Below are 109,735 nucleotides of genomic sequence, written 5' to 3'. Positions count from 1 at the left end.
CGGCAAGCAACTCGCCTTCGCGGCGAAGGCGCTCGCGTGGTCGCCACGCACGATCCGCCGCTACAGCCGGGAAACGCTGCGGCTGCTCACCGAAGTCTGCTTCGGCACCGGCGGCCTCGCCGTCATCGGCGGCACGCTCGGCGTGATGATCGGGATGACGCTGTTCACCGGTCTCATCGTCGGTCTCCAGGGCTATTCCGCGCTGAACCAGCTCGGCACTGCCGCGCTCACCGGGTTCATCTCCGCCTACTTCAACACGCGCGAGGTCGCGCCGCTCTCGGCCGGGCTCGCGCTGTCCGCGACCGTCGGCTGCGGTTTCACCGCGCAGCTCGGCGCGATGCGGATCTCCGAGGAGATCGACGCGCTGGAAGTGATGGGCGTGCCGAGCATGCCCTACCTGGTGACGACCCGGGTGCTCGCCGGCGTCGCCGCGGTGATCCCGCTGTACGCGGTCGGCCTGCTCTCGAGCTACCTCGCGTCGCGGCAGATCACCATCTGGCTCTACGGCCAGTCCGCGGGCACCTACGACCACTACTTCACGCTCTTCTTGCCACCCGGCGACGTCCTGTGGTCGTTCGGGAAGGTGATCGTCTTCAGCGTGCTCGTGATCCTTTCCCATTGTTATTACGGCTTTAACGCCAGCGGCGGCCCGGCCGGGGTCGGCGTGGCGGTCGGCCGCGCGGTGCGGACGTCGATCGTGCTGATCTCGGTGCTGGACTTCTTCCTCAGCCTGGCGATCTGGGGCGCCAACACGACGGTGAGGATCTCCGGATGACGCGCGAGCTCCGGCAGCGGCTCCGGTACCAGGTGCTGGGGCTCGCCTTCCTGCTCGTGGCCGCGCTGTTCATCGCGCTCACGCTCGCCGTCTACAACAAGGCCTTCACGCCGGTGACGCTGGTGAAGGTCGAAACCGACCACGTCGGCAGCCAGCTGCGCACCGGCGGCGACGTCAAGGTCCGCGGCATGCTCGTCGGCGAGGTCCGGTCCGTGCTGGCGAAGGGCGACCACGCCGAGCTGGAGCTGGCGCTCGACCCGGACAAGACGCACGTCATCCCGGCGAACGTGTCGGCGCGGCTGCTGCCGAAGACGCTCTTCGGCGAGCGGTACGTCTCGCTGCAGCTCCCCGCAACGTCGCAAGGCCCGATCAAGGCTGGCGACGTCATCCCGCAGGACCGCAGCAGCACCGCGATCGAGCTGCAGAAGGTGCTCGACGACGTGATGCCGCTGCTGCAGGCCGTCCAGCCGGAGAAGCTGTCGAGCACGCTGACGGCGGTGTCGACCGCACTCGAGGGCCGCGGCAAGCAGCTCGGCCAGACCCTCGTGCAGCTGAGCGACTACCTCGGCAAGCTGAACCCGTCGCTGCCGGACGTCAAGGCCGACATCACCGGGCTCGCGAACGTCGCGGACACCTACGACAAGGCGGCGCCGGACCTGCTGCAGGCGCTGTCCGACCTCACGACGACGACCCGCACGATCGTCGACCAGCGCGACCGGCTGAGCGACCTCTACGCCACGGTCACCGCGGCTTCGGTCGACCTGACGAGCTTCCTGCAGGTCAACAAGGACAACCTGATCCGGCTCACCACGGCGGTCCAGCCGACGCTGGACGTGCTCGCCAAGTACGCGCCCGAGTACCCGTGCCTGCTCGAACAGCTCGCGGGGGAGGTCGGGCCGGCCGAGCTGGCGTTCGGCAAGGGCACCGCGCACCCCGAGGTCAGCCGGGTCACCATCGAGTTCGCCGCCAGCCGCGGCAAGTACCTGCCCGGCGTCGACGAGCCGAAGTACGAGGACAAGCGCGGGCCGCGCTGCTACCCGCAGGTGCCGAAGCCCGGCGTGTGGCCGCAGTACCCGCCCGACGGCGCGATCAAGGACGGTTCCAGCAAGCCCGCGCCGCCGAAGTCGCCGTCCGGTGAGCTGCCCGCCGGTGGCGGTGCCGTCGGCGGCGACGGCTCGATCGTCGGCTCGTCCTACGAAAAGGACCTGATCGACCTGCTCGCGTCGCCCGCGCTCGGGACCTCGCCCGGTGACGTGCCCGGCTGGGCCGGCCTGCTCGTGGGGCCGCTCTACCGCGGGGCGGAGGTGGAGCTGAAATGAGGAGCTTCATCCCGTCGCTCGTCAAGCTCACGGTGTTCGCCGTCGTCACCGTGCTGCTCACCGGTGTCCTCGCGGCGACCATCGCGAACACCAACTTCGGTGAGACGTCCGGCTACTTCGCGAAGTTCACCGACGCGTCCGGCCTCAAGGAAGGCGACGACGTCCGCATCGCCGGCGTCAAGGTCGGCCAGGTCGACGCGATCGAAGTCGTCGAAGGCGAGCAGAACCTCGCCCAGGTGCGGTTCGACGTCGAGCACGCCTACCGGCTGCCCGAGACGGTGACGGCGACGATCAAGTACCGCAACCTCGTCGGCCAGCGCTACCTCGCGCTCGGCACCGACGTCCCGGGCGAGCGCGCGCTGGCCGACGGCGGCACGATCCCGCCCGAGCGCACGAAACCCGCGTTGAACCTCACCGTGCTGTTCAACGGGTTCAAGCCGCTGTTCAAGGCGTTGAGCCCGAAGGACGTCAACCAGCTCTCAGCCGAGATCATCAGCGTCTTCCAGGGCGAGGGCGGCACGATCACCAGCCTGCTGCAGCACACGGCGTCGCTCACCACGGCGATCGCGAGCAAGGACCAGGTGATCGGGCAGGTCATCGCGAACCTCAACACCGTGCTCGGCGTGGTCAACGCCCACGGTCCGCAGCTGGGCGACCTCATCGAGCAGACCCAGAAGCTCGTCAGCGGGCTGGCCGAGCAGCGCAAGCCGATCGGCGACGCGGTCAGCGCGCTCGGCGACCTCGCGGTGTCCACGACGGGACTGCTCGCCGACGCGCGTCCCGCGTTGAAGGACGACGTCGCGCAGCTCGGCGTGCTGTCGCAGAACCTCGGCGACTCCGGCGAACTGCTCAACCATCTGCTCGAAGTGCTGCCGGGCAACCTGGAGAAGTTCACCCGGACCCTGAGCTACGGCAGCTGGTTCAACTACTACCTGTGCGGGATCACCGGCACCATCGGCATTTCCTCGCTCGACATCACCCTGCCGATCATCCCCATTCCCGGCACGCAACGCGCGGAGAGGTGTGGTCCGTGAAGCGGCTGAAGGATCGCAACCAGGCGGGAGTCGGCGCGGTCACGCTCGTGCTGATCGTGCTCGTCACGGCCACGACGTACTTCTCCGACCAGCTCCCGTTCTTCGGCAACGGGACGACGTACTCGGCCTACTTCGGCGAGTCCGCCGGGCTGGCGCCGGACAACGAGGTCGAGGTCGCCGGCGTCAAGGTCGGCACGGTGTCGTCGGTGAAGCTCGCGGGCAAGCAGGTGCTGGTGCGCTTTCGCGTCAAGGACGTCCGGGTCGGCGACGCGACGACGGCGTCCATCGAGATCAAGACGCTGCTGGGGGAGAAGTACCTCGCGCTCGACCCGAAGGGCGGCGGCGCGCAGGAGCCGGACGCGACGATCCCGCAGGCCCGCACGCGCACGCCCTTCCAGCTGCAGGACGCCTTCGATCAGCTGTCGACGACGGTCGGCGACATCGACACGAAGCAGCTCGCGGACAGCTTCAACGCGCTTTCCGACAGCCTCAAGGACAGCCCGCAGTACCTGAAGGACACGCTGACGGGCCTGTCGTCGCTGGCCAAGACCGTCTCCTCGCGCGACAACGACCTGCACACGCTGCTGGCCAACACGAGCCAGGTCTCGAAGACGCTGTCCGACCGCAACGCGCAGCTGCAACGCGTGATCAGCGACGGCAACCTGCTGCTCACCGAGCTGCAGAACCGCAAGACCGCGATCCACGCGCTGCTCACCGGCACCCAGCAGCTCTCGCAGCAGCTGTCCGGGCTCGTCGCGGACAACCGCGCGCAGCTCAAGCCGACGCTGGACAAACTGAGCAAGGTGACCGACATCCTGCAGCGCAACCAGGGCAACCTCGACAAGAGCCTCCAGCTGATGGCGCCGTTCGCCCGCGTCGGCGCGAACGCCACCGGCAACGGCCGCTGGTTCGAGGGCTACCTCTGCGGGCTGCTGCCGCCGACGATCACCGCGGCCGGCCTGCACATCAACCCCGAAGGCTGCACCCCGCCGATCGCGGCGCCGAACCAGGGGGTGGGCGGCCGATGACCATCCGGACCTACCGCGGCCGCGGCCTGGTGACGTGGCTGGCGTTCGCCTGCGTCCTCGCGCTGCTCCTCACCGCAGGGCTGTTCCTGGTGTTCCGCGCGTCCACCGGCACGACGCTGTCGGCGTACTTCGGCAAGACCGTCGGGCTCTACGCGGGTTCGTCGGTGCGGGTGCTCGGCGTGCCGGTCGGGCGGGTCACCGACGTGACGCCGCAGGGTGACGCGGTGCGGGTGGACATGCAGGTCGACGACGTCCAGCTGCCGGCCGACGTCGGCGCGGTCGTCGTCGCGCCCAGCCTGGTCAGCGACCGGTACGTCCAGCTGACCCCGGCCTACGACAGCGGCCCGACCCTCGCCACTGGCACAGTCCTCGCGAAGGACCGCACGGCGACGCCGGTGGAGCTGGACGACCTCTATTCCAGCCTCGACAAGCTGTCGACGGCGCTGGGTCCCAACGGCGCCAACAAGGACGGCGCGCTTTCGGGCGTCCTGGACACCGCCGCCGACGCGTTGAAGGGCAACGGCGCTTCGCTGAACTCGACGGTCGGGCAGCTCGCCGACCTCGCGAAGACCCTCGACGGCTCGAAGGACGACCTGTTCTCGACCGTGCAGAACCTGAACTCCTTCACCGGTGCGCTGGCCCAGAGCGACCAGCAGCTCAACGAGTTCTACGGCCGCGTCGCCGACGTCAGCCAGTTCCTCGCCGCCGACTCGTCCGACGTCGGGGCCGCGCTGCAGTCCCTGGGCGGGGCGCTCGGTGACGTCCAGCAGTTCGTCAACGACAACAAGGGCGCCCTGGAGTCCAATGTGGACAAACTGGCGTCGCTGTCGAAGGTGCTGGTCGACCAGCGCGCGTCGCTGGCCGAGGTCCTCGACATCGCGCCGACCGGCGCCACCAACTTCATCAACTCCTACGACGCCGCGTCGGGCACGATCGCCGTCCGCGACAACCTCAACGAGCTCACCAACCCGCCGATCCTCACCGTGTGCCGGCTGATCAGCGCGGGCACGCCCAAGGAAATCCCGGACACGCTGGGGAACATCTGCAAGCAGCTGGCACCGGTCCTCGACGGCGTGCTGAAGCTGCCGACGATCCCGCAGGTGCTCAACTCCCTGCAGAACGGGACGCTTCCGCCGTTGCCGCTCCCGCTCGTCGACGTCATGGAGCAACTCGCGGGCGGTGCGAAGTGAAGCGGCTCGCGGGAGTGCTCGCCGGCGTGCTCGTGCTGGCGGCCTGCAGCGACGGCGGGTTCAACGGCCTCTACGGCACGCCGCTGCCGGGCGGCGCCGACGTCGGCGACCACCCGTACCACGTCACCGCGCTGTTCACCGACGTGCTCGACCTGGTGCCGCAGTCGAGCGTCAAGGTCAACGACGTCGCGGTCGGGCGGGTCGACAAGATCAGCCTGACGCCGGACACGCGGTCCGCGCTGGTCGCGATGACCGTCAACGGCGACATCGCGCTGCCCGCCAACGCCCACGCCGAGCTGAAGCAGTCTTCGCTGCTGGGCGAGAAGTTCGTCGAGCTGAGCGTGCCGACCGCCGAGCCGGCGTCCGGTCACCTCGGCGACGGCGCGCAGATCCCGCTCGGGCGCACCAACCGCAACCCCGAGGTCGAGGAGGTGCTCGGCGCGCTTTCGCTGCTGCTCAACGGCGGCGGCGTCGAGCAGATCCAGAAGATCAGCCACGAGCTGAACGACGCGCTGTCGGGCAACGAGCCGGAGATCCGCGCGCTGCTGTCGCGAGTGGACGAACTGGCGACCCAGCTCGACGGGCACCGGACCGAGATCCTGCGGGCGATCGACGGGCTCGGGAAGCTGTCCCACACCCTGACCGGCCAGACGCAGAACCTGTCCACCGCGCTCGACGACCTCGCGCCGGGCCTGAAGATCGTCACCGACCAGCGCGACCAGCTCGTCGGCATGCTGAACGCGCTGAACACGCTCTCCGGCGTCGCCACCGACACGGTCACGAAGAGCCGCGACCAGCTGGTCGCGAACCTCAAGGCGTTGCAGCCGACACTGACGAAGCTCGGCGAGGCCGGGTCGAACCTGCCCAACGCGCTGCAGATCCTGCTCACGTACCCGTTCCCGGACTACGCGGGCAACGTGATCAAGGGCGACTACGCGAACGTCGAGGCGAACGTGAACCTCGACCTGGACACGCTGATCTCGAACTTCACGAACTCGTCGCAGCCGCCGATCGCGCTGCCGTCCGGGCAAACGCCCGCGGTCGCGCCGCCGCTGCCGCTGCCCGACCTCGGTTCGGTCCCGCAGGCCGCGGGCCCGAACCTGCTCGGCGGCCTGCTCGGGCTGATCGGGGGCGGGAAATGACCACGCGCAAGGTCCGCGTCCAGCTGATCGCGTTCGTCGTCATCGCGGTGGTGTCGGTCGTCTACGCCGGCGGCCGGTACGCCGGGCTGGACCGGCTCTTCGGCAACCGCGGCTACGTCGTCACCGCGCAGCTGACCGACTCCGGCGGCATCTTCGTCAACTCCGAGGTCGCCTACCGCGGGGTCACGGTCGGGCGCGTGACCGGGATGACGCTGACCGAGCACGGCGTCGACGTCGCGCTCGACATCGACGCCGGCGCCCCGGACATCCCGGCCGACGCGCACGCGCAGGTGGCGAACCGGTCGGCGGTGGGGGAGCAGTTCGTCGACCTCCTTCCGTTGCACGACGGCGGCCCGTTCCTGAAGGACGGCTCGGTGATCACGCCGGACAAGACGTCGCTGCCGCCGTCGCCGGACACCGTGCTGACCCACCTCGACGACCTGGTCGCGAGCGTGCACCCGGATTCGCTGCGGACGGTCGTCGACGAGACGTACAACGCGTTCGCCGGCGCGGGCCCGGAACTGCAGCAGTTGCTGGACAGCACGAAGTCGCTGACGTCGGTGGCCACGCAGTACATCCCGGAAACGCAAGGCCTGCTGGCGAACTCGCGGGTCGTGCTGGACACACAGGAACGTCAGGCGGCGAACATCACCGACTTCGCGTCCGGGTTGAAGACGATCGCGGGGCAGCTCAAGACGTCGGATCCGGACCTGCGGCGGGTGATCGCGCAGGCACCGCAGCTGAGCCGGCAGATCAGCGACGTGCTCGCCGCGTCCGGGACGGATCTGGGCGTGCTGTTCGCGAACCTGCTGACCACCGCGCAGATCACGACGTCGCGCAAGGACGCCATCGAGGAACTGCTGGTGGCGTACCCGATCATCTCGGCGTTCTCGCCGTCGACGTCCCCGGACGGCACCGGGCACCTGGGCGTGGTGCTGAACTTCTTCGACCCGGCTTCGTGCACGAAGGGCTACGAAGGGACGAAGCAGCGTCCGGCGAACGACGAGTCCGAAGCGCCGGTGAACATGAACGCGTACTGCGCCGAGCCGCCGGGCAGCCCGACGGGGGTGCGCGGGTCGCAGAACGCGCCCTACGCGGGCAAGCCGCCGGCGATCCCGGCGGCGCCTCAGCAGCAGGCTGCATCGGCTCCGCAACAGCTTCCCGGAATGTTGAGCCTGCTGACCGGGCCGTCGGCGGGTGGGCTGGGCAAGCTGCTGGGCGCGCCGTGAAGGTGCTGGTGGTGGCGGCGGTGCTGTCGGTGCTGGCGGCCGGTTTCACGGGCTGGTCGTGGTGGCGGGCCGCGTCCGACGACTCTCTTGCCCGAGGCCGCGACCGCGACGCGGTGCTGGCGGCGGCGGGCCCGGAACTGGTCACGCTGAACACGATCGACTACCGCTCGGCGGGAGCGTCGGTGGACCGCTGGATAGCGGCGACGACGGGCCAGTACGGCAAGGACCTCGCGGGCGACCGTCAGGTCCAGATCGACCGGGCGACCACGGCGCGCACGGTTTCTTCCGCGTCCCTGGTGCAGGCGGCGGTGACGGAGATTGCCGACGATTCGGCCCGGCTGCTGGCGGTCCTGGACGTACGGGTGTCGACGGCCGGCGGTGCTGTCACCCCACGCCTGAACCGGCTGACGGTGGACGTCACGCGTTCTCCGGCCGGGTGGAAGATCGCGGGCGTCCAGGCGGCGGGCTCATGAGGAGAGTGCTGGCGGCGGTCGTGGTGGTGGCGTTGGGCTGCGCGGTGTGGTTCGGCATCGAGACGGCTTCTTTGTCTCCTGGGGACAATGCTGCTTTGGTCGATACTTCTGCTACGGCTTCGGTTTCCGCCGAGGTGAGTGATGCGGTGAAGGCGGTTTTTTCGTACGACTACGGGAACTTGGCTCGCACCGAGCGGGCGGCTTCGGAAGTGCTGACCGGGGAGGCGGTCGGGCAGTACCGGACTCAGTTCGCTTCGGCTCGGACTCGGGCTGCGGCGGAGAAGCTGGTGCGGACTACTACCGTGCGGGCAGTGGGGGTGCGGACTTTGGTGGGGGACGATGCTTCGCTGCTGTTGTTCTTGGACCAGCAGACGGTGACCCAGGGCGGGGGTGCGCCGTCGTCGTCCGTGGCCCAGCTGGCGGTGACGGCGAAGCGGATCGACGGTCGCTGGAAACTGGCGACCCTGACGGCTCTCTGACCGTCACGGATTCGCTCGTGCTTCTCCACTCTTGCGGCTGTGGAGTTGCGAGATGACGACGGCAAGAAGCTCGATGCGAAGTACGACGTCGAGGTCGATGCGGGGGTGCTCAGCCTCGTGCTCGAGAGCGCCGGCGGCCGGACCTCGGGCGACCGCGGTCCGAGGAACCGCGATTACGTCCCGGTACTGAGATTGCTCCTGTCGCGACTACGTGATCGGCACGCGGTGCTGCTGTCGGCGATCCTGGCGCCGCAGCGGCCGTCCGGGCTGTCCGAGGACCAGCGGACGCTGCTCCGCGGACCGCTGGAGCTGGCTCGGATCGCCGACATCGAACGGCTGCGGCTCGACATCACCGGCCCCCAGGGCAGGATCGGCAGGCCCGAGGGGGTGTCGCACGACAGCAACAACCGTAAGCGGATCCGGCTCCGGCTCGAAGTTCCCGGGTACGGCGTCGGCGACGCCGCCAGGCTGGCGGCCGACCTCGCGGGCGCGCCCGTCATCACCCGGGTTCTGCCGTCTGCGGGGGAACTCCTCCGCGACCTGCTCGGAACCGAGATCCGGACGGTCGCGACCCGGCGGCCGAACACGGTGCTCGACGTCCGGGGCGGCGTGGCGACAGTGCGGACGGAACGGTCTCCCGACGGCCGTCCGGTCGACGTCAGCGCTGTGCAGGACGGGCTGGACCTGCTCGCTGCCACCGGGTCGGTGGCGGTGTCGGTCGCCGAGCTCGGTCATCGCAGCTCCTTCGTCGGAGCGGTGCTGGCTCAGCTCCCCAACGTTCGCACCACGGCGAATCCGCCTACCGTCACCTTGTCCGAGCCGACGGCCGAAGAGATCGCCACAGATCGGCACTTCGGCGAGCTCGACGTGATGACACAGGTCAAAGTGCGCGCGGAGCAGACGAAGCTGCGCAGGCTGCTCGCGGGCTCCCGAGAGTCCGCCGAGTGCGCTCTCTGCGGAGACCGCTATCCGATCGAGTTCTTGGTCGCCGCGCACATCAAGAAGCGGGCGGTCTGCACCGACGACGAGCGGCGCACCCTCGAGCACATCGCGATGCTCGCGTGCAGTTTCGGGTGCGACATCCTTTACGAGTCCGGCTGGATCACCGTCAGTGCCGACGGCACGGTGGACGTCCGGTTGCCCGACGCGCTGCCGGAGGGAGGCATGCGGAGCCTGCTCGTCAAGGTGCAGAGGCGTCGATGCGGGGCGCACACGCCGGACACGGAGCCGTATTTCGCCTGGCATCGGGAAAACGTGTTCAAGGGCACGGCTCTCTAGCCGTCCCAGACCGCGGCGCCCTGCTTCAGCACCTCGACCCCCGCCCCCGACGACACCGGCCACATCTCCACCTCGTACCGGTAATGCTCCCCGTACTCGTGGTCGTTCCAGTCCACCGACGGCGGCCCGGCCGGCACATACGACACCCGCGCCCGATACAACCCAGGCAACACCGAAAAGAACTTTTCCTGCGACGGATAGTCCGCGGGCCCGGAAATCACGACTTTCCCGCTCGGAACCGGAAGATCCGCTTCCACGACGTGCTCCGCGTCGGCCGTCAACGCCGGTGGTGCCGGAAGCAGCGTGATCGACGACTCCACCAGGTCCGACCGCGCTGTGGCGACCGCGAGGCCGCCCGGTTCCGACGCTATCCGGTGGGACTCCACGGCGAGAGACGTCCAGCCGCTGCCGTCCAGCCGGGATGCGGAGTCGCGCAACGAGAACTGACGCTGGTCGGCGTGGACTACCAAGTGCACACCAACCACCCTAGCCAGGACCCGCCCCGAAATGGTATCGACGCCGGGTTTAGCGTTGACGCCATGACCACTGCTTCCGTCGACGTCGACACCGCCCGCCGCGACTACGCCGCTCTGGTCGAGCGCGGCCTCTCCCTCGACATCACCCGCGGCAAGCCCTCGCCCCAGCAGCTCGACCTCGCGAACGGCCTGCTGGACCTCCCCGGCGACGGCACCTTCAAGGCCGAGGACGGCACCGACGTCCGCAACTACGGCGGCCTCAAGGGCCTGCCGGAACTGCGCCGCATCTTCGCGGGCGCCCTGCAGGTCCCGGCCGGGCAGCTGCTCGCCGCCGGCAACTCCAGCCTCGAGCTGATGCACGACGCCGTCGTCCAGGCGCTGCTGTCGAAGCTCCCCGGCGCCGAGCGCCGCTGGGCCGATGAGCCCACCCTCAAGTTCCTCGCGCCCGTCCCGGGCTACGACCGCCACTTCGCGCTCACCGAGCGCTTCGGCATCGAGCTCGTCCCCGTCCCGATGACCGACCAGGGCCCCGACATGGACGTCGTCGAGCGCCTCGTCGCCGAGGACTCCGCCGTCAAGGGCATCTGGTGCGTGCCGAAGTACAGCAACCCGACCGGTGTCACGTTCAGTGACGACGTCGTCAAGCGGCTCGCCACCATGACCACCGCGGCGCCCGACTTCCGGATCTTCTGGGACAACGCCTACGCCGTGCACCACCTGACCGACGACGAGCCGGCCCTGGCCGACGTCCTCGCGCTGGCCACCGAGGCCGGCAACGCCGACCGCGTGTTCGTCTTCGGCTCGACCTCCAAGATCACCTACGCGGGCGCCGGCGTCGGCTTCTTCGGCGCGTCCGAGGCCAACCTCGCCTGGTGGGTCGGCAACATCGGCAAGCGCACCATCGGCCCGGACAAGGTCAACCAGCTGCGCCACGCCCACTTCCTCAAGGACGAGGACGGCGTCCGCGCGCACATGCGCAAGCACGCCGAGATCATCGGCCCGAAGTTCGCGGCCGTCGACCGCATCCTCACCGAGGAGCTGGGCGACTCGGGCCTCGCGTCCTGGACCAAGCCGACCGGCGGGTACTTCGTGTCGCTGACCGTGCCCGAGGGCACCGCGAAGGAGGTCGTGCGGCTGGCGAAGGAGGCCGGCGTCGCGCTGACCCCCGCCGGGGCGACCCACCCGCACGGCGACGACCCGGCCGACGCCGTCATCCGCATCGCGCCGACCTTCCCGGTGCTCGCCGACGTCGAGGAGGCCGTCCGCGCGCTCGCCGTGTGCGTCCGGCTCGCCGCGGCCGAACGCGCCTGACCTGCGGAAACGAAATCGGCAAGAACTTTTTTCCGATTTGACCGAGCCGGGGGCCGTCCGGGTACGTATGACCGGTGGGTGAGGTGGACGAACTCGTCACGAGAGGACGTCCCCCGGTGTTCGGAAAACGCTACACACAGCAGCTCGTCGAGCGCAGCGCGGAGAACGCGACCGACCGCCGCCGCTTCCTCAAGGCTGCGGGAGCGGCGGGACTCGGTGTCGCGGGTGCCGGCGCGCTCGGAACCGCGCTCTCGCTGGGCCTCGGCTCGGCAGGCGCGACTTCGCAGTACCCGGAGCAGAACGCGCAGGACGCCGCCGCCAGCGACGCCGCGGTGCTGAACTTCGCGCTCAACCTGGAGTACCTCGAGGCGAACCTGTACTCGTTCGCCGTCTACGGCTACGGGCTGAACGAGAAGTACGTCAACGGCGTCGGCAACCTCGGCAAGGTCTCCGGTGGGCACGCGGTGAAGTTCAAGAGCGAGCACACCAAGCAGATCGTCCAGGAGATCGCCGGCGACGAGGTCGCGCACGTGACGTTCCTGCGCAAGGCGCTCGACAAGGCCGCCGTCGCGCAGCCCGAGATCGACTTCCAGAACAGCTTCACCGCGGCCATGCAGGCCGCCGGGGTGATCAAGGAAGGCCAGACCTTCGACCCGTTCGCGAGCGAGAACAACTTCCTGCTCGCCGCGTTCCTGTTCGAAGACGTCGGCGTGTCCGCCTACAAGGGCGCGGCGCCGCTGGTGAACAACAAGACGTTCCTCGACGCCGCTGCGGGCATCCTGGCGGTCGAGGCCTACCACGCGGGCATCGTCCGCGGGCAGCTGTTCGAACGCGGCCTCGGCGACATCACGAACAAGATCTCCGACGCCCGCGACAGCCTCGACGGCAAGGCGGACGACGACGAAGGCGTGCTCAAGGACGGCAAGGCGAACCTCGTCCCGGCGGACGCCAACGGCATCGCGTTCGGGCGCTCGGCCGACCGCGTCCTCAACATCGCCTACCTCAACCCGGACAAGGTCTCCTCGGGCGGTTTCTACCCCCGCGGCCTCAACGGCGACATCGCCACCAGTGGCGCCAAGGAGTGAGCACCGCGTGCCGCCGTCACGGTAACGTCGTGAGCGGCGGCACGCGGGTTCACGAGGGGGAGCGAAGGTGCGAGTTCTGGTCGCGGGTGGCGGGATCTCCGGCACGGTCACGGCGATGGCGGCGAAGCTGGCGGGCCACGACCCGGTGGTCTTCGAGGCTTATCCGGCCGGCCGGGACGACACCGGCGCGTTCCTCACGATCATGCACAACGGCATGGACGCCCTGCGCGCGATCGGCGCCGATCAGCCGGTGATCGACGCGTCCTTCGTAGCGGTCGGCGTCGAGCTGGTCGCCCCGAACGGGGAGACCGTCGGGCGCCGGGAGTTCGGCACCGAAGGCCTCGACGCGCCGCGCACGCTCACCCGCGCGACGCTCTACCGCGTCCTGCAGGAGGAGGCCGCGCGCCGCGGTGTCCCGCTCGAACGCGGCAAGCGCCTGGTGAGCGCGAAGTCCGGCCCGGGCGGCGTCACGGCCGAGTTCGCCGACGGCACCGCCGAAACGGGTGACGTGCTGGTCGGCGCGGACGGGTTGCGCTCGACGGTCCGGAAGCTGATCGACCCGGCCGCCGACGAACCGCGCTACACGGGCCAGACCATCGTCTACGGCTACACGCGCGCGCCCGGGCTGCCGCCGGCGCCCGGGATCTACCGGATGGTCCGCGGCAGCAAGGCGGCCTTCGGGTTCACGACCGGCCCGGACGGCGCGACGTTCTGGTTCGCCCGCATTCCCGATCCCGAGCGGTCCCGCGCAGAGATCGCGGCGGTCACCAGCGCGGGCTGGCGCGAGTTCGCGCACGCCGCGTTCGCCGGGGAACCGTTGCCCTGCGCGGACATCATCGCCGCGACGGGCGACGACGTGTTCGGTGGCCACTCCTACGACGTGCCCGAGACACGCGTGTGGTCGACGCCGGAGATGGTGCTCGTCGGCGACGCCGCGCACGCCGCGGCCCCGGCGGACGCGCAGGGTGCGTCGATGGCGATCGAGGACAGCGTGGTGCTCGCGCAGTGCCTGCGTGACCTGCCGGATCCGGCGTCGGCGTTCGCGGCGTACGAAGAACTTCGCCGCGAGCGCGTCGAGAAGCTGGTCGCGTCGAGCTCGGGGCAGGACGTCGGCGAAAAGCCGGGCTGGGTCTACGAGCACCACATCGACTGGGACGCGAAGGTCACCGGGTAGCGCCGCAGGAGTCGCGGACCACCAGTTTCGTCGGCAGGTGCACGGGTTCCGGCGCGCCCTGGTTGTCGATCATCGCCAGCAGGGCGCCGGCCGCCGCCGTCCCGAACCCCGGTTTGTCCTGGGCCACCGTCGTCAGCGCCGGGTCGACCAGGGATGCCACCTCGATGTCGTCGAAGCCGACGACCGCCAGGTCCGCCGGTACCCGCAGTCCGGCCGCGCGGGCGGCCAGCAGGGCGCCGACCGCCATCTCGTCGCTGGCAGCGAACACCGCCGTCGGCGGGTCCTTGCGGGCCAGCAACCGGCGCATCCCGACGAACCCGCTCTCGCGGTAGAAGTCCCCGGTGACCACGAAGTCCTCGCGCGCCGGCAAGCCGGCCTCGGCCAGCCCGCGCCGGTAGCCGTCGGTGCGGGCGGCGGCGGGCGCGTTGCCGCGGGGGCCGGTGATCGTCGCGATCCGGTCGTGCCCGAGGGCGGCCAGGTGCCGGACGGCCTCCGCCGCGCCCGCGGCGTTGTCCGAGGTCACGTAGGTCGCGCGCGGCCCCGACAACGCCACGTCGAACGCCACGCACGGCAGCCCGGACTGGGCGAACGCGGTGAACGCGTCGGCGTCGGTGCCGCTGTCGATCAGCACCAGCCCGGCCAGGTGGTGGCGCCGGGTCATGCTCACGTACCCGATCGGGTCGGCCAGCGACACGCCCGGGTTGCGGTCGCGGGCGTCGTCGCTCGTCGCGAGCATCAGCAGGTGGTAGCCGTGCGAGCTGAGCGCGGACTTGAGGCCCAGCAACAGGTCCTGCAGGAACGGGTGCCGCCAGCCGGGCCGCCGGTGGTCGGTGTCCCAGACCAGCCCGACCATCGCCGAGCGCTGCCGCGACAGCGCCCGCGCCGACTCGTTCGGCGAGAAGTCCAGCTCCCGGGCGACGCGCTCGACGTTCTCGCGTGTCGCCGGGCTGACCGTGGCGGGGCGGTTGAAGACCCGTGAGACGGTCGCGACCGAAACCCCGCAGAGCTGGGCGATCTCGCGCGCGGTGACCATGGCGACCTCCTACTTGTAACCGGTTACATTCCTAGCACATGATCTCTGACTGGGTAAACGCCGAGTCGCGTTACTATTTCGTTACTTGACGAATGAGTACTGGGAGCGCTCTCATAGGTCCCGCGTTTTCCGATCGGCCCGCAGAACAACGGAGATCTCATGCGCCCGAAAACGACAACCCGCCGGTTCCGCCTGATCGTCGGCGCGGTGTGCGCCGGCCTCGCCGCGGTCACCGCGTTGAGCGCCTGCGGCAGCAGCGACGCCGGCAGCGGCGGGAAGGTCAAGCTCAGCCTCGGCCTCTTCGGCAACTTCGGCTACACCGACCTGATCAAGGAATACCAGGCCGCACACCCGGACATCGAGATCACCGAGCGGACCGCGTCCTACTCCGACCACCACAAGAACCTCGCCGCGCACCTGGCCACCGGCGGCGGCGCCGCGGACATCGAAGCGATCGACACCGGGTACGTCGCCCAGTTCAAGGCGACGCCGGACAAGTTCGTCGACCTGAACACCGTCGGTGGCGACAAGCTCAAGGACCGCTGGCTGGGCTGGAAGTGGTCGGCTTCGCTGGCCAAGGGCGGCCAGCAGATCGGCTACGGCACCGACGTCGGCGGCCTGGCCATCTGCTACCGGCGTGACCTGTTCGAGCAGGCCCAGCTGCCCGCCGACCGCGACGCCGTCTCCGCGCTCTGGCCGACCTGGCAGGCGTTCTTCGACGCGGGCAAGCGCTTCCAGGCCAAGGCGCCCAACGGCGTCAAGTGGATGGACGGCGGCCCGACCGTGCTCAACGCGATCTTCGGCCAGGCCCCGGTCGGCTACTACGACCAGAGCGACCAGATCGTCGTCGCGAGCAACCCGGCGCTGCGGACCGGCTGGGACCAGGTCGTCGACGCCGTCAAGGCGAACCTCTCCGCCGGCCTGCTCTACAGCACGCCGACCTGGAACACCGGCTTCACCCAGGGCCAGTTCGCCACCGTCACCTGCCCCGCCTGGATGATGACCAAGATCAAGGACCAGGCGCCGGACACCTCGGGCAAGTGGGACGTCGCCGCCGTGCCGGGCGGGGGCGGTAACTGGGGCGGCTCGTACCTGACCGTCCCGAAACAGGGCAAGCACACCAAGGAAGCCACCGACCTCGCCGCGTGGCTGACCGCGCCCGAGCAGCAGGCGAAGGTCTTCACCAGCCAGGGCCTGCTCCCGTCGACGCCGTCGCTCTACACCGACCCGAAGATCACCGCCTACACCAACCCGTTCTTCAACAACGCGCCCGTCGGCAAGCTCTTCACCGACGCGGCGAAGAAGCTGAACCCGCAGTACCAGGGCCCGAAGGCCGGCGACGTCCAGACGGAGTTCGGCAACGCGATGCAGCGCGTCGAGCAGGGCAAGCAGGACGGCGCGGCGGCCTGGCAGCAGCTGGTCGGTGACGTCGCGAAGATCAAGTAATGGCCCTCACCTTCGCCGACCGGCGGCACAAGTGGGACGTCAAGCTGTCGCCGTTCGGCTTCATCAGCCCGTACTTCCTGATCTTCGGCGTCTTCGGGCTGTTCCCGCTGCTCTACACGGCTTTCGTGTCGCTGCAGAAACGCAACCTGCTCGACGCCGACGGCGCGACGTTCATCGGGTTCGGCAACTACGAGCAGCTGCTGTTCCACGACCCGTACTTCTGGAACTCGATGGGGAACACGGTCAGCCTGTGGCTGCTGACCACGATCCCGCAGATCCTGTTCGCGCTCGGCATCGCGCACCTGCTCAACCGCAGGTTGCGCGGGCGGACGCTGTTCCGGATGGGGATGATCCTGCCGAACATCACCTCGGTGGCGGCGGTGACGATCATCTTCGCGCAGCTCTTCGGCCGCGACTTCGGGCTGGTGAACTGGGTGCTGAGCTGGTTCGGCGGCGGGCACGTCGACTGGCAGGCCGGCACGGCCAGCTCGCACACCGCCATCGCGGCGATGGTGGTGTGGCGCTGGACCGGCTACCACGCGCTGATCTTCCTGGCGTCGATGCAGGCGATCCCCTCGACCATGTACGAGGCGGCCACCCTTGACGGCGCCAAGGGGTGGCAGCAGTTCTGGCGGATCACCGTGCCGCTGCTGCGGCCGCAGATCATCTTCTCGACGGTGATCGCGACGACCGGGAACATGCGGCTGCTCGCCGAGCCGCTGCTGTTCAACCCGGGCACCGCGGCCGCCACCGGCGGCTCGGACCGGCAGTTCCAGACGGCCGCGCTCTACCTCTACGAGCAGGGCTTCACCAAGTACGACTTCGGCTACAGCTCGGCGATCGCGCTGATCCTGGCCGTCGTCACGATGCTCGTCGCGGGCCTGTCGTACCTGGTGACCCGGCGCATCCAAACGGACTGAGGAGCGGACATGACCACCGTGCTGACCCCGGCCGCGCCCGCGCCGCCGGCGGCACCCGGGCGAGCCCGGCGCCTCGTGCGCCGGGTCGCGAGCCCGTGGACCTACGCCGCGCTGATCGCGATCCTGGCCGGCTCGGCGTTCCCCGTGTACTGGTCGTTCGTCGTGGCTTCGCAGACGACGGAAGCCGTCGGCAGCGTCCCGCCCGTGCTCGTGCCGGGCGGGCACCTGTTCGAGAACATCGCCCGCGTCTTCGACGAGTCGGAGTTCGCGCTGGCGCTGGCGAACTCGGTGATCGTCGCGGGCACGATCACCGTGTCCGTGGTGCTGTTCTCGACGCTCGCCGGGTTCGCCTTCGCCAAGATGAAGTTCCGCGGCCGGACGTTCCTGCTGCTGCTCGTGGTCGCCACCCAGGCGATCCCGACCGAGCTGGGCGTCGTGCCGCTCTACATGATGATGGCCGACTTCGGCTGGGCCGGGCAGCTGCAGGCGGTCATCGTGCCCGGCCTGGTCACGGCGTTCGGTGTGTTCTTCATGCGCCAGTACTTCGAACGGGCGCTGCCGCTGGAGCTGCTCGAAGCCGGGCGGATGGACGGCTGCGGCTCGCTGCGGCTGTTCTGGCACGTCGCGCTGCCGGCCGCCCGCCCGGCCGCGGCGGTGCTCGGGCTGTTCACGTTCATGCAGGCGTGGAACGACTTCTTCTGGCCGCTGGTCGTGCTGACGCCGGAGAACCCGACCGTCCAGACCGCACTGTCCACCTTGGCCAGTGGCTACACGACCGACTACACCCTCGTGCTCACCGCCGCCACCATCGGCACCGTCCCCGTCCTCCTCGTGTTCCTGCTGTTCGGCCGCCAGATCGTCGGCGGCATCATGCAGGGCGCGCTCAAGGGCTGACCTCCCGGAGATGACCGTGACCACCAGTTTCCCGCCCGGCTTCCGCTGGGGCGTCGCCACCTCGGCGTTCCAGATCGAGGGCGCCACCACCGCGGACGGCCGCGGACCGTCCATCTGGGACACCTTCGCGACGGTCCCCGGCGCGGTGGCCGGGGGCGACACCGGCGAGCCGGCGGCGGACCACTACCACCGCTGGCGCGCCGACCTCGACCTGCTGGCCGACCTCGGCGTCGACTCGTACCGCTTCTCGGTGTCGTGGCCGCGGATCCAGCCGGACGGCCGGCGCGCCGAACAGCGGGGCCTCGACTTCTACCGGCGGCTGGTGGAAGCACTGCGGGAGCGGGACATCGAGCCGTTCCTCACGCTGTACCACTGGGACCTGCCACAGGCACTCGAGGACGACGGCGGCTGGCGATCGCGCGACACGGCGTCGCGCTTCGCCGACTACGCGGCGCTGGTGCACGCGGAGCTCGGCGACGTCGTCGACCACTGGACGACGCTGAACGAGCCGTACCCGTGCGCGGTAGCGGGGTACGGCGAAGGACGGCACGCGCCGGGTGCGCGGGAGGGACACGGCGCGCTCGCCGCCGCGCACCACCTGCTGCTCGGCCACGGCTTGGCGGTGCGGGCGATGCGCGCGCAGGCGGCGCCGCAGCACCAGTTCGGGATCGTGCTCAACCAGTCGCCGACGGTGCCGGTGACGGACTCGGCCGCCGACGCCGCGGCGTCGGCCCGCCAGGACACGCTGCTGCGCCGCCAGTTCACCGACCCGCTGTTCGGCGGCCGGTACGCACCGGGGCTCGCGGTGATGTTCGACGGCGTCTCGGACTTTTCGTTCCGCCACGACGGCGACCTGGAGACGATCGGCGCGCCCCTGGACTACCTGGGCGTCAACTACTACTACCGGCTGCACGTCGCGGACGCGCCCCACCGCGAGCCGGACCCGGCGCGCCGCACGGTGACCGACATCGGCGTCGACACGACGCGCCAGCCGGCGGTCCCGCGCACGGGCATGGGCTGGCCGGTGGAGCCGGAGGGCCTGACGGAAGCCCTGGTCGGCCTGCACAACCGCTATCCCGGGTTACCGCCGATGTACGTGACCGAGAACGGATGTGTGTACGCGGACCGAAGCGATTTCGCCGACTACGAGCGCATTTCGTTCCTGAACGAGCACATCGAGGCGGCGCGCACGGCGGCGTCGGCGGGGGTGGACCTGCGGGGGTATTTCTGCTGGTCGTTGCTGGACAACTTCGAGTGGGCCCACGGGTACAAGCACCGGTTCGGACTGGTGCACGTGGACTACACGACCCAGGAGCGCACGCCGAGGGCGAGTTTCCGCTGGTACCGCGACTACATCGCGGCCCAGCGGCTCGGCTGACCTACTTCTTGTACAGGCTCTCGATGTCGGTGGCGTAGTTCTTCGTGACCACGTTGCGCTTCAGCTTCAGGCTCGGCGTGATCTCGCCACCGGCTTCGGTGAAGTCGTTGGCCAGCACCGTGAACTTCTTGATCGCCTCGGCCTTGGACACCTGCTTGTTGGCCTCGTCGACGGCGGCCTGGATCTCCGCCACCAGGTCGGCGTCGGTGGCGAGATCCGCGACCGTCGCCGACTCAGGCTTGCCGTGCTGGGACTTCCAGGACGGGAAGTACTCCTCGTCCACCGTCACCAGCGCCGCGATGAACGGGCGCTGGTCGCCGACCACCATCGCCTGGCTGACCAGCGGGGCCGCCTTGATCGTGTCCTCGAGGCCGGACGGGGCGACGTTCTTGCCGCCCGCCGTCACGATGATCTCCTTCTTGCGGCCGGTGATCTTGAGGAAGCCTTCGGAGTCGAGCTCGCCCAGGTCGCCGGTGTGGAACCAGCCGTCGGTGAGGGACTCCGCCGTCGCCTGCGGGTTGTTGAAGTACGCGCCGAACACGACGTCGCCCTTGAGCATGACCTCGCCGTCGTCGGCGATGCGGACCGACGTGCCGTTGACCGGCTTGCCGACCGTGCCGACGCGGAACGCCGTCTGCGTGTTGACGTTCGCCGCCGCGGACGTCTCGGTCAGGCCGTAGCCCTCGAACACCGGGACGCCGATGCCGCGGAAGAAGTGCGCCAGCCGCGCACCCAGCGGCGCGCCGCCCGACACCGCCGCGACACAACGGCCGCCGAGGGCCGCGCGCAGCTTGCCGTAGACGAGCTTGTCGAACGCCAGGTGCTTGAGCTTGAGCCCGACCCCGGCGCCGCCCTTGTCCTGCGCCTCGCTGTAGGCGACCGCGACCGCCTCGGCGGCGTCGAAGATCTTGCCCTTGCCGTCGCCGTGGGCCTTCTGCTTCGCCGAGTTGTAGACCTTCTCGAACACGCGCGGCACCGCGACGACGAACGTCGGCCGGAACGTGCCGAGGTCGGCGACCAGGTTCTTGACGTCCGGGGTGTGCCCCAGCGTCACCCGGGCGGACAGCGCGGTCACCGCGATCGCGCGGGCCAGCACGTGCGCCAGCGGCAGGAACACCAGCAGCGAGTTGCCCTGCTCCATCAGCTGCGGGAACGCCTCGATGTCGGCGCGGATCTCGGCCAGCAGGTTGCGGTGGGTCAGCTCGACGCCCTTGGGGCGGCCGGTGGTGCCCGAGGTGTAGACGATCGTGGCGAGCTCGCTCGCGCGCACCTCGCGGCGGCGCTCGTGCAGCTCGTCGTCGGAGAGCTGGGCGCCGATCGCGGCCAGCTCCTCGACGGCGGGGGAGTCGCCCTCGATCTGCCAGGTGTGGTCCAGCTCGGTGAGCCGGTCCCGGATCTCGTCGACGGCCCCGGCGTGGGCGTTCGTCTCGACGAACACGCCCTTCGCGGCCGAGTCGGAGAGGATCCAGTACACCTGCTCGGGTGACGACGTGTCGTAGATCGGCACCGTCACCGCGCCCGCGGCCCAGATCGCGAAGTCGATCAGCGTCCACTCGTAGCGGGTCTTCGACATGATGGCGACGCGGTCGCCGCGGCCGATCCCGGCCTGGGCCATGCCCTTGGCCACCGCCAGCACCTGGCCGGCGAACTCCTTGGCCGTGACGTCCAGCCAGGTTCCGTCGACCTGGCGGCGGAAGCTCACCACATCCGAGAACCGCTCGGCGTTCGCCCAGACGACATCGGACATGTTCTCGTCGTCGGCCACCGGCTTGCCGGCGGGAGCGCTGTATTCGCGCACGTGGACCTCCGTGTTCAACGCGTGCGGTGGGCGACACCGCTGTTACCCGCCAGTCAACTTAGCGTGGTGAGCACCTTAAGACCATGCTGATCGCCGTCGCACGGCGAGGGCGTGACATTCTTCGCACGTGAACGCGCCACCCTCACTCGACGTCGTCGACGAGACGTTCCTCGCCGTTCCGCCGGCCACCGTGGCCGCGGTCTTCGCCGAACCGGCGTCCTGGCGGCGCTACTGGCCCGACCTGGTGCTCGAGGTCTACACCGACCGGGGCGACAAGGGCCTGCGCTGGACCGTGCGGGGCGCGCTCGTCGGTACGATGGAGGTCTGGCTCGAGCCGGTGCTCGACGGCACCCTGCTGCACTACTTCCTGCGGGCGACCCCCGCCGACGCGGCCGGGACGCCCCGGGTGCTGGCGCCACGCGACCTGCGCCGGGAGTTCGACCGGCGGGCCCGCGCGGCGAAGGTGATCGCACTCGGGCTCAAGGAGATCCTGGAGGACGGGCGCGAGCCCGGCGTTCCTCCGCGCGAAAGCTAGAGGGGGCCAGGGGTGCGGGTACACGTCGTCTCGGACGTGCACGGCAACGTCGACGGGTTGAAGCGCGCGGGGGACGGGGCCGACGCCCTGGTCGTGCTCGGCGACCTGGTCGACTTCGTCGACTATCGCGACCACGAGAAGGGCATCATGGGCGCCCTGTTCGGCCCGGAGAAGGTGGCCGAGTTCGCCCGCCTGCGCCGCGAGGGCACCCGTGACGAAACCGTTGCCTTCTCGCGGACGCTCTGGGCGAGCCTCGACGACCCGGCCGGCGCCGTCGACGAGGCCATCCGCACCCAGTACGCGGCGCTCTTCTCGGCGATGACCGCGCCCACCTACGCCACTCCCGGCAACGTCGACACCCCGGCGCTCTGGCCCGAGTTCGCCGGCGAGGGCATCCAGGTGCTCGACGGCGAGGTGGCCGAGATCGGCGGCCTGCGGTTCGGGTTCGTCGGCGGCGCGCTGCTGCCCGACGGCGTCGTCCCGCGTCCGCGCCCGGGTGCCGCCTGGCGTCCCTACCTGCGGGTTCGCGAGGACTACGACGCGAGCGTGGCCCAGCTCACCGAGGTCGACGTCCTCTGCACGCACGGCCCGCCGGCGCTGCCCGAGCTGACCTACGACGTCGTGGCGCGCCGCAGCGAGATCGGCTCGACGGCGCTGCTGGAGCTGATCCACGCCCAGCGGCCGCGCTGGTCGGTGTTCGGGCACGTGCACCAGCCCCTGGCGCCGCGCGCCCGGGTCGGCCTGACCGAGTGCCGTAACGTCGGTCACTTCAAGGAGACCGGGCAGCCGTACGTGCTGCGCTGGTGACCGACCGCGGCGGCTACGCTTCGTCCCATGGCCGAGCAGTCCACACAGTCCATCGAGGTCGACGCCGAGCCCAGCCGGGTGATGGCCGTGATCGCCGACTTCCCCGCGTACCCGGAATGGGCCAAGGCCGTCCGGCAGACCGAGGTCCTCGACACCGACGGTGACGGGCGGGCCAAGCAGGTCAAGCTCACCCTCGACGCGGGCCCGATCAAGGACGTCTACACCCTGGAGTACGACTGGGACGCGGACGGCCTCGGCGTCAGCTGGCACCTGGTCAAGGGGCAGATGCAGAAGGCGCAGAACGGCCGCTACGCGCTGGAGGACCTCGGTGGCCGCACCCGGGTCACCTACACGCTGTCGGTCGAGCTGGCGCTGCCGATGATCGGCCTGCTGCGCCGCAAGGCCGAGAAGATGGTCATGGACACCGCGCTGAAGGAGCTCAAGAAGCGGGCCGAGGGGTAGCCGCGTGCGGATCCTGCTGTTCACCGGCAAAGGGGGTGTCGGGAAGACCACGCTGGCCGCGGCCACCGGCGCCGCCCTGGCCGCCCGCGGCAGGAAGACACTCGTCGTGTCCACGGACCCGGCGCACTCGCTCGGCGACGCGTTCGGGCGCGGCCTCGGCGCCGAACCGTCCGAAGTGGACGCTCTGCTCTCCGCCGTCCAGATCGACTCGCGGACGCTGGTGGACACCACCTGGCACCGGCTGCGGGCCGAGCTGCAGGCGGCCCTGTCCGGCGCGGGGCTCGACACCCTGGACGCCGAAGAGCTGACCGTGCTGCCCGGCGTCGACGAGCTGCTCGCGCTCACCGAAGTCCGGCGGCTCGCCGAAGACGGGCCGTGGGAGACCATCGTCGTCGACTGCGGGCCGACGGCCGAGACGCTGCGGCTGCTCGCCCTGCCCGAAGCCGTCTCCGGCTACCTGACCCGCGTCTTCGGCCGCCGCGGCCGGGTCACCGAGTCGGTGCGCCGCCTCGGCACCCACCTCGACGGCCTGCGCGCGCTGCTCACCGAGCCGTCGGTGACCACCGTCCGGCTCGTCCTGACCCCCGAGCGGGTGGTCGTCGCCGAAGCGCGGCGCACGCTCAGCTCCCTGGCCCTGCGCGGGATCGCCGTCGACGGCCTGATCGCCAACCGGCTGATGCCCGCGCCCGGCTTCTGGCGCGGCGGCGCCGGGACGTGGCTGCGCACCCGCCGGACGCAGCAGGACGCCGTGCTGGCCGAGCTCTCCGGCGCCGGGTTCAAAGCGGTGTCGCGTGTCGAGCACCGGGCCGTCGAACCGGTCGGGCTGCCCGCGCTGCTGGAGATCGCCGCCGAGCTTTACCGCGACGGCGACCCCCTGGCGGGTGACGGCACCCCGGTCACCCCGCTGCTGCGCGTCCGCCCGGCGCCGGACGGGTACACGCTGCGCATCGCGATCCCGCTCGCGCGGGACACCGAGGTCGACCTCGCCCGCGTCGACGACGACCTGGCGATCACCGTGGACGGCTTCCGCAGGCTCATCGCCCTGCCGGAGTCGCTGCGGCCGTGCCGGATCACCGGCGCGGAATCCGACGCCGACGGCCTGGTCGTGAACCTGGCCGGGAACCGGGGACGCGGGTGAGCGAAGAGGACGAGGCGGCCGGACCGCGGCTCGCGGAGGAGATCCGCCTGCTCGCCGAGATGGTCGTAGAGAAGGCGGCGCCGTGGCTCGAAGGGGTCGTCGCCGCCGGCCACGGGGACCCTGACCAGGCGAAACCGGACGGCTCGGCGTGCGGCTGGTGCCCGCTGTGTGCGATCGTCGCCGTGGTGCAGGGTGAACGCCCGGAGTTCGTCGCCCGCTTGCTGGAACAGCTGGCGCAGCTCGTGGCGTTGCTCCGAGCGGTGCTCGCGGACCGCTGGGAACCGGATGAGGGCGTCCACATGCCCGGGTTCCGGCCCGCGCCGCGGCCACCGGTGGACGCCACCGCGTCGGTGCGGGTGCAGCACATCGCCGTCCGCCGGCGCGACGAGTGGGAGAGCTGACTTGCGGACGATAGGGGTGGACGTCGGCGGGACGAGTGTCCGGGCCGGCGTGGTGGACGAGCGCGGTTCGCTGCTCGACACGGCACGCGTCGCGACGCCGAGCGAGGAGGGCGCCCTCGAGGACGCCATCGCGGGCGTCGTCGAGGGGCTGCGCAACCGGCACGAGGTGGTGGGCGTCGGGCTGGCCGTGGCCGGGTTCGTGGCGCGCGACCGCCGGTCGGTGATGTTCGCGCCGCACCTGGCGTGGCGCGGCGCGCCGGTCGCCGACCGGATCGAGAAGCGCGTCGGCCTCCCGGTGCTGCTGGAGCACGACGTCAACGCGGCTATGGTGGGCGAGCACCGCTTCGGCGCGGCCCGCGGCGCCCACGTGGCGGCGCTGGTGGCGCTGGGCACGGGCATCGGCGCGGGCCTGCTGCTGGACGGCAAGCTGTTCCGCGGCGCGTACGGCGTGGCCCCGGAGCTGGGGCACCTGACGGTGGTCCGCGGCGGGCGGCCGTGCCCGTGCGGCAAGTACGGCTGCTGGGAGCGCTACTGCAGCGGAACGGCGTTGGCGGCGACGGCGGTGGAGCTGCTGGCCCGCCACCCGGGCCGTTCGACGGTGCTGGCCCCGCAGGTGGCGGGCGACCCGGGTTCGGTGACCGGCCGCCGGGTGGCCGGCGCGGCGCGTGATGGCGACCCGATCGCCCAGCTGGCGATGGCCGAGCTGGCCAAGTGGCTGGGTGAGGGCCTGGCCCTGGTGGCGGATGTGTTCGACCCGGAGATCATCGTGATCGGCGGGGGAGTGTCAGAGTCGGCTCCGCTTTTCCTGGATGAGGCCCGTGAGCACTACGCGGGCGCGATCACGGGGGCTCGGCACCGACCGTTGGCTCGGATCCGGACGGCCCACCTGGGTGACGACACGGCGATCGTCGGTGCGGCTGCGCTGGCTTTGGAAGCGGCCAAGACACCGGTTTGACGTCGTTCGTCGCCGACCTCCTTCGGTGGTCTTCCGCGCCACCCCGAAGCCTGATTGTGACTACGGCCGGCCGTACCGCGTCAAGGCGGGAAAGATGCCTTGACCCGGCACTGCCGGCCGTGTTCTGGCTTCGGATCGGGGTTGCGGGGGGTGCGGGCCCCGTTCGTGTTGCGGTCTGTCTGCTGCCGTGGCCTTTCCCTCGGCTCTTCGCTCGCGGGCGCTGGGGGCGAGCCTCGGCTTCCTCTGAGAGGTGATCCGCGGTCTACCTGTGACAGGCTGGACTGGTGAGTGCCCTCTCCGCCAGCGTCTTCGTCAAGTGCTCCTGCGGGCACCTGCACTGGGGCCGGTACGGTGCGGCCGGCCTCCTGCTCGTCGATCCCGCTCGCGGCGTCCTCCTGCAGCGTCGGGCCTGGTGGGTGCACCACGGCCGGACCTGGGCCTTGCCCGGCGGTGCCATCGAAGCCGGTGAGACCGCGGTGACCGCCGCCGCTCGCGAAGCGTTCGAAGAAGCCTCCGTTCCGGCCGATGCCTTCCGCGCGGTGTCGGCGTCCTTGGTGGACCATGGGGAGTGGAGCTACACCACCGTTCTCGCCCTGGCCGATGGGGCAGAGGCGCGGGTTGCCAACACCGAAAGTGCGGAGGTGCGCTGGGTGGACCCCGATGACGTGCCCGCCTACCGGCTGCACCGCGACTTCGCCGCCGCCTGGCCGGACCTGCGCGACCGCGTCGGGCAGGAGCTGGTGCTCGTCGTCGATGCCGCCAACGTCGTCGGCTCGCGGCCGGACGGCTGGTGGCGCGATCGGCACGGTGCCGCCGAACGTCTCCGTGACCAGCTCGCGAAACTCGCCGAGGCCGGCGTGCCGGACCCGGACGACGCCGCCGTCACCTGGTGGCCGCGGATCGTTCTGGTCGTCGAGGGCAAGGCCAAGCACGTCACCGGTGTCCCGGGCGTGGAGGTCGTCGCCGCCGACACCGACGGCGACTCGAAGATCGTCGAGGTCGTCGCGCAGCAGAAAGCCAAAGTCCTGGTCGCGACGGCCGACCGCGAACTGCGCGGGCGCGTGACCGCCCTCGGCGCGTCGATCCTCGGCCCCGGCACGCTCCGCACCCAGCTTGACCGGCTCTAGCCCTTCAGGATGCCGTCGCGCATCTCGGCGACCAGCGACGCCGTCACGGCCTTCAGGCTGCCCTTGTGCGCCTCCGCGACCGCTCGCTGCCGCCGGTAGCTCGGCCCGTACCGCAGGATCGTCTCGACGTCGCGCAGCTCGGTCACGCAGTCGAGCCGGCGGGCCACCGGCTCCAGCCGGTCGAGCAGGTCGGCGATGTCCTCGGTGACCAGCCGCTCGCGGCCGGCCGCGTCCAGGATGACGATCGCGTCGGTGCCGTAGCGGGCCGCGCGCCACTTGTTCTCCTGGACGTGCCACGGCGGCAGTGACGGCAGGATCTCGCCGTCGTCCAGGCGCTCGCTGAAGTCGTCGACCAGGCACTGCGTCAGCGCCGAGATCGCGCCGACCTCCTCCAGCGTCGGCAGCCCGTCGCAAACCCGCATCTCGATCGTGCCCAGGTGCGGCGCCGGCCGGATGTCCCAGCGGATCTCCGAGAACGAGTCGATCACGCCGGTGGTGAACATGTCCTCGGTGTAGGCCTCCAGCTCGGCCCACTTCCGGAACTGGAACGGCAGCCCGGCCGTCGGCAGCTGCTGGAACATCAGCGCCCGGTTCGACGCGTACCCGGTGTCCTCGGCGCCCCAGTACGGCGACGACGCCGACAGCGCCTGCAGGTGCGGCGCGTAGTTCAGCAACGCGTCCAGGATCGGCAGCACCTTGTCGCGGTGGTCGACCCCGACGTGGACGTGCACGCCGTAGATCAGCATCTGCCGGCCCCACCACTGGGTCCGGTCGATCAGCTTGGCGTACCGCTCCTTATCGGTGACCTTCTGCTGGTACCAGTTCGAGAAGGGGTGCGTCCCGGCCGAGAACATCTCGACGCCGAGCGGGTCGGCGACGCCGTGCACAACGTCCAAGGACTCCGCCAGATCGGCCTTGACCTCGGCGATCGTCGTGCAGACGCCGGTGATGATCTCGATGGTGTTGAGCAGCAGCTCCTGCTTGATCTTCGGGTGCTCGGCCGCGCCGTCCGGGCGGACCGCCTCGAGGATCCGCCCGGCGACCGACGACAGCTCACCGCTGCGCCGGTCGACCAGGCCGAGCTCCCATTCCGCGCCGACGGTCGATCGCCGCGAAGGGCTGAACTCGATGTTCATCGCCGTCGGATCAGACCTGGGCGCCGTTGCTGGGGTCGGCGCCGGGCGGCGGGCCCTGCCGGACGCGCAGCAGCAGCAACGCGATCGACGTCGCGAGCGCGAGGATGCCCAGCGGCGTCGCCACCGTCGGGCCCACGCCGATCGCGTTCGGCAGGATCAGCAGGAACAGCCCGGCCAGGAACAGCAGCAGGATGAGGAACGCGCCCATCTTCGGCCGCGGCAGCGGCGGCGGCTCCGGCGGGACGTAGTGCTCGTCGTCGCCGGCCGGGTCGTCGGAGAACATCGTCGCGTCCCACGACGTGCCCCCGGACCGCCAGCCGGGCTCCGGCGGGGTGTCCACGGCCGGCGGCTCGGCCGGCCGGTCCGGCTTCCGCCGCGACTCGGTCTCCGCGCCGGCTCCGGACGACCCCACGCCACCGCCGGCGCTCCCCGTCGTGTCGGCGGTGTCCGCGGTGTCGCTTTCGGGGAGCCCGAACCCGTCGGCCCGAAGGTCGGCGACGATCTCGGCGAACGTCGCGTCGACGTCCTCCGGCCCGTCCTTCCCCCGGCTCATGCGGTCTCCTCAGGCTGGGTGGCGTGCGCCTTCGCGAACTCGACGCTACGCGTGAAGATGACCTCGGCGTCGTTGTCCTGCGTCGCGACGTGGTAGCTGTTCTCCAGCACCACCTCGGTGACGTCCGTGCTCGAAACCCCCGCCAGCACCAGCCGCGAGTTCTCCGGCTCCACGACGTGGTCCACCGACGAGTGCAGCAGCAGCACCGGCTGCGTGACCTTGCCCAGGTCCGCGCGCACGAGAGCCCACAGCTTCGCCAGGCTCGCCGCGGCCCGCACCGGGGTGCGCGGGTAGGCCAGCTCCTTCTCTCCGGGCTTCTTGATGTCGTTCGCGATCGCCGGCACCGACGGCACGATCCGGCCCAGCACCGGCAGTAGCTTCGTGTCCCACTTGAGCCGCGTCACCGACGGGTTGACCAGGACGATCCCGGCGATCCGGTCGCCGAACTCCTCGGCGAGGCGCAGGGTGAGCGTCCCGCCCATCGAGAGGCCGCCGACGAACACGGTCTTGCACGTGGACAGCAGCTCGAGCAGCGCCTCGCGGACGGCGCCGTACCAGTCTTCCCACGTCGTGCGGTTGAGGTCCGGCCAGCGGGTGCCGTGGCCCGGCAGCAGCGGGCAGCGCACCGTGAACCCGGCCCCGGCCAGGTGGTCACCCCAGGCCCGCATGCTCCCCGGGGTACCGGTGAACCCGTGGCAGAGCAGGAACCCGGTCTCGGCCGAACCGGTGTGGCCGAACGGTTCCGCGCCGGCGAGCACGCCCATGCGATCGCCTTCCGTGTGAGCGGTGGATTCGTCCATGCTCTCACGGCTCGCGGACGTTGTGGGGCTCCGCCCGGACCCGGACTTCGCTGTGAGATCGATCGCTGCCGGGTGGTAACCGGGTGGTCTCCGTTGTGCGGCGGCCACCTGGGTTCGTAGGCTGTTCGGCGCGGGTTACAGGGGTTGAGCTGCGATGGAGGGCTGAGGCGCCGGTGCTGTACTGGGTCATGAAGTGGATTTTCATCGGTCCGCTGCTCAAGACGCTGTGGCCGACGAAAGTCGTGGGGGCGGAGAACATCCCCGAGGACGGTGGCGCGATCCTGGCCGGCAACCACCTGGCGGTCGCGGACTCGTTCTTCATGCCGCTGCGGGTCAAGCGCAAGGTGACCTTCCCGGCCAAGTCCGAATACTTCACCGAGCCCGGCTTCAAGGGCCTGCTCAAGAAGTGGTTCTTCACCGGCGTCGGCCAGTTCCCGATCGACCGTTCCGGCGGCAACGCCGCCCAGGCCGCGCTCGACACGGCGACCCGCCTGGTCAAGGCCGGCCACCTGCTCGGCATCTACCCCGAGGGCACGCGCTCCCCGGACGGCAGGCTGTACAAGGGCAAGACCGGCGTCGCCCGGATCGCGCTGGAGTCCGGCGGCGTCGTCGTCCCGGTGGCGATGATCGGCACGGACAAGGTCAACCCGATCGGCTCCAAGATGTGGTGGCCGCGCCGGCTCGAGGTCCGCTTCGGCAAGCCGCTGGACTTTTCGCGGTACGAGGGCCTCGCGGGCGACCGGTTCATCGAGCGGTCGATCACCGACGAGATCATGTACGCGCTCATGGAGCTGTCCGGCCAGGAGTACGTCGACATCTACGCGGCGAAGGCCAAGGAACTGCTGGCCGCGGAGGCCGCCGGGGTCAAGCCGAAGGTGCCGGTGCAGCCGTCCGCATCGGACGCGGCCCGGGTGCCCGAAACGAAGGTCGGCTGACCCACTACTGTTCACCAGTGCGTTTTTTCTACGACACCGAATTCATCGAAGACGGCGTGACCATCGATCTGGTGTCCATCGGTGTCGTTGACGAACGGGGCCGCGAGTTCTACGCGGTCTCGACCGAGTTCGACCCGGCGAAGGCCGGCCAATGGGTCCGGGACAACGTCCTGAACAAGCTGCCGTCGCCGGCCGACCGCGCGTGGCGCAGCCGCGAGAAGATCCGCGCCGACCTGCTGGAGTTCTTCGGCAAGCCGCCGGGCGGGATCGAGCTGTGGGCGTGGTTCGCCGCGTACGACCACGTCGCGCTCGCCCAGCTGTGGGGTCCGATGCCGGCGCTGCCGAGACAGCTGCCGCGCTTCACCCGCGACCTGCGCCAGCGGTGGGAGGACGCGGGCAAGCCGAAGCTGCCGTCGGCCCCCACCGACCAGCACGACGCCCTCGCGGACGCGAAGCACAACCTCGCGCGCTGGGAGATCATCGAGGAGTACTTCCGGCGCCGCTGAGTTTTATTCGACCGGGGTGACGACCGTGCGGCGGAAGTGGTTGAAGATCACCGACGTCCGCACGTCGACGATCTCCTTGCGCTGGGTCAGCCGGTCGAGGACGAAGCCGCTCAGGTGATCGTTGTCGGCGACGGCGATGTGCAGCAGGAAGTCGTCGCTGCCGGACATCACGAACACCGACAGCACCTCGGGCAGCCCCGCCACGAAGGCGCGGAACGACTCGATGACCGCGCGGTCGGGCGGCCGCAGCCGCACCGCGACCATCGCCTGCACCGGCCGGCCGATCTTCTTCAGGTCGACGTCGACGTGGTGCCCGCGCACGATTCCGCGCCGGGTCAGCTCCCGCACGCGTTCGAGGCACGTCGACTGCGCGATGTGCAGCTTGGCGGCGAGCTCCTTGTTGGTCTGCTTGGCGTCTTCCTGCAGCAGGGTCAGCAGCGCCGAATCCAGTTCGTCCATCGGGCTTTTCGGTCCTTCCGCGGCGGTGGGTTCTTCGGCTTTTATGGGAGGCTACCGAATCCGCCACGGCACTCATCGGGATCTCTCCGTTCGCTGTTTAGGCTCGCGCCATGATCACGGAAACCCGTCGGTCGACGGAAACGAAGGAAGCGTGATGGCGGACAAGTGTGCGGTCGTGGTCGGCGCGGAGCTGCCCGCGGGCCTGGCGGCCAACGCCGCGGGGGTCCTTTCGGTGACCCTCGGGCACCGGATCGGCGGCCTGGTCGGCGCCGACGTGGCGGACGCCGACGGCGTCGCGCACCCGGGAATCATCAACGTGCCCCTGCCGATCCTGAAGGCCCCGCGCGCGGACGTGGCGGCCATCGTCCGGGCGGCCGCCGAAGACGGCGAACTCTTCTTCGTCGCTTTCAGTGCGTTGGCCCAGAGTTGCCGGACGTACGAGGAGTACACGACCCGGATGGCGGCCACGGCCACGGCGGACCTCGACAGCGTCGGCGTCGCCCTGCACGGACCACGCAAGCGCGTCGACCGGCTGGTCGGGTCGCTTCCGCTGCTGCGCTGACCTGCCGGTGGCTTGCCGGCGGGCCTGTTCCTGGCTCGGTGCGGCCCTCGCACCCGGCGTGGGATCGGTAGGCGGAGCCGTTGTCGGACAGGACGCGTTCGACATTCACGCCGCGGGCGGCGAACCAGGAGACGGCTCGTCTCAGGACCGCGCGGTGCCGGTGCGGGGGTTGCGGTCGGTGCCGCGAGGCGGGCCGGGTGTGGCTCGCTTGTCACGGGCTCCCTGCCGTCGGCCGAGGTATCGGTGCCCGCCGCCGTGGGGGATGTTGCCGAACTTGGTGGCGTCGACGTGGATCATCGAGCCGGGGTGGTCGTGTACGTGGCGACGCAGCGGTTCGCCGGTGGCCCGGTCGAGGCGAGTGAACCGGTTGATCCGGCAGCGCACCAGGACCGCCGTGCACCGTGGATGTGGGCAGGCCGAGCCGGCCGCCGATCTGGACCGGCCCGGGCCGTTTGTGCCATCGCAGCCGCACGATTGCCCGCATCTTTCCCGGCGCCGGCGGCGCGAACGGACCGTTCGCGCCGCCGGCCTCCGCGAGGCCCGGAACTGTCGGACCTCCCCGGTAACGTGAAATCCGGGGGACCCCCTGGCCGGGGACCTCTCAGCGGCGCGCGCGGACCGCGGCGGCCAGCTCGTCCAGCAGCGGGGCCGTGTCGTCCCAGGCCAGGCACGCGTCCGTGATCGACTGGCCGTACGTCAGCTTCTCCGGGTGCCCCAGGTCGAGTTCCTGCCGCCCCGCCGCCAGGAAGCTCTCCATCATCAGCCCGGCGATCCCGCGCTCGCCGCCGCCGATCCGCGCGGCCAGCTCGCGCACCACTTCACCCTGCCGCACGTGGTCCTTGCCGCTGTTTCCGTGTGATGCATCGATGATCACGCGCTCCGGCAGGCCCGACTTCGCCAGGCGGGCGAGGGTGTCGGTGACCGTCCCGGCGTCGTAGTTCGGGCCGCCGTTGTGGCCGCGCAGGATCACGTGGCAGTCCGGGTTGCCCGACGTCGTCAGCAGCGCCGCCAAGCCGTCGGTGTTGATGCCCGGGAACACGTGGCTCGCCGCCGCCGCTCGGGTCGCGTCGACCGCCACCTGGACGTCGCCCTCGGTCGAGTTCTTGATGCCCACCGGCATCGACAGCGCGCTGCACAGCTGGCGGTGCACCTGGCTCGCCGCGGTCCGCGCGCCGATCGATCCCCATGTCACGATGTCGGCGATGAACTGCGGCGTGATCGGGTCGAGGAACTCGCACCCGACCGGCAGGCCGAGCGCGGAGACGTCGAGCAGCAGCTTCCGCGCCATCCGCAGGCCCTTGTTGACGGCGAACGTGCCGTCGAGGTCCGGGTCGTTGATCAGGCCCTTCCAGCCCAGCGTGGTGCGCGGCTTCTCGAAGTACACGCGCATCACGATGTGCAGCTCGCCGCGCAGTTCCTCGGCCTTCGCGGCCAGCCGGCGGGCGTAGTCGAGGGCGGCTTCGGGGTCGTGCACCGAGCACGGGCCGACGACCACGAGCAGCCGGTCGTCCCGGCCGTCGAGGATGTCGACCGTCTCGGCGCGGCCCTGCCGCACGACCTTGGCGACGGCGGCGTCGGCGGGATGGTCTTCGCGCAGCATCGCGGGCGAAATGAGCGGACTGATCGACGTGGTGCGCGCGGCGTCGAGGTCACCGATGGTGGCGGGTCCGGCGGAGAGCGTCATCGCGGGGGTGTTCCTTCCTGGTGGACACCGACCCGCGCGGGGGACCCTCGCCGAGCCGGTTGGAATCCGGCTCGGGGGTGGAGGTCAGCGCAGGTTCACGCCGCCGTGCCCACCCGGGGCCGGCTTCGTAAACCAGTAATAGCGCTGCACGTGGCCAAGTTAGCACACACCGGAGCCGGACCGATTCGGCAGGTGGTACGGGCTGCACCGATCAAGACGAGAGCCGCTACTCTGGCGGACGACGAAATGTGACTGTCATCTCCAGAGAACAGACGGAGGCTTCTCATGCGTGTCGGTGTGCTGACCGGCGGCGGCGACTGCCCGGGGCTCAACGCGGTCATCCGCGCGGTGGTGCGTAAGGGCATCGAGGTCCACGGCTGGGACCTCGTCGGCTTCCGCAACGGCTGGAACGGCCCGCTGACCGGGGACAGCCGTCCGCTCGGCCTCAACGACGTCGAAGACATCCTCACCCGCGGCGGCACCATCCTGCGGTCCTCGCGCACCAACCCGTACAAGGTCGAGGGTGGCGTCGAGAAGATCAAGCAGGTCCTGGCCGACCAGGGCGTCGACGCGCTGGTCGCGATCGGCGGCGAGGACACCCTCGGCGTCGCGAAGCGGCTCACCGACGACGGCATCGGCGTCGTGGGCGTGCCCAAGACGATCGACAACGACCTGGGCGCCACCGACTACACCTTCGGCTTCGACACCGCGGTCTCCATCGCGACCGAAGCGATCGACCGGCTGCACACCACCGCCGAGTCGCACCACCGCGCGCTGGTCGTCGAGGTCATGGGCCGCCACGCCGGCTGGATCGCGCTGCACTCCGGCCTCGCCGGCGGCGCGAGCGTGATCCTGGTGCCGGAGCGGCACTTCAACGTCGACCAGGTCGTCTCGTACGTCGAGAGCCGGTTCGAGAAGGAGTTCGCGCCGATCATCGTCGTCGCCGAGGGCGCGCTGCCCGAGGGCGGCGAGGAGCGGCTGCTCACCGGCGAGAAGGACGCCTTCGGGCACGTCCGCCTCGGCGGCATCGGCACCTGGCTGGCCGACGAGATCGCCCACCGCACCGGCAAGGAGTCCCGCGCGGTGGTCCTGGGCCACGTCCAGCGCGGCGGCACTCCGACGGCGTACGACCGCGTCCTCGCGACCCGCTTCGGCCTGCACGCGGTCGACGCGGTGGCCGACGGCGACTTCGGCGTGATGGTGGCGCTGAAGGGCACGGACATCGTCCGCGTGAAGCTGTCCGAGGCGACGGCCGAGCTGAAGACGGTCCCGGCCGAGCGCTACCAGGAAGCCGAAGTCTTCTTCGGCTGAGTCTCTGCCACGAAGGGCCGCTCCGGAACTCCGGAGCGGCCCTTCGTGCGTTCAGGGCCGCTGCCGCACGGCGTCGACGACGCCCTGGCTCACCACCGCGCCGGTCGTCCCGGACCCGAGGTAGGCGAAGGTCACCGGGTCGAACAGGAACTCGTCCTGGTTGCCGATCGCGTGGGCGGTCGTGCTGTCCCAGGTGATCCCGAGGACGGCCCGGCCCGCGGCGTCCTTCGCGTCCGCGCGGGCGACCAGCCCGGGCACCTTCGCGACGGCTTCGTAGAGCGCGGCCCGCGCCGCGGGACGCAGGTGGTCTCCGGCCAGCCCGACGACCTCGGTGCCGAGGTCGTGCAGGGTGTCGCCTTCGCCGTACGTGCTCTTGTGCAGGTACGCGAGCATGGCGTCGGCGTCCGTGGGCAGGTCCGGGTGGACGGCCGGACGCGGCTCGCACCGGCTGGTCACCGTCCGCCCGTGACCCTCCTTCTGCACCCGCTTCCCGTCGCGGCAGCCCGCCACCTCGGTCTCGTGACCGAAGAGGATCCGGAGCCCGTCGTGGGTCCCGTCCACCGACGCCCAACTCTCGTTCTCCCGGCCGTCCGCGAGCCGCGTCCTGCTGTAGAGGAACTGGTCCGGCCGCGGCTCGACGTCCGGCAGGGCGCGCGCCGCCGCGGCGGCCCGGTACAGGATTTCCGCGGGGCCGGCGACCGCCGGCGGAGCCTCCGGGACGGTCGGGGTGAGCGTGAAGACGGCGGTGGCGGCCGCGGCGAGCCCGGCGGCGGCGACCGAGCCCCACACCCGGCGCCGACGCGGTCGTCGCGCGGTCGTGGCGGCGAGCAGATCGGCTCGCCGCCGGGCCAGGTCGTCACGCGCCGGGAGCTCCGCCGGCCCGGCGAAGTCGCGCAGCAGCTGCATCTCATCCACGGTTCGAAACCTCCTCGGCGGGCGCGAGCTCCGCGCGGACCTTCTTGCGAGCCCGGTTCAGGCGCGACCGGACGGTGCCGACGGGGATGCCCAGCGCGGCCGCGACTTCGTCGTAGGCCAGGCTTTCCCAGGCGATCAGCAGCAGGACGTCGCGATCGCCGGGGGAGAGCCCGGCCAGCGCGGCGGCGAGCCGGTCGTTCATCGCCTGCGCGCTCACCCGCGCGGCCACCCGGTCCGCGTGACCCTCCTGGGCGGCGGGCGGCCCGAGCGCGGCGCGCAGCCGGTACTCGCGCGCCTCCTCGCGACGGCGCTTGCCGACCAGGTTGGTGGCGATTCCGTAGAGCCACGGCCGCGCGTCCGGGAAGGCCGGGTCGTAGCGGCCGCGGCCGGTGAAGGCGATCAGGAACGTCTCGCCCAGGACGTCGTCGGCGAGCTGGCCGCCGAGCCGGCGGGCCAGATACCGGTGGATGTGCGCGGCGTGGCGGTCGAAGACCGCCGAGAACCGCTCGGGGTGCCGCAGTGACGCCGCGATGATCTCCGCGTCGGCCGCGCCTGGTGAGCTCATGAACCGCCTGCCTGTCGTCCGCCACCTGCTCCCGTTATTGGCGGATCGGGCGGTTCGGGTTCACGCTAGATCCGGGCGAGGGTGTCCAGGACGCCGACCGCGGCGGCGATGTCGTCGGTGAGCGGCCGGTCGTCGACGCTGTGGTCCAGCACCGCCGACGCCGCTTCGAAGGCGTCGCGGACCGGGAGGTCCACCAGGTCCGCGTCCCGCATCCGCAGCGCGCGGACCGCCGCGACCAGCTCACAGCCCAGCACCTGCTGGTAGGCCGAGCACGCCGCCGTCGCCGCGCGGGCCGCCTGCGTCGAGAAGCTCGCGTGGTCCTCGATGCCGCGGGAGACGACCGCCGTGCCGAGCGTCGCCGGGAGGGCCGCCTGGCGCAGTTCGGTGAGCGCGTCGTGGGCGACGTACTCCAGGATCATCACGCCGGAGCTGCCCGCCGGGCCCGCCGCGAGGAACGGCCGCAGCCCGGTGAACTCCGGCTCGACCAGGTCGCCGAGCCGCGCCACCGACAGCTCCGCCACCTGGTGCACGGTCGCCCGCGCCTGGTCCAGCGCCGTCGAGACGTACGCCGTGTGGAAGTGCGCGTGGTGGTAGGCGTCGCCGTGGACCGTCGAGATCATCGGGTTCTCGGTGCTGGCGTTGATCTCCACGGCGAGGACGTCGCGCAGGTAGTGGATCGCGTCCAGCGCGGGGCCCTGCACCTGCGGGAACGCCCGCAGCCCGAACGGGTCCTGGATCCGCCGGCCCGGTTTCGGCGTCTGGTGCATGCCGAGCAGGCGCCGCATCTCCGCCGCGCACGCGACCTGGCCCGCGTGCGGACGCGCTTCGTGCACCGGCGTCGCGTACGCCTCGGGGTTGCCGTCGAGCGCGACGTACGTCAGCGCCGCGACCGCGTGGCTCGCCCGGGTCAGCGCGTCGAGCCGCATCGTCGCGAGGGTCGCTTCGGCGAGCGTCGCGGCGTTGCTGCTCATGAACGCCAGCGCGTCGCCGGCGTGCACCGCCACCGGCGGCACGTGCCCCTCGACCCACGCGCGTTCCCCGGTGAGCGCGAGCGCCGTCTCGGCCAGCGGCGCGAGGTCGCCGGTGCCGATCGCGCCGAGCCGGTGCACCAGCGGCAGCGCGCCGACCCGGACCGCTTCGGCCAGCGCGCCGATCAGCTCGGGGCTGATCCCGGACCGCCCGGCCAGCAGCTGGTTCAGGCGGATCAGCATCATCGCGCGCACCTGGCCGGGCGGCATCGGGTCGCCGCTGCCGCCCGCGTGGCTGCGCAGCAGGCGCCGGCCGTGCTCCCGCGAGCTCTCGACGGTGTCGTCCTTGTTGGCCCCGACGCCGGTCGTGCGGCCGTAGACCAGCCGCCGGGTGCTCAGCTCCTCGGCGAGCTTCCACGCGTTCTCGGCACCGCGCAGCGCGGCGATCGAGACGTCGATGCGCAGCGGGCCCCCGGTGTGCGCCGCGGTCACCACGTCCGCGCACCGCAGGGTCCGGCCGTCGACCCGGATCACGGGCAGCCTCCTTTCCGGCTGCCCTCACTATGCGGCTAGGGCGCGGGGGGCTGCCAGGGCGGCATCGGCCAGTCCCAATGCGGTACCGGTTCGTGGAGGTTCGGCTCGGCTCCGGGCGCCGAGAACACGACGGCCAGGCGGCTGCCCCACTCGAGGTAACCGGCGAAAGCGGCGCGGAACTCGGGGTCGCCGGGCAGGCCGGCCTCGTCGGCGGCGTCGAGCAGCAGGGTCACCCACCGGCGGCGCTGCTGCTCGGTGATGGCGCGGCCGAGGTGGCGGCCGACCATGTGGGCGTGGCCGCCGTGGCTCGCGGAGTAGTCGGCCGGCCCGCCGAAGACCTCACCGAGCCAGACCGCGACGTGCTTCGGGTGGTCCGGGTCCATGCCGCGGAACACCGGTTCGAGCAGCGGGTCTTCGAGGACGTGGCCGTAGAAGATCGTCAGCAGCTTCACGAGGGCTTCGCGGCCGCCGGCCCAGTCGTAGAGGGTCGGGGTCGCGGGTGGGTTTTCTGGCACGATCACCCGGTCAGGCAACCAGTGGTGCTCCGGCCGGGCAACCACGTACTTTCCGGTGCGTAGGGGGAATGGGATGAAGCGGTACCACTGCGCGGTGGAGCTGGCGGTCGACCTGATCGGCGGCAAGTGGAAGCCGGTGATCCTGGCGCACCTGAAGGAGGGCGCGCACCGCTACGGCGAGCTGCGGCGCCGGATGCCGGGGGTGAGCGAGAAGATGCTGACGCAGCAGCTGCGCGAGCTGGCCGCGGACGGGATCGTCCGGCGCCTCGAGCTCGACGGCCGGGTGCCGCACGTCGAGTACCACCTGACGGAGGTGGGGGAGGAGCTGCGCCCGGCGTTGACGGCGCTGTACGAGTGGGGCGAGCGCCGCGCGGCGGACGCGGGGATCACGTTCGAGCCGGAGGTCTAGCGCGGGTCCGTCTCGTCCAAACGGCGCTCCAGCGCGTCCAGCCGGCCCTCCCAGAACGCGCGGTAGGGCGCCAGCCAGGCATCGACCTCGGCCAGCGGCTCCGGCCGCAGCGCGTAGCACCTCCGCTGGGCCGCCACCCGCACCGTCACGAGCCCGGCCTCCCGCAGCACCCGCAGGTGCTTGGACACCGCGGGCTGGCTGAGGGACAGCTCGTCGACCAGCTCGCCCACCGACCGTTCGCCGGCGCGCAGCAGGTCGAGGATCGTGCGGCGGCGGGGCTCGGCCAGCACCTCGAAGGTCTGCATCACCCTTGAAATGTGCTCCGGGCGGCATATTCCTGTCAAGGCACGCGCGACTGGGCCGCTCGGCCTAGGGCTTCTTGGTCTGAACCATTGACCTAATGGTCTAGTCCACTTACGGTGGTGTGGTCCCCACCACTCCGGCACCGTGGCCGTGAGTAATTCTCCGGAGGGAGCAGGCGTGTCCCGTTTTCGCAGGAAGAGCTTCTCGGCGCTGCTGACCGTGGCGGCCGCCGCGGGCCTGGTCGCGGGAGCCGCGACCGTCCCGGCGGCCACCGCCGCCACCGAGACCGCGCAGGCCTCCGTCGGCAAGGTCGTCGGCTACTTCACCGAATGGGGGGTCTACGACCGCAACTACCACGTCAAGAACATCGAGACGTCGGGCTCGGCGAGCAAGCTGACCCACATCAACTACGCGTTCGGCAACGTGACGAACGGCGGCTGCTCGATCGGCGACGCCTACGCCGACTACCAGAAGACCTACGACGCCGCGGGCAGTGTCGACGGCGTCGCCGACACCTGGGACCAGCCCGTCGCCGGCAGCTTCAACCAGCTCAAGAAGCTCAAGGCCAAGCATCCCGGCCTCAAGGTGATCTGGTCGTTCGGCGGCTGGACCTGGTCGGGCGGCTTCGGGCAGGCCGCGCAGAACCCCGCGGCGTTCGCGGACTCCTGCTACAACCTGGTCAACGACCCGCGCTGGGCCGGCGTCTTCGACGGCATCGACATCGACTGGGAGTACCCCAACGCCTGCGGCCTGAGCTGCGACACCAGCGGCGCGGCGGCGTACAAGAACCTGATGGGCGCCCTGCGCGCCAAGTTCGGCTCGCAGCTCGTCACCTCCGCGATCACCGCGGACGGCACCGACGGCGGCAAGATCGACGCGGCCGACTACGCGGGTGCCGCGCAGTACGTCGACTGGTACAACGTGATGACCTACGACTACTTCGGCGCGTTCGCCGCGCAGGGCCCGACCGCCCCGCACTCGCCGCTGACGAGCTACGACGGCATCCCGACGGCCGGCTTCTACTCCGACGCTGCCATCCAGAAACTCAAGAGCAAGGGCGTCCCGGCGAGCAAGCTGCTGCTGGGCATCGGTTTCTACGGCCGCGGCTGGACCGGCGTCACCCAGGACGCCCCGGGCGGCACCGCGACCGGTGCGGCGCCGGCCAAGTACGAGCCGGGCATCGAGGACTACAAGGTGCTCAAGACGTCGTGCCCGTCGACCGGGACCGTCGCCGGCACCGCGTACGCCAAGTGCGGCAACGACTGGTGGAGCTACGACACCCCGTCGACCATTGGCGGCAAGGTGGACTACGCCAAGCAGCAGGGGCTCGGGGGCGCGATGTTCTGGGAGCTCTCCGGTGACACCACCGACGGCGAGCTGATCGGCGCCGTCGCGAAGTAAGGGCTCCCGGTGCGACCGGCCGCGCGCGGCGTGCCGGTCGCACCGGGTTTCACACCGCCCCGGCGGGTGGCGTCTCCGCCGCGGCCCGCAGCAGCTCCCCGAGCACGCCGATGTCCACATCGGACAGGTGCTTGAACCGGACGCAGCTCTTCCCGACCGACGCCCCGGTGAGCCGGTCGGCGAACAGCTCCGGCAGGTACCGGTCGCCGGCCACGCACGAGACGTACAGCGAGATGTGGTTCTTGCGGCCGGCCAGCGACACGGTCGCCGCATCGCCTTCCCGGCCCGAGGCGTACCGGTAGTGGTAGCGGCCGTAGCCGGGCAGGCCGAACTCCATCGTCGGCGCCAGATCCGGCGCCGACTCGCGGATCAACGCGTGCAACGCCCGCAGCTCGCCCCGCCGAGGTTCGGCGAGCGCCGCGAAGTACTCCTCGTGCGTCATGCGGCGGGACGCTACGCCGGGGGACCGACAATTCCTGTCGGTGCGCGGGATTAGGGTCCACCCCGTGACGTTCAGCGGATTCGGCGAGTACGCCGTCGACTTCTACGACGGCCTCGTGGAAGACAACTCGAAGCCCTACTGGGACGACCACGTCGAGACCTACAAGACCGACGTCCGGGCCCCGATGGAGGCGCTGCTCGCCGAGCTCGCCCCGGAGTTCTCCGACGGCTTCGGCGAGCCCAAGGTGTTCCGCCCCTACCGCGACGTCCGCTTCGCCAAGGACAAGACGCCGTACAAGACCCACTGCGGCGCCGTGATCGAGCAGGGCCGCGGCGGCGGCGCGTACTACGTCGAGGTCGGCCCGGAGGGGCTGCGCGCCGGCGGCGGCTGCTTCCACCTCGCGTCCGACCAGATCGCCCGCTTCCGCACGGCCGTCGACACCGAGTTGCACGGCGACGCGCTCGCGAAGATCATCAAGAAGCTCGAGAAGACCGGCTGGGAGGTCCGGGGCGACCGGCTGAAGTCGAAGCCGCGGGGCTTCGACGCCGACCACCCCCGCCTCGACCTGCTGCGCTACCGCTCGGTGTACGCGGTCCGCGTCTGGGAGCCGGACGACGTCCTGCACGAGCGGGGCACCCTCGAACGGGTCCGGAAGGCCTGGCGGCAGCTGCGCGAGTTCAACGAATGGGCCCGTGACCGGGTCGGACCCAGTGAGCAGCCGCGCCGCTAGCGGGATCCGACCCCGCAGGTTTCTGAACAGTTTTCTTGAACTTTTCGGGATCGGTACAGACGAACGCGCGGGGAGGGACTACGCTGTGCGAACGTGAGCCGACGCGCGAAGATCGTTTGTACCCTGGGCCCTGCCACCGCAACGCCGGAGAAGATGCGGGCCCTCGTCGACGCTGGCATGGACGTGGCCAGGATGAACTTCAGCCACGGCAGCCACGGCGACCACAAGGAGGTCTACGACCTCATCCGGGCCGCGGCCGCCGAGAGCGGCCGGGCGGTCGGCATCCTCGCCGACCTGCAGGGCCCGAAGATCCGTCTCGGCACGTTCGCCGGTGGCCCGGTCGAGTGGCACAACGGCGACATCGTCCGGATCACCATCGAGGACGTCGCCGGCACCCACGACCGCGTCTCGACCACCTACAAGGGCCTGGCGAAGGACGCCAAGCCCGGTGACCGCCTGCTCGTCGACGACGGCAAGGTCGGACTGGTGGTCAAGGGCGTCGAGGGCCCGGACGTGGTCTGCGAGGTGACCGAGGGCGGTCCCGTCAGCAACAACAAGGGCGTCTCGCTGCCCGGCATGGACGTGTCCGTGCCCGCGATGTCCGAGAAGGACATCGAGGACCTCGAGTTCGCGCTCGAGCTGGGTGTCGACTTCATCGCCCTGTCCTTCGTCCGCTCGCCCGCCGACATCGACCTGGTCCACCAGGTGATGGACCGCGTCGGCAAGGGACGCCTGCCGGTCGTCGCCAAGATCGAGAAGCCCGAGGCCGTCTACAACCTCGAGGCCATCGTGCTGGCCTTCGACGCGGTGATGGTCGCCCGCGGCGACCTGGGCGTCGAGCTGCCGCTGGAGCAGGTCCCGCTGGTCCAGAAGCGCGCCATCCAGATCTGCCGCGAGAACGCGAAGCCGGTCATCGTCGCGACGCAGATGCTCGAGTCGATGATCAACAACTCCCGGCCGACCCGCGCCGAGGCCTCCGACGTCGCGAACGCGGTCCTCGACGGTGCCGACGCGCTGATGCTGTCCGGCGAGACCAGCGTCGGCCGGTACGCGATCGAGGTCGTCCAGACGATGGGCCGGATCATCGAGGCGGTCGAGACCGACTCGCCGATCGTGCCGCCGCTGACGCACGTCCCGCGCACCAAGCGCGGCGTGATCTCCTACGCCGCCCGCGACATCGGCGAGCGGCTCAACGCGAAGGCGCTGGTCGCGTTCACCCAGTCCGGTGACACCGTGCGCCGCCTGGCCCGGCTGCACACGCGGCTGCCGCTGCTGGCGTTCACGCCGGAGGACTGCGTCCGCAGCCAGCTGTCGATGACGTGGGGCACCAACACCCACATCGTGCCGCGGGTGGACTCGACCGACCAGATGATCCAGCAGGTCGACCACGCGATGCTCGAGATGGGCAAGTACCAGAAGGGCGACCTGGTCGTCATCGTGGCCGGCTCCCCGCCGGGCACCGTGGGCTCGACGAACCTGATCCACGTGCACCGCCTCGGTGAAGACGACCACGCATAAGGGACCTCCTGCCCCCGCAGCACATAGGGTCTGGCCATGACTGAAATGGCCAGGACGGCCGCCACCGAACTGGAGATCCCGGGTGGCGGCCAGCCGGTGCTGGACCGCCTGATCGCGCTGCTGGACCTGGAGAAGATCGAAGAGAACATCTTCCGCGGCGTATCGCCCGCCCACTCGCCGGTGCGGGTGTTCGGCGGGCAGGTCGCCGGCCAGGCGCTGGTCGCGGCCGGGCGCACGGTCCCCGAGGAACGCCGGGTCCACTCGCTGCACGCGTACTTCATCCGCGGCGGCGACCCGAGCGTCCCGATCATCTACGAGGTCGACCGCATCCGGGACGGCCGGTCGTTCACCACGCGCCGCGTCATCGCGATCCAGCACGGCAAGGCGATCTTCTCGCTGTCGGCGTCGTTCCAGAAGGACGAACCGGGCATCGAGCACGCCGAGGAGATGCCCGAGGGCGTCCCGGCGCCCGAAACGCTGCCGACGCTGATGGAACGCGCCGAGGGCTACGCGATCGGCGCGCACAGCCGGCCGCGGCCGATCGACGTGCGGTACGTCAACGAGCCGCCGTGGGTCACCCGCGAGACGGGGGAGCGGCCCGCGCGCAACCAGGTGTGGATGCGCGCCGACGGGAAGCTGCCCGACCAGCAGCTGCTGCACGTCTGCGTGCTGACCTACGCCTCGGACATGACCCTGCTGGACTCGGTGCTCGCGCGCCACGGCGTCTACTGGGACACCGACAAGGTGCTCGGCGCGAGCCTCGACCACGCGCTCTGGTTCCACCGGCCCTTCCGCGCCGACGAGTGGTTCCTCTACGACAGCGCGTCGCCGACCGCCTCCGGCGCGCGCGGCCTCGCCACGGGCCGGTTCTTCGGCGCGGACGGCACCCTCATCGCGACGGTCGTCCAAGAAGGACTTCTGCGGGTCCTCTGAAAAGTCCGTCCGGAAATCACCCTTGCGGGCGACGAATGGCGGAATAATCAATCTGCCAATAGGGCGGCTGACTTGCGGAAGAGGGCCGGGGCCGATCGGGGGACGGCCCCGGACCTCTTCTCCCGACGACCACGCGGCGGACCGCGAAGTCATCGATTACCCTGCTCACAGGCTTCCGGCAGCGGGGGAGGCCGAGGCCCGGCCCGCACTTGCCGCGTCCTGTCGCAGTGCAGGATGCGAGCATACAGAAGCATTCTGCAAATTGCAGATACGACGCGGGTCGCGTGGCGGTAATCGGTACCGTGCGATTACTCGAACGTCCCTGTTAGATACTGGGAGCAAGCGAACGGCTACGGCGCCGTCGACATCCGGAGGTGCGCGATGGCAAGGGGACAGAGCCCCACGGTTCGCCGCCGGCGGCTCGCGGGAGAGCTGCGCAGGCTGCGCGAAGCCGCGGACCTCACCATCGACGAGGTGGGCGAGAAACTCGAGTGCTCGGCGTCGAAGGTCAGCCGCATCGAGACCGGCCACGTCGGGGTCACCCCGCGGGACGCGCGGGACATGCTGGCCCTCTACGGCATCACCGGCGACGAGCAGGAGGCGCTCGTCCAGCTGGCCAGGGAGGCCCGCAAACGCGGCTGGTGGCACGCCTACAACGAAGTCTTCACCGGGACGTTCGTCGGGCTCGAGGCCGACGCCAGCTCGCTGCGCGCGTTCCAGGCGCTGCTGGTCCCCGGCCTGCTGCAGACCGAGCGCTACGCCCGCGCGGTGATCCGGGCGCTGCGGCCGGACGCCGACGACGCCGAGATCCGCCGTCGCATCGCCGCCCGCATGGCGCGCCAGGAGCTGCTGTCCGACACCCCGCCGCCGGAGTACTGGGCGGTGATGGACGAAGCCGTGCTGCGCCGGGTCGTCGACGGTCCCGAGGTGATGGCCGAGCAGCTCTACCGCATGCTCGCGGTCGCCGAGAAGCCGAACGTGACCATCCAGGTCGTGCCGTTCGGAGCCGGCGCGCACCCCGGCATGGAGGGTCCCTTCCTGATCATGGGCTTCCCCGAGCAGGCCGACCCGGACGTCGTCTACGTCGACGACAGCACGTCCAGCGGCCTCTACCTGGAGGAACCCACAGACGTGCGGCGCTACGGGCTGATGTTCGACCATCTGCGCGCGGCCGCACTGAAACCGGACGACTCGGTGGAGCTGATCGCCGAGGCGGCCGGGCGGTTCGCCGAACAGGCGGCCGTACCGGCTCCGGTGCACCACCTGGAACCGAGAACACAGTAAGGGAGTTGGGGACCATGGAAAACGATTTCTCGGAGTCGCTGTCCGGCTTGCAATGGCGCAAGAGCAGCCACAGCGGCGGCGGGAACGACTGCGTCGAGGTCGCGTTCGTCGCCGGGGGCGCCGCGCTGCGCGACTCGAAGGACCCCGAGGGTGGTGCGTTCCGCCTGCCCGCATCCGGTTGGCGGGGGCTGCTGGCCGCGGTGCGGCCCGGCGGCCCGGCGCACGACTGAGGCGGTTTCGAAGACCCCTTACCCCCGCCGAGCTGGGCTCGGCCGGGAGTAAGGGGTCTTTTCACGGTCAGGGCTGCGTGATCACCCGATGCCTGAGGTGTCCCCTCAGGACGAACCTGAGTGCTACCAACCGGAGAACTCGGGAACCAGGGGAACACGATGCACAGCGATTTGATGCTCGACGCGGTCCGGGCCGAAGCGGCTTACCGGGCCGAGGAACTGCGGAAGGCCGGACGCAGCGTCTGGGCCGCCCGCGCCCGTCGCGCCGTCCGCCACCTGCGGGCCGCGCGCACCGACGTCGACGTGCCGGCGCAGGAGCGCCGCGAAGCCGCGCGGGAAACCGCCGGTGTCGGCGAGACCGCCCGGTAGGGGCGGGTGATGGTGTCCAAGGCGATAAGCGCTCGGAACTTGTCGGTGGGGTAGGCAACAATGCTCCTCGTGCCCCGACTCGGCTCCGGAATCCCGCTCGTCGCCCGTACCCACGAGATGCGGCGGCTCCGCGCCGCCTTCGCCAGGGCTGAACGTGGCGAGGCCGGCGCGGTGCTGCTCTCAGGGGACGCCGGGGTCGGCAAGACCCGGCTGCTGACCGCGCTCGGCGAGCACGTCGAGGCGGGCGGTGGGCTGCTGCTCACCGGCCGCTGCATCGACGTCCGCGAGGGCGGTCTTCCTTATCTTCCGTTCGCCGAAGCGCTCGCCCCGCTGGGCAGCTCGGCGGACCAGGCGGTGGCCGCCGCGGTGCGGCTCCGGCCCGCGCTCGGGCGGTTGCTGCCGCAGGGCGCGGGTGTCGAGGAGCCCCGCGAGGTGGAACACCCGCCGATGACCTCGAACGACCGGGAGACCATGGTGCGTCCCCGGCCCGAGCAGGATCTCGGTCAGCTGCAGTTGTTCGACGCGGTACTGGGGGTGCTGACCGAGATCGCCCAGGCGCGCCCGGTGGTGATCCTCCTGGAGGATCTCCACTGGGCCGACGCCTCGACCCGCAACCTGCTGTCCTTCCTGCTCAGCAGGCTGCGGGCGCAGCGGCTGCTGGTCGTGGGCAGCTACCGCGAGGAGGACGTCCACCGGCGCCACCCGCTGCGCGGCGTGCTGTCGGAGCTGGTCCGGCTCGCCACCGTCGAGCGCGTCGACCTGCACCCCTTCGGTGCCGCCGACGCCCGGAAGTTCGTCGAGGCGCTGGCCGACGAGCCGATGCCGGCGGACGTCGTGGCCGACATCGTCGCCCGGTCCGAGGGCAACCCGTTCTTCGCCGAGGAGCTCCTCGCCACCCAGACCGAGTGCAACGACCTGCCCGCCGGGCTCGCCGAGGTGCTGCTGTCCCGGCTCGAGCGGCTCTCGCCGGACACCCGCCGCGTGGCCAGGGTCATCTCGGTGGCGAACGAGCCGGTGATGCACGCCGCGCTCGCCGAGGTCTCCGGCGTAGGGGAGCTGGAGCTCGACGAGGCGTTGCGCGAAGCCGTCCAGCACCACGTCCTGGTGGTGCTGCCGGACGGCTCCTACACGTTCCGGCACGCGTTGCTGCAGGAAGCGGTGTACGGCGACCTGCTGCCGGGGGAGCGGTCGCGCACGCACGCGGCGTACGCGGCCCGGATCCAGGCGCGGCCGCAGGGCCGCGGCCACGACGCGAAGCTGGCGTACCACTCCATGCAGAGCAGTGACCTGGTCACCGCGCTGCCGGCGTTGCTGCGCGCGATGGACGAGGCCGAGAAGCTCGGCGCGCCCGGGTCGGCGCTGCAGCACGTCGAACAGGCACTGTCCATCTGGGACGCCGTCGCCGCGGCGGACCGGCCCGAGGGGTTCGACGAGCTGCGGCTGCTGCACGAAGCGTCCTACTTCGCGGGCACGTCCGGGGAACCCGAGCGCGCCGCCGCTTTCGCGCGGTCGGCCACGCAGGCGTTGAAGCCGGACACGGCGGCCGATCGCGCGGCGAAGACGTGGCGGCGGCTGGCCGAGGCCCTGCTGGCGCTGGAAGGCACCCTCGACGAGGCGACCGCGGCGATCGACCGGGCCTGGGACCTGGTGAAGGACAGCGAGCCGAGCGGGACGCGCGCCTGGGTGCTCGCGGGCCGCGCCGGGTTCCTCCGGATCCTCGAACAGCCGGAGGCGGCGCTGGAGAGCGCGCGCACCGCGGTCTCCGACGCACAGGCGGTGGGGGCGGCGGCCGCGGAAGCCGCGGCCCTGATCACCCTGGGCACGCTCGCCGACTCCGCGGGCGATCCGGCCGAGGCGCGCGAATGGCTGCGCAAGGCGCAGCGGAAGGCGCGGGACGCGAACGCGCCGAACACCGAGATCCGCGCGACCTACTTCCTCGCGCTGAGCTACGACGACCACGCTGACTTCGCCGAAGCGCTGGAGCACGTCGCGAGCGGCGTCGCCCGGGCCGAAGCGGCCGGGCTCAGCTGGAGCGTCTACGGGCTGGAGCTGCGCGCGCGGCAGCTGACCCTGCGGTACCTGATGGGCGACTGGCCGGACGAGAGCGCGAGCCGGGCCGGGCGCGGGGTGTCCAGCGCGGTCGCCGCGCGGATCCTGGCGATCTGGTCGCTGTTCGTCGTCGCGCGCGGCCGGTTCGACGAAGCAGCAAAGCTCGTCACCGGGCTGCGTCAGCACTGGACGGCGGACATGCAGATCCCGCTGTCGGTCGGGGACGCCGGCATCCAGCTGGCGTACTGGCGGGGCGACCACGCCGAGGCGGTGCGCCGCACCGAGGACCTCATCGGCTGGCTGGAGCGGATCGAACCCGGCCTGCTGGCCGGAATCCGGGTGGCCGCGGTCGGCGTGACCGCCGCGGCCGCGCAGGCCGCCGACGCCCGGGTCCGCGGCGACCAGGCCGCGGCCGCCGCCGCCGTGGCCGCGGGCGAGCGGATGCTGGCGCACGGCCGGATGAGCTCGGTCGTCGGGCAGCCGCGGTCGGGGACGCTCGGGCCGGAGGGCCGGGCGTGGCTGGCCCGGCTGGAGGCGGCGGCGACCTGCCTGACCGGCCGGGGTGACGCGAAGCTGTGGGCCGCCGCGGCGGAGGCGTTCGGCTACGGCGCCGTGTACGAGCAGGCGATCTGCCACTGGCACGAGGCCGAAGCCCTGCTGGCCGCGGACGAAGACGCGCGCGCGGCTCTCGAAGCGGCCCACGCGGTGGCGATGCGCCTGGGCGCGGTCCCGCTGCGCGACGCCGTCCGCGACCTGGCGCACCGCGCCCGGGTCGAGCTGCCGGGCGTCGAACCGCAGGCGCCGGTCCGCGCGGTCACCGACCCGCTGACCGACCGCGAGCGCGACGTCCTCGAGCGCGTGGCACTGGGCCGCACGAACCGCCAGGTCGGCGAAGAGCTCTACATCAGCGAGAAGACGGTCAGCGTCCACCTGTCCCGCGTGATGGCGAAACTCGGCGCGAGCCGCCGCGCGGAAGCGGTCGCGATCGCCTACGACCGCGGCCTCCTGACCGCCCCCACCGCCGAACACGCGTGACGCAAGGGGCATCTCACGTGATCAGCGGGGCATCACGCGTGATGGGCCGGGCATCGGGAGTGATGCCCCTGCAATCACGCGTGATGCCCGCCTGATCACACGTGATGCCCGTCAGCGGGGGAGGCGGCGGAGGGCTTTGAGGCCGAGGGTCATGCCGCGGGACCACAGCGAGCCCGAAACCCCGCGAGGCGGACGCAAAGCCAGCCCGCGCTGCAGGGCGATCGACTGGGACTCCGTGTACTTGAGCAGGCCCTCGGCGCCGTTGCGGCGTCCGACGCCCGAGTCCTTCATGCCGCCCATCGGGACGCCGACGCTGCCGAACGTCGCCGCGTAGCCCTCGTTGACGTTGACCGTCCCGGCCTTGAGCCGCGCCGCGACCTCCCAGCCCGCGCGGCCGTTGCGCGACCAGACGCTGGCGTTGAGCCCGAACGGCGTGTCGTTGGCCCGGTCGATGGCCTCGGTGACGTCGGTGTAGCCGTAGATCGACACCACGGGCCCGAACGTCTCCTCCGCGAACGGCACCATGTCCGGCGTGACGCCGGAAAGCACCGTCGGCTCGTAGAACAGCGGGCCGAGGTCGGGGCGGGCGCGGCCGCCGGTGAGCACCGACGCGCCCTTCGCGCGGGCGTCCTCGACGTGTGCCGACACCGTCGCGAGCTGGTCCTCCGACGTCAGCGACCCCATCCCCGCGTGGTAGTCCAGCGCGCCGCCGAGCTTCACCGCCGCGGTCCGCGCGACGAACGCGCGGGTGAACTCGTCGCGGATGTCCTCGTGGACGTAGATCCGCTCGACCGACACGCACAGCTGACCGGCCGAGGAGAAGCACGCGGTCACCGCGCCCGTCGCGGCCTTCGCGACGTCGGCGTCGGGCAGCACGATCATCGGGTTCTTGCCGCCGAGCTCCAGCGAGTACGACGTCAGCCGCTTCGCCACCTGCCCGGCCAGCTCTTTGCCGGTCGGCGTGGACCCGGTGAAGCACAGGTAGTCCGACTCCTCGACCAGCGCGGTGCCGATCTTCGAGCCGCGGCCGAGCACGATCTGCCAGGTCCCGGCCGGCAGTCCGGCCTCCTCGGCGAGCTCGTGCAGCCACAGCGCCGAAAGCGCGGTCTGGTTGTCCGGCTTCTGCACCACGGCGTTGCCGGCCGCCAGCGCCGGGAAGACGTCCATCGCGGTGAGCGCCAGGGGGTAGTTCCACGGCGAGATGACGCCGACGACGCCCTTGGGGTGCCGGATCTCGCCGGCGCGGGTCAGCCCCGGGATGATGCCGGCGACGCGGCGCGGAGCGAGGATCTTGGCGGCGTGCTTGCCGTAGTAGGCCGCGACCAGCGCGGTCGCGCTGACCTCGTCGAAGGCGTCGAGCCGCGCCTTGCCGGCCTCGGTCTGGACCAGGTCGAGCACCTCGTCCTGGCGGGCGAGCACCAGGTCGTGCAGCCGGGTGAGGACGCGGGCGCGCTCGGCGGGGGAGCGTTCCGCCCAGGCCCGCTGGGCCGTCCGCGCGCCGGCGAACACCGCGCGGACGTCGGCGTCGGTGGCCTGGGGCAGCGTCGCGATCGGCAGCCCGGTGAAGGGGGCGTTCATGCGGATGGGTGCCGAGTCCGCACCACCGGCCGCGCGGGCGACGAGCTCGGCCGCCCGCGCCGAGCCGGGCGCCCCGGCGATGCCGCCGACCGTCGGCGGCAAAGGCGTGTCCTCGACGGCGTTCGCGGGGGTGGTGCTGGTCATGACGTCTCCGTTCCGCGGCGTCCGGAGTCCGCGCGATGCCGCGCAGAGGTTACCGACGAGTACACCATACCGTCGGTACGTCAGTTGTCCAGTCTGATGTGAATAAGTTTCACGTATTGGGTGGGTTCAGCGGCGGGAGCTGGTAGGTCGGTTCGGTCGGCGACGGCTCCTGCCGGCTGGGCGGCGGATGGGCCTGCGTCGCGCCGCCGTAGGGATCGTCGAGCCGCGGCGACAGCCCCGACTCGGCGGGCGTCGGCACCTCGCCGGACTGCGCGGGGAACGGCTGAGAAGCGGGCCCGCTCTGCGCCGGGAAGGGCTGGGAGGCCGGCGCGCCCTGCGCCGGGAAGGGCTGCGAAACCGGGCCGCCCTGCGCCGGGAACGGCTGCGACTGCGGCGCGCCCGGGTACGGCTGGGGCCCGCCCGGGTAAGGCGGTGCACCCGGATACCCCGCGAACTGCTGCGGCGGAACGGGATACGGCCTCGACTGCTGCTGCTGGTAAGGCTGGCCGTACGGCCCCGGCGGCGGTCCCGGCGGTCCGGTGGCCGGCCGCCGTCCGGCGAGCGTCGCGAGGACCAGCGTCACGGCGGCGAGCGCGCCGCCGCCGAGCAGGATCCAGAACCCGATGCCGGTCGAGTAGAGCGAGGTGAGCGAGTCGTCGTCGGACTCGTAGCTCAAGGTCGCCGAGACGTCCATGCCGAGCATCCACACGGCCGCGGCCACCCCCGCGCCGCCGGCCACCAGTGCCGTCCGGGCGCCCGAGCGCACCCCGGTGCCCGCCGAACGCCGCGCCCCCGCGAACGCCAGGCCGGCCCCGGCCAGCAGCACCAGCGCGCCGGCCGACAGCGGGATCCCGTAGCGCGCGACGTGGGTGTTCTCGTAGAACTTCTTCGCCTCCTCGCTGGGTTCGACGCCGAACGAGCGCGTCCAGGCGCTGATCGTCTGGCTGCTCTCGGTCTTGCCGCCGACGGCCTGCTCGAACTTCGTCTGCGGGAGGAACGACCCGGCCAGCACGACCACCGCGGCGACGGCGCCGACGATCCCGGCGATCAGCCGGAGGCGCGCGCCGGCGTCGGCCGGCTGCCCTGGCGGTCGCTGCTGCTGTACCGGGGGAGGGCCGTACGGGTTCTGGTACGGGCTCGCGGTCATGGAAGCTCCCCTCTTTCCGGGGATTGGACCACGAATCCGCCTGCGGGATAAGGGGCATTACCGCCCTTGCGGTGCCCGGCTGGTCAGCTTGGCGCAGTGGCTGCGTCCTGGTAGAGCAGGACCGCGATCCGCTTCCACTCCTCCAGCAGCTGCCGCCGCCGGTTCGGGTCGCCGCCGAGCTCGGCGTCCAGCGCCAGTCCGCGGGTCAGGTTCACGGTGAGCCAGAACAACATCTCCGCACGCTCGGGCGGCAGTTCGCCGGCGACCTGGGTGACGTGTTCGAGCGTCGCGCGGCCGAGCGCGCGGTCGACCGGCCGGATCGCCGCGCGCAGCTCGGGGTCGGTGCGGGCGGCGACCCACAGCTCGGTGACGGCGGTCGACAGCGTGCCGGAGTAGCCGGTCCAGAGCAGGTCGATCGCCGCGGCGACGCCCGTGCCGCCGCTGGGCAGGTCGTCGAGCGACGCGGCGAGCTGGCGGCGCAGCTTCGTCGTGAGGTGCTCGACGGCGGCCGCCATCAGCTCGGCCTTCGCGGTGAAGTGGTGCTGCACCGCGCCCTTCGAGACGCCGGCGCGAGCGCAGATCTCCTGCACCGACGTGCGCGCGTACCCGACGTCCACGAGGCAGTCGATGGTGGCGTCGAGCAGCGCCGTGCGGGTCTGTTCGCGCCGCTGCGCCTGGGTACGGTGCGCCGTCGAGGTCACTTCGGCCTCCCTGCTTTACCTACAGGCCGGTACGGATGTACATTCCGCAGAGAACTTACATGCTGTTCGTCATGTTTTCCAGCAGGAGGGTCCCGTGCCGCTTCAACTCCCGAAGAGCTCCTGGAGCACGACCGAGCTCGAAGACCTCCGCGAGCTGTCGCGGTCGTTCCTGCAGAAGGAGGCCGTGCCGCACCAGGAACGCTGGGCGGCCGAGAAGAAGGTCGACCGCGAGCTGTGGACCAAGGCCGGCGACGTCGGCCTGCTCTGTCTCTCCATCCCCGAGGAGTACGGCGGGGGCGGCGGCACCTTCGCCCACGAAGCCGTGCTCTACGAAGAGCAGGCCCGCTCGGGCGACAGCGCGTGGGGCGTGACCGTCCACAACGGAATCGTGGCGCACTACCTGAGCGCGTACGCCTCCGAAGAGAAGAAGCGTGAGTGGCTGCCGAAGATGGCCAGCGGCGAGCTCGTCGGCGCCATCGCGATGACCGAGCCGGGCACCGGCTCCGACCTGCAGGGCATCAAGACCCGCGCCGTCCGCGACGGTGACCACTACGTCATCAACGGCGCGAAGACCTTCATCACCAACGGGTTGCACGCCGGCCTGGTCGTCGTCGCGTGCAAGACCGACCCGGACGCGGGCGCGCAGGGCGTCTCGCTGATCGTCGTCGAGACCGACACGCCGGGCTTCCGCCGCGGCCGCGTGCTCGACAAGGTCGGCCTCAAGGGCCAGGACACCGCCGAGCTGTTCTTCGACGACGTCCGCGTGCCCGCCGCCAACCTCCTCGGCGACGCCGAAGGCCAGGGCTTCTTCCAGCTGATGCTGCAGCTGCCGCAGGAACGGCTGATCATCGCCGTCACCGCGGTGGCCGGGCTGGAGGCGGCGGTCGACCTCACGCTGGAGTACACGAAGGAGCGCACGGCGTTCGGCCGGCCGATCTTTTCCTTCCAGAACACCAAGTTCAAGCTCGCCGAGGCGGCGACCGAGGCCGCCGTCGCGCGGGCGTTCCTCGACCAGTGCATCGAACGCCACCTCAAGGGCGAGCTCGACGTCCAGGGCGCGGCGATGGCGAAGCTGTGGACCACCGAGCGCGTCAACAAGGTGATCGACGACTGCGTGCAGCTCTTCGGCGGCTACGGCTACATGACGGAGTACCCGATCGCGCGGGCCTGGGCCGACGTCCGGATCTCGCGGATCTTCGGCGGTACCAGCGAGATCATGAAGGAAATCATCTCCCGCTCGCTCTGAAAGGACCCGACATGAAGGCAGGTCCGCTCAGCGGCCTGAAGGTGGTGGAGCTGGCCGGGCTCGCGCCCGGGCCGTTCGCCACGATGATCCTCGCCGACCTCGGCGCCGACGTGATCCGCGTGGACCGCGCGACGCCGGGGGAGGACGTGCTCGGCATCCCGGCCGACCCGCTCGGCCGCGGCCGCCGGTCGGTGGGCATCAACACCAAGACCCCCGAGGGCGTCGAACTGGTGCTGAAGCTGTGCGAGACCGCCGACGTCCTCATCGAGCCGTTCCGCCCGGGCGTCGCCGAGCGGATCGGGCTCGGCCCCGACGTCGTGCACGCCCGCAACCCGCGGCTGGTCTACGGCCGGATGACCGGGTGGGGCCAGGACGGTCCGCTGGCGACCGCGGCGGGGCACGACATCAACTACATCGGCATCGCCGGCGCGCTCGAGCCGATCGGGCGCGCGGGCGAGCGGCCGGTGCCGCCGCTCAACCTCGTCGGCGACTTCGGCGGTGGCGGGCTGCTGCTGGCGATGGGCGTCCTCGCGGCGCTGTTCGAGCGGAACGCGTCCGGGAAGGGCCAGGTCGTCGACGCGTCGATGGTCGACGGCGCCGCGCTGCTCACCACGAGCCTGCACGGCATGGCCGCGGCCGGGCTCTGGGGCGGCGGGCGCGGCGACAACATGCTCGACGGCGGCGCCCCGTTCTACGACACCTACGAGACCGCGGACGGCAAGTACGTCGCCGTCGGCGCGATCGAGATGCGGTTCTGGGGCGACCTGGTGAAGGTCCTCGAGCTGGACCCGGATTCGCTGCCGCTGCACGTGGACAAGACGCAGTGGCCGCGTCTGCGCGAGATCCTGGCGGGGGCGATCGGCAAGTTCACGCGCGACGACCTCGTCGCGCGAGCCGAAGGCACCGACGCGTGCCTGACCCCGGTGCTCGCGCCCGGCGAAGCCGCGTCGCACCCGCACAACGCGGCGCGCGGCACGTTCGTCGAGATCGGCGGCCTGGTCCAGCCCGCACCCGCGCCGCGGTTCGGCCGCACCCCGCCGGAGACGCCGGAAGCCCCGCACACCAAGGGATCCGACACCGAAGCCGTGCTCGCCGAGCTCGGCGTCACGGACCTCGCCGCGCTGCGTTCGGCGGGCGCGATCGTCTAGGTCTCCGCTAGGTCTCCGCGAGGTCGGAGCGCACGACCGAGTAGACGACGCTGTCGCGCCACTCGCCGTCACGGAAGCCGTAGCCGCGAAGGACGCCTTCGCGCGTGAAGCCGGCCTTCTCGAGCGAGCGCTGTTCGGCGCGGTTGCCGACCTCGGTCGTCGCTTCGACCCGGTTGAGCTGGGTGTGGGCGAAGAGGTACTCGGCGAGCAGGCGCTGGGCTTCGGTGCCATAGCCGTGGCCGCGCGCTTCCGGAGCCAGGACGAGGCCCACGTTCCAGCAGTAGGACGTCGGCCCGGTGCGGCTGCGGTGCCAGGAGACGAGCCCGAGGACGCGCCCGCCGAGCGTCGGCACGAGCATGCCGGTCTCGGTGGTGAGCATGCCGGTTTCCTGCCAGCGGCGGCGCAGGTAGCCGGGATCGTGCCAGCCGAACCACTGGTGCGCCCCGGCCGCGACGGGATCGTTGGTCAGCCGTTCCAGCAGGTCGAGATCGCCTTCGGCCACGGGCCGGAGCACGACTCCGGGACCATCGTCGTCCATCGGGCGACCTTATCGGCCGCTTGACCGGAACAGCCCCGCCGCCACGCGATCCACCCGGTCGAGGCACGCCCGGTAACCCACCGAAACCCCGTGCGCGAGCAGGCATCACCCGTGATCAAGCGGGCATCACGCGTGACTGCAGGGGCATCACCCGTGACTGGACGGGCATCACGCGTGACTGGGCGGGCATCGGCGTGATGCCCCTTCAATCACGCGTGATGCCTCTCGGATCACGGATGATGCCCCGCTGATCACGGGTGATGCCCCTTCAAGCACGCGTGATGCCTTGCTGGTCACGTGAAGGTGCCGTGGCGGCCTTCGCCGCCTGCGAAGCGGGCCGCGCCGTCGACCGCCTCCGCCGCCAGCACTCCCGCGCCCATCGCCGCCCGGAACTCCGCTGCGAGCGCGTCCTCTTCGGACTGGCCCCACTGCTCGAGCGCCGAGAGGCGGTCGGCGCGCATACACGCCTGCGGGAACGCCGCGAGCTGCCGCGCCAGCTCCTGCGCGGCGGAAACCGCTTCGCCGGCCGGCACGACGCGGTTGGCCAAGCCCATCGAGAACGCTTCGTCCGCCTCGACCGGCCGTCCGGTCAGGATCAGGTCCATCGCCCGCGACTGGCCGATCAGCCGCGGCAGCCGGACGGTGCCGCCGTCGATCAGCGGCACGCCCCAGCGGCGGCAGAACACGCCGAACACCGCCGTCGCGTCGGCGACCCGCAGGTCGCACCACAGCGCCAGCTCCAGCCCGCCCGCGACGGCCGGCCCGTGCACGGCCGCGATCACCGGCTTGCCGAGCCGCAGCCGGGTCGGGCCCATCGGGCCGTCCCCGTCCGGGTGAGTGCGGTTCATCCGGTCGGTGCCGATCGCCTTGAGATTGGCGCCGGCGCAGAAGGCGCCACCCGATCCGGTGAGGACCGCGACGGCGGCGCCGGGGTCCGCGTCGAACTCCCGGAACGCCTCGGCGAGCTCGGCCGCGGTCGGTCCGTCGACGGCGTTGCGGGCGGCCGGGCGGTCGATGGTGACCGTCGTCACCTCGCCGTCCCGTTCGACCAGCACGTTCCGGGTCATCGCCGCTCCTCGAGGTCGGTCAGGGGCCGGTGGGGGTGATCGGGGGTTGATCGGGGTGTCTTCGGGGCACGCCTTCCCTACAGTATTGGCGTGGCCACTCCCAGGACGGGGACGGCGAGCCGGGGAGGAAGCGCATGTCGAGCGGCATGAAGAAAGTTCTCATCGTCGGGGTGGTGGCGCTCGTGCTCTTCTTCCTGATCACCCAGCCGACCCAGTCCGCCGACTTCGTGCACCGCGTGCTCGGCTGGCTCAAGGACGGCGCCGAAGCGATCGTGACCTTCTTCCGGTCGCTCTTCTCCTGACCACCGGAAACCGCTCTGACCGGCACCGCGACAGGCGGCGCCGGCCGTCACCCTGCGTGTTATCGGACGGTAAATCACTGAGTGTCACGAATCCCGGAATTCGGACCGAACGCTCGACCATCCGGGTGGATTGCAGCCGAAAACGCGCAGGTCGGCGAATTCGTGCCTGCCGGGGTCTGGCGAAGAAGACCACCCCGGCCCTACGGTGCTCACATTGCGTGATCGGGTGGTTCGCCATCCCCCCGGAGAACCCCGGTACGCAGGCAGTTTCCACTCAGCAAGGTGCAGGTTGGTGCGTGCGGCACCACCGCGTGGGACAGGTGTCAGGGCCTGTCCGTCGGGGACCTACAAGGAGGCAGGGATGACCGGAGATCCCGGAGTGGACGCGCTGATCCGGCAATGGGCCGCCGAGCGCGAGCAGACCCCCGAAGAGCAGGAGGTCGACCGCATCGCGTCCGCGTGGCTGGCCGACGCGCCAGCGCAGGCTCCGGGTATCCCCGGCCAGCGTGCCCGGTCCGGGCAGCAGCGGTTCGTCCCCGTCGAGTCGGCCGATCCCGGCTACCTCGACGCGATGCGCCGTCGCCTGCCGGAAGTGCCCGAAGAGCTCCTCACCGCCGCCGCGGGCTGGTGGCAGATGGTCGGCGGCGTCGCCGAGGCCGAGGAGTGGTGGGACGCCGGGCTCAGCCCGCTCGACCAGCGGGCCCTCGACTACCGGGCGGCCGGCCTCGCGCCGTCCGACCTGAGCCGACGGCTCGGGCCGATGACCGTCCTGCAGCACCTCCGCCGCGGCAGTGCCCCGGCCTGGTGCGTCGCGCGCCTCGCGCGGCAGCAGAAGTCCGCCTGACCCTTCCACACGGCCGGGTGAACCGGTGTGGTGAGACGATCGAGACGACCCGCGTAACGCTAACCTGCGCGGGCTCGTTGACACTTCGTCGACACCACACTGGAGAACCGGAGTTACGTGCGCACCAGGACCGGAAAGAACGAGGACGACCCCGTCGACGCGAGCGTCGAGGAAGCCGCCCCCGCCGCACCGGCACCGGCGCCGCGCTCCGCGAGCGTCGCGGTGCTCACCCGGCTGATCGTGGTCCTCGCCGTGCTGGCCGTGGCCGGCGGCGGGATCTGGCTCGTCACCCGCGCGTCGACGCCCGAGGCGAGCCCCCTCACCACCGAAATCCCCGCCCTGCAGGTCAAGGCGGCCGACGTCCGCCCGGGGTCGGTCGCGCCGGCCGGCGGTGCGGTCGCGGGCGGGGCCGAGCAGCAGACGTCTCCCCAGCAGGCCCGCAGCACGGGCCCGGCGACGTTGTCCCAGTGGGCGAGCCAGGTCGCCGGAGCGACCAGTGTCCCGGCGCGAGCGCTGCAGGCGTACGGCAACGCCGAGCTGGCGATGCGCGCGGACCAGCCGAAGTGCCAGATTTCGTGGGCAACGCTCGCCGGCATCGGCCGGATCGAGTCCAACCACGGCCAGTACGCGGGCGCGGTGCTCGGCGCGGACGGCCGCCCGTCCAAGCCGATCATCGGCGTCCCGCTCGACGGTTCGTCGGGCGTCCAGGCGATCGGTGACACCGACGGCGGCCGCTACGACGGCGACGCCGGGGTGGATCGCGCGGTCGGGCCGATGCAGTTTATCCCGAGCACGTGGCGCAAGTGGGCCTCGGACGGCAACGGCGACGGCCTCGGCGACCCCCAGCAGATCGACGACGCGGCCCTGGCGGCGGCCCGCTACCTGTGCGCGGGCGGACGCGACATGGCGAGCCCGTCGGGCTGGTGGGCGGGGATCCTGTCGTACAACAACTCGACGGAGTACGCGCAGAAGGTCTTCGGCCTGGCCGACGGGTACGCCAAGGGCGCCCAATCGGTGCGTAAACAGGGCTGAGAGCGGCGCCACCCGGGACGCGGTCGGCCACGGCCCCTCAGCGGCCCAGTGCTAGCGTCGATCCCGTGCCAGCTTCCCCTTCGCCGGCGGCTTCCCCCTGGGGACGCCGGATCGCGATCGCCGCGACGTGCCTGGTGAGCCTGCTCGTCTGCTGCGGGCTCGCCTGGTGGCAGTGGGACCGCTTCACCTCGGCGAACGGCACCTTCCAGAACCTCGGCTACGTCCTGCAGTGGCCGCTCTTCGGCCTGTTCCCGGCCTTCATGTTCTGGCGGATCCGCAAGCTCCGCCAGAAGGCCGAGGCCGACGGCACCGCCGGCGACCGCCCGAAGCCGGCCCCCGTCGCCGAGGTGCCCGCTCCCCGTCCCCGGCCCGACGTGCGGCCGACGGACGAGGACGAGGAGCTGGCCGCGTACAACCGTTACCTGCGCGAGCTGAACGCCCGCGACCAGCAGGCCGCCGAGTGAGGCCGCAGAGTGAGGACGTCCCGATGACCACCAGCACCGAAGGTGCCGCCCAGACCGCGGTGCCGCTCACCGGCCCCCTGGTCCGGTTCCGCACCGCCGCCTACGTCACCGGCGTCGGCCTGCTCGGCCTCTGCTTCGTGATGGTGCTGCGCTACGGCTTCGACAACCCCACGCCGTCGGCGGTCTACTCGCCGATCCACGGTGTGCTGTACATGATCTACCTGGTGCTGACCATCGACCTGGCGATCAAGGCCCGCTGGTCGATCAAGGGCACCGTGCTGGTGCTGCTGGCCGGTTGCGTCCCGTTCGTCTCGTTCCTCGTCGAGCGCCGGGTGACGCACCGGGTCAAGGCCGGGCAGAAGCTGTAACCCGCCGGAACGTCAGCGCCACCAGGAACGTGCAGGCCGCGAACACCGCGGCCGTGGCGAACGCCGAAGTCATGCCGTCGACGACGAGCTGAGGTCCCGTCGCGCTCGACGAGCGGGTCGCCGACCCGAACACCGTGATCAGGACGCCCAGGCCGAGCGTGCTGCCGACCTGCTGCATCGTCTGCAGCACCCCGCCCGCCGCGCCCGCGTCCTCGGTGGGCACGGTCGCCATCACGATCACGTTGAGCGGCGCGAACGCGAGCCCGCCGCCGAGGCCCATCAGCAGCAGCGGACCCAGCAACGCGGGGAAGTACGTGCTGTCCGTCGTGAGCAGCGCGAGCCACGCGACGCCGGAAACCATCAGCAGCGACCCCGTGATGGCCAGCGGCTTCGGGCCGTAGCGCGGGAGCAGCCGCGGCACGAGCCGGCTCATCGTGAAGATCAGCGCCGCCATCGGCAGGAACGCGAAGCCCGTGGCCAGCGCGGCGAAGTGCCGGATGTCCTGCATGAACTGGGTGAGGAAGAAGAACATCGACATCATGGCCATCGGGCCGAGGAAGAAGTTGACGTAGGCCGCGCTGCGGTTGCGGTCGGCGAACAGCCGGAGCGGGACCAGCGGCATCGCGGTGCGCGCCTCGATCGCGACGAACGCGGTCAGCAGCGCCAGGCCGCCGGCGAGCGAGCCGAGCGTGACGGGGTTGCCCCAGCCGTCGGACGCCGCGTGGGTGAAGGCGAACACGAGCGAGCCGACGCCGAGGGTGCCGGTGATCGCGCCGGGCAGGTCGAGACGCGCGGGCCGGCGCGCCGGTTCGGGCACGAACCGCGGCGCGAGCAGCACGATCGCGAGGCCGAACGGGACGTTGATGAACAGCGCCGCGCGCCACGAGATCCACTCGGTGAGCAGGCCGCCGACGATCAGGCCGATCGCGAACCCGCCGCTGGACATGGCGGAGAACAGCGCCAGCGCCCGGACGCGGGCCTTGGCCTCGGAGAACGTCGTCGTGACCAGGGCCAGGGTGCTCGGCCCGGCCATGGCGGCGCCGACGCCCTGCAGGACGCGGGCGGCGATGAGCAGCGTGGCCGAGCCGGCGAGGCCGCCGGCCAGCGACGCGAGGGTGAACAGGGCGGTGCCCGCGACGAACATCCGGCGTCGTCCGAACAGGTCGCCGGCCCGGCCGCCGAGCAGCAGCAGGCCGCCGAAGACCAGGCTGTAGGCCGTCATCACCCAGGACAGGCCGGTGGCCGAAAACCCCAGGTCGGCCTGGATGCGCGGGAGCGCGACGTTCATGACCGTCGCGTCGAGGATGAGCATGAGCTGGCAGGTCAGGATGATCGCGAGGACCAGCCCGCCGCGGCGGGCCGGGGCAGGCTCGACCGCACGATGGATCGTTTGCTGGGACAAGAGATACTCCCCCGAGGAGTAAGAGAAGAAGCGGAGATGTTCTCCACTTGGGTGCGATCCGATAATATGGAGAGCGTCTCCGGATGCGCAAGCGAATTCGGAGAATCTCTCCGGTTAAGTGGCGAGGAGGCCGGGATGCCGGAAGCGGGCTCGGAGCGTCCGATGCGGGCGGACGCGCGGCGCAACTACGAGCGCATCGTCGCGACGGCGAACGAGCTCTTCACCGCGTACGGCGCCGACGTGCCGCTCGACGACGTCGCCAAGAAGGCGGGCGTCGGAGCGGGCACGCTCTACCGGCACTTCCCGACCCGCGAGAAGCTGTTCGAAGCGGTCTACCGCGATGAGATCGCGGTGCTCGCCGACCGCGCGTACGTGCTGCACGACGAGCTGCCGCCGTGGGAGGCGCTCGAGGCGTGGCTGATCGAGCAGGTCACCTGGGTCGTCGAGCGGCACAAGCTCGCGACGATCCTCAAGGAGTCGATCGACTCCGGCTCGGAGACCTTCCAGTACTGCCAGAAGCGGCTGCGCGACGCGACGGGAGTGCTCGTCGCGGCGGCGCAGGAGGCCGGGCTGGTCCGGGCGGACGTCGTCGGCGCGGACGTCCTGCGGCTGGGGCACGGCGCCGGCATGGCGGTGCGCAACTGCAGCCCCGAGGACGGGAAACGGGTGTTGAGCGTGATCTTGGACGGCCTGCGCGCGTGACGCAGGCCGTCCAGGTCGGTCGGCGGGTCAGCTGCCGATCCCGGTGAGGGACCGGACCTCCATCTCCGCCTGCTTCTCGAGGTCCGCCTTCGGCTTGCCCACGAGGGTGCCGACGAACCCGCACAGGAACGAGAACGGGATCGAGATCAGGCCCGGGTTCTTCAGCGGGAACCAGGCGAAGTCGATGCCCTTGAAGATCGCGTCCGGGGCGCCCGAGACGACCGGGGAGAAGAGCACCAGGAGCAGGCTCGCGGCCAGGCCGCCGTAGATGCCCCACAGCGTGCCCGTCGTGTTGAACCGCTTCCAGAACAGCGAGAACAGCAGCGTCGAGAGGTTCGCCGACGCCGCGACCGCGAACGCCAGCGCGACGAGGAACGCGATGTTCTGCCCGTTCGCCAGCACGCCGCCGACGATGGCCAGCGCCCCGACCGCGATCGCGGTCAGCCGCGCCACCCGGACCTCGTCCGCCGGCTCCGCCTTGCCGCGCTTGAAGATGTTCGCGTAGACGTCGTGGGCGAAGGACGCCGACGCGGTGATCGTCAGCCCGGCCACCACCGCGAGGATCGTCGCGAACGCCACCGCGGCGATGATGCCCAGCAGCAGCGTCCCGCCGACGTGCAGGGCCAGCAGCGGGGCCGCCGAGTTCTCCCCGCCGGGCGCGGCCTTGATCTCGTCGGCGCCGACCAGCGCGGCCGCGCCGAAGCCGATGATCAGCGTGCACAGGTAGAACAGGAACATGCACGCCGTCGCCCAGACGACGCTTCGCCGCGCCTCGCGGGAGTTCGGCACCGTGTAGAAGCGCATCAGGACGTGCGGCAGGGCCGCCGCGCCGAGCACCAGTGCCAGGGCCAGGGACACGAAGTCGAGCTTCGTGGTGGCGTTCTTGCCGTACGAGCCGCCCGGTTCGAGGAGCTTGTCGCCGAGCGGGCTGTGCTCCGCGGCCGAAGAGAGAAGGTTCGAGAACGAGAAGCCGAACTTGCCGAACAGGAACACCGTGAGCAGCGCGCCGCACAGCAGCAGGATGGTCGCCTTGATGATCTGCACCCACGTGGTGCCCTTCATCCCGCCGACCAGCACGTACAGCACCATGACCAGGCCGACGACGCCGATCACCAGCGCCTGGCCGAGCTTGGAGTGGACGTTCAGCAGCAGCGCCACCAGGCCGCCGGCGCCTGCCATCTGCGCCAGCATGTAGAAGAAGGAGATCACCAGCGTCGACGTCGCCGCCGCCGCGCGGACCGGGCGCTGCTTCATCCGGAAGCTCAGGACGTCGCCCATCGTGAAGCGGCCGGTGTTGCGCAGCAGCTCGGCGATCAGCAGGAGGTCGACCAGCCAGGCGACGAGGAAGCCGATCGAGTAGAGGAAGCCGTCGTAGCCGTGCATCGCGATGGCGCCGGCGATGCCGAGGAACGACGCCGCCGACAGGAAGTCGCCCGACAGCGCGATGCCGTTCTGGCGGCCGGTGAACGCGCTGCCCGCGGCGTAGTAGTCGGCCGTCGAGGAGTTCCGGCTGCTGGCCCGGTAGACGACGTAGAGCGTGATCGCCACGAACAGGGCGAACACGGCGGTGTTGACCAGCGGGTTGCTGGCGGGCGTGCCGCCGTCGGCGAGCGCGGTCATCGGCTGGTCCCTTCCGGCAGGCCCGCGCGGGCCCGCAGCTCGGCCACGCGGGGGTCGAGGTGGCGGCGCGCGTACCGCAGGTAGAGCCAGGTGACCAGCGCGGTGCTCGCGAACTGGCCGATGCCGAGCAGGATGCCGACGTTGACCTGGCCGAACACCTTGGTGCTCATGAAGTCGTGCGCGTAGGCGGCCAGCAGCACGTAGGTCATGTACCAGGCGAAGAAGGCGAAGCTCATCGGGAAGACGAAGGCCCGGAACCGCCGCCGCAGCGAGACGAACTCGCGGCTGTCCTGGATCGCGGGGTAGTCGGGACCCGGGCGGGGAGCGGGCCGGCGGTGCTGGGCGGCGGCGGGCGGGCGGTCCCCGGTGAACAGGGCCGGCATCTGGCCGGTCTCTTCGAGGGGGTTGCCCGCCGCGGGGCGCGCGACGTCGTACATGTGGGTTGCCTCCGGCAGTGTGCCTCCGTGGCGGCGGGGCCCCGGGCTCCTGCGGACAGGTCGCCGGGCCGCCCTTGCGGACTGCGAGAGGAACATCGTAACTACGCCGTCCGGCGGACATCGCGGGCGGCCGGTCGGTCCAGGGTTCGCGGAAGGCGAGGTATTCGATTTCTCGTCGAAAGCGTCGAATGGAGTAGTGCTGCATGATCACGGGCAGATCACCCGTCATGATGAAAAGAATTGTGACGCCACGTTGTCGCATCCGGCGGACACTGCGGCGAACGAGCTAATCCGGTCGGGGGTCGATCCGCGCTGGTCACGCAGGGTGTCCGTGAACGCTCACATCGCCCCGGAGGGTGTCGCCCGGCTACGGGCGTGGTGGCGAAGATCCACTGGTCAGCAGGCAGTCTCGAAAGAAATCACCAGGTCGGGTCATGGTGCGGTCCAACGCCACAACATCGGGCACATCTTGAGACTTGACCCACCCGTTGGGGGTACTGAGTGTAGATCGTCCGAGCTAGTATGCTGCCCTGCATGGGCTAATCGGGTGACGGCCGGATGCTTGAGTGAGACGCATCCGGTAACCGGAATTCCCCCTTCGGCTGCCGTGAGGGCGAATGTCGGGGGCAGTTCTCGGCCCGCAAAGAACTTTTCGCAGGTCAGCGCCCGAGTGGGGAACAAAATTGACCGTCCGGGTGCCGGGGGTACGATTCTTTGGCCCAGCTGACCGCAGCGATCGATTGGCACCGATTAAGTTGATCTCGACGACCGTGCAGACCGCAACTTGCGCCGTGCACGTGCACAGTCCCTTGCACGGGACGGCGGGAGAGCACTTGCGCGGGTGCGCGGTCGGCCGGGCGGCCGGGGACGAGCGAGGGCACCGGCGACGCGGCAGGGCACCGGCGGCACGACCGTCCGGCGGCCCGCCGCGAGCCGGAACGCCGCGCCGCCGACGCGGATCCATGACGCCGGACAGGGAGTCACTCACGTGACCGTTGCAGGAGAAGGTCAGGTGCCCGTGGGGGAGCTGCTCGGCCGAGCGCCCCGGCGGTCCAAGGGGAAGGACGTGTGGCGCGCCCTCGTGCGCTGGCGCGACTGGAGCCTGCCCGTCAAGCTTTCGGCCGTCACCGTCGTCCCCATCGTGCTCGCGCTGGTCCTCGGTGTCACGACGATCGCCGGCCAGGTCGGCCGCTCGGACGAGTACCAGCGGCTCGACCGGCTCGTCGCGCTCGGCGGCCAGACCCGCGCGCTCACCGGCGCGCTGCAGCAGGAGCGCACGGTCACCGCGGCGATGCTGACCGACGGCACCGTCGGCGGCACGCCCGCGCTGGCCGCGGCCCGCAAGGCCACCGACGCCGTGGTCGGCCCGTTCACCGCGGCGCAGTCCCGCGCGTCCGACGTCGAGCCCGGCGTGGCCGGGGCCGCCGGCGCGGCCACCGCGCAGGTCAACAACCTCGGCTTCCTCCGCCGCCAGGTCGACGGCGGCCAGCTCGACCCGGCCCAGGCCGTCAACGCCTACTCCGGCATCACCGGTTCGCTGATCGGCCTCGACACCGCGGGCACCGCGGGAGCGGGCGACGGCACCCTCGGCGGCACGCCCGCCGGACTGCACGAGCTGCTCGTCGCGGGCGAACAGGTGTCGGTCAGCCAGGCGCTCGTCTCCTACGGCATCGCCCGCGCCGCGCTGTCGCCGAGCGAGCTGGCCACGCTGCGCGCCGCCGAGCTGCGGCTGGCCGACCGGCTCGTCGACTTCCGCTCCGCGGCGGGCGACACGCTGCAGCGCGACTTCGCGGCGATCGCCGAGGGCACCCAGGCGCAGAGCCGCGCCCGGATGGTCGAGTCCGTGCTGAACGCGCAGGGCAACACGCTCGACGACGCGTTCCGCGCCCTGTCGGCGGCCGACTGGGCCACCGCGTCCGCGGCGATGCGGACGCAGATCAGCCAGGTCGCCGACCGGCTCGGCGCGTCGGCGGCGGCCACCTCGGCCCAGCTGGTCGACGACGCCAGCAGCGGCGCCGGTCTGCTCGCGGTGCTGCTGTTCGCCGCGATGGTGCTCGCCGTCGCGGTCGTCTTCCTCATCACCCGGCAGCTGCTGCGCTCACTGAAAGCGTTGCGGCGCAGCGCCCTCGACGTCGCCGAGACCGCGCTGCCCGAAGCGGTCCGCAACATCCAGGAAGGCCGCGCGCAGGGCACGGACGTCGTGCCGGTGCCGGTGCAGACCGAGGACGAGGTCGGCGAGGTCGCCCGCGCCTTCGACAAGGTGCACCACCAGGCGCTGCGGCTGGCGACCGAGCAGGCCGCGATGCGCACCGGCTTCGGCAGCGTCTTCGTCAACCTCTCGCGGCGCAGCCAGAGCCTGGTGCAGCGGCAGCTGCAGCTGATCGAGCAGCTCGAGCGGGACGAGGAGGACGCCGACCAGCTCGCCACGCTGTTCCAGCTCGACCACCTCGCCACCCGGATGCGGCGCAACAACGAGAACCTGATGGTGCTCTCCGGCGCCGAGCCGGGCCGCCGCTCCGGCAAGCCGGTCGGCACCAACGACATGCTCCGCGCCGCGGTGTCGGAGATCGAGCAGTACCAGCGGGTCCAGGTCCAGCCGCCGCCCCCGGCCCGGATCGTCGGGTACGCCGCGAGCGACCTCATGCGCCTGGTCGCCGAGCTGCTGGACAACGCGACGGCGTTCTCCGCGCCGGAGACCAGCGTGACCGTCGCGTCGCGGCTGGGCGAGGACGGCTCGCTCAACGTCGACATCCTCGACAAGGGCATCGGCATGAACGAGGCCGAGGTCGCCGAGGCGAACACCCGGCTGACCGAGGCCGGGTCGATCGACCTGGCGACGTCGCGCCGGATGGGCCTGTTCGTCGTCGGCCGGCTGGCCAGCCGGCACCGGATCGGGGTGTCGCTGCACGGCGGCAAGGACATCGTCGGCGTCCGCGCCACGGTCGTCGTCCCGGCGGAGCTGGTGATGGCGGTGACCGACGGACCGCTGACGGGCCCGATCGGCGGGCCGCGGCAGCCGCTGGCGAGCCCCCCGGCGGGCAACCCGCTGCCGCGACGCCAGGTCAACGGCAACTCCCGGCCGCGGCCGCTGGTCCCGGAGCAGCCGGCGATGGGGGAGGAGCGCTGGCCGTCGGCGAGCGACCTCGCCGGGCTGACGAACGGCCACGGGCCGTCCGGTGTCCGTCCGCCGTCGGACCTGGAGATCTCCGGGACGGACCTGTTCGCGCCGCTGCCGAAGGACGACCCGGCCCCGCCGCCGCGCCCGACGCTGCCACCGGTGCCCACGGTGCTGCCGGTGCCGGTCCCGCCGCGCGCCGACGACCTGCCGGCGGGCAAGGACCTGTTCTCCGCCAACGAAACCACGCTGAGCGACTGGTGGCAGCAGGCGACCGCGGAACCGGCCCCGGCGCCCACCCCGGCCCCGGACCGCTCGGAGACGACACCGATCTTCGACGAGATGCTGTCGGCGTGGTTCCGCGAGGACAAGCCCGCCGAGAAGCCGGCCCCGGTCGCGGAGACCGCGGACGCGGAGCCGGTCGCCGAGGCTCCGGAGAAGCCGGCCGCCGAGCCGCAGGAAGCCCGCAGCTGGGACTTCGCGAGCGACGAGAACTTCCGCACGGTCCAGGCGGTCACGAAGTCGGAACCGACGGCGTTCACCGAGGCGGGGCTGCCCCGCCGCCGCCGCGGCGAGCAGCTCATGCCGGGCAGCGCGACCCCGACGCCGTCGATCCCCGCGACCCCGGCCCCGGCGCGGTCGGACCTGCCGGTCCGCGACCCGGCGGACGTGCGCGGGCGGCTGAGCAGCTTCCAGCAGGGAGTGACGAGGGGGCGCCAGCAGACGCGCCGGACAGCGGCGAACCCGCCGGCGCCGGGTGCGGCGCAGCCGGGAGCCGCGTTCCAGCCTGGGGTTCCCGCTGCCGACACCTCGTCGCAGGCACCGGGGGCCGCTGCGCAGCAGCAGTCGTTCGCCGAGAGGCTCGAGCCGGGCACGCAGCCCGGGGCGCAGCCGGCCGCGCTCACGCCCGGGGCGCAGCAGAACGGCTTGCCGCGGCCTGGCCGGCCGGGATCCGCACCGCAGCCCGGCGCGGTCCAGCCGAACGGTCTCCCGCAGCCGAACCGCCGAACCCCGGCACCCCGCCCGGGCGCGCAGGCACCGCAGCAACCGGCCGCCTTCCAGCCGGACGGCCTGCAACCGGGCCAGGCACCGGCAGCTCAGCCGGGTGCCTTCCAGCAGCCTGGTCAGCCTGGCGATCTCGTGCAGCCTGGGCAGCAGGGTGGCCCGGTGCAGCCCGGTGCCGTCCAGCAGCCCGGTCAGCAGGGCGCTCCGGCTCAGCCCGGTGCCTTTCAGCCTGGGCAGCAGGGTGTCGCGGCTCAGCCTGGCGATCTCGTGCAGCCGGGTCAGCAAGGTGCCCCGGCTCAGCCCGGTGCCTCCCAGCAGCCCGGTCAACAAGGCGTCCCAGCTCAGCCCGCCGCCCTTCACGAGCCCGGTCAGCAGGGTGCCCCGGCCGAGTCCGAGCCGACCGCTCCGCAGGAGCCCGGCCCGCTGCCGAGCCGCCAACCGCGGCCGTCGCCTCGGCCGTCCGCCTTCGGAGGCCCCGAGCAGTCCTTCCCGGCCTTCCTGGACCCGGCCACCGCCGGCCGTCCCGGGGAGCCGCCGTCGGAACTGCCCTCCCGGCGGGGCCCCGCCGCGCCGGAGACGCCCGCGCCGCGGCAGGAAGAGTCCGCGGTGGAGGCCACCGCCGAATGGAACTTCGGGACCGATGAAGGCTGGAAAGCCGTGCAAGCGGTGTCCCAGTCGGCACCCGCCACGTTCACTTCGGCAGGATTGCCCCGGCGCCGTCGCGGGGAACAGCTGCTCCCGGGCAGCGCCGGACCGCCCACCGGGGCCACGGCCCCCCGACCACAACGGGACGCACACGACGTGCGCGGCCGCCTGCGAAGCTTCCAGCAGGGCATCGAACGCGGGCGTCACCGCACCGCGCGGGCCGAGACCAACCACGAGACACTGGAGGGCGAATGACCTCGCCGAGTAGCGCACAGCCGCCGCAGAATCAGTTCGGCTGGCTGATCAACGACTTCGCGGAGCGCGTGCCCGGCGTGGCCCACGCCGTGGTCGTCTCGGCGGACGGCCTGCTGCTGAGCGCTTCCAACCGGCTGCCGCTCGACCGGGCGGACCAGCTCGCCGCGGTCGCCTCGGGCCTGGTCAGCCTCACCCAGGGCGCCGCCCGGTGCTTCGAGGCGGGGGCGGTCAACGAGACCGTCGTCGAGATGGAGCTGGGGATCATGGTGCTGATGTCGATCAGCGACGGGTCGTGCCTGGCCGTGCTCGCCGCCCCGAACTGCGACATCGGCCAGGTCGCCTACGAGATGACGATGCTCGTCGATCGGGTCGGCCAGATCCTGACCCCGGAGCTGCGCGCCCAGCTCCAGGGATCGGGTGGGTCGCTGATCGGCGAACCGGTGGGATGATGGCGCGATGAGCACGGGGTCCGGATCTTTCGGGGAGCCTCCGGAGGCGGGGAACACCGCTTCCGGCGCAGGGGACGACGGCACGTTCGCCGACGTCCTCAACGGGTTCACCCTGGATTCCGGCCGTGCCCGCCGGAAGCGCAAGAAGAGCAAGGAGTCCCCGCCACCCCCGTCCGCCGGTGCGCACGCGGCCGCGGAACCGCCGGCGCCCGCGCCGTCGGCCGACCAAGGAGATCGAGTGACCTCTTTAGTCTCTCCACCCGGCAGTACCGATGGGGACGCCCCCAGACCAGGTGGGCTGTTCGACCCGGGGCCGCCCAGCGGCGAGTTCGTCATGCCCGCGGTCTTCGAACAGCCACTCGCGCCCGAAGATCAGACGGCGATCGTCCGGCCGTACGCTTTGACCGGCGGCCGCACCCGGGCGAACTACGCCCTGGAGCTGGAGACACTGATCTCCGCGAAGGATTATGCTGCCACCGGTGGCTTCCCCGAGGTGGCCGCGGAGCAGATCGAGTGCATCTCGATCATGGAAGAGTGCCGGACCCCCCGTTCGGTCGCCGAGCTCGTGTCGGCCCTGCGGGTGCCTTTGGGCGTGGCAAGGGTGCTGATCAGCGACGCGGCCGACGCAGGGCTGGTCACGGTGCACAAGACGATATCGGGCAATGACGGCGCCGAGGCACATCTGGTGTTGATGGAAAGGGTTTTGAGTGGACTCCGTCGGCTTTAAGGCACCGCGGGACACCGCGCCCCCGACCATGACATCAGCCAAGATCGTGGTGGCTGGCGGTTTCGGAGCGGGGAAGACGACCTTCGTCGGGTCGGTTTCGGAGATCGTGCCGCTCACCACCGAGGCGATGATGACCGACGCGAGCGTCGGCGTCGACAACCTCGACCACACGCCGGGCAAGTCGACGACCACCGTGGCGATGGACTTCGGCCGGGTGTCGCTGGACGCGGACTTGATCCTCTACCTGTTCGGCACGCCCGGGCAGCAGCGGTTCTGGTTCATGTGGGACGACCTGGTCCGCGGCGCGATCGGCGCGGTCGTGCTGGCGGACACCCGCCGGCTGGCCGACTCGTTCGCCCCGATCGACTTCTTCGAAGACCGCGGCCTGCCGTACATCGTGGGCGTCAACACGTTCGACGGCGTGCTCGAGCACGACATCAACGACGTGCGCGAGGCGCTGTCGATCGACCCGAACATCCCGATCGTCCGCTGCGACGCCCGGGACCGCGAGTCGACGAAGCAAACGCTGATCACGCTGGTCGAGTACGCGATGCGCCAGTGGATCGCACTGCGGGCGGCCAAGAGCCGCTGACGCCGCGGGAGCGGACGGTGCCGGAAAGGCACCAGCCGCCCCCAAGGCGGGCACCACACCGGTCGATCGCGCGCGGGGAAGCGCGGGATCGACCGGCCCCGGTCATGCGCGCGCCCGAACCTTCAGTACTCGTCGTGGCGGCGCCACCACGAGCTCGGCGCGTCGTCGCCGTGGCTGTCCTCTTCCCAGGCCTCCTGGCGCCCCAGCGGCGTGACGTCGAGGTAGCGGTGGGAGGCCAGGAACATCTCGCCGCCCCGGCCCGTGGTGAAGTACGTCCGGTACACCTCGTCGCCGTCGCGCAGGAACACGCTCACGCCGAACCCCATGCCGACGCCGCAGTCCTCGGTGAACCCGGTTCCGTGCGCCGACACCCACGGCACGTCCCAGCCCATCCGCGCCTTGTACCGCTCGATCTCCGCCAGGGTCGCCGGCGCGACGACCTTGAGCGTGACGTCGCGGGCGTGCAGGTGCGCCAGGTGCGGCATGTTGTCGACGAGCAGGGAGCAGCCGGGGCAGCCCGCCTCCTCGCCCGGGTGCAGCATGAAGTGGTAGACGATCAGCTGACGGCGGTCTTCGAACAGGTCGAGCAGGCTGACGGGCCCGGCCGCGCTTTCGAACGGGTACTTCGCGTCGAAGCGGACCATCGGCAGCCGCCGGCGCTCGGCGGCGAGGCGGTCGGCCGCCTTCATGTGCTCTTTCTCCTTGACCAGCAGCGCGTCGCGCGCGGCCTGCCATTCTTCCGGCGAGACGATCTGGGGCGTGGTGGCGGTCATCGGTCGTCCTTTCCTCGGATGAAGCCGGTCAGGTCGTCGAAACTGGAGGTCCAGCCCTCGTGGTGGCCGTCGCGCTCGGCGGCCGTCGGGAAGCCGGTCTGGGTGAAGGTCATCTCGGTCTTGCCGTCGAGGTCGGCGAAGCCGATCGTCACGAGCGTCTCCTGCCCCTGGGCTTCCCAGGCGAAGGTGAAGACGAGTCGGTCGGGGACGCTGACCTCGCGGTAGACGCCGTGCATCCAGTGGTCCTCGCCTTCGGGGGAGCGGATGCAGGACCGCCAGCGGCCGCCGGAGCGCGGGTCGAGGGTGACGGCGGAGCAGGTGAAGCCGTGCGGACCGAACCAGCTCGCCAGGTGGTCCGGGTGCGTCCAGGCGGCGAACACGAGTTCGCGCGGGGCCGCGAAGACGCGGGTGATCTCCAGGTCAGGCATCGCCGGTCAGGCTCCTCAGGTGCTCCTCGAGGCGGTCGAACCCGCCGTCCCAGAACTGCCGGTAGGTCGCGACCCAGTCGGCGACGTCCTCCAGGGGTTTCGCCTCCAGCCGGCAGGGCCGCCACTGGCGGGTGCGGCCGCGGGTGATCAACCCGGCCTGTTCCAGCACCTTCAGGTGCCGCGAGACCGCGGGGAGGCTCATCGTGAACGGCTCGGCGAGCTCGTTCACGGTCGCTTCGCCGGCCGACAGGCGGGCGAGGATGGCGCGGCGGGTCGGGTCGGCGAGCGCCGAGAAGGTCCGGCTCAACTGGTCAGTCGTCATTTCAGCACCTTGTTAATTAACGGACACGTTAAACATAGCGCCGAGCTGGCCGGTGTCAACCTTCTCCTAGGGGGCGCTGAGAGCCGGGTCACGAGACCTCGGGTTTCCAATAGTAGGAAGTCCAAGTATTTTGTAGGGATGAGCAGTGAGCTGTACCGCCCCGCGCACCCCGTCCGGTTCGTCACGGCGTCGAGCCTCTTCGACGGCCACGACGCGTCGATCAACATCATGCGGCGGATCCTGCAGTCGCAGGGCGCGGAGGTCGTCCACCTCGGCCACAACCGGTCGGTCGACGAGGTCGCCACCGCGGCCATCGCCGAGGACGTCCAGGGTGTCGCCATCTCTGCTTACCAGGGCGGGCACGTCGAGTACTTCTCCTACCTGGTCGAGCTGCTGCGCGAGCGCGGCGCCGGCCACATCAAGGTCTTCGGCGGCGGGGGCGGGGTGATCGTGCGCGAGGAGATCGACCTGCTGCACTCGCGCGGCGTCGCCCGCATCTTCTCGCCCGAGGACGGCTACGAGATGGGCCTGCCGGGCATGATCAACCTGATGATCAAGGCCTGCGACGTCGACCTCGCGGCCGAGGCCCCGGCGCTGGACAAGGTGCTTTCCGGCGACGTCGCCGCGCTCTCACGCATCATCACGCAGCTTCAGGCAGAGCAGCTGCCCGCCGATCTGCTGACCGGCATCACCGAGGCCGCGGGCAAGCGCGAGGTACCGGTGCTCGGCATCACCGGCACCGGCGGCTCGGGCAAGTCGTCGCTCACCGACGAGCTGATCCGCCGCTTCCGCCTCGACCAGGAGGACAAGCTGCGGATCGCGGTGCTCGCCGTTGACCCGTCGCGGCGCAAGGGCGGCGGCGCGCTGCTCGGCGACCGCATCCGGATGAACTGCCTCGACGGCTCCCCGGTGTACTTCCGCTCGCTCGCGACGCGCACGACGTCGGGCGAGATCCCGGCCGGGCTGAGCGAGGCCATCCAGGCGTGCAAGGCCGCCGGGTACGACCTGGTGATCGTCGAGACGCCCGGCATCGGCCAGGGCGACGCCGGCATCGTCGACTTCGTGGACGAGTCGCTGTACGTGATGACGCCGGAGTTCGGCGCCGCGTCGCAGCTGGAGAAGATCGACATGCTCGACTTCGCCGACGTCGTCGCGATCAACAAGTTCGAGCGCCGCGGCGCCGAGGACGCCCGCCGCGACGTCGCGCGCCAGCTGGTGCGCAACCGCGAGGCGTTTTCGCAAGGCCCGGAAGACATGCCGGTGTACGGCACGAGCGCGGCGAAGTTCAACGACGACGGCGTCACCGCGCTCTACCAGCACCTGCGCGGCCTGCTCGCCGAGCGCGGCCTGACCGTCTCGGCCGGCACGCTGCCGCAGGTCGAGGGCAAGGTCTCGACCGACGCTTCGACGGTCATCCCGGGCAACCGGGCCCGCTACCTGGCCGAGATCTCCGAGACCGTGCGCGGCTACCACGCGAAGACCGAGGCCCAGGTCGCCGCGATCCGCAAGCACGAGGCACTGGCGCTGGCCAAGGCGGAACTGTCCAAGGTGGACGCGGCGACCGACGCGCTGGACGGGCTGCTCGCCACCGCCGAGTCCGATGTGGACGGCGAGTCGACAAAGCTCCTCGCGCGGTTCCGCGAGCTGGCCGAGGAGTACCGCCAGGACGAGCTGGTGGTCAAGATCCGCGACAAGGAGCTGCGCACGCAGCTGTGGCGCGACACGCTGTCCGGCAACCGGATCCCACGCGTCGCCCTGCCGCGCTACGCCGAGTCCGGTGAGCTGCTGTCGTTCCTGCGCCGCGAACACCTGCCCGGATACTTCCCTTACACCGCGGGCGTTTTCCCGTTCAAGCGGGACGGTGAGGACCCGGCCCGGATGTTCGCCGGCGAGGGCGACGCGTTCCGCACCAACCGCCGGTTCAAGATGCTGTCGGCCGACTCCGAGGCCAAGCGCCTCTCGACCGCGTTCGACTCGGTGACGCTGTACGGCCACGACCCGCACACCCGCCCGGACATCTACGGCAAGGTCGGCACGTCCGGCGTGTCCATCGCGACGCTCGAGGACATGAAGGTCCTCTACGGCGGCTTCGACCTGACCGCGCCGAACACGTCGGTGTCGATGACGATCAACGGCCCGGCGCCGACGATCCTGGCCTACTTCCTCAACACCGCGATCGACCAGCGCGTCGAGGCGTTCAAGGCCGAGCACGGCCGCGACCCGTCCGAGGACGAGGCCGCCGAGCTGCGCGAGTGGGCGCTGAAGAACGTGCGCGGCACTGTGCAGGCCGACATCCTCAAGGAGGACCAGGGCCAGAACACCTGCATCTTCTCCACCGAGTTCAGCCTCCGGATGATGGCCGACATCCAGGAGTGGTTCATCGAGCACGGCGTCCGCAACTTCTACTCGGTGTCGATCTCCGGCTACCACATCGCCGAGGCCGGGGCGAACCCCATCTCGCAGCTGGCCTTCACGCTGTCGAACGGCTTCACCTACGTCGAGTCGTACCTGGCGCGCGGCATGGACATCGACGACTTCGCGCCGAACCTGTCGTTCTTCTTCTCCAACGGCATGGACGCCGAGTACTCGGTGCTCGGCCGGGTGGCGCGGCGGATCTGGGCCGTGGCGATGCGCGAGCGCTACGGCGCGAACGAGCGGTCGCAGAAGCTCAAGTACCACGTGCAGACGTCCGGGCGCTCCCTGCACGCGCAGGAGATGAGCTTCAACGACATCCGCACGACGCTGCAGGCGCTCTGCGCGCTGTACGACAACGCGAACTCCTTGCACACCAACGCGTTCGACGAGGCGGTCACGACGCCGTCGGAGTCGTCGGTGCGGCGCGCGATGGCCATCCAGATGATCATCAACAAGGAGTGGGGCCTGTCGAAGAACGAGAACCCGCTGCAGGGCTCGTTCGTCATCGACGAGCTGACCGAGCTGGTCGAAGAGGCCGTGCTGCTCGAGTTCGACCGGATCTCCGAGCGCGGCGGCGTGCTCGGCGCGATGGAGACGGGGTACCAGCGCGGCAAGATCCAGGACGAGTCGATCCTGTACGAGCGCAAGAAGCACGACGGCTCGCTGCCGATCATCGGCGTCAACACCTTCCGCAACCCGCGCGAGGGCGAGGACGACATCGAGGTCGAGCTGGCGCGCGCGACGGAGGACGAGAAGAAGTCGCAGCTGGACCGGCTCGCGGACTTCCAGCACCGCCACCACGAGGAGGCCCAGCAGGCGCTGAAGGCGCTGCGCGAGGCGGCCACCCGCGGCGGCAACCTGTTCGGGGTGCTGATGGACGCCGCGCGGGTGTGCTCGCTGGGTCAGATCACGGAGGCGTTCTTCGAGGTCGGCGGGCAGTACCGCCGCAACGTCTAGAGCCGCACCCGCAGGTAGGCCCGGTCGTCGAAGGAGTTCGCGGCCGGGCGCAGGCCCTTCGTCTCCGGCGGGTCCTCGATCATCAGCGGGTCACGTGCCAGCCGCCCGGCCAGTAGCCGTTCGGCCTCGGCCAGCGTCGTCGCGGGTGACGGGTAGCCGTCGGTGGTGATGACGACCTCCCGCACGCCGTCGGGCACCGGTATCACCTCGACGAACAGGTCCGGGACGACCTGGCCGTCGATGGCCGCGCAGCCGTAGCGCGGGTCCGGTCGGTTGCGGAGCCCGACCAGCGCGCGCAGCAGTTCCCGCACCGCCGCGCGACCCGGGTCGCCGGCCAGCAGCTCCGCTTCCGGGACGCCGTCCGCGAGGTACCGGCGCAGCACGAGGGCGCGGGCTTCGGCCACGACCCGCTCGCCGGACGGGCGCGGCGGCACCGGCGTCCCGTCGAGGAGGACGCGGCCTTCGCCCACCCGCCAGATTTCGCGGCGCGGCCGGTGCAGGACGCAGAACGACACCGCCGAGCCCGCGCCCGGCGCGGTGTCGCCCAGCAGCTCGCGGACCAACGCCGTCGCGCTGTCGGTGGCTTCGCGCGCCGAGCACCCGGCCGCGGTGGCGGCCAGGTGCCCGGCGACGGCTTCGGCGAGTTCGGCCCCGTCCGGGCCGGTGTCCCACGGCTTCTTCGTCGCGCCGTCGGCGACGCCGAACACGTGCGCACCCAGGACCAGCCGGTCGGCGCACGGCTCGGCGGCGGTGCGCGGGACCAGCGACGTCTCGACGATCACCCGGCCGAACGTACGGCCTTCAGCTGCCAGACGGGGACCAGGACCCGGCCGTCCGCGTCGGTGTCCAGCGCGTCCAGGCCGGTGGCGTCGGCGTCCAGCACCTCCCGGAGGCTCTGCCGCAGCTCCTCCGGGGTCATCGACGTCGTGTAGACGGCCGGCTCGAGCCGCTCGATCGTCCAGTCCTTCCCGACCGTCTCGCGCAGGTTGGCCTCGCTGATCAGGTACGGCGCCGGGAACGCGTCCGGCACCTGCGGCGAGAAGGCGAACAGGTGCAGCCGCGCGCCCGGCCGGGTCGCGCGGGTCAGGGCGGCGAGGTACGCGTGCCGCTCGTCCTCGCTCAGGCAGTGGTAGAGCGCGCTGTCGAGGACCGTGTCGAAGCGTTCTTCGTAGCCTTCGAGCTTCGTCGCGTCGGCCACCGCGAAGGTGACGTCCGGCGTGCGGGTGCGAGCCCGCTCGACGGCCGACGGCGCGCCGTCCAGCCCGGTGACCGACAGGCCGCGTGAGGCGAGGAACGCCGAGTTGTCGCCGAGGCCGCAGCCGATGTCGAGCACCTCGCCGGTGAACGCGCCGGCGTCGGCCAGCGCGACGACCGCGGGCTGCGGCGCGCCGATGTCCCACGGCATCTTCCGACCCATCGGCGTGCTGCCCCGGTAAAGCTCTTCGAAGTCGATGTCCTGCACGTCCATGACTACCCCCTTATTCAACGTATGATGAGATCACTCCATCATGCACGCACCGCCGGTGTGGTGGTAGTGGTTGGGTATGAAATTCGGGATCTCGACGTTCGTGACCGACGAGGGCATCCGGCCGGACGTGCTGGGTGCGGCCCTGGAGGAACGCGGCTTCGACTCGTTGTTCCTGGCCGAGCACTCGCACATCCCCGTCAGCCGCGAGACCCCGTACCCGGGCGGGGGCGACCTGCCGGAGAAGTACAAGCGCACGCTCGACCCGTTCGTGGCGCTCACCGCCGCGGCCACCGCGACGTCGGAGCTGCTGCTCGGCACCGGCATCGCGCTGCTGATCCAGCGCGACCTGATCCACACCGCCAAGGAGGTCGCGTCGCTCGACCTGGTCTCCGACGGGCGCGCGCTGTTCGGCGTCGGCGTCGGCTGGAACCGCGAGGAGATGCGCAACCACGGCACGGACCCGAAGACCCGCGGCGCTCTGATCGACGAGCAGCTGGCCGCGCTCAAAGAGATCTGGACGAAGGACGAGGCCGAGTTCCACGGCGAGCACGTCGACTTCGGCCCGATCTACGCCTGGCCGAAGCCGGTGCGCAAGCCGCACCCGCCGATCTACATCGGCGGCGAGAGCGAAGCGGCGCTGAAGCGTCTCGTCCGCTACGGCGACGGCTGGCTGCTACGCGGTCACACGCACTTCGACGAGGCGAAGCGCGTCCGTGGCTGGCTCGCCGACCAGGGACGTGCGGACATCGAGTTCGCCGTGTTCGGCGGTGACACGAAGGGCAAGGTGATCGACGGCTTCCGCGAGGCGGGCGTCGAGCGCTACACGTTCCTGCTGGAGACGCTGCCCGAGGCCGAGACGCTCAAGGCCCTGGACGAGCTGGCGGAGGTCGTCGCCGCCCACCGCTGACGGGCCACGGGCCCAGTCCGGGCCGGTCGCCGCTCAGTTCGGTGCCGGCGGCCCGCCCGGACAGCCAGGCCGCGAGGTCGCGCACGGACCCGGCGACCTCGGTCTCGCCCGAGCCCCAGCGGTGCTCGCCGGCGCGGACCGTCACGCCGGCCGGCAGCCGGTCCTGGAGGAAGCCCACGGCGTGGCCGCAGAAGTCGCCGGGCCAGTCGGTGATGGCGATGCCGACGTCGAGGTCGACGGCGTGGATCCAGACCTCGCGCCAGCGGGCGAAGACCGTGCTGGACAGCTTGCCGTCGCGGTAGTCGACGTGCTGGTCCCAGTCCGTCACGCGGGCCCACGCGTCTTCGAGCCGGACGGAGTGCCGCAGCAGGTCCCGCCGGTGCTCCTCGGCGCTCCGGCCCGCGGTCGCCTCGATGATGGCGTCGCGGTCGTGCGTCTTCGGGTCGTAGAGCGGGATCAGCACGCCGCGCAGGGCGTTCTCGACCAGGTCGGCGAGCGCGCGCCCGGCGTCGGTGACGTGGGCCAGCACGTGCCCGCGCGTCCAGCCGGGCAGTGGCGACGGTTCGCGCACCTGCTCGTCGGTCAGCGGTTCGAGCGCGCGGTGCAGCCTGCTGTGTGCCTCGGCGACCGCCGCCGCCGGGATCACTTGTCCAGCAGCAGGTGCACCGACAGCTCGAGGCGGTTGGCGACGTCGGCCGCCGACGCGCGGCGGGTCACCCAGGCCACCAGGTTCGCCATCCAGACGTCCGCGACGACGTGGAAGATGTCGCGGTCGGCCTCGGTCGGGTCGGAGATGCCCATCGCCTGGGCGAACATGTTCTCCATCAGCCGCCCGACCTGCTCGACCTCGGCCGCGGCGGAGGTGTCGGCGAACATGAACGCGCGGACCATCGCCTCGGTCAGGTGGGGGTCGCGCTGCATCAGGCGGGTGTTGCGGCCGAGCACGAACATCAGCCGCTCGGCGGGCGTGTCGCCGGGGATGGCCTGGCGTTCCAGCTTCTCCTGCGCGCGCTCGAACTCGCGCGCGAGACCGGAGACGAGCAGGTGGATCTTGGACGGGAAGTACCGGTACAGCGTGCCGAGCGCGACGTCGGCCTTCTCGGCGACGGCGCGCATCTGCACGGCGTCGTAGCCGCCTTTCGAGGCCAGCGCGAGGGTGGCGTCGATGATCCGGCGGCGGCGGTCGCGCTGGGCGGCCGAGCCGAGCTCGTCGGCGCCGATCGCGCTCAGGCCGTTTCCGCGTGCCTTCGCCGGCGCTTTGGCTTTGCCGGGCATCGGCATTCCCCCGTCCTTCGGAACTTGTTCCAGTTCACGACGTAGAGTACCTGTCCTGGCGAAACGTTCAACAATTGACCCACTGGCCGAAAAACTGTAACACGTTCTACACTTGCGAGTAGTGTTGCCGATCCGGCCGAAAGCAGGCGGAGACGGTTCCGGAGCCATCCCGCTCACGGGCACCCGTTCCGCCGTGACTGCCGGCCGGGTCGGCAATAGCCGACACAGTCCCATGCCGCGAGGAGGGCCCATGCCGGTCGCGCTCACCGAGGAACAGGCCGCGCTGGCCGAGGCGATCCACGCCTGGTCCGCCGCGCACCACCCGCGCGAGGCGGTGCGCGCGGCGGAAACCGGTGCGAGCGCCGGGGTGCCGGCGGGGTTCGCCGACCTGGGCCTGTTCGGCGTCGCCCTGCCCGCGGCGGCCGGCGGGGCCGACGGCAGCCTCGCCGACCTCGCCGCCGGGCTGGCCGCGGCGGCCGAAGAACTCGTTCCCGGGCCCGTCCTGAGCACCACGCTCGGCGGGCTACTCCTGGCGGAGGTGCCGGAGGCGAAAGAGCTGCTCCAAGCCGTCGCCGAAGGGGAAGCCACGGTCGCGGTGCTGCTGGACGAGCTGGTCGACGGCGTCTCCGGGCCGGTGCCCGGCGTGGACTCCGGGACCTGGCTGGTGGTCCCGGTCGAGGGTGGTCACGTGCTGCTCGCGCCCGGGACACCCGGGCTGACCGTGGAGCCGCTGACGCCGTTCGACTTCTCGCTCCCGCTGGCGCGCGTCCGGTTCTCCGGCAGCGCCGACGTCCTGACCCTGCCACCGGTCGCCCCGCTGGCGGCGACCCTGGCTTCGGCCGAGGCGGCGGGGGTGGCGCGGCGGTGCCTGACCATCGCGGTCGAGTACGCCAAGGTTCGCGAACAGTTCGGCAAGCCCATCGGCGGGTTCCAGGCGATCAAGCACCTGTGCGCCGAAATGCTGTGCCGCGCCGAAGCGGCCGAAGCGCTGGCCTGGGACGCGGCTTCCGGGCAGCACCCGCTTTCGGTGGCGAGCGCGGCCGTCGTCGCTCTCGACGCCGCCGTCGCCAACGCGAAGGACTGCGTCCAGGTGCTCGGCGGGATCGGGTTCACCTGGGAGCACGACGCGCACCTCTACCTGCGGCGGGCCGTGGCGTTGCGGCAGTGGCTCGGCGGCTCCGGGCCGTGGCGGCGTGAGGCGGCTTCGCTGGCTCTCGCCGGGACCGAGCGGACGCTGGGCGTCGACGTCGGGGACGATCCGGCCTTGCGCGAGGAGGTCGCGCGGATCGCCACGCTTTCTGGCTCCGAGCAGCGAGTCGCCCTGGCGGACGCGGGATTGCTGGCGCCGCACTGGCCGGTGCCGTTCGGGCGGGGCGCGGACGCCGCCGGGCAGCTGCGGATCGACGGCGCGCTGGCCGCGGCCGGCGTCCGCCGTCCGGACCTGGTGATCGGCGCGTGGGCGGTGCCGACCATCCTCGAGCACGGCGACGACGAACAGCGGTCCCGGTTCGCGCGGCCGACGCTGCGCGGGGAAATCACGTGGTGCCAGCTGTTCAGCGAGCCGGGCGCGGGGTCCGACCTGGCCGCCTTGCGGACGGCCGCGCGGCGCGTCGACGGCGGCTGGCGGCTGGCCGGGCAGAAGGTGTGGACGTCGCTCGCCCGCGAAGCCGACTGGGGGATCTGCCTGGCGCGCACCGACCCGGACGTGCCCAAGCACAAGGGGATCACGTACTTCCTGGTCGACATGCGCGCCGAGGGCATCACGACGCGGCCGCTGCGGGAGATCACCGGCGAAGCCGTGTTCAACGAGGTGTTCCTCGACGACGTGTTCGTCCCGGACGCCGACGTCGTCGGCACCCCGGGCGGCGGCTGGCGGCTGGCGCGCACGACGTTGGCGAACGAGCGGGTCGCCCTCGGGAGCGGGTCGGCGGTGGGGGAGAGCGTGCAGTCCTTGGTGTCCACAGTGGACACTTCCGCGCTGGACGACGTCGCGCTGGACCGGCTCGGTTCGCTGGTGGCGTTCGGCGTCGCGGGTTCGGTATTGGACCTGCGGGCGGCGTTGCGGCGGCTGGAGGGACAGGACCCGGGCGCGGAGTCGAGCGTGCGGAAGCTGCTCGGGGTGGAGCACCGGCAGGACGTCGCGGAGTTCGCCCTGGAGCTGGCGGGCGCGGGTGCGCTGGAGGCGGGCAGCCCGGCGCAGCACGAGTTCCTGCTGACGCGCTGCTTGTCGATCGCGGGCGGCACCACGCAGGTGCTCCGGTCCCTGACGGCGGAACGCCTCCTGGGCCTCCCCCGCGGCTGATGCCCCTCCAATCACGCGTGATGCCTCTCTGATCACGCGTGATGCCTGTTCCGTCACGCGTGATGCCCGCTTCGGTCACGCGTGATGCCCGCTCAATCACGCGTGATGCCCGCTCGGTCACGCGGGATCCGGCTTCGGGCGCGGGGGTCCGGGGTGCCCGGGCGGTGCGAAAGGACCGTTCGCGACGCCCGGGCCGAAACTGTCGGGGGTGTGTTCTAGCGTTGCCGTCGTGGAGTTCAGCGCAGACACCCAGGCCACCTACCTTCCCGCGGATCCCCCGCGGGAGGGCGTGCTGGCCTTGTGGGGCGACGACGTGGCCGGCGGGACCACGATCGAGCTCGTGCTGCCCAGGGGCGGGAAGTTCGCGCGGACGAAGGTCGACGCGGAGCTCGTCCCGCTCGAACGCGCGCTGCCGCGCCTGCTCTCGACGGGGGAGGAGGCCAGCCCGGCCATCGCGGCGTGGTCGGCGGCCGTCAACGCGGGGGTGAACCTCGTCGCGCGGGGGCGGCTGCGGCCCGCCGTCTCGCCCGCGGGGGCGGCGGCCTGGCGGATCGGGCCGTTGGACGCGGCCGACGAAGAGCTGCTGCGCGGTCTGGCCGGTGCCCTGCCGCCGGAGGCGTACGCGCTGCCGTTGACCGGGCTGAAACGCATCCGCCTGCACTCGCCGGACTCCCTGGTCCGCGCGCTCTGGGACGCGACGGCCGACCTGCTGGCGCGCAGCCCGGCGGCGCCGGTGGGGGCCGGCGACCCGGCGTTCGCGGCGCGCGAACCGGCTCTGCTCGGCCCGGACGGCGCGGCCTGGCTGGCCGAGCTGGAGGCCCGCGAACCGCGCGGCGTCCAGGTGCTGCTGCGGGTCGAGGGCCGGGGTGAAGACACGTTCGCCGGGGTGCTGGCGGTGCGCAGCATGGCGGAGGCGAGCCTGGTGGTCGAGGCGTCGACGCTGTGGGACGCGCCGGACGCGGTGCTGAGCCGGCTCGGCGACCAGGTGGAGACGCAGCTGCTGCTCGGCCTCCGCCGCGGCGCGCGGGCGTGGCCGCCGCTGGGCCGGGTCTTGGAGCAGGCCACGCCGGCGGAACTGCCGTTGACGGACGACGACGTCGTCGACCTCCTCACCGACGGCAGCCGCGACCTCGGCGGCGCGGGCATCGAGGTGCTGTGGGAGAAGGGGCTGTTCGCCGGCGAGGTGAAGGCGAAGGCGAGCGCGACCCAGGCGCCGGCGAGCGTCACGGAGGCGGAGTTCGCGCTGAAGAGCCTCCTGGAGTTCCGCTGGCAGCTCAGCCTGGGCGGCGAGCAGCTGACGGAGGCGGAGGTCGCGGCCCTCGCGGAGGCGAAACGTCCGCTGGTCCGGTTGCGGGGGCAGTGGGTGCGGGTCGATCCGCAGCTGCTCGCGCGGGTCCGGAGCCGAACCCGCAAGCTGGACGCGGGCGAGGCCCTGGCGGCGGCACTGACGGGCGAGCTGGAACTGGACGGCGAACGCGTCGAGTTCGCGGCGCCCCCGGTACTGGGTGGGCTGGCTTCGCGCATCCGGGATCGTGAGGGCGTTTTGGTGGCGCCACCGCCGGGGTTGCAGGCGACGCTGCGGCCGTACCAGCAGGCGGGACTGGCATGGCTGGCGACGATGACCGGTCTCGGGTTGGGCGCTTGCCTGGCCGATGACATGGGGCTCGGCAAGACGATCCAGCTGATCGCCCTGCACCTGCATCGCCGAGACCTGGCAGCCTCAGCGCCCCTAGGCCTCGCCGGGGGCGATGTATCGGCGGATCAGGCAGCCGCGCTCCCCGTGGGAGAGGTGCTCGAGGCCGATGGCCGGTCTCGCGCGGCTGAGGTCGCCGCTGAGCCTGGCTCGACCGGCGGCCCCACCCTGGTCCTCTGTCCGACCTCGCTCCTCGGCAACTGGGAACGCGAGTTCGCCCGCTTCGCCCCGGACGTCCCGGTCCGCCGGTTCCACGGCGGCAGCCGGCACCTCGACGACCTCGCCCCCGACGAGGTCGTGCTCGCCACCTACGGTGTCCTCCGCCGGGACCGCGAAACACTGTCCGAAGTGGACTGGGGACTCATCGCCGCGGACGAGGCCCAGCACGTCAAGAACCCCCTGTCCGCCACGGCCAAGGAGCTCCGCAAGATCCCCGCCCGGGCCAAGGTCGCCCTCACCGGCACCCCGGTCGAAAACCGGCTCACCGAGCTCTGGTCCATTGTGGACTGGACCACGCCCGGTCTGCTCGGCCCGCTCGACCGCTTCCGCCGCACCGTGGCGCGCCCGATCGAACGTGATCGGGACAAGGCCGTCACCGAACGGCTGGCCGCCACCGTGCGGCCGTTCCTGCTGCGGCGGCGCAAGTCCGATCCGGACATCGCCCCGGAGCTGCCGCCCAAGACCGAAACCGATCGGTTCGTCCCGCTCACCGCCGAGCAGACCACGCTCTACGAAGCCGTCGTGCGGGAGAACCTGGCCGAGATTCGCGAGAAGAAAGGCATCGAGCGGCGCGGGCAGGTCTTGCGGCTGCTCACCGAGCTCAAGCAGATCTGCAACCACCCGGCCCAGTTCCTCAAAGAACCCCACAGCGCGCTCACCGGCCGGTCCGGGAAGCTCGCCGCGTTCGAAGAGCTGCTCGACGTCATTCTCGACGAGGGCGAGAGCGTGCTCGTCTTCAGCCAGTACGTCCAGCTCTGCCGGCTGCTCGAACGCCGGCTCACGGACCGGGGCCTGCCCAGTGAGCTGCTCTCGGGTGAAAGCTCGCCTGCGAAACGCCAGGATATGGTCGACCGATTCCAGGCCGGTGAGATCCCGGTGTTCCTGCTCTCGCTCAAGGCGGGCGGCGTCGGCCTCAACCTGACCCGCGCCACCCACGTGATCCACTACGACCGCTGGTGGAACCCGGCGGTCGAAGACCAGGCCACCGACCGCGCGTACCGGATCGGCCAGGACCGGCCGGTCCAGGTCCACCGGCTGATCACCGAGGGCACCCTCGAAGAGCGGATCGCGCAGGTGCTCGAAAAGAAGCGCGGGCTGGCCGAGTCGATCGTCGGTGCGGGGGAGGACTGGATCACCGAGCTCTCCGACGACGCGCTCGCCGACCTGGTCCGGCTCGGGAGCGGCTGATGCCCCCGAGGCGGAACTTCGGCCGGACGTGGTGGGGCCGCGCCTGGGTCGACGCGCTGGAGCAGCGCGCGAAGCTCGACCCCAACCGGCTGCCCCGCGGGCGGACCTACGCGCGCAAGGGCACGGTCAGGGAGCTGCACTTCGGTGCCGGGGCGATGACGGCGCGGGTGCGCGGCAGCCGGCCTGAGCCGTACCAGGTGACCATCACCATGCGCACCTTCACCGACGGCGAGTGGGACACGCTGCTCGGCGTGGTCGGCACCCGGCTCGGGCACGCGGCCGCGCTGCTCGACGGCGAGCTGCCGGGCGCGCTGGCCGAGCAGGCGCGCGAGGCGGGCGCCGACCTGCTGCCCGGCCCCGGCGACCTGCGGCCGCGGTGCTCGTGCCCGGACTCGGCGAACCCGTGCAAGCACGTCGCCGCGGTCTACTACCTGGTCGCCGACGAGGTGGACCGCGACCCGTTCACGCTGTTCCTGCTGCGCGGCCGCCCCCGGGCGGACGTCCTGGCCGAGCTGCGGTCCCGCCGCGCCCCGGCGCGCGGTGAGCGGCCGAAACTGCCGAAGCGCGTGGACGAGGGACTCACCCCGCGCGCCGCCTACGCCCGGCAGCCGGGCGCGATCCCCGACCTGCCCCCGCCACCACGGCTGCCCGGCCCACCGGCGGTCCTCGACCTCGACCCGCCCCCGAGCACCGGCTGGACGGCGGACGCGCTGTCCGGCTTGGCGGCGGACGCCGCCTCCCTGGCCCGCGACCTGCTGACGGCCGGAGCGACGGCGGGGGAGCTGACGTTCGAAGAGGATCTCGCGCGCCGGGCCGCGAGCCGGTCCGGCTCGGAGTTCACGGCGCTGGCGACCGCGGCCGAGGTACCGGTGCGGGACCTGGTCCTCTGGGCGGAGGCGTGGCGCGAAGCCGGTCGTGCCGGCCTGGCAGTCGTGCGCGAGACGTGGCAGCCGGGGCCGGGCCCACTGGCCGAAGCGCAGGTCGTGCTGGCCGACGCGGGCCTGCCGGGAATGCCCAAGGTGTGGCGCAACCGCCTGACACAGGGGGAGTTGCAGCTGCGCTACGGCCGCGACGCCCGCTGGTACCGGTTCATCCGCGCGGGAGCCGAGTGGCGCTTGGACGGCCCGCCCTCGGCGAGCCCCGTCGACCTCGCGTACTGACGGTGGCCGCCGCCGCTACCGGTTCTCGGCCTTCCAAGCGTTGTAGGTGAAGTCCAGGAACCGCGCCACACCCCGCACGACATGCGCGCTCCGCACGGAAGTGAACACGTCGAACGCGTGCTGCGCCCCGGCCAGCTCGGCGTAAGCCACCGGCTGCCGGGACTTCTCCCGCAGCCGCCGCACGAACTCGCGTGCCTCGCGCACCGGCACCAGCGAGTCGTCGCGCCCGTGGATCACGAAAAACGGTGGTGCGTCCGAAGAAATCCGGTCCAGCGGGGACGCCGCGATGTAGTCGTCGAGATGCTGCACCGGATCACGGTCCGCCGCGAACACCCGACGCGCGATCAAGCTCTCCAAGCGGTACTGACTGGCCCGCGACCCGGACGTCGCCGCGAAGTCGTACACGCCGTAGTGCGGCACGCACGCCTGGACGCTCGTGTCGACGTCCTCGAACTCCGGCTGCAACGCCGGGTCGTTCTGCGACAACGCCAGCAGCGCCGACAGGTGACCGCCCGCCGAACCGCCCGTCACCGCCACGAAATCCGGGTCGCCCCCGTACGAGGCGATCGAAGAGCGGATCCACGCCAGCGCCTGCTTCGCCGCCACGATGTGCGCGGGCCAGCGGTGGGTCGGCGAAAGCGGGTAGTTGATCGCCACGCACACCCAGCCGCGCCGCGCGAGGTAGCGCATCAGCGGCCGGCCCTGCTCCTCCTTGTTGCCGATCACCCACGCGCCGCCGTGGACCTGCAGCAGCACCGGCGCGCCGGTCACCGGCTCAGCGGGGCGGTACACGTCCAGCAGGAACCGCTTGCCGCCCGGGGCGTAGGCGATGTTGCGGTCGACGCGCACGTCCGGCGCACCCATCCGGAACGGCAGTGCCAGCTCGCCCCACGGCAGCCCCAGGTCGGAGCGGCCCAGCTCGGACGCGTAGTCCTCGCCCAGCGCGGATGTCAGCGCCTTCTCGATCTCCTCGCGGGCGCCGTGGCCCGTGCGGATCAGCGTGGCGAGCCCGGCGGCGGACGCGGCGGCCATCGCGAGCCCGGCCTGCGTCGACCGGTCGCGGACGCCGTGACGGGCCACGTGCAACGCAGTGTCCGCGGCCGTCAGTGCCAGGAACTGGGGCGCGAGCTCCCCGGTCAGCCACCCGGCGAAGAACGCCGGGATGGTCGTGGACCGGGCTCGCAACGGGCGGAGCGCGTTCGCGGTGAGGCCGAGCTGGACCGCGCGACGGATCAGGAAATTCGGCTGCACCAGCGTGATGATACCGGCGAGTAGTGTAGCGCGCCGCTCACCGGAAGTGGCTTACGCTGATCGGCATGCAGAGACTGAGCGGCCTCGACGCGAGCTTCCTCTACCTCGAGACGTCGTCGCAGGTCCTGCACGTCTGCGGGCTGATCACCCTCGACGGCTCGACCGTCCCCGGCGGCTACACCTTCGCGAAGCTCCAAGAAAAGCTCGACGAACGGGTCCGGCTGATTCCGGCGTTCCGCCGCAAACTGCACAATCCGTTCTGGAACATCGGACATCCCGTGTGGGTCGAGGACGAGGACTTCGACCTCGACCACCACGTGCACCGCATCGGCGTGCCGGCCCCCGGCGACCGCGCCGAGCTGGCCGAGCTGTGCGCGCACATCGCCGGGCAGCAGCTCGACCGCGCGCACCCGCTCTGGCAGCTCCACGTCATCGAAGGCCTGGCCGACGGCCAGATCGCCGTGCTGCTGAAGATGCACCACGCCAGCGTCGACGGCGTGAGCGGCGCCAGCCTGATCACCTACCTCGCCGGCCTCGAGCCGGACGCGCCGGCGCCGGCGATCGACGAACCGCGCAACCCCTCGATGCCCTCGCCGCTGAACCTGCTCCGCACCGGCGTCGAAAGCGTCGCGAAACGTCCCGCCGAGCTCGCGCGGCTGCTGCCGGACCTGCTGGAGCTCGGCACGCGCTGGTTCGGGAAAGCCCTGCGCGGCAAGGGGATGCCGATCCCGTTCACCGCGCCCCGGACGTCGCTGAACGGCACGATCACCGGTCACCGCAGCGTCGCGTTCGCCCAGCTCGACCTCGACGAGGTCAAGGAAGTCAAGAACGCCTTCGGGGTCACGGTCAACGACGTCGTGCTCGCGCTCGTCGCCGGGGCGCTGCGGGACTTCCTCGAAGCGCGCGGCGAACTGCCGGACGACCCGCTGGTCGCGACCGTCCCGGTCTCGGTGCACGACCGGACCGAGCGCGACCACGGCAGCAACAAGGTTTCCGCGTTCTTCGCCTCGCTGCCGACGCACCTGCCCGACCCGGCCGCGCGGGTGTTCTTCCTCGCCGAGGCCAACCGGCTGTCGAAGGACCACCACCACGACATGGACGCCGACATGCTGCAGGACTGGGCGCAGTTCTCGGCCGCGACGGCGTTCGGGCTCGCCGTGCGCGCGTACTCGGCGCTGCGCCTGGCCGAGAAGCACCCGGTGGTGCACAACCTGGTCGTCTCCAACGTGCCCGGCCCGCCGATGCCGCTGTACCTGCTCGGCGCGCGGATCACCGGCCTCTACCCGCTCGGCCCGGTCTTCCACGGCGCCGGGCTGAACGTCACGGTGCTGTCCAACGCCGGCAAGGTGCACGTCGGCCTGCTCGGCGCGAAGGAGCTGGTCAAGGACCTGTGGCCGCTGGCCGACGCGCTCCCGGAGGCGCTGTCCGACCTGCTCAAGGCCGCGGGCTGAGCACCACGACCGGGATCTCCCGGTCGGTCCAGGCCTGGTACTTCGCGAAGTCGGCGTAGAGCTCCACCAGCCGCGGCCAGAGGTCGGCGCGCTCCGCAGGGTCGGCCACCCGCGCGGTCACCGGGACATCCCGCCGGCCCTTGAGATGGATGCGCGTCTCGGGGTGCGCCAGCAGGTTGCGGTACCACTGCGGGTGCTTCGGCAGCCCGCCCTGGGAGCCGACGATGACGACGTCCGCTCCGGAGCTCAGGTAGAGCAGCGGCGTGGTGAACAGCCGGCCGGACTTGCGCCCGCGGTGCTCCAACAGCAGCGTCGGCACCGGCTTGCGGAAGCCCGTCCCGACCCGCCACGTGCCGCCGACGCGGCCGCCGGTCAGCTTGAAGACCGCCACCTGGGCCTTCGCCCCGTACTTCATGACCTTCGCCGTCACCGGCGAGTCCAGGCCGCCGGGCTTCTCGTCGGGCAGGCTGAAACGTCCCATCGTGAGTTCCTTCCTCAAAGGGAGTGGACCGCGGCGAGCAGGGCGGGCACCCAGCGGTCGGCGGCGAGCACGCAGGCGGCGTGCCCGGCCGCGACCTCGTAGGTCGCCGCACCGGGGATGCGGTGGGCGAGGGACCGCTGGTGGTCGGGGGCGATGAACCGGTCGCGGGTGGTCACGACGACGGCCGCGGGCAGCCGCAGGGAAGGGAGCCAGCGCGTCGAGTCGAACCGGCCGATCTCGTCGACGGCGACCGCGACCTCCCACGGCGTGGTCGACCGGAACTCCCGCAGACCCCACCGGTAGTCGTCGACGCGCTCGCGCGGGACGGCGGCGGGCACGGCGGGCAGCTTCACGCGCTCGCGCAGCTGCCGCAGCGTCCGGCCGAACACGTCGAGCGCGACGCTCTGGCGCAGCCCCCGCCGGAAGTTGCTCGCGGTCGAGCACAGCACCAGTCCGGTAACACGTTCTGGTTCGGCGCGAGCGACGAGCTGGGCCACCATCCCGCCCATCGAGTACCCGGCGAGCGCGAACCGTTCGAGGCCGAGCGCGTCCGCCACGGCGGTGACGTCCCCGGCGCAGTCGGCGAGCCGGAACTCCGGCGAGCGGATGCCCCGGCCGTGCCACCGCTGGTCGAACACGACGACGCGGTGGTCGCGCGCCAGCCGGTCGAGGGCCGGATACCAGGTCAGCAAGCCCGTGCAGGCCACCGAATGCAGCAGGACGAGGGCGGGCACGTCCCGCGGTCCCACGTCGGTGACCACGGTCCGTCCGCGCCCGGGCAGGTCGAGGGGGACGGGGTCGGGCACCGCGGCAGTCGGCGGCACGGTGATCCGCCGGCGGCGCGCGCCACCGCGTTCGGTCACCGCCACTCGACTCCTCCGCGGGGGTTGCCGTACCGGGCCTTTCCGGTTAAGACTAGAACAGGTTTCAGTATTGCGCCGATCCGGAGGACGGGCGTGGACTTCACCCTTGACGATACGCAGACGGAGATCGCCGCCCTCGCCGCGAAGGTGCTGGGTGCGGTCGACGATCCGTGGCGCGCCCTCGCATCGGCGGGCTTGCTGGCCCTCGCGCTGCCCCCGGACCTGGAGGGCGACGGCCTCGGCGTCGCGGAGGTCGCGCAGGTCCTGACCGAGGTCGGCCGCGCCGCCGCGCCGGTGCCCGCCTACGCCGCCCTCGCACTGGGCGTGTTGCCGATCGAAGCCCTGGGCACGCCCCAGCAACGCGCGCAGCTGCTGCCGGCGGTCGCCGCGGGGGACGCGCTGCTCACCGCGGCCCTGCACGAGCCGTCCGCCCCGCTCGTCGCCGAACCCGCGACGACAGCGCGGGCGCGCGACGGGAAGTGGCTGCTCGACGGCGTCAAGACCGCGGTCCCGTACGCGAGTGAGGCCACCCGCATCCTGACGCCGGTGAGCACCGGGCACGGGACCGCCGTCTACCTGGTCGACCCGCACGCCGACGGCGTCACGCTCGTCCCGACGCCCACCTCGGCCGGGCCGCCGGAGTACACCGTCCGGCTGGCCGGGGTCGCCGTCGAGGAGACGGACCTGCTGTTCGACCGGGGCGCCGTCGCGGCGTTGCACCGGTTCGCGCTCGCCGGCGCGCTCGCGCTCGGGGACGGCCTCCTGGCCGGCGCCCTCGCCCTGACGGTGAAGCACGTGGGCGAGCGCACGCAGTTCGGCCGTCCGCTCGCGACGTTCCAGGCGGTGGCGGGCCAGATCGCCGACGTCTACGTCGCCTCGCGGACCGTGCACCTGGCCGTGACGTCGGCGGTGTGGCGGCTCGCGGCCGGCCTCGACGCGGACGCCGAACTGGACGTCGCCGCCTACTGGCTCGCCGAAGAGGCACCGAAGGCGCTCGCGACCTGCCACCACCTGCACGGCGGCGTCGGCGTCGACGAAACCTACCCGCTGCACCGGTATTCGTCGGCGGTCAAGGACCTCGGCCGGGCACTCGGCGGCGCCGGGCACCGGCTCGGCCGGCTCGGCGAACGAGTGGCGGTGAACTGATGCACGTCGAACTGACCGCGGCGCAGAAAGCACTGCGCACCGAACTGCGCGAATACTTCGCCGGGCTGATCAGCCCGGCGGAACGCCAGGCGATGCTGCGCGAGCGGCACGGACCGGTGTTCCGCGAGATCGTCCGCCGGATGGGCCGCGACGGCCGGCTCGGCGTCGGCTGGCCCGCCGAGTACGGCGGGCAGGGCTTCGGCGAGATCGAACAGCACCTGTTCGTCGACGAGGCCGTGCGCGCCGACGTCCAGCTGCCCTCGGTGACGCTGCAGACGGTCGGGCCGACACTGCAGCAGTACGGCACCGACGAGCAGAAGTCCTTCTTCCTGCCCAAGATCCTGGCCGGCGAGATCCACTTCGCGATCGGCTACACCGAGCCGGAGGCGGGGACCGACCTCGCGGCCCTGCGGACGACGGCGGTGCGCGACGGCGACGAGTACGTCGTCAACGGCCAGAAGATCTTCACCACCGGCGGCCACGACGCCGACTACATCTGGCTCGCCGTGCGGACCGCGCCGGACGCGCCGCGGCACAAGGGCATCTCGATCCTCATCATGGACACGAGCGACCCCGGCTACTCCTGGACGCCGATCATCACCTGCGACGGCGCCCACCACGTCAACGCGACGTACTACTCGGACGTTCGCGTGCCGGTGGACCGGTTGGTGGGCAAGGAGAACGAGGGCTGGCGGCTGATCACGACGCAGCTCAACCACGAGCGCGTCATGCTCGGCCCGGCCGGGCGGATCGGCGGGCTGTACGACCGCGTCCGCGCCTGGGCCGCCGCCCACGGCCTGCTCGACCTCGCCGACGTCCGGGCCGTGCTGGCCGAGGCCATGGCCGTGACGCGGGTGAACGAGCTGCTGAACTGGCAGGTCGCGGTGTCCTCGGCGAGCGCGCCGGTGGCCGTCGGGGACGCGTCGGCGACCAAGGTGTTCAGCTCCGAGGTCATCCAGCGCATCGGCCGGAACTTCGAAGAGCTGGTCGGGCGCCACGGCGATCTGTCCGATCCGGACACCGCCGAGCTGGCGGAGTGGCTGGACGTCGCCGCGAAGCGCAACATCGTGCTGACGTTCGGCGGCGGCGTCAGCGAAATCCAACGGGAGCTGATCGCGTCGATCGGCCTGGGCCTGCCGAGGGTGCCGCGATGAACGACAAGGACATCATCGAAGCCGCCGAGAAGGTCGTCGCGCGCGGCGAGTGCGCGCCGCGCCTGGCGCGCGACCCGGTGAACCAGGCCATGGTCAACAACTGGGTCGAGGCGATCGGGGACGACAACCCGGTCTACACCGACCCGGAGTTCGCCGCGAAGAGTGTCCACAAGGGACTGGTCGCGCCGCCCGCGATGGCGCAGGTGTGGACGATGGGCGGCCTGAACGTGCCGCGGGGGAGCGACGATCCCCTCGGCTTGATGATGGAACTCTTCGACGAGGCCGGGTTCACCTCCGTCGTCGCGACGAACTCGGAGCAGACCTACCACCGCTACCTGCGTCCCGGCGAGCAGGTCGAGGCGCGGACCCGGCTGGAGAACGTCGTCGGCCCGAAGCGGACCGCGTTGGGCGAGGGCTGGTTCGTCACCACGCGGATGACCTGGTACGTCGAGGACGAGGCCGTCGCGGAGATGATGTTCCGCGTCCTCAAGTTCCGCCCGCCCGCGCCGGAACCGCCGGCGGCGCCGGTGCTGCGGCCGGTGATCAGCCGCGACACGGAGTTCTTCTGGGACGGCCTGCGCGAAGGGGAGCTGCGGATCCAGCGCTGGGGCGAGACCCTGCGGCACCCGCCGGGGCCGATGCCGCCCGACGGCGCATTGGACACGAAGCCGGACTACGTCGTCGCGAGTGGGCGCGGGACCGTGTTCTCCTACGTCGTGCACCACCACCCGCCGGTGCCGGGCAAGGACATGCCGTTCGTCGTGGCCCTGGTCGAGCTGGAAGAAGGGGTTCGCGTGATGGCCGAGCTGCTGGACGCGTCCGCCGAGGAGGTCCACATCGGACTCCCGGTGGTGGCGGCGTTCGTCCGCGTCGACGACGACCTGACCCTGCCGGCCTGGAAGGTGGCGCGATGACCGTCACCGAAGGGACCGAGCTGCCGCCGCTGACGATCGAGGCGACGCCGACGTTCGTCGTCAGCACGGCGCTGGCCACCCGCGACTTCCAGGACGTGCACCACGACCGGGACTCGGCGGTGGCGCGCGGTTCGCAGGACATCTTCCTCAACATCCTCACCGACACCGGCCTGGTGCAGCGGTTCGTGTCGGCGTGGGCCGGCCCGGAGGCGCTGATCCGGTCGATCAAGATCCGGCTCGGCGTGCCGTGCTACGCCTACGACACGCTGACGTTCACCGGCCGCGTGGTCTCCCGTGACGGCGACGACGTCGTCGTGGCGGTGTCCGGTGTGGACTCGCTCGGCGAGCACGTCGCCGGGACCGTGGAGGTGACGCTGCCGTGACGCTCTCGGGCAAGGCCGCCATCGCCGGGATCGGCGCGACGGAGTTCTCGAAGGACTCCGGGCGCAGCGAACTGCGGCTGGCGGCCGAATGCATCTCCCACGCCTTGGCGGACGCCGGGCTCGCACCGTCCGATGTGGACGGGCTCGTGTCGTTCACCATGGACGGCAACGCCGAGATCGCGGTGGCGCGGGAGCTCGGGATCCCCGAGCTGAAGTTCTTCAGCCGCATCCACTACGGCGGCGGCGCGGCCGCGGCGACCGTGCAGCAGGCCGCGATGGCGGTGGCGACCGGTGTCGCGGACGTAGTCGTCGCGTATCGGGCGTTCAACGAACGCTCGGGCATGCGGTTCGGCCAGGTGTCCTCGGCCGCGGCCGGGCAGGTCAACTCGTCCGGCGTGGACAACGCGTTCCACTACCCGATGGGCATCGCGACGCCGGCGGCGACGGTGGCCATGGTCGCGCGGCGCTACCTGCACGACTACGGCGCCACGAGCGAGGACTTCGGGCGGGTCGCGGTGATCGACCGCAAGCACGCGGCGACCAACCCGAACGCGTGGTTCCACGAGCGGCCGATCACCCTCGAGGAGCACCAGTCGTCGCGCTGGGTGGCCGAGCCGCTGCACCTGCTCGACTGCTGCCAGGAGAGCGACGGCGGGGTGGCGCTGGTCGTGACGAGCGTCGAACGGGCGCGTGCGCTCGCGCGGCCGCCGGCGGTGATCGCGGCGGCGGCGCAGGGGAGCGGGCCGGACCAGTACGTGATGACCAGCTACTACCGCGACGACCTGGCCGCGCTGCCCGAGATGGGCGTCGTCGGCAGGCAGCTGTGGAGCCAGTCCGGGCTCGGACCGTCCGATGTGGACGTCGCGGTGCTGTACGACCACTTCACGCCGTACGTCCTGATGCAGCTGGAGGAGCTGGGGTTCTGCGGTCGCGGGGAAGCGAAGGACTTCATCGCCGACGGCGCCCTGGAACTTGACGGCGCGTTGCCGTTGAACCCGCACGGCGGCCAGCTCGGCGAGGCGTACATCCACGGGATGAACGGCATCGCGGAGGGCGTCCGGCAGATCCGCGGGACGGCGGTCAACCAGGTCGGCGGCGCGTCCCGGGTGCTGGTCACGGCGGGTACGGGCGTGCCGACCAGCGGACTCGTCCTGACGGGTGACTAGGGCGTCACCTCATTGACGGCTGGTGCCCGGCCGTCGTGGGTGTCACTGTGGAGACACCACCCACGACGGAGAGTGAGGCCGGCTGGCGATGGCGGTCGACTGGGCGCTCACCGCGGTGTTCGCGGCGCTGGCTTTGCCGTGCGTCCTGCGGCTCGTCCGCCTCGACTACGGGCGGCTCGGCGACGGCGTCCGCCACGGTGACCTGGCCGAACTGCTGCTGGTGGTCGCGATGGTGGCGATGTTCTCCCCGGTCGGCGGCCCGATCCCGGCGGCGGGCTGGCAGGCGGTGCTGGTGCTGACGGCGGGCTGGTTCGCGGTCGCGTGGTGGCGCGGCCGGGCGGGCTGCGCCCACCACGCTCTGTCAGCGGCGGCGATGCTCTACATGGTGACGGCGATGCCCCACGGCGGTATGACGCACGGACCGTGGCTGACGATGTCCACAATGGACTCACGACTGGCGCTGCCCCTGGTCGCGGTAGTGGCGGCGGGGTACTTCGTGGTGGACGCCGTGTGGTCCGGAGCGCTCGTGGTGCGCGGGTCGGCGGTGGCGGTGGCCGGCCCCGGGCAGGCGTCGCGCGCGGTCTGCCGGGCGGTGATGGGGGCCGGCATGGGCTACATGCTGCTGGCCTCGGCCTTGTGACGAACCGGTCGTGAGTGGGAAACAGGGTTAGAACACTGTTTCTCACTCACGACAAGCCGCGGCAGACCCTCAGCCCGTGACTCGGCGGACCTCGCCCAGGGGGCTTTCCCCGGCGGCCGGGAGCGCGGCCGCCGGGTGGCCGGCCGTCCACTGGGTCGCCGCCGCGATGTCGTTCTTCAGCGCCGTGATCAGGTCCTCCGCCGAGGCGTACGCCTGCTGGTCGCGCAGGTGGGAGCCCAGCCACACCACCAGCGTCTCGTCGTACAGGTCACCCGTGAAGTCCAGCAGGTGGGCCTCGAGCAGGCGGTACCCGTCCGCTCCGTAGTACGTCGGGCGGCGGCCGACCGAGATCGCCGCCGGGATGCGGGAGCCGTCGGGGCGGCCCACCCAGCCCGCCCACACGCCGTCTCCGACGGACCCCGACTGGTCGCTCAGCGCGATGTTGGCCGTCGGAAAGCCCAGCTCACGGCCTCGCTCGTCGCCGTGTTCGACCGCGCCCCGCACCACGAAGTATTCCGAAGTCACCCCTCCACGTTAGCGGGCGATCGCCGGAGCCTTCTCACGAAGTGGGCACCAATACCGTGTCCGCGAGCACGGGGGCGTCGTCGCGCTCCACCGCCGTCGTCGTCACCAGCAGCCGGCCGTCTTCGCGCCACACGCTGATCCGCAGCGTCTCGCCGGGGAACACCACGCCGGCGAACTTCGTCGCGAACGACGCCACCCGCGCCGGGTCGCCGTCGAGGAACTCGTTCACCAGCACCCGCGCCACGATCCCGTACGTGCACAGCCCGTGCAGGATCGGCGCGGGGAACCCGGCCGCCGCGGCGAACGCCGGGTCGGCGTGCAGCGGGTTCCGGTCGCCGCACAGCCGGTACAGCAACGCCTGCTGCGGCAGCGTCGGCGTCTCCAGCACGACGTCCGGCTCGCGCGTCGGCCACTCGATCCGGTCGGACGGCCCGCGCGAACCGCCGAAACCGCCCTCGCCGCGGGCGAAGATGCTCGACCGGGCCGTCCACAGTGGATCCCCGGCCGACGAGGTCACGGCGACCTCCTGGACGACGACCGCGGCCTTGCCCTTGTCGAACACGTCCGCGATCCGCGAGCGGGCCACCGCCTTCCCCGACGTCGGGATCGGCCGGTGCACGGTGACCTCCTGCTTGCCGTGCAGCACCTTCGCCAGGTCGATCTCGACCCCGGGGAACTTCACCGCCGGCGGGTCGAACACCCGCAGGTTCGCCGCGACCGTCGCGAACGTCGGCAGCACCACCAGGTCCTGCTCGTAGGTGTAGCGCAGTTCGTCCGGGCCGGCGCCCAAGGCCAAGTGGTAGAGCAGCACGTCCGACGACGTCCAGGCGAAGTTCACCTCGCCGATCTCGGCTCCGATGGCGACGGCGGGGTCGATGGGCACGCGGGAACTCCTACTCGTAGCTGATCGTGACGTCGTCGGTGACCGGCAGCGACTGGCAGGCCAGCACGATGCCGTCCGCGATGTCCTCGGCGTCCAGGACCTCGTTGTGCAGCATCTTCACCTCACCTGAGGTGATCCGGCACGCGCACGCACTGCATTGTCCCTCGCGGCACGAGTACGGCGCGTCCATCCCCGCCTCCAGCAGCTGGTCGAGGAGCTTCCGCTGCCGCGGCCAGGCCAGCTCCCGCGTGTCGCCGTCGAGCGTCACGGTCAGCGACGCGGGCGCTTCGTCCGATTCCGGCTCGGGCTCCTCCGCGACGGCGGCCTCGAACGGGTTCCCCGTCAGCGACGTGAACTTCTCGACGTGCACCCGGTCCCGCGGCACCCCGAGCTGCCCGAGCGCCTCCCGCGCGGCGGCCATGAACGGCGCCGGCCCGCACAGAAAGGCCTCGTACGAGGTGTACACGGAAGCCAGCCCGCGCAGCTGCGAGACGTCCGGGAGGCCCTGCACGCTCTCCAGCCAGTGCACCACGACCAGGCGGTCTCCGTAGCGCTTCGCCAGCGAAGCCAGCTCACCCGCGAAGATCACGGAGCTCTCGTCGCGGTTCGCGTAGACCAGCACGACCCGGCCGGACCCCTGCTCCAGCGCCGTCTTGAGGATCGCCATCACCGGCGTGATGCCGCTGCCGCCGGCGAACAGCAGGAAGTCCTCGTCGACCGACGTCGGGCAGAACACCCCGGCCGGCGCCAGCACGTCGACCTGCATCCCGGGGCGAAGCGACGAGCAGACCCAGCTCGAGCCGTACCCGCCGTCGGTCCGCTTGACCGTCACCTGCACGCGGTTCTCGTGCGGCGCGCTCGAGAGCGAGTAGCACCGCGCCACCGAACCCGTCCGCTCGCTGGGGATCCGCAGCGTCAGGAACTGCCCGGCGGAGTAGGCGAAGGCCGGCGCGTGCTCGGCGGGGATCTCGAACACCACCGACCGCGCGTCCGGCGTCTCGACGACGACGTCGGCGACCGTCAGCGTGTAGACCCGCTCACCCATCGGCCACCGCCAGCGAGCCCTCGCGGACGGCGTCGCCGATGCTGTCCGCCAGCTTCGGGCACGTGTCGAGCAGCGCCGACGGGCCGTCCGCGTCGGCGAACACCGGGCACGTCTCGGCGGGCCGCGAAGTCCACTGGATGCTCGTGTGCTGGATGCTGTTCTTCTTCACCAGCACGCACGTCCCGCAGCTGCGGCACTCGTGCGGCCGCAGCCCGCCGGTCAGGAACTCGACGGTCTCGGCGGTGGTCACACTTCCGCCTCGGTCTTCTGTCGGGCCAGGTTCTCCGCCACCTCGGCCGCCCACGCCTCGTTGGCCTTCGTGGTGTCCACTTCGAACTCGAACCGCTGGGTCATGTCGTCGGTGACGTCGGCGGCGTCGACGTAGAACTGCTGGTACCACCGGCGAAGCTGGTAGACCGGACCGTCCTCTTCGCACAGCAGCGGGTTGTCGATCTGCGTCTTGTGCTTCCAGATCTCGACGTCCTGCAGGAACCCGGCGCCGATGCCCTTCGCCAGCTTCGCCGCGATCTTGTCCGCGTGCTCGTCGGTCAGCCCGTGCTGCTTCTTGACCTTCATGCCGTACTGCAGCACGAACGACGTCGGCGTCACCGGGTAGTGGCAGTTGATGAGCACGCTCTCGATCTCGTAGCCCTGGAACGAGTTCACCAGCTTGTTGATCATGTACGACGGCCCGAAGTACGACGCCTCCGACCGCAGCAGGTTGTCCTCGCCGCCGTAGTTGGACGCCATGCCCATGTCCGGGCGGCCCTTGGTGTTGAGGTACTGCGTCGCGATGTGGCCCTCGAACACGTTCTTGAAGTACGTCGGGTACGCGTAGTGGATGTAGAAGAAGTGCGCCATGTCGACGACGTTGTCGATGATCTCGCGGCAGTTGGAGCCGTCGATGAAGATCGAGTCCCACGTCCAGTTGCTCCACTCGGAGCTGTCGGCGGCTTCGATGTGCGGGATCGCCAGCTCGGCCGGCGGCGGGTTGCCCTCCGGGTCGTGCCAGACCATGAGCTGGCCGTTCTGCTCGGACGCCGTCCACGACCGCGTCCGCGCGCGCAGCGGAACCCGCTTGGCGTAGGGGATCGAGACGCACTTGCCCTTGCCGCTCCAGCGCCAGTCGTGGAACGGGCACGCGACCTCGTCGCCCTTGACGCTGCCCTGGGTGAGGTCGCCGCCCATGTGCCGGCAGTAGCCGTCGAGCACGTGCAGCTCGCTCTTCGAGTCGGCCCAGACGACCAGCTTGGTGCCGAACGCCGTGACCGCGTGCGGTTTCCCGTCGCGGAACCGCTCGGCCAGGCCGAGGCAGTGCCAGCCGCGCGCGAACCGGGCCGGCGGCTCACCGGCGTAGATGGTGCGTACGGACTCCTGCGTCATCGCTCGCCTCCCGTGGTCCCTTGATCTTCGTGCGCCAGCCGCGTGGCCGCAAGGTAGCCGAACACCATGGCGGGACCGATGGTCGCGCCCGGCCCGGCGTACGTCCGGCCCATCACGGCCGCGCTGACGTTGCCCGCGGCGTAGAGGCCCGGTACGACCGAGCCGTCCTCGCGCAGGACTCGTGCTTGTTCGTCGGTCCGCAGCCCGCCCTTGGTGCCGAGGTCGCCCGGCACGATCTTCACCGCGTAGTACGGCGCCTTGTCCAGGGGGCCGAGGCTGGGGTTGGGCTTGTTGCGCGGGTCACCGTAGTAGTGGTCGTACTTGCTGACGCCGCGCTGGAAGTCCTCGTCGACGCCGTTGCGCGCGAAGCCGTTGAAGCGCGTCACCGTGGCTTCCAGGCCGTCCGGCGGGACGTCCATCTTCGCGGCCAGTCCGGCCAGGGTGGACGACTTCACCGCGATCCCGGCCTTGAACCAGCGGCCGGGCAGCGGCTGACGCGGCCCGACGCCGGTGAACATGTACCGGTCCTTGTACTTCTGGTCGAACACGAGCCAGGTCGGGATGTGCTCGCCCGGCCCGTCCCCGGGGCCGTACATCGCGTGCACGGCCTCGACGTAGGGCGCCGACTCGTTGGCGAACCGCTCGCCGCGGGCGTCGACCATGATGCAGCGCGGCCGCGAGCGCTCGGCGAGGGCGAACCACGGGCCGCCGGTGAGCGGCAGCGACGGTCCCCACCAGGCGTCGTCCATCAGGTCGAGCGCGGCGCCGAGCTTGAGGCCGGCGGTGATGCCGTCGCCGGTGTTGGCGGCCGCGCCGACGGTCCAGTCGATGCCGATCGGCGCGCGCTGGTACTTCTCGCGCATCTCGAGGTTCTGCTCGAACCCGCCGCTGGCGAGAATCACGCCGCGGCGGGCCCCGACGACTCCGTCCGCGGTGACGACCCCGGTGACGCGGTCGCCTTCGAACTGCAGGTCCAGCAGCGGCGTGTTCAGCCGGACGTCGACGCCCGCCCTGGTCAGGCCCACCCGCAGCCCGGCCGCAAGCGCTTGCCCCATGCTGAGCAGCCGCTGTCCGCGGACCTTCCCGACCAGCCACTGGACGCCCAGCGACAGCATCCGGACGACCCCGCGCGGGTGTCGCGCGAGCAGGCTCAGCCAGCGGTAGTCGGCCTGGGTGATGGGCACGCCGAGCGGGGGAGCGCTGTACGGCGCTTCGAGGTGGGCGAGGTCGTCGCCGAGCAGCTTGCCGTCGAAGGCCATCGGCTCGACCGAGCGGCCGCCGGAGCGTCCGCCGGGGGCCTCGGGGTGGTAGTCGCTGTAGTTCCGGACCCAGCGGAACTTCAGCGGCGTGTGGTCGCACACGAACTTCAGCACCTCGGGGCCGTGCGCGAGGAACGTGTCACGCCGGACGGCCGGCACGACGTCGCCGACGATCGAGGCCAGGTATTCGCGGGCCCACTCGGGCGGTTCGTCGATCCCGGCGGCGCGCAGCGCGTGGTTGCCCGGCAGCCAGACCCCGCCGCCGGAGCGGGCGGTCGAGCCGCCGAAGCAGGCCGCCTTCTCGAGGACGACGACGCTCAGACCGGCTTTCGCCGCGGCCAGCGCGGCGGTCATCCCGGCAGCGCCGCTGCCGACGACGACGACGTCGAACTGCTCCGTCATGCCACCTCACTTGTAACGTGTTCCACTCGACGAGTATCCAGTTGAGAGCCACTTTCGCTCACCATAGACGAGAACGTGTTCCAGTTCTAGGGTGGTGCCCATGGACGCACTCGTCGCGGACGTCATCATTGTCGGGTTCGGCGCGGCCGGCGCCTGCGCCGCCCTCGAAGCGGCCGACGCTGGCGCCGACGTCATTCTCGTCGAACGGTTCTCCGGCGGCGGCGCGAGCGCGGTCAGCGGGGGCGTGGTCTACGCGGGCGGCGGCACCGCCCAGCAGCTCGACGCGGGCGTCGACGACTCCGTCGACGCGATGTACGCCTACCTGCGGCTCGAAGCCGGGGACGTCGTCTCCGAGCAGACCCTGCGGCGCTTCTGCGAAGGCAGCCGCGAGATGATCACCTGGCTGGAGGGCAACGGCGTGCCGTTCGAAGGCAGCCTGTGCCCCTACAAGACGTCGTACCCGAGCGACGCGCACTACCTGTACTACTCCGGCAGCGAAGCCGCGGGCGGTTTCCGGGACGCGGCGAAGCCCGCCCCGCGCGGTCACCGCGTCAAGGGGCCCGGGACCTCGGGGAAGATGCTGATGACGCGGCTCGCGGAAGCCGTGCGCAAGCGCGAGATCCGGGTGCTGACCCAGACGAACGCGCGGTCCCTGATCCAGGAGGACGGCCGCGTCACCGGGCTCGTCGTCGACACGCTGCGGGACGCGCCCGCGGGGGTGCGCGCGCGGCATCGGCGGCTCTCGCAGTACTCCGCGAAGCCCGGCATCTACGTGCCGTCGCTACGCAAGTCGCTGCACCGCCGCGTTGAACGGCTGGAGCGCGCGCACGCCCGTGAGCTGCGGATCACCGCCCGGCGCGGGGTCGTGCTCGCCGCGGGCGGGTTCATCGCCAACCGGGAGCTGGTCCGCGAGCACGCGCCGGCCTACCGCGGTGGGCTGCCGCTCGGCACGTCCGCCGACGACGGCTCGGGCATCCGGCTCGGCGTCGAGGCCGGGGCCGCGACGGGGGAGCTCGGCCGGATCTCCGCGTGGCGCTTCATCACGCCACCCAGCGCGTTCCTCGGCGGGGTCATCGTCGACGCCGGCGGCCGGCGGGTCATCGACGAGTCCCGGTACGGCGCCGCGGTCGGCGAAAAGCTCATCGAGGGCCACGGGAGCAAGGGCTGGCTCCTCGTCGACGCGCCGATCGTGGCGGCGGCCCGGCGGGACACGAAAGCGCAAAGCCAGTGGTTCCAGGGGCTTCAGCTGCGCTATCTGCTGCGACGCGGCCGCGTCACCGGTGCGACGGTCGAGGAGGCGGCGCGCAAGGCCGGCGTCGACCCCCAGGGGCTGCGCGCGAGCGTCGAGGCCTACCACGGCGCCGAGGACCCGATGGGCAAGCCCGCCGAGTTCGCGCGCCGGCTGGAGCACCCGCCGTTCTCGCTCATCGACATCTCCGTGCGGCCCAACCTGGGGTACCCGACGCCGATGCTCACCCTCGGCGGCCTGGTCGTCGACGAGGACACCGGCGCGGTGCGGAACGCGGCGGGGGAGCCGATCGCCGGGCTGTACGCGGCCGGGCGCACCGCGGTGGGAATCTGTTCCAGGTCGTACGTGAGCGGGCTGTCCCTGGCCGACTGCGTGTTTTCCGGCCGCAGGGCAGGGATCAACAGTGCCCTGGCGCAGGGTGTTCTCGACAAAAACGAGAACGTGTTCTAGTCTTCTCGGAAGTGGAACCGAGAGAGGACTGCGCATGAGTGAGCAGGTGATCGCCGGGGTCCGGGACCTCCTGCCGGTCCTGCGGGAACGGGCCCAGGACACCGAGGACGCGCGGTGCGTCCCCGAGGAGTCCGTCAAGGCCCTGCAGGAGACCGGGTTCTTCAAGATGCTGCAGCCGAAGTCGCACGGCGGCCTCGAAACCGACCCGGTGAGCTTCTACACCGCGGTCAAGCTGATCGCGAGCGCGTGCGGGTCCACCGGCTGGGTCGCCTCCATCCTCGGCGTCCACCCGTGGCACGTGGCGCTGTTCGACGCGCAGGCGCAGCAGGAGGTCTGGGGCGAGGACCAGGACGTGCGGATCTCCTCGTCCTACGCCCCGATGGGCAAGGCGGAGGTCGTCGAGGGCGGCTACCGGCTGACCGGCCGGTGGAGCTTCTCCTCCGGCAGCGACCACTGCACGTGGGTGCTGCTCGGCGGACCCGCGTTCAAGGACGGCAAGCCGGTCGACTTCTGCACCTACCTGCTGCCGATCGCCGACTACTCCATCGTGGACGTCTGGGACACGATCGGCCTGCGCGGCACCGGGTCGAACGACATCGTCGTCGAGGACGTCTTCATCCCGCGGCACCGCGCGTTGAGCTTCATCGCGACGTCGAAGTGCAAGGTGCCGGGTCAGGCCGTCAACCCCGGGCCGCTGTACCGGCTGCCCTACGGTTCGGTGCACCCGAGCACGATCACCGCGCCGATCATCGGCATGGCGCAGGGCGCCTACGACGCGCACGTGGAGCACCAGGGCAAGCGCGTGCGGGCCGCGTACGCCGGTGAACAGTCCAAAGAGGACCCGTTCGCCAAGGTGCGGATCGCCGAGGCGGCCAGCGAGATCGACGCCGCGTGGCTGCAGCTGACCCGCAACATCGACGAGCTTTACGAAATGGCCAAGCGCGAAGAGCGGCTGCCCGTGGACCTGCGGCTGCGCGTCCGGCGTGACCAGGTGCGCGGCACGGAACGCGCGATCAGCGCGATCGACCGGCTCTTCGAGAACTCCGGCGGCCGCGCGATCCAGCGGGGCACGCCGATCCAGCGCTTCTGGCGCGACGCGCACGCCGGCCGCGTCCACGCGGCCAACGACGCCGAGCGCGCGTACGTCATGTTCGGCACCGGCGCCTTCGGGCTGCCCGTCGAGAACGCGATGTACTGATGGCCGCTCCCGAAGGCAAGTACGTCCAGGCCGGCTCGCTGAAACTGCACTACCACGAGGCCGGTGCCGAACACGCCGAGACGGTGATCCTGCTGCACGGCGGCGGGCCCGGCGCGTCGGCGTGGAGCAACTTCGGGCGCAACCTGCCGGAGTTCGCCAAGCACTACCGGACGATCGCCGTCGACCAGCCCGGGTTCGGCCGTTCGGACAAGCCGACCGAGCACCCGCAGTACTTTCGCCACAGCGCGGACGCCGTCGTGGGTCTGATGGACGCCCTCGGCATCGAAACCGCGCACTTCATCGGCAACTCTCTCGGTGGCGGCGCCGCGGTCCGGCTCGCGCTGAACCACGGCAAGCGCGCCGGCCGGCTGGTGCTGATGGGGCCGGGCGGGCTGAGCGTCAACCTCTTCGCGCCCGACCCGACCGAGGGCGTCAAGAACCTCGGGCGGTTCGCGGCCAAGCCGTCGCGCGAGCGCATGGAGGCGTTCCTGCGCATCATGGTCCACGACCAGGGGCTGATCACCGACGAGCTGGTCGACGACCGGTTCGCCGCGGCGAACACGCCCGAGTCGCTCGCCGCGATGCGCGCGATGGGCATGTCGTTCGCGCGACCCGACACGTACGAGGAAGGTATGCTCTGGCGCGAAGCCCACCGGCTGCGCCAGCGCGTCCTCCTGATCTGGGGCCGCGAGGACCGCGTCAATCCCCTGGACGGCGCTTTGGTGGCCTTGAAGACGATTCCGCGCGCGCAGCTGCACGTGTTCGGCGGCTGCGGGCACTGGGCCCAGCTGGAGAAGTTCGACGAATTCAACCGGCTGGCCCTCGACTTCCTCGGGAGTTCCTGATGGGCATCCGGTCACTGGGCTACCTCCGCATCGAAGCCACCGACATGGCCGCGTGGCGCGAGTACGGGCTCAAGGTGCTCGGCATGGTCGAAGGCAAGGGCATCGACCCGGAGTCGCTTTACCTGCGCATGGACGACTTCCCGGCCCGCCTGGTCGTGTCGCCCGGTTCGGCGGACCGCCTGGCCGTCACCGGCTGGGAGGTCGCGCACGCGGGCGAGCTGGCCGAGCTGCGGTCGCGTTTGGACAGTGCCTCGGTGCCGTACAAGGAGGGCACGCCCGAGGAGCTGGCCGACCGGCGCGTCGACGAGCTGATCAGCTTCGACGACCCGTCCGGCAACACCCAGGAGGTGTTCCACGGCGTCGCGCTGCAGCACCGGCGGGTGGTGAGCCCGTACGGCCACAAGTTCGTCACCGGTGAGCAGGGCCTGGGTCACGTGGTTTTGTCCACAAAGGACGACGAGGCGTCGCTGCGGTTCTACCGTGACGTCCTGGGCTTCCGGCTGCGCGACTCGATGCGCCTGCCGCCGCAGATGGTCGGCCGGCCCGCCGACGGGCCACCCGCGTGGCTGCGGTTCTTCGGCTGCAACCCGCGGCACCACAGCCTGGCGTTCCTGCCGATGCCGACGCCGAGCGGGATCGTGCACCTGATGGTCGAGGTGGAGAGCACCGACGACGTCGGGCTGTGCCTCGACCGCGCGATCCGGCGCAAGGTCCCGATGTCGGCCACGCTCGGCCGGCACGTCAACGACCTGATGCTGTCGTTCTACATGAAGACCCCCGGCGGCTTCGACGTCGAGTTCGGCTGCGAAGGCCGTCAGGTCGACGACGAGAACTGGATCGCCCGCGAGAGCACCGCGGTCTCCCTGTGGGGCCACGACTTCTCGGTCGGGGCGCGGCCCCCGGGGTCATGACCTCGGTGGCGGTCGACCAGACCGCGTTCCGCAGTGTGCTCGGGCACTTCTGCACGGGCGTCACGGTGGTGACCGGCCGCGACGGCGACACACTGGCCGGGTTCGCGTGCCAGTCGTTCGCGGCGCTGTCGCTCGACCCGCCGCTGGTGCTGTTCTGCCCGGCCCGGACGTCGCGGACGTGGCCGGTGCTGGCGGCGGCGGGCCGGTTCGCGGTCAACGTGCTGGCCGAGCACCAGCAGGAGATCAGCGCGGTGTTCGGCGCCCGAGGCGAGGACAAGTTCGCCCGGGTCGGCTGGACACCGTCGCCGTCGGGGGCGCCGTTGCTCGACGGCGCGTTGACGTGGATCGACTGCGAGCTGGAGGCGGTGCACGAGGCGGGCGACCATTACGTGGTGATCGGCCGGGTGACGGCGCTGGGGGAGCCGTCGGAGGCCCGGCCGTTGCTGTTCCACCGCGGCCGGTACGCGGTCACGGAGCCGGCCCGGGACGCCTTGGCGGCGCTGATGCCCTGGCCCCGCCCGGACGACTGGCTCTGACGCGGCGCCTGCCGGGACGCGCTGCTGCTGGCCGCGCCCCGACGACCGGCCTTGAGGCGGCGCCGTAGCCCTGCCGCGGCTGGAGTGCAGTGGCCGGGCGGGTTGTGCTGCGGGCGTTGGTGGTCGGCTTCGGGTCGGTGTGCGGGGGTGCAGTCCTGCCGTGGCCGGGGCGGGTGTGCTGCCGCGTTGGTGATCGGCTTCGGGGCGGGTGTGCGGCGCTGCAGTCCTGCCGCGGCCGGCGGGCGGTTGCCGGGCCCGGGTGAGGTGTGCTGCCCGGCGGTGATCGGCTTCGGGGCGGGTGCGCAGCGCCGCAGTCCCGTCGCCGTCGACGGACCGCCCGCTTCGCGTAACGGCCACCCCGCCTTGCGTAACGGCCACCCCGCCGCGGGCGACTTTCCCGGGAGTCGTCGCCCGAGGAGGCCACCGTGCAGTTGTGCGGGTTCCCCGCCGCCGAGGTCGAGTTCGACCGGGTGGGTGAGCTCGTCGGGGACCGGGGTGCGGCCGTGCGGGCGCTCGCGGCCGATCCGGCGGTCACCGATCTCGTCGTCCTCTGCCACGGCTGGAACGACGACCACCTCGTCGCGCGGCTGCTCTACTCCGCTCTCGCCGGGTCCATGCGCTCGGTGATGGGTGGCCGGCCCGACCGGCGGATCGGGTTCGCCTGCGTGCTGTGGCCGTCGCGGAAGCTCGCCGGCCTGGAACCGGATGCCGGCCTCGCCGAGCGTCTCGACCTGCTGCGGGACCTCGTTCCCGGCCAGCGGCTCACCATCGACGCCGCGGCCGACCTCGTGCCGGCGCTGACCGTCCGCGCGACCGCGCGCACCGCCTTCGCCGCCGCGCTGCTCTCGGTGGCCGCCCGCGGCGCGGACGACCGCGAGGACGCTTCGACGCAGCTGTTCACCCTCCCCGGCGGCACCGTCATGGACCGCCTCGGCGCGACCGGCTTCACCGACGCGGCGGCGCACCTCCTCGACTTCCTCGCCTACTACGAAATGAAGGCCCGCGCCGGCGAGATCGGCGTCCGCGGCCTCGCGCCATTGCTGGCCGGCTTCCACGGGCCGAGGATCCACCTCGTCGGCCACAGCTTCGGCGGCCGGCTCGTGACGGCGGCCGCGAACGCGCGGCCGGCCGGGTCGGTGGCGACGCTGACCCTGCTGCAGGCGGCGTTCTCGCACCACGGTTTCGCCGCGGACTGGGACGACGGCCGGCCCGGCGCGTTCCGCGGCGTGCTCGACGAGCGCGTCGTCACCGGTCCGATCCTCGTCACGCACACCGCCAACGACCTCGCGGCCGGCCTCGCCTTCGCCATCGCGTCCCGGATCGCCGGCGACGCGTCGAGCCCCTACGGCGGCATCGGCGCCAACGGCGCGCAACGGACCGCCGAAGCCGTCACGGCGGAGCTGCTGCCGGTGGACGGGACCTACCGCTGGCAGCCGGGTGCCCCGCACAACCTGCGGGCCGACCGGTTCGTGCGCGGCCACACCGACGTCTGCGGGCCGCAGATCGCTCACGCGCTGTGGTCGGCGATCGCGACGAGTTACTGATCCGGCCAAAGGTAGGCCGGCCCCTGAGCGGCACGTGACCGTTGCCGCGAAGTCATTCGGCCGTGACTGTGGTCGGATCGGTAACAGTCGGCACATTAGCGCGACCGGGTGGTTGTGCACGGGTTCACAGGTGGGCCGCATCCCATTCACGAGAGAAAGTCGAGCCCCTGAGCGCACACTGTTATCGAGATGACGTTTTCCTGGGAGGAGTGAGTCGCGCATGCGTGGGCCCAGCGGACGGATCGCCCGGTTCCGGCGCCGGTTGCACCCCGGCCGCAACCCGCTGACCAGACTCGGCGACCGCGTCGAAGCCGCCCTGCTGGTGCTGGTCTTCGCGGGCGCGCTCCTGGCGCTGCCGTTCGCGGCGGCGTTCGGCTCCGAAACCTACGCGTCGCAGACTGCCCGCGCCGAACAGGAACGCACGACCCGCCACCCGGCGACGGCGGTGTCCCTGGCCGCGGCGCCGAGCCAGACCTACAGCACCGACGGCGCGGGAGCCCCGGCCGACCAGACGACGGTCCAGGCCGCCTGGTTCGACGCCCGCGGCGCCCGCCACACCGGCGACGTCCTCGCCGACGCGGGCAGCCCGGTGGGCACGCACGTGTCCGTGTGGCTGGACCAGCGCGGCGAGCTGACGAACGAGCCGCTCTCGCCGTCCACCTCGGCGGCCGACGGGGTGTTCGCCGCGATCCTGCTGTGGGTCGCGATCACGGGCGCGCTGGCCGGCCTGTACGGCATCGGCCGGTTCGCGGTGAGCCGCCTCCACTCGGCGGCGTGGGACCGCGCCTGGGCCGAAGCCCGCCACGACAGCCGGTTCTGATCACTTCCAGCGGAAGTGCACGAACACCCGGCCGAAGTTGTCCTTGTCCTTCTCGATCCGGTGGTAGAGCGCCTTGACGTCCTTGCGCTCGAGGAACCGCAGGACGTGCTTCTTCAGCTGACCCGACCCCTTGCCGGGGATGATCTCGACCAGCGGTGCCTTCTTGGCGACGGCCTCGTCGATGATCGCGCGCAACGCCCGGTCGATCTCCCCGCCGCGGTTGTAGATGTCGTGGAGGTCCAGCTTCAGCTTCACACGCGCTCCCGTGCTCGCAGCGCCGCCGCCCGGACGCGCCGCGTGCGGCCCTGCTCGGCCAGGACCGTCAGCGCCGCCGGGACGGCGGGTTCGGCGCACGCCCGCCGCTGCAGCCAGTCGGACGCGCTCGTCAGGTCGCTTTCCCGCCAATCCTCGCCCGAGGTGACCGCGCGCAGCAACGTCCACTCGCGCAGCCGCCGGGCCGGGAACCGCCGGTCGCCGACCAGCTCGCCCATCCGGGCCGCCCACGCGGGGAAGCCGGGGCCGGTCAGGAGGGCCGCCGCTCGCAGGTCGAGGTGGCACACGACCGCCGACTCGGCCATCACCCGGTCCGGGTCGGTGAGCACCGCGCGGACCAGCTCCGGCTCGTCGGCTTCCGTGACGTTGGCGAACTCGAGCAGGTAGCGCGCGTACCGCTCGTGCTCGCCGGTCACAGCGCCTGCCACCACCCGTCGACCGCCGGCGGCTCGTCGACGTCGATGCGCTCGCCCGGGCGGGGGATCGCCAGCGCCAGGTCCGCCGCCTTCGCCTCGCGCCACACCCGGTCCGCGGGCTCGCCCCACGGGTGCATCGCCAGCTGGAACGTCGCCCAGTGGACCGGGACGAGCAGCTTCGCCCGGACGTCGATGCCCGCCGCGACGCCTTCCTCCGGCGTCATGTGGATGTCGGACCACTGCGGGGCGTACGCGCCGATCTGGATCAGGGCCGCGTCGAACGGGCCGTGCTGCTCGCCGATCGAAGCGAAACCGTCGAAGTACCCCGTGTCGCCGCTGTAGAACACCCGGTGCGACGGCCCCAGCAGAGCCCACGACGTCCACAGCGTGTCGTCGTTCGTGATCCCGCGGCCGGAGAAGTGCTGCGCCGGCGTCGCCACGAACCGGACGCCCGCCACCGTGGCCTCTTCGTGCCAGTCCAGCTCGATGATCCGCGACGCCGGGACGTGCCAGCGTTCCAGGTGCGCGCCCACGCCGAGCGGCACCAGGAAGGGCGCCGACGTCGACGCCACCAGCGACCGGACCGTCGCCAGGTCCAGGTGGTCGTAGTGGTCGTGCGAGATCACCACCGCGTCGACCCGGCCGACGTCCGACAGCGCCACCGGCGGCTCGTGCAGCCGCCGCGGGCCCGCGAACGCCGCGGGCGACACCCGGTCGCTCCAGACCGGGTCCAGCAGCACCCGGGCGCCGTCCAGCTCGATCAGCGCCGACGCGTGGCCGTACCACGTCACGTGCAGGCCCTCGGCCGACTCGACCGGCGGCGAAGCGACCAGCGGGACCGCCCCGGCGGGCTTGCGCAGCTCGCGGTGCTCGCCGAAG

General features: G+C 71.5%; 109 protein-coding genes and 1 pseudogene (2 of these 110 only partly in view). 68 read left to right on the top strand and 42 right to left on the bottom strand.

Features of this window, described 5'->3' with window-relative positions:
• The 10 genes in view from ACZ7PG_RS09950 to ACZ7PG_RS09905 are tightly spaced (at most 39 nt apart) and all read left to right on the top strand, a layout consistent with a single transcriptional unit that may run on beyond the window.
• Positions 1 to 775, top strand: the 3' portion of a protein-coding gene (locus tag ACZ7PG_RS09950; protein WP_470238684.1) for an MlaE family ABC transporter permease. It extends 74 nt beyond the left edge of the window; 775 of the gene's 849 nt are visible here — the last part of the coding sequence; its start codon lies beyond the left edge, outside the window; it ends in the stop codon at positions 773 to 775.
• A complete protein-coding gene (locus tag ACZ7PG_RS09945; protein WP_470238683.1) occupies positions 772 to 2,094 on the top strand; it encodes an MCE family protein in 1,323 nt (440 codons plus the stop codon). The genes ACZ7PG_RS09950 and ACZ7PG_RS09945 overlap by 4 nt, the downstream gene beginning before the upstream one ends.
• Positions 2,091 to 3,128, top strand: a complete 1,038-nt coding sequence (locus tag ACZ7PG_RS09940) for an MCE family protein (RefSeq protein WP_470238682.1) — start codon at positions 2,091 to 2,093, stop codon at positions 3,126 to 3,128. Before ACZ7PG_RS09945 ends, ACZ7PG_RS09940 begins: the two co-directional genes overlap by 4 nt.
• Entirely contained in the window at positions 3,125 to 4,156 is a 1,032-nt protein-coding gene (locus ACZ7PG_RS09935; protein ID WP_470238681.1) for an MlaD family protein, read from the top strand. Before ACZ7PG_RS09940 ends, ACZ7PG_RS09935 begins: the two co-directional genes overlap by 4 nt.
• Positions 4,153 to 5,346 carry an MCE family protein gene (locus ACZ7PG_RS09930; protein ID WP_470238680.1) on the top strand — a complete coding sequence of 398 codons (1,194 nt, stop codon included), beginning with the start codon at positions 4,153 to 4,155 and terminating at the stop codon, positions 5,344 to 5,346. The genes ACZ7PG_RS09935 and ACZ7PG_RS09930 overlap by 4 nt, the downstream gene beginning before the upstream one ends.
• A complete protein-coding gene (locus ACZ7PG_RS09925; RefSeq protein WP_470238679.1) occupies positions 5,343 to 6,488 on the top strand; it encodes an MCE family protein in 1,146 nt (381 codons plus the stop codon). Before ACZ7PG_RS09930 ends, ACZ7PG_RS09925 begins: the two co-directional genes overlap by 4 nt.
• Positions 6,485 to 7,717, top strand: a complete 1,233-nt coding sequence (locus ACZ7PG_RS09920; RefSeq protein WP_470238678.1) for an MCE family protein — start codon at positions 6,485 to 6,487, stop codon at positions 7,715 to 7,717. The genes ACZ7PG_RS09925 and ACZ7PG_RS09920 overlap by 4 nt, the downstream gene beginning before the upstream one ends.
• Positions 7,714 to 8,190 carry a hypothetical protein gene (locus ACZ7PG_RS09915; RefSeq protein ID WP_470238677.1) on the top strand — a complete coding sequence of 159 codons (477 nt, stop codon included), beginning with the start codon at positions 7,714 to 7,716 and terminating at the stop codon, positions 8,188 to 8,190. Before ACZ7PG_RS09920 ends, ACZ7PG_RS09915 begins: the two co-directional genes overlap by 4 nt.
• On the top strand, positions 8,187 to 8,669 hold the full coding sequence (locus ACZ7PG_RS09910) for a hypothetical protein (RefSeq protein ID WP_470238676.1): 483 nt from the start codon (positions 8,187 to 8,189) through the stop codon (positions 8,667 to 8,669). Before ACZ7PG_RS09915 ends, ACZ7PG_RS09910 begins: the two co-directional genes overlap by 4 nt.
• A 39-nt stretch (positions 8,670 to 8,708) precedes the next feature.
• Positions 8,709 to 9,947 (top strand): hypothetical protein, encoded by a 1,239-nt coding sequence (locus ACZ7PG_RS09905; RefSeq protein WP_470238675.1) that lies wholly within the window; start codon positions 8,709 to 8,711, stop codon positions 9,945 to 9,947.
• Here the strand turns inward: ACZ7PG_RS09905 and ACZ7PG_RS09900 are convergent.
• Positions 9,944 to 10,423: a hypothetical protein gene (locus ACZ7PG_RS09900; RefSeq protein WP_470238674.1), complete on the bottom strand. Its 480-nt coding sequence runs from the start codon at positions 10,421 to 10,423 to the stop codon at positions 9,944 to 9,946. The two genes, ACZ7PG_RS09905 and ACZ7PG_RS09900, sit on opposite strands and share 4 nt — an antisense overlap.
• Positions 10,424 to 10,486: 63 nt before the next feature.
• On the opposite strand from ACZ7PG_RS09900, the gene ACZ7PG_RS09895 reads away from it, so the two are divergent.
• The 3 genes from ACZ7PG_RS09895 to ACZ7PG_RS09885 all read left to right on the top strand — a co-directional run bounded on the left by ACZ7PG_RS09895 (position 10,487) and on the right by ACZ7PG_RS09885 (position 13,993).
• Positions 10,487 to 11,734, top strand: coding sequence for an aspartate aminotransferase type Ic (locus ACZ7PG_RS09895; RefSeq protein ID WP_470238673.1), 1,248 nt, complete (start codon positions 10,487 to 10,489; stop codon positions 11,732 to 11,734).
• A 116-nt stretch (positions 11,735 to 11,850) separates the two neighbouring features.
• The gene (locus tag ACZ7PG_RS09890; protein ID WP_285483367.1) at positions 11,851 to 12,819 is read left to right on the top strand and encodes a ferritin-like domain-containing protein; all 969 of its coding nucleotides are present in this window, start codon (positions 11,851 to 11,853) and stop codon (positions 12,817 to 12,819) included.
• Positions 12,820 to 12,886: 67 nt separating this feature from the next.
• Positions 12,887 to 13,993: an FAD-dependent oxidoreductase gene (locus tag ACZ7PG_RS09885; RefSeq protein ID WP_470238672.1), complete on the top strand. Its 1,107-nt coding sequence runs from the start codon at positions 12,887 to 12,889 to the stop codon at positions 13,991 to 13,993.
• On the opposite strand, the gene ACZ7PG_RS09880 is transcribed toward ACZ7PG_RS09885, so the two are convergent.
• A complete protein-coding gene (locus ACZ7PG_RS09880) occupies positions 13,983 to 15,026 on the bottom strand; it encodes a LacI family DNA-binding transcriptional regulator (protein WP_470238671.1) in 1,044 nt (347 codons plus the stop codon). The two genes, ACZ7PG_RS09885 and ACZ7PG_RS09880, sit on opposite strands and share 11 nt — an antisense overlap.
• 159 nt (positions 15,027 to 15,185) lie before the next feature.
• Here ACZ7PG_RS09880 and ACZ7PG_RS09875 point away from each other — a divergent pair, with 159 nt between their 5' ends.
• Genes ACZ7PG_RS09875 through ACZ7PG_RS09860 form a run of 4 tightly spaced genes read left to right on the top strand, consistent with a single transcriptional unit; the run spans position 15,186 to position 19,664 of the window.
• Complete coding sequence (locus ACZ7PG_RS09875; RefSeq protein ID WP_470238670.1) at positions 15,186 to 16,472, top strand: ABC transporter substrate-binding protein; 1,287 nt, start codon at positions 15,186 to 15,188, stop codon at positions 16,470 to 16,472.
• Positions 16,472 to 17,392: a carbohydrate ABC transporter permease gene (locus ACZ7PG_RS09870; RefSeq protein ID WP_470238669.1), complete on the top strand. Its 921-nt coding sequence runs from the start codon at positions 16,472 to 16,474 to the stop codon at positions 17,390 to 17,392. The genes ACZ7PG_RS09875 and ACZ7PG_RS09870 overlap by 1 nt, the downstream gene beginning before the upstream one ends.
• Before the next feature lie 9 nt (positions 17,393 to 17,401).
• The gene (locus tag ACZ7PG_RS09865; protein ID WP_470238668.1) at positions 17,402 to 18,286 is read left to right on the top strand and encodes a carbohydrate ABC transporter permease; all 885 of its coding nucleotides are present in this window, start codon (positions 17,402 to 17,404) and stop codon (positions 18,284 to 18,286) included.
• Positions 18,287 to 18,302: 16 nt separating this feature from the next.
• Entirely contained in the window at positions 18,303 to 19,664 is a 1,362-nt protein-coding gene (locus tag ACZ7PG_RS09860; protein ID WP_470238667.1) for a GH1 family beta-glucosidase, read from the top strand.
• A 1-nt stretch (position 19,665) separates the two neighbouring features.
• On the opposite strand, the gene ACZ7PG_RS09855 is transcribed toward ACZ7PG_RS09860, so the two are convergent.
• Entirely contained in the window at positions 19,666 to 21,462 is a 1,797-nt protein-coding gene (locus ACZ7PG_RS09855; RefSeq protein ID WP_470238666.1) for an AMP-dependent synthetase/ligase, read from the bottom strand.
• 127 nt (positions 21,463 to 21,589) lie between these two features.
• On the opposite strand from ACZ7PG_RS09855, the gene ACZ7PG_RS09850 reads away from it, so the two are divergent.
• The 7 genes from ACZ7PG_RS09850 to ACZ7PG_RS09820 all read left to right on the top strand — a co-directional run bounded on the left by ACZ7PG_RS09850 (position 21,590) and on the right by ACZ7PG_RS09820 (position 26,887).
• Entirely contained in the window at positions 21,590 to 21,997 is a 408-nt protein-coding gene (locus tag ACZ7PG_RS09850; RefSeq protein ID WP_470238665.1) for a polyketide cyclase / dehydrase and lipid transport, read from the top strand.
• A gap of 12 nt (positions 21,998 to 22,009) precedes the next feature.
• The gene (locus tag ACZ7PG_RS09845; RefSeq protein ID WP_470238664.1) at positions 22,010 to 22,804 is read left to right on the top strand and encodes a metallophosphoesterase family protein; all 795 of its coding nucleotides are present in this window, start codon (positions 22,010 to 22,012) and stop codon (positions 22,802 to 22,804) included.
• Between the two features lie 27 nt (positions 22,805 to 22,831).
• Positions 22,832 to 23,266 (top strand): SRPBCC family protein, encoded by a 435-nt coding sequence (locus ACZ7PG_RS09840; protein WP_410668972.1) that lies wholly within the window; start codon positions 22,832 to 22,834, stop codon positions 23,264 to 23,266.
• A 4-nt stretch (positions 23,267 to 23,270) separates the two neighbouring features.
• Positions 23,271 to 24,404, top strand: a complete 1,134-nt coding sequence (locus ACZ7PG_RS09835) for an ArsA family ATPase (protein ID WP_470238663.1) — start codon at positions 23,271 to 23,273, stop codon at positions 24,402 to 24,404.
• Positions 24,401 to 24,805: a hypothetical protein gene (locus ACZ7PG_RS09830; protein WP_470238662.1), complete on the top strand. Its 405-nt coding sequence runs from the start codon at positions 24,401 to 24,403 to the stop codon at positions 24,803 to 24,805. Before ACZ7PG_RS09835 ends, ACZ7PG_RS09830 begins: the two co-directional genes overlap by 4 nt.
• A 16-nt stretch (positions 24,806 to 24,821) precedes the next feature.
• Complete coding sequence (locus ACZ7PG_RS09825) at positions 24,822 to 25,760, top strand: ROK family protein (RefSeq protein WP_470239029.1); 939 nt, start codon at positions 24,822 to 24,824, stop codon at positions 25,758 to 25,760.
• Between the two features lie 284 nt (positions 25,761 to 26,044).
• Positions 26,045 to 26,887 carry an NUDIX domain-containing protein gene (locus ACZ7PG_RS09820; protein ID WP_470238661.1) on the top strand — a complete coding sequence of 281 codons (843 nt, stop codon included), beginning with the start codon at positions 26,045 to 26,047 and terminating at the stop codon, positions 26,885 to 26,887.
• Here ACZ7PG_RS09820 and ACZ7PG_RS09815 read toward each other — a convergent pair.
• Genes ACZ7PG_RS09815 through ACZ7PG_RS09805 form a run of 3 tightly spaced genes read right to left on the bottom strand, consistent with a single transcriptional unit; the run spans position 26,884 to position 29,340 of the window.
• The gene (locus ACZ7PG_RS09815) at positions 26,884 to 28,023 is read right to left on the bottom strand and encodes a glutamate--cysteine ligase (RefSeq protein ID WP_470238660.1); all 1,140 of its coding nucleotides are present in this window, start codon (positions 28,021 to 28,023) and stop codon (positions 26,884 to 26,886) included. The two genes, ACZ7PG_RS09820 and ACZ7PG_RS09815, sit on opposite strands and share 4 nt — an antisense overlap.
• A gap of 10 nt (positions 28,024 to 28,033) precedes the next feature.
• Entirely contained in the window at positions 28,034 to 28,576 is a 543-nt protein-coding gene (locus ACZ7PG_RS09810; RefSeq protein WP_470238659.1) for a hypothetical protein, read from the bottom strand.
• Positions 28,573 to 29,340, bottom strand: coding sequence for an alpha/beta hydrolase (locus ACZ7PG_RS09805; RefSeq protein WP_470238658.1), 768 nt, complete (start codon positions 29,338 to 29,340; stop codon positions 28,573 to 28,575). Before ACZ7PG_RS09805 ends, ACZ7PG_RS09810 begins: the two co-directional genes overlap by 4 nt.
• A 209-nt stretch (positions 29,341 to 29,549) precedes the next feature.
• On the opposite strand from ACZ7PG_RS09805, the gene ACZ7PG_RS09800 reads away from it, so the two are divergent.
• Together ACZ7PG_RS09800 and ACZ7PG_RS09795 are read left to right on the top strand one after the other, a co-directional pair.
• Positions 29,550 to 30,311 (top strand): lysophospholipid acyltransferase family protein, encoded by a 762-nt coding sequence (locus ACZ7PG_RS09800; RefSeq protein ID WP_470238657.1) that lies wholly within the window; start codon positions 29,550 to 29,552, stop codon positions 30,309 to 30,311.
• A 17-nt stretch (positions 30,312 to 30,328) separates the two neighbouring features.
• Positions 30,329 to 30,817, top strand: a complete 489-nt coding sequence (locus tag ACZ7PG_RS09795; protein ID WP_155542138.1) for a polyadenylate-specific 3'-exoribonuclease AS — start codon at positions 30,329 to 30,331, stop codon at positions 30,815 to 30,817.
• Between the two features lie 3 nt (positions 30,818 to 30,820).
• Here ACZ7PG_RS09795 and ACZ7PG_RS09790 read toward each other — a convergent pair whose 3' ends face one another.
• Complete coding sequence (locus ACZ7PG_RS09790; protein ID WP_470238656.1) at positions 30,821 to 31,276, bottom strand: Lrp/AsnC family transcriptional regulator; 456 nt, start codon at positions 31,274 to 31,276, stop codon at positions 30,821 to 30,823.
• Positions 31,277 to 31,430: 154 nt separating this feature from the next.
• On the opposite strand from ACZ7PG_RS09790, the gene ACZ7PG_RS09785 reads away from it, so the two are divergent.
• A complete protein-coding gene (locus tag ACZ7PG_RS09785; RefSeq protein WP_470238655.1) occupies positions 31,431 to 31,838 on the top strand; it encodes a DUF2000 domain-containing protein in 408 nt (135 codons plus the stop codon).
• 58 nt (positions 31,839 to 31,896) lie between these two features.
• Here ACZ7PG_RS09785 and ACZ7PG_RS09780 read toward each other — a convergent pair.
• Positions 31,897 to 32,319: pseudogene (locus tag ACZ7PG_RS09780) on the bottom strand (transposase family protein); the annotation flags it as partial.
• Positions 32,320 to 32,439: 120 nt separating this feature from the next.
• Positions 32,440 to 33,522, bottom strand: coding sequence for a 3-deoxy-7-phosphoheptulonate synthase (locus ACZ7PG_RS09775; protein ID WP_470238654.1), 1,083 nt, complete (start codon positions 33,520 to 33,522; stop codon positions 32,440 to 32,442).
• A 285-nt stretch (positions 33,523 to 33,807) separates the two neighbouring features.
• Here ACZ7PG_RS09775 and ACZ7PG_RS09770 point away from each other — a divergent pair, with 285 nt between their 5' ends.
• Positions 33,808 to 34,833, top strand: coding sequence for a 6-phosphofructokinase (locus tag ACZ7PG_RS09770; RefSeq protein WP_470238653.1), 1,026 nt, complete (start codon positions 33,808 to 33,810; stop codon positions 34,831 to 34,833).
• Positions 34,834 to 34,884: 51 nt separating this feature from the next.
• Here the strand turns inward: ACZ7PG_RS09770 and ACZ7PG_RS09765 are convergent, their stop codons facing one another.
• From ACZ7PG_RS09765 to ACZ7PG_RS09750, 4 genes are all read right to left on the bottom strand, one after another.
• Positions 34,885 to 35,739 carry a CU044_5270 family protein gene (locus ACZ7PG_RS09765; protein ID WP_470239028.1) on the bottom strand — a complete coding sequence of 285 codons (855 nt, stop codon included), beginning with the start codon at positions 35,737 to 35,739 and terminating at the stop codon, positions 34,885 to 34,887.
• Position 35,740: 1 nt separating this feature from the next.
• Positions 35,741 to 36,313, bottom strand: coding sequence for an RNA polymerase sigma factor (locus tag ACZ7PG_RS09760; protein WP_470238652.1), 573 nt, complete (start codon positions 36,311 to 36,313; stop codon positions 35,741 to 35,743).
• A gap of 65 nt (positions 36,314 to 36,378) precedes the next feature.
• Entirely contained in the window at positions 36,379 to 37,815 is a 1,437-nt protein-coding gene (locus tag ACZ7PG_RS09755; protein WP_470238651.1) for an aromatic amino acid ammonia-lyase, read from the bottom strand.
• Between the two features lie 35 nt (positions 37,816 to 37,850).
• Positions 37,851 to 38,336 carry a group II truncated hemoglobin gene (locus ACZ7PG_RS09750; protein WP_470238650.1) on the bottom strand — a complete coding sequence of 162 codons (486 nt, stop codon included), beginning with the start codon at positions 38,334 to 38,336 and terminating at the stop codon, positions 37,851 to 37,853.
• A 67-nt stretch (positions 38,337 to 38,403) separates the two neighbouring features.
• On the opposite strand from ACZ7PG_RS09750, the gene ACZ7PG_RS09745 reads away from it, so the two are divergent.
• A complete protein-coding gene (locus tag ACZ7PG_RS09745; protein ID WP_470238649.1) occupies positions 38,404 to 38,739 on the top strand; it encodes a winged helix-turn-helix transcriptional regulator in 336 nt (111 codons plus the stop codon).
• Here the strand turns inward: ACZ7PG_RS09745 and ACZ7PG_RS09740 are convergent.
• Entirely contained in the window at positions 38,736 to 39,044 is a 309-nt protein-coding gene (locus tag ACZ7PG_RS09740; RefSeq protein ID WP_470239027.1) for an ArsR/SmtB family transcription factor, read from the bottom strand. The two genes, ACZ7PG_RS09745 and ACZ7PG_RS09740, sit on opposite strands and share 4 nt — an antisense overlap.
• A 175-nt stretch (positions 39,045 to 39,219) precedes the next feature.
• Between ACZ7PG_RS09740 and ACZ7PG_RS09735 the strand changes: the two genes are divergently transcribed.
• Entirely contained in the window at positions 39,220 to 40,443 is a 1,224-nt protein-coding gene (locus ACZ7PG_RS09735) for a glycoside hydrolase family 18 protein (RefSeq protein WP_470238648.1), read from the top strand.
• A 49-nt stretch (positions 40,444 to 40,492) separates the two neighbouring features.
• Here the strand turns inward: ACZ7PG_RS09735 and ACZ7PG_RS09730 are convergent, their stop codons facing one another.
• Positions 40,493 to 40,885, bottom strand: coding sequence for an iron chaperone (locus tag ACZ7PG_RS09730; protein ID WP_470238647.1), 393 nt, complete (start codon positions 40,883 to 40,885; stop codon positions 40,493 to 40,495).
• A gap of 64 nt (positions 40,886 to 40,949) precedes the next feature.
• Between ACZ7PG_RS09730 and ACZ7PG_RS09725 the strand changes: the two genes are divergently transcribed.
• The 7 genes from ACZ7PG_RS09725 to ACZ7PG_RS09695 all read left to right on the top strand — a co-directional run bounded on the left by ACZ7PG_RS09725 (position 40,950) and on the right by ACZ7PG_RS09695 (position 49,033).
• A complete protein-coding gene (locus ACZ7PG_RS09725) occupies positions 40,950 to 41,615 on the top strand; it encodes a DUF2461 domain-containing protein (protein ID WP_470238646.1) in 666 nt (221 codons plus the stop codon).
• A gap of 93 nt (positions 41,616 to 41,708) precedes the next feature.
• Positions 41,709 to 43,133, top strand: a complete 1,425-nt coding sequence (gene pyk, locus ACZ7PG_RS09720) for a pyruvate kinase (protein ID WP_470238645.1) — start codon at positions 41,709 to 41,711, stop codon at positions 43,131 to 43,133.
• 36 nt (positions 43,134 to 43,169) lie between these two features.
• Complete coding sequence (locus ACZ7PG_RS09715) at positions 43,170 to 44,066, top strand: acyl-CoA thioesterase (RefSeq protein ID WP_284741190.1); 897 nt, start codon at positions 43,170 to 43,172, stop codon at positions 44,064 to 44,066.
• Between the two features lie 381 nt (positions 44,067 to 44,447).
• Positions 44,448 to 45,350, top strand: coding sequence for a helix-turn-helix domain-containing protein (locus ACZ7PG_RS09710; RefSeq protein ID WP_470238644.1), 903 nt, complete (start codon positions 44,448 to 44,450; stop codon positions 45,348 to 45,350).
• Positions 45,351 to 45,364: 14 nt separating this feature from the next.
• Entirely contained in the window at positions 45,365 to 45,580 is a 216-nt protein-coding gene (locus ACZ7PG_RS09705) for a DUF397 domain-containing protein (RefSeq protein WP_470238643.1), read from the top strand.
• A gap of 159 nt (positions 45,581 to 45,739) precedes the next feature.
• Positions 45,740 to 45,949 (top strand): hypothetical protein, encoded by a 210-nt coding sequence (locus tag ACZ7PG_RS09700; protein ID WP_364625084.1) that lies wholly within the window; start codon positions 45,740 to 45,742, stop codon positions 45,947 to 45,949.
• Between the two features lie 60 nt (positions 45,950 to 46,009).
• Positions 46,010 to 49,033, top strand: a complete 3,024-nt coding sequence (locus ACZ7PG_RS09695) for a helix-turn-helix transcriptional regulator (protein ID WP_470238642.1) — start codon at positions 46,010 to 46,012, stop codon at positions 49,031 to 49,033.
• A gap of 111 nt (positions 49,034 to 49,144) precedes the next feature.
• On the opposite strand, the gene ACZ7PG_RS09690 is transcribed toward ACZ7PG_RS09695, so the two are convergent.
• From ACZ7PG_RS09690 to ACZ7PG_RS09680, 3 genes are all read right to left on the bottom strand, one after another.
• Positions 49,145 to 50,755, bottom strand: a complete 1,611-nt coding sequence (locus ACZ7PG_RS09690; protein ID WP_470238641.1) for a succinic semialdehyde dehydrogenase — start codon at positions 50,753 to 50,755, stop codon at positions 49,145 to 49,147.
• A 109-nt stretch (positions 50,756 to 50,864) separates the two neighbouring features.
• Complete coding sequence (locus tag ACZ7PG_RS09685; RefSeq protein ID WP_470238640.1) at positions 50,865 to 51,902, bottom strand: hypothetical protein; 1,038 nt, start codon at positions 51,900 to 51,902, stop codon at positions 50,865 to 50,867.
• An 83-nt stretch (positions 51,903 to 51,985) separates the two neighbouring features.
• On the bottom strand, positions 51,986 to 52,603 hold the full coding sequence (locus ACZ7PG_RS09680; RefSeq protein WP_470238639.1) for a TetR/AcrR family transcriptional regulator: 618 nt from the start codon (positions 52,601 to 52,603) through the stop codon (positions 51,986 to 51,988).
• 94 nt (positions 52,604 to 52,697) lie between these two features.
• Here ACZ7PG_RS09680 and ACZ7PG_RS09675 point away from each other — a divergent pair, with 94 nt between their 5' ends.
• Positions 52,698 to 53,849 (top strand): acyl-CoA dehydrogenase family protein, encoded by a 1,152-nt coding sequence (locus ACZ7PG_RS09675; RefSeq protein ID WP_470238638.1) that lies wholly within the window; start codon positions 52,698 to 52,700, stop codon positions 53,847 to 53,849.
• Between the two features lie 11 nt (positions 53,850 to 53,860).
• Positions 53,861 to 54,997, top strand: a complete 1,137-nt coding sequence (locus ACZ7PG_RS09670) for a CaiB/BaiF CoA transferase family protein (protein WP_470238637.1) — start codon at positions 53,861 to 53,863, stop codon at positions 54,995 to 54,997.
• Between the two features lie 7 nt (positions 54,998 to 55,004).
• Here ACZ7PG_RS09670 and ACZ7PG_RS09665 read toward each other — a convergent pair whose 3' ends face one another.
• Positions 55,005 to 55,535 (bottom strand): GNAT family N-acetyltransferase, encoded by a 531-nt coding sequence (locus ACZ7PG_RS09665; protein ID WP_470238636.1) that lies wholly within the window; start codon positions 55,533 to 55,535, stop codon positions 55,005 to 55,007.
• Positions 55,536 to 55,828: 293 nt separating this feature from the next.
• Positions 55,829 to 56,602 carry a crotonase/enoyl-CoA hydratase family protein gene (locus ACZ7PG_RS09660; RefSeq protein ID WP_470238635.1) on the bottom strand — a complete coding sequence of 258 codons (774 nt, stop codon included), beginning with the start codon at positions 56,600 to 56,602 and terminating at the stop codon, positions 55,829 to 55,831.
• A 146-nt stretch (positions 56,603 to 56,748) separates the two neighbouring features.
• Here ACZ7PG_RS09660 and ACZ7PG_RS09655 point away from each other — a divergent pair, with 146 nt between their 5' ends.
• From ACZ7PG_RS09655 to ACZ7PG_RS09635, 5 genes are all read left to right on the top strand, one after another.
• Positions 56,749 to 56,904: a hypothetical protein gene (locus tag ACZ7PG_RS09655; protein ID WP_285483651.1), complete on the top strand. Its 156-nt coding sequence runs from the start codon at positions 56,749 to 56,751 to the stop codon at positions 56,902 to 56,904.
• 361 nt (positions 56,905 to 57,265) lie between these two features.
• Positions 57,266 to 57,748 (top strand): helix-turn-helix transcriptional regulator, encoded by a 483-nt coding sequence (locus ACZ7PG_RS09650; RefSeq protein WP_285483327.1) that lies wholly within the window; start codon positions 57,266 to 57,268, stop codon positions 57,746 to 57,748.
• Between the two features lie 117 nt (positions 57,749 to 57,865).
• On the top strand, positions 57,866 to 58,780 hold the full coding sequence (locus tag ACZ7PG_RS09645) for a lytic transglycosylase domain-containing protein (RefSeq protein WP_470238634.1): 915 nt from the start codon (positions 57,866 to 57,868) through the stop codon (positions 58,778 to 58,780).
• 65 nt (positions 58,781 to 58,845) lie between these two features.
• Entirely contained in the window at positions 58,846 to 59,244 is a 399-nt protein-coding gene (locus tag ACZ7PG_RS09640) for a hypothetical protein (protein ID WP_470238633.1), read from the top strand.
• Positions 59,245 to 59,267: 23 nt separating this feature from the next.
• Positions 59,268 to 59,612: a DUF3817 domain-containing protein gene (locus ACZ7PG_RS09635; RefSeq protein WP_360679176.1), complete on the top strand. Its 345-nt coding sequence runs from the start codon at positions 59,268 to 59,270 to the stop codon at positions 59,610 to 59,612.
• Here the strand turns inward: ACZ7PG_RS09635 and ACZ7PG_RS09630 are convergent.
• Complete coding sequence (locus ACZ7PG_RS09630) at positions 59,590 to 61,014, bottom strand: MFS transporter (RefSeq protein WP_470238632.1); 1,425 nt, start codon at positions 61,012 to 61,014, stop codon at positions 59,590 to 59,592. The two genes, ACZ7PG_RS09635 and ACZ7PG_RS09630, sit on opposite strands and share 23 nt — an antisense overlap.
• A gap of 135 nt (positions 61,015 to 61,149) precedes the next feature.
• Here ACZ7PG_RS09630 and ACZ7PG_RS09625 point away from each other — a divergent pair, with 135 nt between their 5' ends.
• Positions 61,150 to 61,716, top strand: coding sequence for a TetR/AcrR family transcriptional regulator (locus tag ACZ7PG_RS09625; protein ID WP_470238631.1), 567 nt, complete (start codon positions 61,150 to 61,152; stop codon positions 61,714 to 61,716).
• Between the two features lie 27 nt (positions 61,717 to 61,743).
• On the opposite strand, the gene ACZ7PG_RS09620 is transcribed toward ACZ7PG_RS09625, so the two are convergent.
• Together ACZ7PG_RS09620 and ACZ7PG_RS09615 are read right to left on the bottom strand one after the other, a co-directional pair.
• Entirely contained in the window at positions 61,744 to 63,336 is a 1,593-nt protein-coding gene (locus ACZ7PG_RS09620; protein ID WP_470238630.1) for a solute symporter family protein, read from the bottom strand.
• Entirely contained in the window at positions 63,333 to 63,773 is a 441-nt protein-coding gene (locus ACZ7PG_RS09615; RefSeq protein ID WP_470238629.1) for a DUF485 domain-containing protein, read from the bottom strand. Before ACZ7PG_RS09615 ends, ACZ7PG_RS09620 begins: the two co-directional genes overlap by 4 nt.
• Positions 63,774 to 64,785: 1,012 nt before the next feature.
• Between ACZ7PG_RS09615 and ACZ7PG_RS09610 the strand changes: the two genes are divergently transcribed.
• The 4 genes from ACZ7PG_RS09610 to ACZ7PG_RS09595 are packed head-to-tail and all read left to right on the top strand — an operon-like array spanning position 64,786 to position 70,561.
• A complete protein-coding gene (locus ACZ7PG_RS09610; protein ID WP_470239026.1) occupies positions 64,786 to 68,793 on the top strand; it encodes a sensor histidine kinase in 4,008 nt (1,335 codons plus the stop codon).
• Entirely contained in the window at positions 68,790 to 69,242 is a 453-nt protein-coding gene (locus ACZ7PG_RS09605; protein WP_155542171.1) for a roadblock/LC7 domain-containing protein, read from the top strand. The genes ACZ7PG_RS09610 and ACZ7PG_RS09605 overlap by 4 nt, the downstream gene beginning before the upstream one ends.
• Positions 69,243 to 69,249: 7 nt before the next feature.
• Positions 69,250 to 69,969, top strand: a complete 720-nt coding sequence (locus ACZ7PG_RS09600; RefSeq protein WP_470238628.1) for a DUF742 domain-containing protein — start codon at positions 69,250 to 69,252, stop codon at positions 69,967 to 69,969.
• A 28-nt stretch (positions 69,970 to 69,997) separates the two neighbouring features.
• The gene (locus tag ACZ7PG_RS09595) at positions 69,998 to 70,561 is read left to right on the top strand and encodes a GTP-binding protein (RefSeq protein ID WP_155542172.1); all 564 of its coding nucleotides are present in this window, start codon (positions 69,998 to 70,000) and stop codon (positions 70,559 to 70,561) included.
• Between the two features lie 122 nt (positions 70,562 to 70,683).
• Here ACZ7PG_RS09595 and ACZ7PG_RS09590 read toward each other — a convergent pair whose 3' ends face one another.
• The 3 genes from ACZ7PG_RS09590 to ACZ7PG_RS09580 are packed head-to-tail and all read right to left on the bottom strand — an operon-like array spanning position 70,684 to position 72,084.
• Entirely contained in the window at positions 70,684 to 71,334 is a 651-nt protein-coding gene (locus tag ACZ7PG_RS09590) for a DUF899 domain-containing protein (protein ID WP_470238627.1), read from the bottom strand.
• Complete coding sequence (locus ACZ7PG_RS09585; protein WP_470238626.1) at positions 71,331 to 71,762, bottom strand: SRPBCC family protein; 432 nt, start codon at positions 71,760 to 71,762, stop codon at positions 71,331 to 71,333. The genes ACZ7PG_RS09590 and ACZ7PG_RS09585 overlap by 4 nt, the downstream gene beginning before the upstream one ends.
• A complete protein-coding gene (locus ACZ7PG_RS09580; protein WP_470238625.1) occupies positions 71,755 to 72,084 on the bottom strand; it encodes an ArsR/SmtB family transcription factor in 330 nt (109 codons plus the stop codon). Before ACZ7PG_RS09580 ends, ACZ7PG_RS09585 begins: the two co-directional genes overlap by 8 nt.
• A 138-nt stretch (positions 72,085 to 72,222) precedes the next feature.
• Between ACZ7PG_RS09580 and icmF the strand changes: the two genes are divergently transcribed.
• Entirely contained in the window at positions 72,223 to 75,456 is a 3,234-nt protein-coding gene (gene icmF / locus ACZ7PG_RS09575; RefSeq protein WP_470238624.1) for a fused isobutyryl-CoA mutase/GTPase IcmF, read from the top strand.
• On the opposite strand, the gene ACZ7PG_RS09570 is transcribed toward icmF, so the two are convergent.
• On the bottom strand, positions 75,453 to 76,238 hold the full coding sequence (locus tag ACZ7PG_RS09570; protein WP_470238623.1) for a hypothetical protein: 786 nt from the start codon (positions 76,236 to 76,238) through the stop codon (positions 75,453 to 75,455). The two genes, icmF and ACZ7PG_RS09570, sit on opposite strands and share 4 nt — an antisense overlap.
• The gene (locus tag ACZ7PG_RS09565) at positions 76,235 to 76,924 is read right to left on the bottom strand and encodes a class I SAM-dependent methyltransferase (protein WP_470238622.1); all 690 of its coding nucleotides are present in this window, start codon (positions 76,922 to 76,924) and stop codon (positions 76,235 to 76,237) included. The genes ACZ7PG_RS09570 and ACZ7PG_RS09565 overlap by 4 nt, the downstream gene beginning before the upstream one ends.
• Before the next feature lie 76 nt (positions 76,925 to 77,000).
• Here ACZ7PG_RS09565 and ACZ7PG_RS09560 point away from each other — a divergent pair, with 76 nt between their 5' ends.
• Entirely contained in the window at positions 77,001 to 77,831 is an 831-nt protein-coding gene (locus tag ACZ7PG_RS09560; RefSeq protein ID WP_470238621.1) for an LLM class F420-dependent oxidoreductase, read from the top strand.
• On the opposite strand, the gene ACZ7PG_RS09555 is transcribed toward ACZ7PG_RS09560, so the two are convergent.
• Together ACZ7PG_RS09555 and kstR are read right to left on the bottom strand one after the other, a co-directional pair.
• A complete protein-coding gene (locus ACZ7PG_RS09555) occupies positions 77,785 to 78,477 on the bottom strand; it encodes a maleylpyruvate isomerase family mycothiol-dependent enzyme (protein ID WP_470238620.1) in 693 nt (230 codons plus the stop codon). The genes ACZ7PG_RS09560 and ACZ7PG_RS09555 overlap by 47 nt on opposite strands.
• Positions 78,474 to 79,112, bottom strand: coding sequence for a cholesterol catabolism transcriptional regulator KstR (gene kstR / locus ACZ7PG_RS09550; protein WP_470238619.1), 639 nt, complete (start codon positions 79,110 to 79,112; stop codon positions 78,474 to 78,476). Before kstR ends, ACZ7PG_RS09555 begins: the two co-directional genes overlap by 4 nt.
• Before the next feature lie 244 nt (positions 79,113 to 79,356).
• On the opposite strand from kstR, the gene ACZ7PG_RS09545 reads away from it, so the two are divergent.
• From ACZ7PG_RS09545 to ACZ7PG_RS09535, 3 genes are all read left to right on the top strand, one after another.
• The gene (locus ACZ7PG_RS09545) at positions 79,357 to 81,408 is read left to right on the top strand and encodes an acyl-CoA dehydrogenase family protein (RefSeq protein WP_470238618.1); all 2,052 of its coding nucleotides are present in this window, start codon (positions 79,357 to 79,359) and stop codon (positions 81,406 to 81,408) included.
• A gap of 229 nt (positions 81,409 to 81,637) precedes the next feature.
• Complete coding sequence (locus tag ACZ7PG_RS09540; protein ID WP_470238617.1) at positions 81,638 to 84,508, top strand: DEAD/DEAH box helicase; 2,871 nt, start codon at positions 81,638 to 81,640, stop codon at positions 84,506 to 84,508.
• Positions 84,508 to 85,668 carry an SWIM zinc finger family protein gene (locus ACZ7PG_RS09535; RefSeq protein WP_470238616.1) on the top strand — a complete coding sequence of 387 codons (1,161 nt, stop codon included), beginning with the start codon at positions 84,508 to 84,510 and terminating at the stop codon, positions 85,666 to 85,668. The genes ACZ7PG_RS09540 and ACZ7PG_RS09535 overlap by 1 nt, the downstream gene beginning before the upstream one ends.
• A gap of 15 nt (positions 85,669 to 85,683) precedes the next feature.
• Here ACZ7PG_RS09535 and ACZ7PG_RS09530 read toward each other — a convergent pair whose 3' ends face one another.
• Positions 85,684 to 86,919, bottom strand: coding sequence for an alpha/beta hydrolase (locus ACZ7PG_RS09530; protein ID WP_470238615.1), 1,236 nt, complete (start codon positions 86,917 to 86,919; stop codon positions 85,684 to 85,686).
• A 65-nt stretch (positions 86,920 to 86,984) separates the two neighbouring features.
• Between ACZ7PG_RS09530 and ACZ7PG_RS09525 the strand changes: the two genes are divergently transcribed.
• A complete protein-coding gene (locus ACZ7PG_RS09525; protein ID WP_470238614.1) occupies positions 86,985 to 88,370 on the top strand; it encodes a WS/DGAT/MGAT family O-acyltransferase in 1,386 nt (461 codons plus the stop codon).
• Here the strand turns inward: ACZ7PG_RS09525 and ACZ7PG_RS09520 are convergent.
• Together ACZ7PG_RS09520 and ACZ7PG_RS09515 are read right to left on the bottom strand one after the other, a co-directional pair.
• Positions 88,354 to 88,851: a nitroreductase family deazaflavin-dependent oxidoreductase gene (locus ACZ7PG_RS09520; protein WP_470238613.1), complete on the bottom strand. Its 498-nt coding sequence runs from the start codon at positions 88,849 to 88,851 to the stop codon at positions 88,354 to 88,356. The genes ACZ7PG_RS09525 and ACZ7PG_RS09520 overlap by 17 nt on opposite strands.
• A gap of 14 nt (positions 88,852 to 88,865) precedes the next feature.
• Positions 88,866 to 89,714, bottom strand: coding sequence for an alpha/beta fold hydrolase (locus tag ACZ7PG_RS09515; RefSeq protein WP_470238612.1), 849 nt, complete (start codon positions 89,712 to 89,714; stop codon positions 88,866 to 88,868).
• 93 nt (positions 89,715 to 89,807) lie between these two features.
• On the opposite strand from ACZ7PG_RS09515, the gene ACZ7PG_RS09510 reads away from it, so the two are divergent.
• The 6 genes from ACZ7PG_RS09510 to ACZ7PG_RS09485 all read left to right on the top strand — a co-directional run bounded on the left by ACZ7PG_RS09510 (position 89,808) and on the right by ACZ7PG_RS09485 (position 95,117).
• Complete coding sequence (locus tag ACZ7PG_RS09510; protein ID WP_470238611.1) at positions 89,808 to 90,860, top strand: acyl-CoA dehydrogenase family protein; 1,053 nt, start codon at positions 89,808 to 89,810, stop codon at positions 90,858 to 90,860.
• Complete coding sequence (locus tag ACZ7PG_RS09505; RefSeq protein WP_470238610.1) at positions 90,860 to 92,014, top strand: acyl-CoA dehydrogenase family protein; 1,155 nt, start codon at positions 90,860 to 90,862, stop codon at positions 92,012 to 92,014. Before ACZ7PG_RS09510 ends, ACZ7PG_RS09505 begins: the two co-directional genes overlap by 1 nt.
• Entirely contained in the window at positions 92,011 to 92,928 is a 918-nt protein-coding gene (locus ACZ7PG_RS09500; RefSeq protein WP_470238609.1) for a bifunctional MaoC family dehydratase N-terminal/OB-fold nucleic acid binding domain-containing protein, read from the top strand. The genes ACZ7PG_RS09505 and ACZ7PG_RS09500 overlap by 4 nt, the downstream gene beginning before the upstream one ends.
• A complete protein-coding gene (locus ACZ7PG_RS09495; RefSeq protein ID WP_470238608.1) occupies positions 92,925 to 93,311 on the top strand; it encodes a MaoC family dehydratase in 387 nt (128 codons plus the stop codon). The genes ACZ7PG_RS09500 and ACZ7PG_RS09495 overlap by 4 nt, the downstream gene beginning before the upstream one ends.
• Positions 93,308 to 94,477: a lipid-transfer protein gene (locus ACZ7PG_RS09490; protein WP_470238607.1), complete on the top strand. Its 1,170-nt coding sequence runs from the start codon at positions 93,308 to 93,310 to the stop codon at positions 94,475 to 94,477. Before ACZ7PG_RS09495 ends, ACZ7PG_RS09490 begins: the two co-directional genes overlap by 4 nt.
• 88 nt (positions 94,478 to 94,565) lie before the next feature.
• Positions 94,566 to 95,117, top strand: a complete 552-nt coding sequence (locus ACZ7PG_RS09485) for a DUF5134 domain-containing protein (protein ID WP_470238606.1) — start codon at positions 94,566 to 94,568, stop codon at positions 95,115 to 95,117.
• A 69-nt stretch (positions 95,118 to 95,186) separates the two neighbouring features.
• Here the strand turns inward: ACZ7PG_RS09485 and ACZ7PG_RS09480 are convergent, their stop codons facing one another.
• The 6 genes from ACZ7PG_RS09480 to kstD are packed head-to-tail and all read right to left on the bottom strand — an operon-like array spanning position 95,187 to position 100,614.
• A complete protein-coding gene (locus ACZ7PG_RS09480) occupies positions 95,187 to 95,642 on the bottom strand; it encodes a riboflavin kinase (protein ID WP_470238605.1) in 456 nt (151 codons plus the stop codon).
• A 34-nt stretch (positions 95,643 to 95,676) separates the two neighbouring features.
• Complete coding sequence (locus tag ACZ7PG_RS09475; protein ID WP_470238604.1) at positions 95,677 to 96,525, bottom strand: MaoC/PaaZ C-terminal domain-containing protein; 849 nt, start codon at positions 96,523 to 96,525, stop codon at positions 95,677 to 95,679.
• Between the two features lie 10 nt (positions 96,526 to 96,535).
• Positions 96,536 to 97,570: a 2Fe-2S iron-sulfur cluster-binding protein gene (locus tag ACZ7PG_RS09470; protein ID WP_470238603.1), complete on the bottom strand. Its 1,035-nt coding sequence runs from the start codon at positions 97,568 to 97,570 to the stop codon at positions 96,536 to 96,538.
• Positions 97,563 to 97,820 (bottom strand): hypothetical protein, encoded by a 258-nt coding sequence (locus ACZ7PG_RS09465; RefSeq protein WP_470238602.1) that lies wholly within the window; start codon positions 97,818 to 97,820, stop codon positions 97,563 to 97,565. Before ACZ7PG_RS09465 ends, ACZ7PG_RS09470 begins: the two co-directional genes overlap by 8 nt.
• Positions 97,817 to 98,953, bottom strand: a complete 1,137-nt coding sequence (locus ACZ7PG_RS09460) for a 3-ketosteroid-9-alpha-monooxygenase, oxygenase component (protein WP_470238601.1) — start codon at positions 98,951 to 98,953, stop codon at positions 97,817 to 97,819. The genes ACZ7PG_RS09465 and ACZ7PG_RS09460 overlap by 4 nt, the downstream gene beginning before the upstream one ends.
• On the bottom strand, positions 98,950 to 100,614 hold the full coding sequence (gene kstD / locus ACZ7PG_RS09455; protein ID WP_470238600.1) for a 3-oxosteroid 1-dehydrogenase: 1,665 nt from the start codon (positions 100,612 to 100,614) through the stop codon (positions 98,950 to 98,952). Before kstD ends, ACZ7PG_RS09460 begins: the two co-directional genes overlap by 4 nt.
• 100 nt (positions 100,615 to 100,714) lie before the next feature.
• On the opposite strand from kstD, the gene ACZ7PG_RS09450 reads away from it, so the two are divergent.
• From ACZ7PG_RS09450 to ACZ7PG_RS09420, 7 genes are all read left to right on the top strand, one after another.
• Complete coding sequence (locus tag ACZ7PG_RS09450; protein ID WP_470238599.1) at positions 100,715 to 102,313, top strand: FAD-binding protein; 1,599 nt, start codon at positions 100,715 to 100,717, stop codon at positions 102,311 to 102,313.
• 34 nt (positions 102,314 to 102,347) lie between these two features.
• Positions 102,348 to 103,511, top strand: coding sequence for a 3-hydroxy-9,10-secoandrosta-1,3,5(10)-triene-9,17-dione monooxygenase oxygenase subunit (gene hsaA / locus ACZ7PG_RS09445; RefSeq protein ID WP_470238598.1), 1,164 nt, complete (start codon positions 102,348 to 102,350; stop codon positions 103,509 to 103,511).
• The gene (hsaD, locus tag ACZ7PG_RS09440) at positions 103,511 to 104,356 is read left to right on the top strand and encodes a 4,5:9,10-diseco-3-hydroxy-5,9,17-trioxoandrosta-1(10),2-diene-4-oate hydrolase (protein ID WP_470238597.1); all 846 of its coding nucleotides are present in this window, start codon (positions 103,511 to 103,513) and stop codon (positions 104,354 to 104,356) included. Before hsaA ends, hsaD begins: the two co-directional genes overlap by 1 nt.
• Positions 104,356 to 105,267: an iron-dependent extradiol dioxygenase HsaC gene (gene hsaC, locus ACZ7PG_RS09435; protein WP_470238596.1), complete on the top strand. Its 912-nt coding sequence runs from the start codon at positions 104,356 to 104,358 to the stop codon at positions 105,265 to 105,267. The genes hsaD and hsaC overlap by 1 nt, the downstream gene beginning before the upstream one ends.
• Positions 105,264 to 105,803, top strand: coding sequence for a 3-hydroxy-9,10-secoandrosta-1,3,5(10)-triene-9,17-dione monooxygenase reductase subunit (hsaB, locus tag ACZ7PG_RS09430; protein ID WP_470238595.1), 540 nt, complete (start codon positions 105,264 to 105,266; stop codon positions 105,801 to 105,803). The genes hsaC and hsaB overlap by 4 nt, the downstream gene beginning before the upstream one ends.
• Positions 105,804 to 106,228: 425 nt before the next feature.
• Positions 106,229 to 107,347 (top strand): alpha/beta fold hydrolase, encoded by a 1,119-nt coding sequence (locus ACZ7PG_RS09425; protein WP_470238594.1) that lies wholly within the window; start codon positions 106,229 to 106,231, stop codon positions 107,345 to 107,347.
• Positions 107,348 to 107,567: 220 nt separating this feature from the next.
• Positions 107,568 to 108,167 carry an Rv1733c family protein gene (locus tag ACZ7PG_RS09420; protein ID WP_470238593.1) on the top strand — a complete coding sequence of 200 codons (600 nt, stop codon included), beginning with the start codon at positions 107,568 to 107,570 and terminating at the stop codon, positions 108,165 to 108,167.
• On the opposite strand, the gene ACZ7PG_RS09415 is transcribed toward ACZ7PG_RS09420, so the two are convergent.
• The 3 genes in view from ACZ7PG_RS09415 to ACZ7PG_RS09405 are tightly spaced (each overlapping or abutting the next) and all read right to left on the bottom strand, a layout consistent with a single transcriptional unit that may run on beyond the window.
• Complete coding sequence (locus tag ACZ7PG_RS09415) at positions 108,168 to 108,422, bottom strand: Smr/MutS family protein (RefSeq protein WP_364276168.1); 255 nt, start codon at positions 108,420 to 108,422, stop codon at positions 108,168 to 108,170. It lies immediately after the preceding gene.
• Positions 108,419 to 108,856, bottom strand: a complete 438-nt coding sequence (locus tag ACZ7PG_RS09410) for a hypothetical protein (protein ID WP_470238592.1) — start codon at positions 108,854 to 108,856, stop codon at positions 108,419 to 108,421. Before ACZ7PG_RS09410 ends, ACZ7PG_RS09415 begins: the two co-directional genes overlap by 4 nt.
• A protein-coding gene (locus tag ACZ7PG_RS09405; protein ID WP_470238591.1) for an MBL fold metallo-hydrolase crosses the window boundary here: on the bottom strand, positions 108,853 to 109,735 show its 3' portion. The gene runs 179 nt beyond the window's last position; only the last 883 of its 1,062 coding nucleotides appear in the window; its start codon lies off the right edge, out of view; the stop codon is at positions 108,853 to 108,855. The genes ACZ7PG_RS09410 and ACZ7PG_RS09405 overlap by 4 nt, the downstream gene beginning before the upstream one ends.

The sequence above is a fragment of the Amycolatopsis sp. NPDC114504 genome (assembly GCF_055633595.1).
Note: the sequence above shows the minus strand (reverse complement) of the source record. Positions and strands in the feature narration are given on the sequence as shown.

What these genes read in the sequence shown, in the direction of transcription:
- ACZ7PG_RS09945 (WP_470238683.1), top strand. Translation starts at nt 772, where the DNA reads ATGACGCGCGAGCTCCGGCAGCGGCTCCGGTACCAGGTGCTGGGGCTC.
- ACZ7PG_RS09940 (WP_470238682.1), top strand. Translation starts at nt 2,091, where the DNA reads ATGAGGAGCTTCATCCCGTCGCTCGTCAAGCTCACGGTGTTCGCCGTC.
- ACZ7PG_RS09930 (WP_470238680.1), top strand. Translation starts at nt 4,153, where the DNA reads ATGACCATCCGGACCTACCGCGGCCGCGGCCTGGTGACGTGGCTGGCG.
- ACZ7PG_RS09920 (WP_470238678.1), top strand. Translation starts at nt 6,485, where the DNA reads ATGACCACGCGCAAGGTCCGCGTCCAGCTGATCGCGTTCGTCGTCATC.
- ACZ7PG_RS09910 (WP_470238676.1), top strand. Translation starts at nt 8,187, where the DNA reads ATGAGGAGAGTGCTGGCGGCGGTCGTGGTGGTGGCGTTGGGCTGCGCG.
- ACZ7PG_RS09895 (WP_470238673.1), top strand. Translation starts at nt 10,487, where the DNA reads ATGACCACTGCTTCCGTCGACGTCGACACCGCCCGCCGCGACTACGCC.
- ACZ7PG_RS09880 (WP_470238671.1), bottom strand. Translation starts at nt 15,026, where the DNA reads ATGGTCACCGCGCGCGAGATCGCCCAGCTCTGCGGGGTTTCGGTCGCG.
- ACZ7PG_RS09875 (WP_470238670.1), top strand. Translation starts at nt 15,186, where the DNA reads ATGCGCCCGAAAACGACAACCCGCCGGTTCCGCCTGATCGTCGGCGCG.
- ACZ7PG_RS09870 (WP_470238669.1), top strand. Translation starts at nt 16,472, where the DNA reads ATGGCCCTCACCTTCGCCGACCGGCGGCACAAGTGGGACGTCAAGCTG.
- ACZ7PG_RS09865 (WP_470238668.1), top strand. Translation starts at nt 17,402, where the DNA reads ATGACCACCGTGCTGACCCCGGCCGCGCCCGCGCCGCCGGCGGCACCC.
- ACZ7PG_RS09840 (WP_410668972.1), top strand. Translation starts at nt 22,832, where the DNA reads ATGGCCGAGCAGTCCACACAGTCCATCGAGGTCGACGCCGAGCCCAGC.
- ACZ7PG_RS09815 (WP_470238660.1), bottom strand. Translation starts at nt 28,023, where the DNA reads ATGAACATCGAGTTCAGCCCTTCGCGGCGATCGACCGTCGGCGCGGAA.
- ACZ7PG_RS09810 (WP_470238659.1), bottom strand. Translation starts at nt 28,576, where the DNA reads ATGAGCCGGGGGAAGGACGGGCCGGAGGACGTCGACGCGACGTTCGCC.
- ACZ7PG_RS09805 (WP_470238658.1), bottom strand. Translation starts at nt 29,340, where the DNA reads ATGGGCGTGCTCGCCGGCGCGGAACCGTTCGGCCACACCGGTTCGGCC.
- ACZ7PG_RS09790 (WP_470238656.1), bottom strand. Translation starts at nt 31,276, where the DNA reads ATGGACGAACTGGATTCGGCGCTGCTGACCCTGCTGCAGGAAGACGCC.
- ACZ7PG_RS09785 (WP_470238655.1), top strand. Translation starts at nt 31,431, where the DNA reads ATGGCGGACAAGTGTGCGGTCGTGGTCGGCGCGGAGCTGCCCGCGGGC.
- ACZ7PG_RS09775 (WP_470238654.1), bottom strand. Translation starts at nt 33,522, where the DNA reads ATGACGCTCTCCGCCGGACCCGCCACCATCGGTGACCTCGACGCCGCG.
- ACZ7PG_RS09770 (WP_470238653.1), top strand. Translation starts at nt 33,808, where the DNA reads ATGCGTGTCGGTGTGCTGACCGGCGGCGGCGACTGCCCGGGGCTCAAC.
- ACZ7PG_RS09765 (WP_470239028.1), bottom strand. Translation starts at nt 35,739, where the DNA reads ATGCAGCTGCTGCGCGACTTCGCCGGGCCGGCGGAGCTCCCGGCGCGT.
- ACZ7PG_RS09760 (WP_470238652.1), bottom strand. Translation starts at nt 36,313, where the DNA reads ATGAGCTCACCAGGCGCGGCCGACGCGGAGATCATCGCGGCGTCACTG.
- ACZ7PG_RS09745 (WP_470238649.1), top strand. Translation starts at nt 38,404, where the DNA reads ATGAAGCGGTACCACTGCGCGGTGGAGCTGGCGGTCGACCTGATCGGC.
- ACZ7PG_RS09740 (WP_470239027.1), bottom strand. Translation starts at nt 39,044, where the DNA reads ATGCAGACCTTCGAGGTGCTGGCCGAGCCCCGCCGCCGCACGATCCTC.
- ACZ7PG_RS09730 (WP_470238647.1), bottom strand. Translation starts at nt 40,885, where the DNA reads ATGACGCACGAGGAGTACTTCGCGGCGCTCGCCGAACCTCGGCGGGGC.
- ACZ7PG_RS09715 (WP_284741190.1), top strand. Translation starts at nt 43,170, where the DNA reads ATGACTGAAATGGCCAGGACGGCCGCCACCGAACTGGAGATCCCGGGT.
- ACZ7PG_RS09710 (WP_470238644.1), top strand. Translation starts at nt 44,448, where the DNA reads ATGGCAAGGGGACAGAGCCCCACGGTTCGCCGCCGGCGGCTCGCGGGA.
- ACZ7PG_RS09705 (WP_470238643.1), top strand. Translation starts at nt 45,365, where the DNA reads ATGGAAAACGATTTCTCGGAGTCGCTGTCCGGCTTGCAATGGCGCAAG.
- ACZ7PG_RS09700 (WP_364625084.1), top strand. Translation starts at nt 45,740, where the DNA reads ATGCACAGCGATTTGATGCTCGACGCGGTCCGGGCCGAAGCGGCTTAC.
- ACZ7PG_RS09695 (WP_470238642.1), top strand. Translation starts at nt 46,010, where the DNA reads ATGCTCCTCGTGCCCCGACTCGGCTCCGGAATCCCGCTCGTCGCCCGT.
- ACZ7PG_RS09690 (WP_470238641.1), bottom strand. Translation starts at nt 50,755, where the DNA reads ATGACCAGCACCACCCCCGCGAACGCCGTCGAGGACACGCCTTTGCCG.
- ACZ7PG_RS09685 (WP_470238640.1), bottom strand. Translation starts at nt 51,902, where the DNA reads ATGACCGCGAGCCCGTACCAGAACCCGTACGGCCCTCCCCCGGTACAG.
- ACZ7PG_RS09670 (WP_470238637.1), top strand. Translation starts at nt 53,861, where the DNA reads ATGAAGGCAGGTCCGCTCAGCGGCCTGAAGGTGGTGGAGCTGGCCGGG.
- ACZ7PG_RS09665 (WP_470238636.1), bottom strand. Translation starts at nt 55,535, where the DNA reads ATGGACGACGATGGTCCCGGAGTCGTGCTCCGGCCCGTGGCCGAAGGC.
- ACZ7PG_RS09660 (WP_470238635.1), bottom strand. Translation starts at nt 56,602, where the DNA reads ATGACCCGGAACGTGCTGGTCGAACGGGACGGCGAGGTGACGACGGTC.
- ACZ7PG_RS09655 (WP_285483651.1), top strand. Translation starts at nt 56,749, where the DNA reads ATGAAGAAAGTTCTCATCGTCGGGGTGGTGGCGCTCGTGCTCTTCTTC.
- ACZ7PG_RS09650 (WP_285483327.1), top strand. Translation starts at nt 57,266, where the DNA reads ATGACCGGAGATCCCGGAGTGGACGCGCTGATCCGGCAATGGGCCGCC.
- ACZ7PG_RS09635 (WP_360679176.1), top strand. Translation starts at nt 59,268, where the DNA reads ATGACCACCAGCACCGAAGGTGCCGCCCAGACCGCGGTGCCGCTCACC.
- ACZ7PG_RS09625 (WP_470238631.1), top strand. Translation starts at nt 61,150, where the DNA reads ATGCCGGAAGCGGGCTCGGAGCGTCCGATGCGGGCGGACGCGCGGCGC.
- ACZ7PG_RS09620 (WP_470238630.1), bottom strand. Translation starts at nt 63,336, where the DNA reads ATGACCGCGCTCGCCGACGGCGGCACGCCCGCCAGCAACCCGCTGGTC.
- ACZ7PG_RS09615 (WP_470238629.1), bottom strand. Translation starts at nt 63,773, where the DNA reads ATGTACGACGTCGCGCGCCCCGCGGCGGGCAACCCCCTCGAAGAGACC.
- ACZ7PG_RS09605 (WP_155542171.1), top strand. Translation starts at nt 68,790, where the DNA reads ATGACCTCGCCGAGTAGCGCACAGCCGCCGCAGAATCAGTTCGGCTGG.
- ACZ7PG_RS09600 (WP_470238628.1), top strand. Translation starts at nt 69,250, where the DNA reads ATGAGCACGGGGTCCGGATCTTTCGGGGAGCCTCCGGAGGCGGGGAAC.
- ACZ7PG_RS09595 (WP_155542172.1), top strand. Translation starts at nt 69,998, where the DNA reads ATGACATCAGCCAAGATCGTGGTGGCTGGCGGTTTCGGAGCGGGGAAG.
- ACZ7PG_RS09590 (WP_470238627.1), bottom strand. Translation starts at nt 71,334, where the DNA reads ATGACCGCCACCACGCCCCAGATCGTCTCGCCGGAAGAATGGCAGGCC.
- ACZ7PG_RS09585 (WP_470238626.1), bottom strand. Translation starts at nt 71,762, where the DNA reads ATGCCTGACCTGGAGATCACCCGCGTCTTCGCGGCCCCGCGCGAACTC.
- ACZ7PG_RS09580 (WP_470238625.1), bottom strand. Translation starts at nt 72,084, where the DNA reads ATGACGACTGACCAGTTGAGCCGGACCTTCTCGGCGCTCGCCGACCCG.
- icmF (WP_470238624.1), top strand. Translation starts at nt 72,223, where the DNA reads ATGAGCAGTGAGCTGTACCGCCCCGCGCACCCCGTCCGGTTCGTCACG.
- ACZ7PG_RS09565 (WP_470238622.1), bottom strand. Translation starts at nt 76,924, where the DNA reads ATGGACGTGCAGGACATCGACTTCGAAGAGCTTTACCGGGGCAGCACG.
- ACZ7PG_RS09560 (WP_470238621.1), top strand. Translation starts at nt 77,001, where the DNA reads ATGAAATTCGGGATCTCGACGTTCGTGACCGACGAGGGCATCCGGCCG.
- kstR (WP_470238619.1), bottom strand. Translation starts at nt 79,112, where the DNA reads ATGCCGATGCCCGGCAAAGCCAAAGCGCCGGCGAAGGCACGCGGAAAC.
- ACZ7PG_RS09545 (WP_470238618.1), top strand. Translation starts at nt 79,357, where the DNA reads ATGCCGGTCGCGCTCACCGAGGAACAGGCCGCGCTGGCCGAGGCGATC.
- ACZ7PG_RS09535 (WP_470238616.1), top strand. Translation starts at nt 84,508, where the DNA reads ATGCCCCCGAGGCGGAACTTCGGCCGGACGTGGTGGGGCCGCGCCTGG.
- ACZ7PG_RS09525 (WP_470238614.1), top strand. Translation starts at nt 86,985, where the DNA reads ATGCAGAGACTGAGCGGCCTCGACGCGAGCTTCCTCTACCTCGAGACG.
- ACZ7PG_RS09520 (WP_470238613.1), bottom strand. Translation starts at nt 88,851, where the DNA reads ATGGGACGTTTCAGCCTGCCCGACGAGAAGCCCGGCGGCCTGGACTCG.
- ACZ7PG_RS09505 (WP_470238610.1), top strand. Translation starts at nt 90,860, where the DNA reads ATGCACGTCGAACTGACCGCGGCGCAGAAAGCACTGCGCACCGAACTG.
- ACZ7PG_RS09500 (WP_470238609.1), top strand. Translation starts at nt 92,011, where the DNA reads ATGAACGACAAGGACATCATCGAAGCCGCCGAGAAGGTCGTCGCGCGC.
- ACZ7PG_RS09495 (WP_470238608.1), top strand. Translation starts at nt 92,925, where the DNA reads ATGACCGTCACCGAAGGGACCGAGCTGCCGCCGCTGACGATCGAGGCG.
- ACZ7PG_RS09485 (WP_470238606.1), top strand. Translation starts at nt 94,566, where the DNA reads ATGGCGGTCGACTGGGCGCTCACCGCGGTGTTCGCGGCGCTGGCTTTG.
- ACZ7PG_RS09470 (WP_470238603.1), bottom strand. Translation starts at nt 97,570, where the DNA reads ATGGGTGAGCGGGTCTACACGCTGACGGTCGCCGACGTCGTCGTCGAG.
- ACZ7PG_RS09460 (WP_470238601.1), bottom strand. Translation starts at nt 98,953, where the DNA reads ATGACGCAGGAGTCCGTACGCACCATCTACGCCGGTGAGCCGCCGGCC.
- kstD (WP_470238600.1), bottom strand. Translation starts at nt 100,614, where the DNA reads ATGACGGAGCAGTTCGACGTCGTCGTCGTCGGCAGCGGCGCTGCCGGG.
- ACZ7PG_RS09450 (WP_470238599.1), top strand. Translation starts at nt 100,715, where the DNA reads ATGGACGCACTCGTCGCGGACGTCATCATTGTCGGGTTCGGCGCGGCC.
- hsaA (WP_470238598.1), top strand. Translation starts at nt 102,348, where the DNA reads ATGAGTGAGCAGGTGATCGCCGGGGTCCGGGACCTCCTGCCGGTCCTG.
- hsaD (WP_470238597.1), top strand. Translation starts at nt 103,511, where the DNA reads ATGGCCGCTCCCGAAGGCAAGTACGTCCAGGCCGGCTCGCTGAAACTG.
- hsaC (WP_470238596.1), top strand. Translation starts at nt 104,356, where the DNA reads ATGGGCATCCGGTCACTGGGCTACCTCCGCATCGAAGCCACCGACATG.
- hsaB (WP_470238595.1), top strand. Translation starts at nt 105,264, where the DNA reads ATGACCTCGGTGGCGGTCGACCAGACCGCGTTCCGCAGTGTGCTCGGG.
- ACZ7PG_RS09420 (WP_470238593.1), top strand. Translation starts at nt 107,568, where the DNA reads ATGCGTGGGCCCAGCGGACGGATCGCCCGGTTCCGGCGCCGGTTGCAC.